The following is an 85,714-nucleotide window of genomic DNA, read 5'->3' on the forward strand; positions in this document are numbered from 1 at the left end:
CGACCGAGGGCCGCGCCCACCGCGGAGGGTCACCTAGTCCTTGGTGACCTGGATCTTCACGTGCTTGTCGCGCGGGTGCTCCGAAACCGGCATCGAGATCTCGAGGATGCCGTCGGCGTACGTCGCCTTGACCTTCGCCGGGTCGGCCCCGGCCGGCAGGCTGACCGTGCGGCTGAAGGTGCCGTAGAAGAACTCGCTACGGCCTTCGCCGGTCTCCTTCGCCTCACGCTCGGCAGAGATGGTCAGCAGCCCGTTGTGCGTGGTCACGGAGATGTGCTTCTCCGGGTCGAAGCCGGGCAGTTCGGCCCGCACGAGGTACTTGCCGTCCTCAGTGGACTCCTCGATCCGGACCGGGTTGTGCTCGGCGAACGGCCAGGGGTTCTCCAGCCACGCCGCGATGCTCGGCAACGCCAGGCGTGAGCCCGGCACCAGGGCAGTCATCCGTTCCTCCTTCCTTGCGACTTCGGGGGTCGCAAGACAAGGAGACCTCGGTTCGGTGGGCGCGCGACGCGGCCGGATTGCCCGAACCGGGAGGACCTTCGTCACCGAAGCCGGGCGCGAGGACCCTGTTGGGCCGTTCGGGGCAGCTGGCACCGTCGGGGTCCGGGGACGGAGAGGAGTGGCCATGACGCAGCAAACCGGGAAGTGGCGGTTGGACGTCACGGTGGACCACGAGCCGCGCCGGACCCGGGCGCAGATCGTCCTGCGCACCCCGGAGGGGGCCGAGTTCTCCGGGGTGGGACTGGCCCACCGCAGCGGGCCCGCCCGGGTCGCCGGCTACCTCGCACTGGGCCGGGCGATGTCCGACCTCACCGAAGAACTGCTGGAGGCCGCGATGGTCGAGCTCGAGGTGGAAGCCGACCGCGCGTGGAGCTCCTGACCCTGCCTCAGCCGCGCTCAGGCTGCACGGCCGCTACCGGAACCCCCTCGCCCACCCCAGTGAACTGAGCCTAGCCGAGCGTGATCCGGACGTCCTCGCCTCGGCTGATCTGCTCCGCGATCTCCGTGCAGTCGACGTTTTCCAGTCCGGCTGCCCGAAGTGCCTCGTCGAGTTGCGGCTTGAAGTCCTCCACCGGTCGCCCCCGGTATTCCCGCGCGATCGGTGTCACAGCAGCTTCGATCTTGGCGGCGATGCCCCTCATGAGGGAGCTCAACTCACCCTTGTCGATGTTGACGTGCATAAAGCCCTCCGTGGGTTTGAACACCGCACTGTGGCGATCTCGATAGCACACGAAGTCGCTGGAATCGGGCACCGCCCAGCTCGCCGCGCCGGGATGTCACCCGCCGGTGTCAGACGACCGGGGCCGACCACTCGATCCTGACCCCACCGTCAGGTCCGCTGTCCAGCGAGAACGTCCCGCCCGAAGCCTCCGCTCGGTCGCGCAGGTTCCCCAGCCCGCTCGGCGAAATCCCCTCCACGAGGCCCTTGCCGTCATCGACCACCACGACGCGGATCAGCTCGTCCTTCACCGCGATCGACACCGTCACCGTCGAGGCGTCCGCGTGGCGGACCGCGTTGCTGACCGCCTCGCGTACCACCGCCTCGACGTGCTCGGCCAGCTGCGCCGGGACCGTGTCGATCGGGCCGGACATGCTCACCGTCGGCTGCAGCGGTGCGTCGTCGGTCAGCTCGGCGATCGCGTCGTGCAACCGGCGGCGCAGCCGTACGCCCGTCTCGCCCGCCGCGCCGCCGTGCAGGTCGAAGATGGCCGTGCGGATCTCCTGGACGATCTCGTGCATCTGCTCGATGCTGTCGCCCAGCCGTTTTTGCAGCTCCGGGGACTTCGTGCGCCGCTGGGTGCTCTGCATCGACAGCCCGACCGCGAACAGCCGCTGGATGACGTGGTCGTGCAGGTCGCGGGCGATCCGGTCGCGGTCGCCGAGCACGTCCAGCTCGCGAGCCGCTCGCTGCTGCGCGGCCAGTTGCAACGCCAGTGCCGCCTGGTCGGCGAAGGACGCCACCACCGACAGCTGGGCCGACTCGAACCCGGCGGAACCAGCCTCCCTAGCGGCGATCAGCACACCGGTCGTCCGATCGCCCGCCCGCAGCGGCACCACCATCGCCGGCCCGAACCGGTGGTCGCGCAGCGCGAGCTCGGGCACGCTGCGCGGCGTCCGGTCCCGATACACCGAGCCCGGCACGCTCTCCTCGATGGCGATGCGTGTCCCCGACAGCTCGGCCGCCCGCATGCCCGCGCACACCGTGACCGTCAGGTCGTCGACGTCGTCACCCCAGTCCTCGTCGACGTCGAGGCGCCCGGAGTTCGGCAGCGCGAGCATCGTGACGTCGGAGCCGGTCAGTTCCAGCGCCCGGCTGGCGATGAGGTTGAGCGCCTCCGCCGGGTCGGTGCCGCCGAGCAGCTCCGTCGTCACCTCGCTGGTCGCGGCCAGCCACTGCTGGCGCACCCGCGCTTGCTCGTAGAGGTGCGCGTTCTCGATCGCGATCCCGGCCGCAGCGGCCAAGGCCTGGACGACGACTTCGTCGTCGTCGGTGAACGGCTCCCCGTTCTTCTTTTCCGTCAGGTACAGCCGGCCGAACACCTCGTCACGCACCCGCACCGGCACACCCAGGAAAGAGTGCATCGGCGGGTGGTGGGCGGGGAAGCCGACGGACGCCGGATGTGAGGAGATCTCCTCCAGGCGCAGCGGCTTGGCCTCCTCGATGACCACGCCCAGTACGCCGTGTCCCTCGGGGAGGTCACCGATCAGCCGGCGGGTGTCGTCGTCGATGCCGATGTAGAGGAACTCGGACAGGCTGCCGTCCTCGGCGAGGACGCCGAGTGCGCCGTACTTCGCCTCGCCGAGCTCGATCGCCGCCTGGACGATCCGGGTCAGCGTCGTGTCCAGTTCGAGCCCGGAAGCCACGGCCAGCACGGCATCGAGCAGGCCGTCCATTTTGTCCCGGGTGCCGATCAGCAGCTCGATCCGGTCCTGCAGATCACGCAGCAGCTCGCGCAGCCGCAGGCCGGACAGCGTGCCCGCCATCCGCCGCGGTTCGTGCTCGGCTCCACTCACCAAGTCCTCCGCGTCATCGGTGACTTTGTCCCCTATCCGCGGCCCTGCGGTGCGAGAGACCGTCGAACGAAGCTTTCGGATCACCAGTGTGCCGCGCCGCGGCACGAGGGGAAACCATGACACTACCCATCACTTCGATCGGCTTGCTGGACTCCGATCAGGTGAAGTCCGTCATCGGCGCTGCGGTGCTGGCGCCGTCGACGCACAATACGCAGCCCTGGCGCTTCCGCTGTACCCATGCGGGCCTGGAGCTGCACGCCGATCCGGACCGCGCCCTGCCGGTGGCCGACGCCGACCGGCGCGAACTGCTGCTCTCCTGCGGAGCTGCGCTGTTCAACCTGCGCACCGCCATCCACGCACTGGGCGCCCACCCCGCGACGACGCTGTTCCCCCGGCGCGACGATCCGACGCTGCTGGCCGTGGTGCGGCCGTTCGCGGCCCGCCGTCCAGACCCCCGCCTGGTCGAGCTGGCGGACGCGATCCCCCGCCGCCACACGAACCGGACGCCGTTCGAGGTGGGCGCGATCCCGTCGTCCGTGGTCGCCGAATTGCGGCACGCCGCCGAGATCGAGCAGGCCTGGCTGCCGCGGATAGACGCCAAGCAGCTGGAGGGCCTGCGTGAGCTGGTCCACAAAGGGCACTACGCCCAACTCGCCGACCCGGCGTTCCTCGCCGAGTGGCGGCAGTGGACCGGGCGGAACCCGGACAGCCGGGACGGCGTGCCCGACTACGCGGCCGGCTCGATGCCCTCGAACAACGGCGGCTGGGTCCTGCGCGACTTCGGCACCCGGCTGCGCGGCCGGCCCGACGACTCCGAGCCCCTGGTCGTAGTCATCGGTTCCTTCGACGACACCCGCGTCGACCGGCTCCGGGCGGGCCAGGCGATGCAGCGGGTCCTGCTGACGGCGACCGTGGCCGGGCTCGACGCGTCGTTCATCTCCCAGCCGGTCGAGGTCCCAGCGGTCCGGGCCGAACTGCGCCAGCTGCTCGGCGGCGGGTTGTGGCCGCAGATCGTGCTCCGCCTGGGTCGGGGCTCGCCAGTGCCGTGGACTCCGCGGCGGTCGCTGGCGGACGTCCTGATGGAGCCCACCGCCCTGCGCACCTGAGCGGCGTCGATCAGGCCGAGTGCCTCACGTCGGCCTCCGCCTCTGCCGGCCTGGTCCGGCGCCAAGGTGGCGTTGCGCTCAGTGGTGGTGGCCCCACCCACTCACCGGACACCTTGTCCCTGGGTGCTGTGTCGAGCAGCGCTCGAAAGCCGGTCTCGTTCCGGCACTCCCGGATGAGCTTGGCGATGTAGGCCTGGGTGTAGCCGTAGTCGGCGTGACGTTCGTCGTACAAGCAGTACTTGTCATCCGTTCGCTCAGGGTGCGGGTCTCCCACCGGCGGCCGGACCCGAAGCTTCTTCCACGCTTTGGTGAAGAGTGCGGTGCTGAAGAAGAACGGAATTCCGTCCTGGACGGCCTTCGCCGCCTCCGTCGGTTTCAACAGCCCGTGTCCCACGACAGACCGTTTCTGTTCGCGAACCACGACGTACCCTTTTCTGCCGATAGCTTCGACAGTCGCACGTTGTTCTTCCGTCAGGTCGTCGTAGCGGGTGAATTGAACCGCGAGTGCGTCCGGGTCTCTAGGGGCCAGCTCCTGCAGGACTCGCAGCCGGAAGTCGTACCGCGGGTCGCGCGCGACGGACTCGTCGAGCCCCGCGTCGTAATCGGCGAGGAAGGTCCGCAACTGGGCCGGGAGCTGGGCGCGCAACCGCCGCAGTGTTCGCTCCCCCTCGTCCGTGAAGCTGCCGATGAAGACAGGGAACCGCAGACGGGTGGCCAGCGACGAGGAGACACCGAAGCTGCTGGTGAGCTCCTCCTCGTAGTTCAGAAGGAGGGCCTGGCTCTGGCCCCCGACAGCCGCCGTGAGAGCTTGCTGCTCGCGGGCATATCGGTGCTCGATCTTGTTGCGCAACGCGATGAAGAACTCGAGGTTGGCGCGCACCGGGCTGTCACCGTCGGGCCAGTGGTGCCGGACGCAGGTCGCGAGGTCCCACCGCTTTGGTTCACCGTCGATACGCTCGATTCGCCGGGCCCGCCCGTGCGTCCGCCAGTACCGGAAGTCGACGTGAGCGCGTGTGAGCTCGGCGTGCAAGAGGTAGAGCCAAGCGAGGTGCATGTGGACGACGAAGCCTTCGAAAGAGCGAATTTCCGATGGATCGTTGTACAACCGCACAGCCAGCTGCGCCTCGTCACGCGAGGCGTCGACCATATGCATGAATCGTGGTCGCGGCGGCATGTGATCAAGGTCGGAAATCGGACGCCGGCTGTTACGCCCGGCTCACCCGAGCACTTCAGCCGCCCTGGTTGCGTAGCTCGGTGGCCAGCACGGCCGCCTGGGTGCGGCGTTCCATGCCGAGCTTGGTCAGCAGCCGGGAGACGTAGTTTTTGACCGTCTTCTCGGCCAGGAACATCCGCTCCGAGATCTGCCGGTTGGTCAGGCCCTCCCCGATCAACTCAAGGAGCTTCCGCTCCTGGTCCGACAGATCGGACAGGGGCCCCTTCTTTGCCTGGCTGTCGCGCAGCTTCGCCATCAACGCCGCCGCGGCGTGCGCGTCGAGCAGGGATTTGCCCGCGCCGACGTCCTGCACCGCCGAGACCAGGTCCATGCCCTTGATGTCCTTGATCACGAACCCACTGGCCCCCGCCATCACCGCGTCGAGCATCGCCTGCTCGTCGGTGTAGGACGTCAGCATCAGGCACTTGAGCTCGGGCAGCTTGGATCGCAGCTCCCGGGCCAGCTCGATGCCGTTGCCGTCAGGCAGGCGGACGTCCAGCACGGCCACGTCCGGGTTCAGCGCGGGGATGCGGGCCAACGCCTGCGACACGCTGCCGGCCTGGCCGACCACGGTGAGGTTTTCGTCCTCGTCCAGTAGGTCGGCGACGCCACGGCGGACGACCTCGTGGTCGTCGACGAGAAACACGCGGAGCATCTCCGACCTCCTCAAGAGCGGTTCGACAGGCTCAGCGTACGACCGCAAAGTCCTCAGTGGCAGGGACGCGGGACCGTCCGGGAAGTGACCAAAGACCCTAAGCCGGGGCGGCCCCCGCACCGGATGCTCGCCGGGTGACCCGCGAACGAGCAGGAGATACCGGATGAGCGCCCTGGACCTCGCCCGATGGCAGTTCGGGATCACCACCGTCTACCACTTCATCTTCGTCCCGCTGACCATCGGACTGTCGTTCCTGGTCGCCGGGATGCAGACCGCCTGGGTGCGCACGGGGAACGACCGCTACCGCCGGATGACGAAGTTCTGGGGGAAGCTGTTCCTGATCAACTTCGCCATGGGCGTGGCGACCGGCATCGTGCAGGAGTTCCAATTCGGGATGAACTGGTCGGACTACAGCACGTTCGTCGGCGACATCTTCGGCGCGCCGCTGGCCATCGAGGGCCTGCTGGCGTTCTTCCTCGAATCGACGTTCCTCGGCCTGTGGATCTTCGGCTGGGACAAGCTGCCGAAGAAGCTGCACCTGGCCACCATCTGGCTCGCCTCGATCGGCACGCTGCTTTCGGCGTACTTCATCCTCGCCGCCAACTCCTGGATGCAGCACCCGGTCGGCTACGCGGTCAACCCCGCCACCGGCCGTGCGGAGCTCAAGGACTTCGGCGCCGTGCTCACCAACTCGACCGCGGTCGGCGCCTTCGCGCACACCATCACCGCGTGCTTCCTCACCGCCGGCATGTTCGTCGTCGGGATCAGCGCCTGGCAGCTGAGCCGGCAGCGGAACGCCGACGTCTTCCGGCCGTCGATGAAGCTCGCCCTGGTCACCGTGCTGATCGCCAGCCTCGGCGTCATCGTCACCGGTGACCTGCAGGCCCGGCTGATGACACAGCAGCAGCCGATGAAGATGGCCGCCGCCGAAGCGCTCTACGATACCGTCGCGCCCGCGTCGTTCTCACTGTTCACCATCGGCTCGCTCGACGGCTCGCAGGAGAAGTTCAGCATCCGCGTCCCCGGCGTGCTTTCCTTCATGGCCACCGGGAAGTTCGACGGGCAGGTCGAAGGCATCAACGACCTCCAAGCCGCCGAACAGCAGACCTACGGGCCCGGCGAGTACCGGCCGGACATCCCGGTCGCCTACTGGACGTTCCGCCTGATGATCGGCTTCGGCTTCCTCTGCCTGCTGATCTCCCTGGCCGGGCTCTGGCTGTTCCGCCGCGGCCGCACCCCGCGCGCCCGCTGGTTCTTCCCCGCCGCCGTCGCCGGGATCGCGCTGCCGTTCCTGGCCAACAGCGTCGGCTGGATCTTCACCGAGATGGGCCGCCAGCCCTGGTCGGTGTTCGGCGTGCTCAAGACCGCCGATTCGGTGTCGCCCACGGTTTCCGCGGGCAGCGTGCTGACCTCGCTGATCGTGTTCACCCTGCTCTACGGCGTGCTCGCGGTCGTGGACGGCGTCCTGATGGTCCGCTACGCCAAGGCCGGTCCCCCACCGCCCGAAGCACCCGAACCCGAGTCCGACGAGCCGCGTCCCGCGGCCTTCGCCTACTGACGCCGGAGACACCGTCATGGCCCTCACCGACATCTGGTTCCTGCTCATCGCGGTCCTCTGGACCGGCTACTTCGTCCTCGAAGGCTTCGACTTCGGCGTCGGCACGCTGCTGCGCGTCCTCGGCCACGACGACACCGACCGCCGCGTGCTGATCAACACGATCGGCCCGGTCTGGGACGGCAACGAAGTCTGGCTGCTCGTCGCCGGCGGCGCCACCTTCGCCGCCTTCCCGCTCTGGTACTCGAGCCTGTTCTCCGGCTTCTACCTGGCCCTGCTGCTCGTGCTGGTCGCGCTGATCCTGCGCGGGGTGGCGTTCGAGTTCCGCGGCAAGATCGACAGCCCACGCTGGCGGAACACCTGGGACTGGGTCATCGTCTTCGGCTCCGCCGCGCCCGCCCTGCTGTGGGGCGTGGCGTTCGGCAACATCGTCCACGGCGTCCCGCTCGACGCCCAGCACCACTTCACCGGCACGTTCTTCACCCTGCTCAACCCGTACGCCCTGCTCGGCGGCCTGGCCACGCTCAGCCTGTTCTCCTTCCACGGCGCGGTGTTCCTGACGCTGAAGACGACCGACGCCCTGCGCGACCGGGCCCGGACGCTCGCCCGCGCGCTCGGCGGCACGGCGATCGTGTTCGGCGGCGTCTTCCTCGCCTACACCGCGATCGAACACGGCGGCTGGGCGTGGCTGTCGTCGGCCCTCGCCGCGCTGCTCCTCGTCGCGGCGGTCCTGTTCGCCGCCGGTGAGCGCGACGGGTACGCCTTCGCGAGCACCGCCGCCGCGATCATCGCGGTCACCTTCACGCTGTTCTGGTCGCTCTACCCGAACGTCCTGCCCTCGACGACCGACCCGGCCTTCGGCTTGACCACGACCAACGCGTCGTCGACGCCGTACACGCTGCAGATCATGACCTGGGTCGCGGTCGTGTTCACCCCGATCGTGCTGGCCTACCAGGCCTGGACGTACTGGGTGTTCCGCAAGCGGATCAGCCGGGCCTCGATCCCGGCCGGCGGCGGCCTGCCCGCGGGCCGCCGGTGAAGCCCCTCGACCCGCGGCTGCTGCGCCACGCGAAGGCAGTCCGGCCGTTCGTCGTCGCCTGCGCCGCGCTGGGTGTGTTCACCGCGATGCTGGTGCTCGCCCAGGCGGAATTGCTGGCGAAGACGATCACGTGGGCCTTCCTCGACGGCTTCGGCGCCCGGAGCCTGGCGCTGCCGCTCGGCCTGCTGACCCTGGTGGTCCTGGCGAGGGCCGGGATTTCCTGGCTGGCCGAGACGACCGCGCACCGCGCCGCTGCCCGAGCGTTGTCCCAGCTGCGCGAGACGGTCATCGCGGCCGCGCTGCGGATCGGGCCCCGGCGGGCGGACCGCTCCCCCGCCGAGGTCGCCGCCCTGGCCACCCACGGCGTCGACCGCCTGGAAGGGTACTTCTCGCGGTACCTGCCGCAGCTGCTGATCGCCGCGGTCGTGCCGCTGGTGGTCGGGGTGCGGATCCTGGCCGCCGACTGGGCCGCCGCCGTGATCGTCGGCCTCACCGTGCCGCTCATCCCGGTGTTCATGATCCTCATCGGCCTCTACACCCAGCGCGACGTCCGGCGGCAGTGGCAGACCCTGTCCGTGCTCGGCAACCACTTCCTCGACCTCGTCGCCGGGCTCGCCGAGCTGACCGCGTTCGGCCGGGCGCGAGCGCAGATCCGGTCGCTGCGGGAAATCACCGGGCAGTACCGCGCGCACACGATGCGGACGCTGCGCGTCGCCTTCCTCTCGGCATTGGCCCTGGAGCTGCTGGCGACGCTGTCAGTCGCGGTCGTCGCCGTGTCGATCGGCCTGCGGCTGCTGGCCGGCGAACTCGACCTGCAGACCGCGCTCACCGTGCTGATCCTCGCGCCCGAGGTCTACCTGCCGCTGCGCGCGGTCGGCGCGCGGTTCCACGACAGCGCCGAAGGCCTCGCCGCGGCCGAGGAGATCATCGCGCTCGCCGACACGCCCAGTGGCGACCACGGCACGGGTGTGGTCCCCGACTTGGAGCGAGTCGCCTTGCGCTGCGAAGACGTCACGGTCGACGGCCGGTCCGGACCGATCCTGGACGGCTTCAGCCTGCGCCTGCCACCCGGCGAGATCATCGGAGTGACCGGGCCGAGCGGGGCGGGGAAGTCGACGTTGCTCGACCTGCTCCTCGGCTGGCGACGACCCGACGGCGGCCGGATCCTCGTCGGCGACACCGACCTCGCCGACATCGGCCGCGCGACCTGGCACCGGCACCTGGCCTGGGTGCCGCAGCAGCCGCACTTGGTCGCCGGGACGGTAGCGGAGAACATCCGCCTGGGCTCCCCCGACGCGACCGACGACGCCGTGCTCGCCGCGGCCGACACCGCGGCACTCGACGTCCCGCTGTCCACAATCGTCGGCGAGCTGGGCGCCGGACTGTCGACCGGGCAACGCCGCCGGGTCGCGCTGGCCCGTGCGGTGCTGCTCGACCGGCCGCTGATCCTGCTCGACGAACCGACCGAAGGCGTCGACGCGGAGACCGAGGCAGCCATCGTGGAACGGCTGCCGAAGGTGCTCGCCGGGCGGACCGCGGTGATCGTCAGCCACCACCCCGCGGTCCTGGCCCGCTGCGACCGGGTGATCTCCCTCGGCGAGCCGGTCGTCCTTCCCGCTGTCCCGGAGGCTGTTGAGCCGCGGCCGATCTCGCGTCCGGCCGCCGCTCCGGTCGTGGCCTCGTCCACGATGGATGTGCCGCGGTGGCGGCCGCTGCGTGCGGCGATCCGGCCCCACCGGCTCCGGCTGGCCCTGGCCTGCCTGGCCGCGACGGCCGCGCTGGGCTCCGGAGTCGCCCTCACGGCGACGTCGTCGTGGCTGATCGCGAGCGCGGCCCTGCATCCGCCGGTGCTGAGCCTGCTGGTGGCGATCGTCGCGGTCCGGACGTTCGGCCTGGCCAAGGGCATCATCCGCTACATCGAGCGGCTGCTGTCCCACGACGTGGCCCTGCGCGCCTTGGCCGAGCTGCGGGTGCGGGTGTGGGCGCAGCTGGTCCGGATCGGCCCGGCCGGCACCGCCCGGCTGCGGCGCGGCGACCTGCTGCACCGGCTCGTGTCCGATGTGGACAGCCAGCAGGACGTCCTGGTCCGCGGCCTGGTCCCGGGTGTGTCGACGTTCGTGGTGTTGTCGGCGACCGCGATCACCCTCGGCGTCATCCTGCCCGGCGCAGGCGTCGCAGCGGCGCTGGGCTTGGCCGTCGCCGGCGTGTTGGCTCCTTTCGTCGCGGCCCTGGCAGCCCGCCGGGCTCTGCGCTCGACGGCGCGGCTGCGCGCGGACCTGACCGCGGGGACGGTCGAACTGCTGCAGGCATCGGCGGACCTGATCACCCACGACGCGGCAGCCCGGCGGCACTCACGGCTGCGCGAACTCGACGCCGTGCTGACCGCCTTCCACCGCCGGTCCGCGGTGTGGCGCGGCCTCGGTGGCGGGCTCGCGACGCTGGGCGTCGGCCTGACGTCGGTGTCGTGCCTGGCGCTGGGCATCCTGGCGGCGGTGCCCGGCCCCGCGCTGGCGGTGTTGGCGTTGACGCCGCTGGCGACGGCCGAGCTGGTGGCGGGCCTGCCGGAGACGGCCCAGCGGCTCGTCGGCGCGTCGGGCTCCGCACGCCGCCTCGCTGAGCTGGACATTCTTCCCGCACCCTCCACGCCGGCCACTGCCCTCGCCCCGGCGGCCACCTGTCTGGTGGCCGAGCAGTTGTCGGTCCGCTGGCCGGGGTCGTCGGCCGACGCGGTCCAAGGCGTCGACCTGCGCCTCGGCGACGGCCGCCGTCTCGCGCTGACCGGTCGTTCGGGCGCGGGCAAGAGCACGGTGATCGCGGCGTTGATGCGCTATCTCGACCCCTCGGCGGGCCGCATCCTGCTGGACGACACGAACACGCTCACCTGCGACGGCGACTCGGTCCGGTCGCGCATCGCCTGGTGCGGACCGGAGACGCACTTGTTCGACAGCACACTGCGGGAGAATCTCCGTCTGGCCCGGCCGTCGGCCACCGACGCCGAGCTGCGGACGGCGCTCGAACGGGCCCAGCTTTCGCGGTGGCTGTCAGACCTGCCGGGCGGCCTCGACACGGCGCTGGGCACGCACGGAACGCCGGTGTCCGGAGGTGAGCGTCAGCGTCTGGGCGTGGCTCGTGCGTTGCTGTCGGACCGGCCGATCATGCTGCTGGACGAACCGACGGCCCACCTGGACGCCGCGACCGCATCGGGGTTGGCGGCCGATCTGCTGAAGGCGACCGAGGGCCGGTCGGCGCTGGTGGTGACCCACCGACCGGCGGAGTTCGCCGAGCTGACGGCGGTCGAGCTGTCCCGCAGCGCGGCCGGGGTGCGCTGACGGTGGCCGCTCACCGCGTCACCGGGGCACCCACCAGACGAGTTCGCCCGACCGTGACTCCGGAACACCGCCCCGCCGGGCGCCCGGTCCGGCGAACTCGGCCCACCCGGACTCGCCGGGGTCGATCGGGCTGCCGTCGTGGGCCAGGGTGAGGGTCAGTCTCTCCGCGCCCGAGTGCACCGACACCCGGACCGAGCCGGCGCCGGTGTGGCGGGCGATCAGGGCCAACCCGGCCCGGACCACCGTGAGCAGCTCGTCGGCCAGCTCCGATGAGAGGCCGTCCAGCTTGCCGGAGAACTCCGTCGACGTGGTGAGCTCGATGTCCGCCAGTGCCTCCAGGACCCGGTCGTGGACGCTCGCCGCGCGGCGGGGCAGGACGTCGTCCAGCTGGAACACCGTCTCGCGGACCTGGGTGATCACCGCGTCGATGTCGGTGATCGCCGTGCGGACCCGGCGGGCCACCACCTCCGAGCGGGCCGCGCCCGCCGTCGTCTGCAGGGACAGGCCGATGCCGTACAGCCGCTGCACCACGTCGCTGTGCAGCTCCGCCGCGATCCGGTCGCGCTCGTCGTACAGCTCGTTGCGCTGCTGCTCGGCGCGGGCGTCGGCCAGCTCGATCGCTAGCGACGCCTGGCCGGCGAACCCGGCCGCCATCTCGAGGTCGTCGCCGGTGAAGCCCGCCCGCCCCGTCTTCCGGGCCGCGGTCAGTACGCCGTTGACCTCGCCCCCGGCGGTCAGCGGCACCACGAGTACCGCGTCGAGATCGGTCCGCAGCGGAGACGGGCTGCCGGTCCGGGACTGCCGGTCGGTCCACGACGCCATGAGCGGCTCGCCCTCCGTGAAGACCTGGCCCGCCATCGTGCCGGTGAGGTCGACGGCCTTCCCCACCAGTTCGGCCGCCCGATCGCCGACGGCGACCTCGATGCGGAGGTGCTCGCCGTCCGGACGCAGCACGGTCACCAGATCCGCGTCCGCGAGGTCGAGGGTGTGCACGGCGATCAGCTCCAGCGGCCGCCCCGGCCGCGCCGCCAGCAGCTCGCGCATGATCGCGGCCGACGCCTTCAGCCATTCCTGCTGCTTGCGTGCGGTCTCGTAGAGCCGCGCGTTGGCGATGGCCTGGCCCGCGGTCGCGGCGAGGGCGAGCGCGAGCTGCTCGTCTTCGTCGGTGAACTCACCGTGCCGGCACTCGGTGAGGTAGAGGTTGCCGAACACGACGCCCCGCACCCGGACCGGCACACCGAGGAAGGAACGCATCGGTGGGTGTTCGTCCGGGAACCCCGAGGAGCGGGGGTCATCGGCGATGGTCCGGAGCCGGATCGGGCGCGGATCCTCCACCACGGCTCCCAACAGGCCCTTGCCTTCGGGGAGCCGCCCGACCCGCGCCACCGTCTCGTCGTCCATGCCGACGTGGACGAACTCGACGAGCTGCCGGTCGGTCCCGATCACGCCCAGCGCGGCGTAGCGAGCACCGAGCAGCTCACGGCCCGCTTCGACGATCCGGCGCAGCAGCGTCGGCAACGCGAGGTCGCCGGTGACCTCCTGGCTCGCCCGCAGGAGCCCGCGCAACCGGCCCTGCGTGGCCATGACCTCCTGGGCCCGCTCGACGAGCTGGCCCAGCAACTGGTCCAGCTCCATCCTCGGCAGGTCGGGGAAAGTCAGCTGATCGTCGCTCGCCGCGTTCATGTCCACCACCTCGCGCTCGCCCTGCGCGGCAGTGGTCCAGTCTCCCGCGCCGGCGGGGGCGGCGGTCAAGCCGATGTGCGAGCCGATCCGGTGATTCCTCCACCGGATCGATCAAGAAATCTTGCCAACGGAGTACCAGGTGCGTCGTCCCGGCCGCTGGACCGTCAGTGCGAGGTGCTCGGCCCGGCGGTACAGCTCCCGCAACCGCATCTCGCGACGCGGGTCCGGTTCGGTCTCCAGGCTCGCGATCGCCCGGCGGTAGGCGTGTTCCGCAGTCTCCAAAGAGGACAGTGCTACGTCGGCCTCCGCCGCTGCTTCGTTGTGCGGCAAGGCATCGAGGGCGTTGTGCAGCATGTCGAACGCGGTCACCACCGTGAGTACCATCGCCGTCAGGTGGTCGTCCGGCGGAGTGCGGGACAGGTCGGACTCGCGAACGAGCATGTACGCCGCGTCGGCGATCTCCCCGAGCCGTTCGGCCAGTTCGAACACGTCCTCGGCCCCGATCGCCGTGCTGAACGCCTCCCGCACGGCCACCAGCACCTGACGGCGCTCGGCCGACTGCACCAGCAACGGCGTGTGCAGTTCTCCGCCGGTCGGCAGGCCGCGAGCCCAGCCCGCCAGTGCGGTCAGCAGGTCCCCGACCGTGTCGGCCTGGTCTCGCAGCAACCCCAGCACGTCCGGGTTGCGCGCCGGGAACCACGTCTTGGGCAGCCTCATGCCCACCACCTCCACAACGGGGGCGCGGCGGCCCCCAGCGCGGCACACGCCGGCGGGGTGACCAGCCACGCGGAACAGATTTCACCGACCACGGCCCACCGCACGTGGCGGACGCGGCGGCTCGCGCCGGCGCCGACCACCGAGGCGGCGACGACATGGGTCGTGCTGACCGGCGCTCCGGCCCCCGCGGCGGCGAGGATGACCGCGGCCGAGCTGCCCTGGCTCGCCAGGCCGTCGGCCGGGCGCATCCGGTAGATGCCGCGGCCGACGGTCTTGACGACGCGCCAGCCGCCGGACGCGGTCCCGAGGGTCAGGGCCGCCGCCGCGGCGAGCTTGACCCACAGCGGAACGGCGAAGGTCTCGAGGTGCCCGGTCGCGAGCAACAGCAGTGTGATGACCCCCATGGACTTCTGAGCGTCGTTCGCGCCGTGGCTGAAGGCCAGGGCGCCGGCGGTCAGCCACTCCGCTCGCCGCAGCAGGGTGTCCACCCGGCAGCGCGCCCGGCGCAACGCCCGCCGCACGAGCAGGTCGGCGGCCGCGCCGAGCCCGGCACCCAGTACCGGCGACAGGGCCAGCCCCGCCAGGACGCCGAGCACGCCGGAGACGTGGAAGCCGTCGATGCCGCCCCAGCGCACCCCGGCGAAGCCGCTCGCCCCGACCAGGCCGCCGACCAGCGCGTGGGAAGAGCTGGACGGCAGTCCCCGCCACCAGGTGAGCAGGTTCCAGACGATGCCGGCGGTGACGGCCGCGCCGACCGCAGGCAGGACGTCCGCGGCGGGCAGCCGGACCACCCCGCCGACTGTGTCAGCGACCGTCGTGCCCGCCAGCAGTGGTCCCGCGACGTGACAGCCGGCCGCGAGCAGCAGGGCCGCGCCCGGAGTGGCCGCGCGGGTCGCGACCAGCGCGGCCACCGAGTTGGCCGAGTCGTGGAAGCCGTTGGTGAAGTCGAAGACCAGGGTGATCGCGATCGCCACGGCCAGGACGGCCGCGGCGGTCACGTCTCAGCTCTCCCAGGTCCAGTGCCGGATCTCGGGCAGGTCCTCGCCGTGGGCGCGGATCCACCGGCGGTGCCGGCCCTGGGCCTCGGTCATCCGCTGCCGGAGCACGCCGGCCGTTGCGACGAGGCCCGGGACCCGGTCGATCACGTCGATGACCAGCTGGAAGCGGTCCAAGTGGTTGAGCACCAGCATGTCGAACGGCGTGGTTGTCGTGCCGTGTTCGGTGTAGCCGCGGACGTGGAGGTCGTGGTGGCCGGTGCGGCGGTAGGCCAGGCGGTGGATCAGCCACGGGTAGCCGTGGTAGGCGAAGATCACCGGGCGGTCCGGGGTGAACAGCGCGTCGAACTCCCGGTCGTTCAAGCCGTGCGGGTGCTCGGACTCCGGCTGCAGGCGCATCAGGTCCACGACGTTCACCACCCGCACGGCCAGCGACGGGAGTTCCTGCCGCAGGATCTTCGCGGCGGCCATGACCTCCAGCGTGGGAGCGTCGCCCGCGCAGGCGAGGACGACGTCCGGCTCGCGGTCGGTGTGCGTGCTCGCCCACTCCCAGATGCTCACGCCCCGGCTGCAGTGCAGCGCGGCCTGCTCGGCGTCCAGCCAGTTCGGCGTGTCGTTCTTGCCCGCCACCACCACGTTCACGTAATCGCGAGAACGCAGGCAGTGCGCCGCGACCTCCAGCAGCGTGTTGGTGTCGGGCGGGAAGTACACCCGGACGACCTCGGAGCTCTTGTTGGCGACGTGGTCGACGAACCCGGGGTCCTGGTGGGAGAACCCGTTGTGGTCCTGCCGCCACACGTGTGAGGTGAGCAGGTAGTTCAGCGACGCGATCGGGCGCCGCCACGGGATCTGCCGGTGCACCCGCAGCCACTTGATGTGCTGGTTGACCATCGAGTCGACGATGTGCACGAACGCCTCGTAGCAGGAGAACAGCCCGTGCCGGCCCGACAGCAGGTAACCCTCGAGCCAGCCCTGGCACAGGTGCTCCGACAGCACCTCCAGCACCCGCCCGTCGCGCGCCAAGTGTTCGTCGACCGGTTCGACGGCAGCCTGCCATTCCTTGGCGGTGACGTCGTAGACCGCGTCGAGCCGGTTGGACGCCGTCTCGTCCGGGCCGAACAGGCGGAAGTTCGCCCGGTCGGCGTTGAGCGAGAAGACGTCTCGCAGGAACCGGCCGAGCACCCTGGTGGGCTCGGCCGCCGTCGCGCCCGGTGCAGTGACCGCGACCGAGTGGGCCGCGGTGTCCGGCAGCGTCAGCGGCCGCAGCAGGATCCCGCCGTTGGCGTTCGGGTTGGCGCCCATCCGCCGGTCCCCCGCCGGGATCATCGCCGTGACGTCGGCGACCGGGCGGCCGCAGGAGTCGAACAGCTCCTCCGGACGGTACGACAGCAGCCACCCTTCCAGCTGCTTCAGATGGTCCGCGTTGTGCGGGACCTCGGCCAGCGGCACTTGATGGGACCGCCAGGTGCCCTCCACCGGCTTTCCGTCCACAACGGACGGACCGGTCCAGCCCTTGGGGCTGCGCAGCACGATCATCGGCCAGGCGGGACGGCCGGTGTGCCGGTGGATGACGGCGAGGTCGGCGATCGCCGAGTCGAGCGCCGCGGCCATCGCCTGGTGCATCGTCTCCGGGTCGCTGCCTTCGACGTAGATCGGCTCGTAGCCGTAGCCGCGCAGCAGAGCGTCCAGCTCGGCCGGGGCGATGCGCGAAAGCAGCGTCGGGTTGGCGATCTTGTAGCCGTTGAGGTGCAGGATCGGCAGCACCGCACCGTCGCGGGCCGGGTCGAGGAACTTGTTGGCGTGCCAGGACGCCGCCAGCGGGCCGGTCTCGGCTTCGCCGTCCCCGACCACGCAGGCGACGAGCAGGCCGGGGTTGTCGAACGCGGCCCCGAACGCGTGCGCGAGCGAATAGCCCAGCTCCCCGCCTTCGTGGATCGACCCGGGCACCTGCGGCGCCACGTGACTGGGCACGCCGCCCGGGAAGGAGAACTGGCGGAACAGCTCCGCCATCCCGGCGGCGTCCCGCGTCACCTCGGGCCACGCCTCCGTGTAGCTGCCTTCGAGCCAGGTGTTGGCGAGCAGGGCCGGGCCGCCGTGGCCCGGGCCGGTGACCAGCATGGCGTTCAGGTCGTGGGTGAGGATCGCCCGGTTCAGGTGCGCGTAGACGAAGTTCAGGCCGGGCGAGGTGCCCCAGTGCCCGAGCAGCCGCGGCTTGACGTGCTCCGGCCGCAGGGGCTCGCGCAGCAGCGGGTTCGCCATCAGGTAGATCTGGCCGGCCGAGAGGTAGTTCGCGGCCCGCCAGAGGGCGTCCACCTGGGTGAGTTCGGTGCCGCCCAGCACCGCGGGACGAGCTTCGACGGCGGTCATGCCTTCTTCTCCGGGCGGACCACGAGCACCGGGCACTGGGCGTGCTGGACCAGCGCCTGGCTGGTCGAGCCCAGGAGCATGCCGGTGAAGCCACCCCGGCCGCGGCTGCCCACGACCACCAGTTGCGCCTGCGCGGAAATCTCCAGCAGCGCGTGCCGCGGCCGGTCGCGCACGAGGACGCGCCGGATCTCCACGTCCGGGTACTTCTCCGGCCAGCCGGCGAGCCGCTCGGTCAGCAACCGGTCTTCGCCCTCTTCGAGGCTTTCCGGCTGAGTCAGGATCCGGGCGGTGCCGCGGGTGTCCTCGTAGGTGATGTCGTTCCAGGCGTGCACCGCCACCAGCGGGACGCCGCGCAGGGAGGCTTCCTCGAACGCCACACCGATGGCTTGCTCGCTGTTCGGGCTGCCGTCGATGCCGACCGCGACCGGGCCGGCCGTCGAGTCGTGGTGTCCGCGGACGACCGCGACCGGGCAGTGCGCGTGGGCGGCGACCGAAGCCGCGGTGCCGCCGATGAGCATGTCCGCGAAGCCGCCGGTGCCGGTCCGGCCGACGACGAGCATCCGGGCGTGCCGGGACTCGTCGATCAGCATCGGGACCGGCGGGTCGTTGGGCAGGTCGGTGACGATGACCAGGTCCTTGTCGACCGACGCGGCGAGGGCGCGGGCGTCGGCGACGGCTCGTTCGCCGTCCTTCTGCACCGCCTCGAACAGCGTCGCCGCGCCGATGCCGGTCATTCCGCCGCCGTAGTAGAGCCCGGCGACCTGCAGGCCGTGCACGATCTTCAGCTGGAGGCGGCGCCGGGAGGCGAGCTTCGCCGCCCACGCGACGGCGGCGGTCGACCCCGCCGAGCCGTCGACGCCGACGGTGATCCTCGGGTCGTTGGCGGTCATCGTTTCTGCTCCTCACCCGCATAAGCGGTTTCCGCGGCGACGACCCCCGGGACGGCGAGCGCCAGCAACTGGGCGACGTGCCGGTCGGAGTCGTCGTCGAACTGGTCGGTGATGTGCACGAACCCGTCGCGGACGTCGACGGCCCAGCGGCCACTGCCGCCGTAGATCTCCAGGCGGTGCTTGACGTCCCGGGCGATCTCGACGTCGTCCCGGGCGAGCACCCGCACCACGTCGCCGCGGGTGACGATGCCGACCACGGCCGCGCCGTCGACGATCGGCATCGCGCGGATCCGGGCGTCCACCAGCGCCTGGCACAGGTCGGCGACATCGGTGCCGGCGCTCATCGCGGTGACGGGAGTGGTCATGACGTCGCCGACGGTCTTGCCGGCGGTGCTCTCACGAGGTTCGTGGACATAGCGCGGATCGGCCGGGATGCGGCCGCGGATCAGGTCGGCCTCGGTGACGATGCCGACCAGGCGGTCGTCGTCGTCCACCACGGGCAGAGCGGTGAAGCCGTGCGCCGCCAGCAGCTCGGCCGCCTCCTTGGCGGACGTCCACGGGTGCACGGTGATCACCGGCGTGGTCATCAGGTCGCGTGCTCGCATCGGGAATTCCTTTCCGGTCTCTGCCAATCTAGGAAGACCGGTCCCCGGCCACCGCCGTCATCGGTCACCGGTCGCAGGGACTTACGTCCCTTCACCCGAGCGGGTCCACAAAGGACCGAAGTCGATGCGACGCCACGCCGCGGGCAGTTCCTCCACGCACCGCTCGACCGTCTCCGCCTCGGCGGCCAGGACCGCGTCGAACCCGCCGTGGCGCGCCTGGAGGACGCGCAGGTGCCCGCGGGCGACCACGGCGTCCTGGAACTCGCCGAGCAGGTCCTGGAACGCCCGAAGCGCCTTCCCGTCCACCGGGATGACGGCCGCGCCCGCTTCGAGGGCGTACCGCAGCCGTTTGGCGGCTTTCCGGATGTCGTGGACGGCGCGCTCCCGATCGGGTGCCGCAGCCAGTTCGGCGACCCGCCCGTCCACGTCTCCGGCCACCGCGCGAGCCAGCCGGGGCAGCACCTTCGCGGCCGGACGGCGGGCCGCTTTCGGCCACTCTCGGCGCGGCTCTTCGCTCAGGACCACTTCGAGCACGTCGAGGGCGTTCAGCAGCTGCAGGTACCGGTAGCTGTCGAGCGCCCGCCGCACGCGGGCGTTCGCCTCTTCGGTGAGCTGCGCGAAGTACGCGTCCGTGCGCTTCTGCGCCCAGGTCCGGGACCGCGCCCACTGGACTTCGGTGTCACGGGCGGGGGCGAGTTCCCCGCCCAGCCACCGCAGGGCTCCGCCGAACTCCTTCAGGAGCTTCCGGCCGCCCAGCACCGGCGCGTAGGCGCTGAACACCCCGCGCAAGCGCCGTGCGGCGACGCGCAGCCGGTGCACCGAATCGGGCATTCCCCGCCGGACGGCCAGGTCCGCGGCGGCCAGCGCGGCGAGCTGCGCCCGCACGTACTCCAGGACCACGCCTCGGGCCGAACCGTCGTGCGGCCGGGGCGGCACCGCGATCCGGTCGCCCAGGCGTGCCCGCAGGTCCTCCCGGCCACCCCGGAGCCGCGCGACGGGAACCAGCCGGTCGTCGCGGGTGTAGGCTCGCACGAGCCGGGACAGGGTCGGCGGCACCCCGACATCCGAACCAGCCATGCTGATCGGCCCGTCCGGGGTGTCGAGGCACCACCGGCCGGCCTGGATGCCCAGCGTGAGGTCGTGCCGGAGCAGGCGCAGCGAGTCGGTGTCGAAGAACTCCGTCTCGTGCAGGCTCGTCACGGTGGCGCTCATGACGACCCCAGCCGGCGGCGGGCCAGCAGCGCCAGCCCCACCAGCACCACGAGGAGCGCCACGGTCACCCACTGGACCGGGGCACGCACGCCGATCACGCCGAACTGGATCGCCAGCCAGCCGGTGAGCACCGCGCCGGCGGCCAGGGCCGCGGCTGGCGCGCGGAAGTCGATCCGCCACGCGAACACCGACGCCGCGGCCAGCGACCCGCCGACGACGAGCACGAGCGCGATGCCGGGCAACATCCAGGTGGTCAGCCCGAGGGGCGCCAGCCATTCGACTGGCATCTCGAAGCCCGGCGCTCGGGCGATCAGCGAGATGCCGCCGTACACCGCGCTCGCGGCGAGGAGGCTTTCGAAGGTCGCGAGCAGGCGCATCGTGGCGCGGATCCGGGCGGTGGTCATTGCGAGCTCCCGACCGGCCGCACCACCGCCACGGGGCACGGCGAGTGCGCGATCAGCGCCTGGCTGGTCGAGCCGAGCAGCATGCCGGTGAACCCGCCGCGCCCGCGGCTGCCGACCACGATGAGCTGCGCGTCCTCGCCGCGCTCCAGCAGCGTGCGCACCGGTCGCCCGCGGACGACCTCCAGTTCGATGGCCAGCTCCGGGTACTTGCGCTGCCAGCCCGAGACCTGCTCGGCCAGCTTGCCGCGCTCGGCGGCGACGATCTCGGCCGGGTCCTCCTGCAGCGGGTGCGGGCGCAGCATGCCGTCGGCGAGGACGTCGCTCCACGTGTGCACCGCAACCAGCGCGGTGCCTCGCAACTTCGCCTCTTCGCAGGCGAAGGCGATGGCGGCCTCGCTGTCGGGCGAACCGTCGGACCCGACGACCACCGGGCCGGAGCTCGGTGGCGAGTCGTGCGGGGTCCGGCCCCGGACGACGACGATCGGGCAATGCGTGTGCGCCGCCACCGCGACGGCGGTCGAGCCGACCAGCAGCCCGGTGAACCCGCCCAGTCCGCGTGAGCCGAGCACGATCAGCTCGGCGTGCTGCGACTCCTGGACCAGCGCGGTGACCGGGCTCCACTCCCGGGCCGCGGTGCCGACTTCCAGCCCGGGGTGCTCGGCGAGCACCGCGGCCTTCGCCTCGGCCAGCCAGTCCTCGGCCCGCTCGGCCAGCCCGGCCCGCACCTGCTCATGGGTGCCGAACGCCACGGGCGCCTTCACCTGCGGCAGCGCGTAGACCTGGACCAGCCGCAGCGGACGCCCCCGGCGGACGGCTTCCGCGCCCGCCCACACGGCGGCCTGCACCGCCGAACTCGAACCGTCGATTCCGGCGACGACCGCGCCGTCAACGAACCCGGACATGGCCGCCCTCCTCGTGGAGGTACCGCCGGACCCGGTCGAACCGGGTGCGGGCGCGGTCTTCGGCGGCCTGTTCTTCTTCGGCGGTCACCACGATCGCGTCGGGGCCGGGGAACACCGTCGAGACGTGGTCGTCGGCCGTCCAGCGGACGACGTACGGCGGTGCTCCGTCGGCCGAGTGGACCTCGAGGATCCGTCCGCGCTGTTCGGGCGCGTCGACCCACGGTCCCTTGACGACGAGCCAGTCGCCCGGCTGTGCGTGCATGATCGTTCCTTCCTAGATGTCCACAGTGGACGGCTCGGGCGGGGTGGGTGCCGCCGGGCGCTGCGAGGCGCGGTGCGCGGCCACGCCGATCAGCACCACCCCGCCGGCCAGCACGACGAGACCGGACACCAGCAGCGCCAGCGCGATCCAGCCGAGGGCGGGCGCGGTCGCCCCCGCTTCGGCGCGCACGGAGATCCCGCGCGCGGAGTCGGCGTTCATCACGACGGCGGTCCACTGGCCGGTCCGGACTGGCCAGGCGACGGTCTGCGTGCCCACGCCGGACGCGCTCGCGACCCATACCCCGGCATCGCCGGGCGAGACGGCCGGAGCGCCGCCGAGGTGCGTGCGGTTGCCCGCGGTCGTGTACTCGGTCGCGGCCAGGTAGCGCTCGACGTCGGCGGTGCGGCCGATGCCCAGGAAGACCGGGCGGCCGCCGGTGTCCGTCACCCGGATCCGGACGTCACCGATGAAGCTCTCGAGCTTCGGCACCGACACGCCCTCCAGCCGCACCGGATCGGTGGCGACGGCGTAACCGCCGGAGACGAACGTGGTGGACGCGGTGAGGTAGCCGTCCGCGTCACGCTGCGTGCGGTCCGCCCAGAGCACGGCCGTGCCGCCGGTGATGAAGCCCATCGAGCCGAGCACCAGAACGGCGCCGGTGACCGCGGCGGCGATCCGCCCGGCGGTCCAGCCGGTCACGTGCGGGTGCGGCGGCTGCCGATGCGGGGGTTCGTGGCCGGTTTCGGCGCCGCCCATATCGAGCCGGAAGGGCGGGTACTCGTCGGTCATCAGCGACACGTAGGCCGCCACGCGCAGCACCCAGCGGTCCATGCCGAGGACGAAGTCGAAGATCGGCCGCGGGTAGCGGCCGGTGAACAGCAGCACCACGCCCGCGACGAGAACCAGCACGCCGACGAGCCCGCCGGCGGCCCAGTCGAAGGTGCCGTCGCTCGTGCGGGACGCCAGCCAGGTGCCGCCGCCCACGAACAGGCCGACGACGATGAAGTGCGGGATGGCCAGCAGCCACCACTTCACCAGCACCAGGCCGCGCGAAAGCCGCTCGGGGTAGGCGATTTCGAGCCGGGCGGGGTAGTCCGGGACGTCGGCCAGGGTGAACGGCGGGTAGCGGTCGGTCCCGAGTGCGGCGTACGAGTAGTACTGCACCCGCCAGCTCCAGCGCAGCACGCCGGAGGTGAAGTCGAACAGGGACCGCGGGTAGCGGCCGGTCACCAGGATCGCGAAGAACGCCGCGATCGTGACGAACGGGTAGGCGAACCAGAGGAACGCCAGCACGATGTAGTGCGGGACGGCCAGGAGCCACTTCACCAGCCAGAGCCCGCGGGACAGCGGTTCGTCCAGCGTCGCCTCGACGCGGACCGGGTATTCGGTCATGACACGCTCCTTTCCACGTGGGCGAGGCTCGTCCCGATCTCGCGGCCCCAGGCGCGGATCGTGGGCCAGTCACGGTTGTCGGCGTCGGCGACCCGCAACGCCGTCACCACGGCGCGTTCGGGAAACTTGAGGGTGCGGCGGTCGATCCTGCCGCCGAACAGACGGTGCCCGCGGGCGTTCAGCCGCCGCACCAGGTCTTCGACGGCGACCGGCTCTTCGGCGGGGCGCTTCTGTTCACCGACGGGTCCGCTGGAGAACAGCCAGACCGGAACCCGGCGCAGTTCGTCCGAACAGGACTCCGCGAGTTTCCTGGCCGGTTCCAGCCAGTGTCCCAGGTAGACGGCGCTGCCGATGACCACGGCGTCGAAGCCGTCCACCGAAGGGACGAGGCCCGCGTCACGCACCTCGACCTGCGCGTCCACTCCGGCGTCGGTCAGCGCGGAGCCGAGCGCGGTGGCCACGCTTTCGGCGATTTCCCTGGTGGCCCCGTGCCGGGTGGCCACCGCGACAAGGATCTTCATGTCCGCACCGACGCTTCTTCCCACAGCTCCACGCCGACGACGCCGTAGACGGTCTTCGCCAGCGCCGCGACGACCCGGCGCTCGGCCTCGTCGGTGAAGGTGCCGCGAATGGTCACCATGCCGCCGGTGACGGAAACCGCCCACCGGTCGCGGTGCCCGCAGTAGTCGGTGAGCAGCGCGTTGAGGTGCGAGGCGACCGAGTCGTCCTGGCGCACCAGCGGGCTGAGCATGTCGCGGCGGCTGACGATGCCGACGAGGACACCGTCGTCGTCGGTGACGGGAATGCTGCGGCGTCGATCTCCCAGCATGCGGCGGGCGATCTCGGTGATGTCGGTGTCCAGCCGCACAGTCTCGGCCGGGGTCGTCATCATCGTGGCCACCAGCACGTCCGGTGCCGCGCCCGTGATCCCGCTGCGGAGCGCGTCGGCTTCGGTGAACACGCCGAGCACCGCGTCGTCCTCGCCGACGACCGGCAAGGCCGCGACACAGTGTTCGGTGAGCAGCACGATGGCTTCGCGGACCGGCGTGGCGGGTCCGACCCGGACCACCGGCCTCGTCATGATGTCGCGTGCCTTCACTTCGGCTCCTTTCAGTGCACGACGGCGACCGGGCAGGCCGCGTGCGCGAGCAGGGTGTTGCCGGTCGAGCCGAGGATCCCGCCGGCGACCGGCCCACGGCCCCGCGTTCCGATGACGATCAACCGGGCGTCCGGGGCGGCCTGCCGCAGCGCGCGGGCCGGCACCCGCTCCCGCACGGCCTGCGTACGGACCTCGAGTTCGGGGTACTTGCGCCGCCAGCCGGCGACCCGGGCCGCCAGGTCGGTTTCGTCTGCCCCGGCGTGCACGACCAGCACCGGCGCCCGCGTCGCGGCGGCCTCTTCGAAGGCGAACCGCAGTGCGTGCTCGCTCGATTCGGTCGCGTCGATCCCGGCGACGACGGGTCCCGGCCGGGTCGGCTGGTGCCCGGGCACCACGACGACGGGGCACGGCGCTTCGGCGGCCACGCGCAGGGCGACCGAACCGATCAGCGCGCCGCGCAGGCCGCCGAGGCCGTGCGAGCCGAGGACCACCAGTGCCGCGTCCGCTGCCTCGGCGAGCAACAGGTCGGCGGCGAGCCCCAGCCGGACCACCGTCTCGACCCGCACACCGGGCGACCAGTCACGCGCGACTCCGGCTGCGTGGTGCAGCCAGCGGTAGATGTGTTCCAGCAGGAGCTCGTCGTGCTCGTGGGCGGCGGTGTCCTCGAAGATGCAGGCGTGCAGTAGGCGCAGGGTGGTGTCGCGCCGCCCTGCTTCCCGCGCGGCCCAGCGGACGGCGGCCAACGACGGTGCCGAGGCGTCCACCCCGACGAGCACCGGCCGGTTTGCGGTCATGAGTTCCTCCTGGGAGTCCGGGAGGTTCAGCATGGGTGGCGCGGGTACTGGCCGGTCAGGGCCCGAAGTCCCTTTCACCGGGGACCAAATCCGCCTGGCCGCGCGGCCGTCGCCGCCGACGCTGGGACGATGACTGCACCCGATCTGTTCATCGACCACTTCCTGCCGCACCCGCACTTCGAGCTGGTGCGCACGACGATCGTGGACGCGCCGGCGAAGGAGACCTACTCCGCGGCGCGCGAACTCGACTTCACCGACATCCGAGGTGGCGTCGTCACATCCATCTCCCAGTGGCTGCGCGCGCTGCCCGAACGCTGGCACAACCGGCGCCACGGCCCGCCGCGCCGCCCGACCCGTCTGACGGCCGACGACCTCGACACCGGCTCCGAGTGGACCCTGCTCGGCGACCGCCCGGGCACCGAGTTCGCACTCGGCGTCGCGGGCAAGTTCTGGAAGCCGGTGATCACCTGGCGCCGGGTGGAAGCCGACGACTTCGCGGCGTTCGACGAACCCGGCTTCGGGAAGCTCGTGCTGGCCGTGTCGGTGGTGCCCTACGGCGCGCACCGCACGGTGCTCACGGTGCACACCCGGGTCCGGATGAGCGATCCGGAGAGCTGGCTGAAGTTCCGCCGCTACTGGTGGATCGCCCGGCCGGCCATCGGTTCGGTGCACACGGCGCTCATCCGCACGATGGCCGCGAAAGCCCGGGAACGGGCCCTCGCGGCCTACACGCGCACTGATCAGCCCTGACGTTCGCCTGCCGGTTGCCGCGGTTCGTCCGCGGCGGCCGGAGGACGGTCCTCGTCGTTCTCCTTGACCGCGTGGTGTTCGACCACGTGCAGGTACCGGCCCACCTTCGGGCCGTGCCGTCCGCGCTCGGCCACATCGCGGCGCGCCTCGGCTTCGATGGCGGCTTTTTCCTTGTCGTCCATGATTTCCTCCTGTTCAGCGCGGCAGCAGGGTGGCCGCGTGGTCGGGGACGTAGGTCTGCAGCCGCCGGTCGGGCCGGAAGTAACCGGTCGGCTCGGGCCGCGGGGGCAGGGACACCGCCTGGCGGGGTACCTCGTAGTAGGGCACGCTGGCGAGCAGGTGCGCGATCATGTTCAGCCGCCCGCGCCGCTTCTCCTCGCTTTCCACGACGTGCCAGGGGGATTCGGCGGTGTCGGTGTGTACGAACATGTCGTCCTTCGCCCGCGAGTAGTCCTCCCAGTGCGTGACGGACTGCAGGTCGATGGTCGAGAGCTTCCAGCGGCGCATGGGGTCGTCGAGGCGGGCGCGGAACCGGCGTTCCTGCTCGCCGACGCTGACGGAGAACCAGTACTTGCGCAGCAGGATGCCGTCGTCGACGAGCAACCGCTCGAAGATCGGGCACTGCTGCAGGAACCGCCGGTGCTCCTCGGGCGTGCAGAACCCCATCACCCGCTCGACGCCGGCGCGGTTGTACCAGCTGCGGTCGAACAGCACGATCTCCCCCGCGGCGGGCAGGTGCTCGATGTAGCGCTGGAAGTACCACTGCGTCCGCTCCCGCTCGGTCGGGCTGGGCAGCGCCGCGATCCGCACCACGCGGGGGTTGAGGTGCTCGGTGACGCGCTTGATCGTGCTGCCCTTGCCGGCGGCGTCCCGGCCCTCGAACACCACGACCAGCCGCGCCCCTTCGGCCCGGACCCACTCCTGGAGCTTCACCAGCTCGGCCTGCAGGCGCAGCAGTTCGCGCTCGTAGACCGCGCGCGGGATCTTCTTGGCTCCGGGCATGCTCCGACGCTACGAAACCGGTGGCGGTCCGTGCTGCGGCCGGACGTCGGCGGAGCCGGGGTCTTTGGTCCCTCGCTCCGGGGCGGTGCGGCCCTCCCCCGCGCGCGCCCGCGGGAGGACGGTCGGGAGATGGACGCCACTTTCCCGCTCGGGCGCCCGGCCGGTATCCGGGTCGGCGCGCACTGGTCCGTGCTCCTGACCATGGCCCTGTTGGCGTGGATCCTCGCGGAGTCGCTGCTGCCGGAAGCCGTGCCCGGCGTGTCTCCGGTGGTCTACTGGGCGACCGGGACGGCCGGGGCCGTGGTGTTCCTGGCGTCGCTGCTGGTCCACGAGCTCTGCCACGCGCTGGTCGCGCAGCACCGCGGGCTCGCCGTCGAGAGCGTGACGCTGTGGCTGTTCGGCGGCAGCACGGAGCTGACCGACGATGCCCCGACGCCGCGCACCGCGTTCGCCGTCGCGATCGCCGGCCCGGTGGCGAGCCTGCTGGCCGGGGCCGGCTTCCTGGGTGCGTCGTTGCTGCTGTCCGGCGTCACCGGTGTCACGCTCGCCTGGCTGGGCTGGACGAACCTGGTCCTGGCAGCGTTCAACCTGCTGCCCGGCGCGCCCCTGGACGGCGGGCGGGTCCTCCAGGCGATCGTCTGGCACATCACCGGCGACAAGCGGCGTGCCCGGGCCGCGGCGGCCCGGTCGGGCCGAGCCCTCGGGCTGGCCCTGGCCGCACTGGGACTGGCCTGGCTGCTGTGGTCGGGCAGCTTCGCCGGGCTGTGGCTGGCCGGCATCGGCTGGTTCCTGGGCCTGAGCGCCCGGGCCGAGCTGGCCGTGGGCCCGGCGCGCGAGCTGCTGGGGCGCATCCGGCTCGGCGAGATCATGACGCCGGCCCCCGTGACGGCGCCCGGCTGGTTCACCATCCGGGGGTTCGTCGACCAGGCCGCGTCCGCCCGGTTCCGCACCTACCCGGTGGTGGCGTTCGACGGCCGTCCGGTCGGCGTGGTCAGCCTGGCGATGCTCGCCAGGGTGCCGGAACAGGAGCGGGCCGTGACGCGGCTCGAGGCCGTCTGCGCACGCCCGCCGGCGTGCCTCGTGGCGGCACCGTCGACCCCGCTGACGGCGGTCCTCGGCCGGATCGGCGGACGCCCGGGAGAGGACCTCGCCCTGGTCGTCTCGGACGGCGTGCTCGTCGGTGTGGTGAGCCCGGGTGACATCGCCCGGACGCTGGAGCTGGCGATGCTGGGCGCGAAAGCCCACCGGCCGGCGAGGTAGTGGCACTCTCTCGTCAGGTGTCCCAGGGCAGCCGGACCGCTTCGAGCTCGACGTCGCCCAGCAGCGCCTCCGTCAGGGCCGCGGGGCCGGTGACCTTGGTGCCCCACAGGTCGTAGTCGGTGGACAAGCACCACGAGCGGTCCTGGGCCCAGAGGTTCGAGGGGCTGAAGTCCGTCCCCGGGTCGTCGTACAGGAGTTCGGCGTCACCGAGACGTCCCTCGCGGACCACGCGGTGCTCGAGGTCGTGGAACCCGAGCGTCGCCGGGCTGTAGTAGGCCAGGCAGCGGGTGTCCGGGCCGGCCGGGCTGTGTTCGGTGAGACCGCCGATCAGCCGCAGCCAGGTTTCCCGGTCCAGGCCGCCCTCGGTGGGCGGGATGATGCCGAGCGGCCAGCTGCCTTCCTTCTTGGCCGAAGGGAAACACCGGTGACAGGGCAGCATTCCGGTGGGCACCACCGGGTCACCGGTGCCTCCGGCGAGTTCCGCCCAGCGCAGCCGCCGCCACCCGGCACCGGGGTGCTCCCCTCGGCCCAGCCCACCCCCCCGTCGTCACGGTCGTCGCGTCCAGGTCGATGCCGGTCAGGCCGTCTCCACCGGCTTTCCGTAGCCAGTCCGTGGTACCGGACGGCGCGAGCGGCCATCGTCCGGTCAGCGGGTTCGTCTCGTCGGGCACGAACTCATGTTCCCCGTTCTCACCGCTCAGGAGGACGGGAGTGTGAAGTACGCTTCCTCCTCCTGCGCGAAGTGCAGTGTGAGCACGGCATCCAGCCCGTAGAGGGTCGCGCGCAGGTCGTCCACCTGATCAGGCTGGATGCCGTCCGGTGCCTCCGCCAGGTGCCGCTTCAGCCGGCGTGCCAAACGGCCGATCTCCGCGTGCTCGCGGCTCATCGTCGCCGTGCTCTCCGGGCCGCCCAGTGCCGTCGACAACGCCGGGTACAGCTCGGTCTCCTCGGCCTGCTCGTGCGGCAGCAACTCCTCGGCGAGCAGCCGGGCCGCCGTGCGCAGCATCGCGTCCGCGGCCGGGGTCGCTCCCCCGGCCAGTGCGTCGGCGGCCTGGCGGACCGCGGCTCGGGCCGGGAGCAGCTTCTCGTGCTCGGACTCGAACCGCCGGACCATCGCCGCCGGGGCGGGGCGGTCGATCTTCCGGCCGCCGAGCGCGCGCAGTGCGTTCAGGATCACCACCACGTCGATGGCCTCCTGGACCAGCGCCCCGGCCACCGGTACCAGGACACCGGCGGCCGCGGCGAGCATCGCCACCAGCGACAGCAGCGTCCCGGCGACCGCGCTCTGCACCGCGAGCCGGTGGGACCGGCGGGCGATCTCCGCCGCGTCCGCGAGCCGGTCGAGGCGGTCGTCGAGGATCACCGCATCGGCGGCCTGCGCGGCCGCGGTGGCGCCTCGCGAGCCCAGCGCGACGCCCACGTCGGCCGCCGCCAGCGCGGGCGCGTCGTTGACGCCGTCGCCGGTCATCACGGTCACGCCGCGGGCCCGGGCGGCCTCCACCTCGCGGAGTTTCTCCGCCGGTGTCACCTCCGCGTGGACGTCGTCCAGCCCCAGCATCGCGGCCACTTCACGCGCATTGTCGACGCGGTCGCCGGTGAGGAGCCGGATCTCGCGGATCCCGGCGACTTTCAGGCGGCGCATCGTCCGGGCGGCGTCGGGCCGGATCGGGTCCTTCGCCAGCAAGGCCGCGACGGGCTCGCCGTCCGACTCCACCCACAGCACCGAGGCGAGATCCAGCCGGCCACGGCGGGCCGCGCCCCGAGCCCACGCGGGCAGGTCCACCTCGAGCCGACGGCCGACGCGAACCCAGCGGCCCCGAACCCGGCCGCGAACACCCGACCCGACCTCTTCGGTGACGTCTTCGGCGGCCGCCGGAGCCGCTCCGGCCGACGCCGCGGCCCGCACCACCGCGGTCGCCAGCACGTGCGGCGAGTACTGCTCCACCCCGGCCGCCAGCGCAAGGACCTCGGCAACGTCACGCCCCGGGGCGCACACGACATCGGTGATCTCGGGACGGCCCCTGGTCACCGTCCCGGTCTTGTCCATCAACAGGATCCCGGCCCGCCCGAGCGCTTCCAGGGCAGCGCCGTCCTTGACCACCACGCCGGCTTTCGACGCCCGTGACATCCCCCCGGTCACCGCGATCGGGACGGCCAGCAGCAGCGGGCACGGCGTCGCGGTCACCAGGACGGCGACCGCGCGGTCCGCCTCCCCGGTCAGCAGCCAGGCGAGCGCGGCGATCAGCAGGGACGCGGGCAGGAACCAGACGGCGACCCGGTCGGCGATCCGGGCGACGCCCGCGGTGCGGGCCGCGGCCTGCTCGGCAAGCCGCACGACCCCGGCGTAAGCGCTGTCGGCCGCGGCCGCGCTCGCCCGGACGTCGACGGCCGCACCGGCGTTGACCACTCCACTGTGGACGGTTTCGTCCGCGGGCCGCTGCACCGGCAGCGGTTCACCGGTCAGCGCGGATTCGTCGAACGTGCCGCCGTCGGGAAGCACGCCGTCGACCGGCACGACTTCGCCAGGAAGGACCACGATCAGGTCGCCGGGCCGGACGGTGCCGACCGGAACGGTCTCGTGGCCGCCCTCGGACCGCAGGTGCGCCACCCGCGGCGCCCGGTCGAGCAACGCGGTCAGGTTCCGGCTCGCCCGCCGTTGCGCGCGAGCTTCGAGGACGCGCCCGGTGGCGACCATCGCCGCGACGATCGCGCCCGCGAGGTATTCGCCGACGGCGAGCGTGGCGACCAGGGCCAGGACCGCGAGCAGATCGGCACCCCAGCGCCGGGCCCGCAGGTCGGCGGCGACCCACACGACGGCCGGAACGAGGGTGACCAGATCGGCGACGGCCCAGACGACGTCGGCACCGACCGGCGCGCCCGTCCACCTGGTGATCCCACCGACGGCGACGAGCAGGAGGACGAGGGCCAGCAGGCCGGCTTCCCGCCGTTGCGTCCGGTCAGCCGGGGTGTGGTCCATGGTTCCTCCTGCGGTCGGCCGGGACACCCAGCCTCAGCCGTGGGCCCGGCGCCGGAAAGGGCCGAAGGGCCTCGCCCCGGTCACCTCCGGGAAGCCCTTGGACCCTGTGGCGGGCGAAGCGCCGCGGCAAGCATGGAGGCACCTGATCCGAGGAGGGCCAATGGACCCCACGACGCCGGACGCCTACACCGTGCGAGCAGCGGTCGCGCTCGCGGTGCGTGCACCTTCGGTGCACAACTCCCAGCCGTGGCTCTGGCGGTTCGAAGGCCGCACGGTCGAGCTGCGCGCCGATCCGGGGCGCCGGCTGCGGCACACCGATCCCGACGGCCGCGACCTGCTCGTCAGCTGCGGGTGCGCGCTGCACCACTTCACCGTCGCCGCGGCGGCGATGGGGTGGGCCGCGCAGATCCGCCGGCTGCCCGAGCCCGGCGTCCTGGCGAGGATCGAGCTGGGGCCCCACGACACGCGTGACGAGGACATCGCACTCGCGGCGGCCATCCCCCGCCGCCGATCGGACCGGCGCCGGTTCGCCGAGCGGCCGCTGCTGGTGCGGGACGAGGTGCTGCTGCAGAAGAGTGCTTCCGACCGGGGCGCGGCCTTGCGCCTGGCGACGGCTGCACCGCATCGGACCGTGCTCAGCACCGTGGCCGCGGAGGCCGCCGGACTGCACCGGGCCGACCAGGACTACGAGATCGAGCTGGCCGCGTGGAGCGGCCGCGACCACGCCCAGGACGGCGTGCCCGCCCGGAACGCGGTCCTGGCCCTCGCGCCCCGCCGCGAGCTGCGGATCCGCGAGTTCGCTGGCGGGCGCATCCCGGACACGGCAGGCCGCGACGGCGCGGTCCTCACGGTGGTCGCCACCGCGGGGGACACGGAACTCGACCGCCTCCGGGCCGGCGAAGCCGCCAGCGCCGTCCTGCTCACCGCGACCCGGCTGAACCTGGCGTCCTGTGTGTACTCCGAGCCGTTCGAGCTCACGAGCACGCGCGGCCTGGTCCGCGACTGCGTCCTCGGCGGACGGCTCGAGCCACAGCTGGTCGTGCGTATCGGCTACGCACCGAACGACGCGGCGCCCCTTCCGGCGACGCCGCGCCGACCGATCAGCGAAGTCCTGCAGCCAGTCCCCCACCTGTACGGTGTGGGCCTGCCGATCCCGGAACAACTGCGCGGACGGTGAACCGCACACCTGAAGGCTGAAGGCCCTCCCACTCCGGGAGGGCCTTCAGGTGTGCGCCGTCGCGGCTCAGGCCACGTCGTTCCAGACGTAGTCCAGGCGGTTGCGCACCTCCACCACGCCGGACAGCTCGCTGATCGACCGCGTCACCGGTTCGATGTCGCTGCGCCGCTCCACGCGGCCGACCACCGTCACGATCCCGGCCCGGACCTCCACGCGGACCCGGTCCGGGCCCCAGCTCAACTGCCGGATCCGGTCGCACACCTCGCGTTCGAGCTCCGCGTCGCCGCGGGTGAACACCCGGACCAGGTCCCGGCGGGACAGCACGCCCGCCGGCTTTCCGTTGCGCAGCACGAACAACCGGCGGACGCCGGAGCGGGCGAACCTCGCCGCCGCGACGGCCAGGGAGTCGTCCGCGTCGATCGTGACGACCGGGCTGGTCATCAGGTCCTTCGCGGTGCACGCTGTCGCCTTGCGGGCCAGCCGGCGGTCACGGCGGCGGGGTTTCGGGTCCTCCCACAGGTGCGGCAGCAGGTCCGCTTCCGAGACGACGCCGATCAGCGCGCCCGTCTTGTCGACGACGCCGACCGCGCTGATCCCGTTGCCGGTCAGCAGTTCGGCGATGTCCTTGAACGGTGTCTGCGGGGAGACGGTGATCGGGTCGGCGGTCATCACCGCGGAAACCGTGGTCATGGCAGGTACTCCTTCGTCGTTCAGGCGTTCTCGGTGCGGACGACCATCACGGGGCAGGCCGCGTGGTGCAGCAGGGCCTGGCTCGTCGAGCCCAGGACCAGACCGGTGAAGCCGCCGCGGCCGCGGCTGCCGACGACCAGCAGCTGCGCGCCGCGGCTCGCGGACAGCAGGCGGTGGCGCGGCTTGTCGTGCTCGACGCGGCGCTCGACCGTGACGTCGGGGTACTTCTCCTGCCACCCGGCGAGCCGCTGGGCGAGCAGCCGCTGCCCCGAGTCACGCAGGGACTCGCCCTGGAAGGCGACATTGCCGTCGCTGAAGAGGCCGGCGGTGTCACCGTCGTGCCAGGTGTAGATGGCCACGAGCGGCGCGTTGCGGAGAGAGGCCTCCTCGAACGCCCACGCGATCGCCGCTTCGCTCAGCGGGCTGCCGTCGGCGCCCACGACCACCGGGCCGTCGACACTCTCGCTCCCGCGAGCCACGACGACCGGGCAGTGAGCCTTCGCGGCGAGGTCGACGTCGGGGGAACCGCTGAACAACCCGGCGATCGGGCCGACCGGCTCGCCGGTGACGAGCAGCCGGGCCCGTTCCGACACCGCCAGCAGGGCCGGCACCGGCCCGCGGTCACTGGCTTCGGTGCCGACCTCGAGCCCCGGGACGGCGGCTTCGAGGGTCGCCCGCGTCCGGCGCAGCAACTGGTCGGCTTCGGCTTCCTTGACCGCCAGCCAGTCCGACGGCGGGTAGACCTTGCCACCGAACGCCGCGTCTTCGTAGCCGTAGGCGGTGAAGACGAGCAGCGAAGCGTGCCGCCTGGCCGCTTCCCCTGCCGCCCACAGCGCAGCCGCAGCGGCGGATTCCGAGCCGTCCACGGCCACCACGATCGGCGCGTTTCCGGTTGCGCTCATGACGTTTCCCTCCGGGGTTGCGGTTCGTGCTCCCGACGGTAGGGCGCGCGCGGACGCGGTCGCTGCGGTCGTTCGTCCCCGCGGCCGGTGACCTTCGGCCGCTCCTGTCCGCCCGGCCGGGAGCGCATCGTGAGCGGGAGGAGGTACTCCCGATGGCACGAGAATGGCGAGACGCCGTGGCGGCCGTGCCGGTGCTGTTCACGGTCGCGCTCTACGTCGACTACCTGGCCGACGGCACGGCCATGTGGGTGCACGACGTTCGCGCGATGGCGCTCACCGCCCTGCTGCTGGGCTTGGCCGCCTTCGTCCTGGGTGCCTGGTCCCGGACCGGCGCGGCGAAGTGGTTCAGCGTGCCGCTCGGCGCGGGGGCACTGGCCGCCGCGGTCCTGGCCCTCGTCACCGGCGACGGCGGCCCGCTCGCCGTGCTGGTCGTCCTGATCACCGTCCTGTGGGTGGTCTCGACCGTCCGGCACCTGCGGACCCCGGCCAGGCGGCCGTGACCGCCGGTGCTGCTGCCCGGCTCAGCCGGCCCGCAGCACCGCCGCGCCGTTGACGCGGTCCGCGGCCAGGTCCGCCAGCGCCTGGTCCGCGTCGGCCAGCTCATAGGGCACGGTGCTGACACCGAGGCGGTGCGTCCCGGCGAAGTCCAGGAACTCCCGCGCATCGGCCCGCGTGTTCGCCGTGACACTGCGCACCTGCCGCTCCTGGAACAGGTGCTGCTGGTAGTTCAAGGGCGGGATGTCGGACAGGTGGATGCCCGCGATGGCCAGGGTGCCGCCGCGGTCGAGCGCGGCCAGGGCAGGCAGTACCAGCTCGCCCACCGGCGCGAACAGGATCGCCGAGTCGAGTGGTTCCGGCGGTGGGTCGGCGGCTTCCCCGGCTGACGCCGCCCCCAGTTCCAGCGCCAGCTTGCGGGCCTCGGCGCTGCGCGTCATGACGTGCACGGTGGCGCCGCGGGCGATCGCCACCTGCGCGGTCAGGTGCGCGCTGCCACCGAAGCCGTAGATGCCGAGGCGGCCGTTCTCGGGCACCTCGGCCCGGGCGAGGGCGTGGTAGCCGATCAGCCCCGCACACAGCAGCGGCGCCAGCTCCTCGTCGGTGTAGCCGTCCGGCAACGGCAAGGCGTACGCCGCCGGGACGACCGCGTACTCCGCGTACCCACCGTCGGCGTCCCAGCCGGTGTACCGAGAGTCCGGGCAGAGGTTCTCCCGGTCGCGCAGGCAGTACCGGCACGTGCCGCACGTTTCGCGCAGCCACGCGATGCCCACCCGGTCGCCGGTCGCGAAGCCCGTGGCGGCCGGCCCGAGCGCCACGACCTCGCCGACGACCTCGTGCCCCGGTGTCACCCCCGGCCGGTGGACCGGCAGATCGCCCTCGGCGACGTGCAGGTCCGTCCGGCAGACCCCGCACACCAGCACGCGCACCAGCAGCTCGCCGGCGGCGGGCCGCGGCACCGGCACGCGGGATCGCTCGAGGGGACCGGAGGACATGGGGCCGGGCCGGGTGACGCGCCAGGCGGTCATGGTCGTCGGCAGGGTCATTCGTCCTCCTCGGGTCGCGGGGACTCCCCGGCCAGGATGCGCCACCGGTCTCGGCGACGCGACCTGCCGTGGTCCTCCCGGCCGGGGACATTAGGCCCTTCTTCCCCGTCGGCGCAGCGACGAAGGTGGGGCCATCCCGCGACCCCAGGAGCGCCTCCCATGTCCCGAACGGCCCGGTCCGGCCCGCCGCCCACGCCCGCACCGAAGCCGGAGCCGCCGCGGCGCTCACGAGCCGGCAGCTGGCTGCTCACCGTCATCGGCCTGCTGATCCTCGGCGCGCTCGTGGTACCGGCCTTCCTGACACCCACCGCACCGTCGATGACCTACACCGAGTTCCTGTCCGAAGTGGACGCCGGGCACGTCGAGTCGGTGACGGTCGACGACCAGGGCGCGGTCGACGGGAAGCGGCGCGGCGGTCCGGCGTTCACCACCCGCATCCCCACCGCACTCGAGCCGGGACAGCTCGAATCCAAGCTGCGCGAGAAGAACGTCGAGATCACCGCCACCAAGGCCAGTGGTTCGCTGCTGTCGGAGCTCCTCGGCTACCTGCCGTTCTTCCTCCTGCTCGGATTCCTCGTCTGGGCCGGGATGCGGGCGCAGAAGTCCGCCGGCGGCGGACTCGGCATGACCGGCTTCGGCCGCGCGAAAGCCAAGATCATCGAAGCGCAGCGCCCGACCACCCGGTTCGCCGACATCGCCGGCTACGAAGGGGTCAAGCAGGAGATCGGCGAGATCATCGACTTCCTCCGCGACCCGGCGCGCTACGCCGCCGCCGGCGCCAAGGGCCCGCGCGGCGTCATCATGGTCGGCCCGCCCGGCACCGGGAAGACGCTGTTCGCCCGCGCGGTCGCCGGGGAGGCCAGCGTGCCGTTCCTGTCGATCACCGGCTCGGCGTTCGTCGACATGTTCGTGGGGGTCGGCGCGTCCCGGGTGCGGGACCTGTTCGAAGAGGCCCGGACGCGGGCGCCGTCGATCATCTTCATCGACGAGATCGACGCCGTCGGCGGCCGGCGCGGCACCGGCGGCGGTCTCGGCGGGCACGACGAACGGGAGCAGACGCTCAACCAGCTGCTGGCCGAGATGGACGGCTTCGACCAGAGCAGCGGCGTCGTCGTGCTCGCGGCGACCAACCGGCCGGAGACCCTCGACGCGGCATTGCTGCGGCCCGGCCGGTTCGACCGGCAGGTGACCGTGCCGCTGCCCAACCAGGCCGAGCGCGCGGCCATCCTGGCCACGCACATCGACGGCAAGCACCTCGCCCCGGACGTCGACCTGAGCATCGTCGCGCGCGGCACCCCCGGCTTCTCCGGCGCCGACCTCGCCAACCTCGTCAACGAGGCCGCGATCAACGCCGTCCGGGACGACCGCACGGTCCTGACCGCGGCCGACCTCGCGGCCGCCCGCGACCGGGTGCTGCTGGGCCGGCGCGACAGCTCGAACGCCCTGCTGCCCGAAGAGCGGCACTCGGTGGCGGTGCACGAATCCGGGCACGCGCTGGTCGCCGCGCTCTGCGAGCACGCCGACCCGGTGGCGAAGGTGACGATCCTGCCGGCCGGGATGGCGCTGGGCGCGACCGAGCAGCTGCCGGAGGCCGAACGGCACCTCTACCGCGAGAGCCACCTCACGGACCTGCTCGCGGTTCGCCTGGGTGGCCGCGCGGCCGAGCTGGTGGTCTTCGGGGAAACCTCGACCGGGGCGGCGAACGACCTGGCCGGCGCGACGGCGCTGGCGGCGAAGATGGTGACCGAGTTCGGGATGTCGCCGTCGCTGGGGCCGATCGGCTACAGCGCGGCGGAAGGGCAGCCGGAGCTGCTGGGCCGGCCGTATTCGGAACAGACCCAGCGGGCGGTCGACGAGGAGATCGCCCGGCTGGTGCGCGCGGCGCAGGACCGGGCCGCCGACCTGCTGCACCGGCACCGGAGTGCCCTCGACGCGCTCGCCGGGCAGCTGCAGGAGCACGAGACCGTCGACGGGGACGTGGTCCTCGCGACGCTGCGGGAAGAGGCCGCCGGAAGTCCCCTCGCGGGAGGACTTCCGGCCGCAGCGGACGGTCACGTCGTCGCCCTACGGTCGGCGGACGACAGCCGCACCGGGAGCCGCCGATGAACACCACGAAACGACCGATCATCACCGCAATCGACGGGTCGGGCGAAGCGCTCGACGCCGTCCGCTGGGCCGGCCGCGCCGCCCGGCTGCGCGATGTTCCCCTGGAGATCGTGCACGCCCTCGACTTCCCGGCGCTGCTCGCCGGCGGGGTCGTCCCTCCGCCGGAGGAGATGAAGGACACCCTCCGCGTGCACGGACAGCGCTATCTGCGGGCGGCGCACGAGATCGCCGAAGCCCAGGGCGCGACCGCCGTGACCACGCGCCTCGATCCCGACCGGGCCGCCCAAGCCCTCATCGAAGCGTCGCGGACGGCGGCGCTGGTCGTGGTCGGCTCGGGTGGCCGCGGCCGGTTGACCGGCCTGCTCGCCGGCTCGGTCGCCTCGGCCGTCGGCGCGCACGCGGCCTGTGACGTGGTGGTGGTCCGCGGTGACTCCTGGGACGACCCGGAGGCCGCGAGCCGGCCGGTCGTGGCCGGGATCGACGGCAGTGAGCCCAGCGCCCGCATCCTCGCGGCGGCCATGGCCGAGGCACAGGCGCGGAAGACCCACTTGGTCGTGGTGCACGCCTCGGCCGACGAGCCACGCCCGGAAACCGAGCCGCACCTGGACCCGCGGGCCGCCACCGAGGCAGGCGAGCGGTTGCTCGGCGAACTCACCGGCAAGCACGGCGGTGTGACCGTCGAGCGGGTCGTCGTCCGCGGTCACCCGCGCCGCGAGCTGATCGAGCGCAGCGCGACCGCGCAGCTGGTCGTGCTCGGCGACCGCGGCCGCGGCGGCTTCCCCGGCCTGCTGCTGGGCTCCACCGGCCAGGCGCTGCTGCACAACGCCGCGTGCCCGGTGTACCTGGTACGCACCGTCTCCTGACGGAAGTCCTCGCGTGGATGGGCCTTCGCCCCACCGGAACCGGGGCCGGGAGGCCCCGGGAACCGGGGCGGTCCGGCCCTCCTCCCCCGGCCTCACCAGGCGGACTCTGGACTCCGACGAAAGTGAGGCAGACCATGGACACCACCCCCGGATTCGCCCCGGCGACCACCGCCGAACCGACGTCCTCCCGCCGCAACCGTCGCGACCGCCTCGCCCTGCGGCCCGCCGACTTCATCGACCCCCGCTACGCCGACGTCGCCGACCAGCACCTGGCGCGCACGCTGACCGCGGAAGATCAGTCCGAAGAGGACGGTTTGGACCCCCTGGAACGCGTCACCTGCCGCACCCACCGCCGCTGGCTGCACGACTGCGTCGCCTCCCCGCTGCACGTCGTCATCATCACCGGCACCCGCTGGTGCCGCGCCTGCGAATGCGCGCTGAACGTCGCGATCGACCAGCTGGCGGGGGATGTTTCGGTCCGCTGCCCGTCCTGCGGCGACACCCCGGCCACGCGGGCCACCCGCCAGCTGGTCCGCGCCTGCCGCGCCAGCCTCGCCGCCGCGCACGACCACTGAGCCGATGCCGCGCAGCCGGTTGTACCGCAGTGGTGTCCTCGAGCGGGAGAACTTCCCCGCCGCCGAAGCCGCCCGCCACCTCGCCGACCCGTCGGTGACCCTGTGGCTCGACCTGGACGCTCCCACCGCGCAGGACTTGGCCGCGCTCGCCACCGAGCTCGGACTCCACCCGCTGGCCGTGGCATCGGTCCTCGACGAGGACCACCAGCGGCCCAAGTTCGTCCGCTACGACCGCCACTCGTTCCTCGCCGCGTACACCGTGCGTGTGACCGACGGCGTCCTGGCCGCTTCGGAGCTGGACGCGTTCGTGACCGACCGCGTGCTGATCACCGTGCACCGCAACAACACCACCGACATCGACGCACTCACCGCGCGCTGGGACACCACGCCGGACCTCGCCAAGAACGGCGCCGCGTTCCTGCTGCACGGCCTGCTCGACTACGTCGTCGACGGCCACCTCGACGCCGTCCAGGCCCTGGACGAGCAGGTCGAGGCCCTCGAAGACCTCGTGTTCGCCGACCACGTCGACCCCACGGAGCTGCAGCGCCGGTCCCTGAAGCTCCGCCGGAGCCTCGGCCGCCTGCGCCACTTGGCCGTGCCCATGCGCGAGATCGTCGCCGCCCTGATGCGTCGCGACGACACGCTGCTGCCGTACTTCCAGGACGTCTACGACCACGTCCTGCGCGTGACGGAGTGGACGGAGTCCCTGCGCGAGCTGATCGCGACGATCCGCGAGACGCAGCTGACCATCCAGGGCAACCGGCTGAACACGATCATGAAGAAGGTCACCAGCTGGGCGGCGATCATCGCGGTACCCACGGCGATCACCGGGTTCTACGGCCAGAACATCCCGTACCCGGGCTTCGGGTCGGCTTCGGGCGTGTGGGTGTCGACGCTGGCCATCCTGATCATCTCGGCCACGCTGTATGCGCTGTTCAAACGCCGTGATTGGCTTTGACAGTTGCTTTCCTCGCGTACCGGCGCCACAGCAGCTTGTCCGCCTCCACCACCCCGAACGCCACCACCGCGGCCCCGGCCACCCACAGCCACGAAACCACCCCGACCGGCGCCGTGTGGAACCACGTGTTCATCACCGGCACGTACGTCAGCAGCAGCTGCAGCCCGGCCGTCAGCCCCAGCCCCAGCAAAAACATCCGACTGTGCCCCGGCCACGCGCGCAGCACCGGCCGGTCGAGCGACCGGCAGCTGAGCAGATAAGCCGCCTGCACGCCGACGAACACGTTGATCGCCGTCGTCCGCGCCTCCGCGAGCGAAGCCCCCAGACCGAGCTGCAAGCGATAGGCCCCGAAAGCCGCCACCACGAGCAGAAGCGACACGAGCACCACCCGCCGCAGCAGGGACGCGGTGAACAACGGCCGCTCGGGCGGGCGCGGCGGGCGTTTCATGATCCCGTGCTCCGTCGGCTCGAACGCCATCGTCAGCCCGAGGAACACCGCCGTCGTCATGTTGATCCACAGGATCTGCACCGGCACGATCGGCAGCGTCACCCCGAGCAGGATCGCCACCAGCACCACCATGCCCTCGCCGATGTTGGCCGGCAGCGTCCACGCGATGAACTTGCGCAGGTTGTCGAACACGCCGCGGCCCACCCGCACGGCCGCCTCGATCGAGGCGAAGTCGTCGTCGGTCAGCACCATGTCGGCGGCCTGGCGGGCTGCGTCGGTTCCGCCCGCGCCCATCGCGACGCCGATGTCCGCGCGGCGCAGGGCCGGGGCGTCGTTCACCCCGTCGCCGGTCATGGCGACCACGTGCCCGCGCCGCTGCAACGCCCGGACCAGGTCGAGCTTCTGTCCCGGCGACACCCGCGCGAACACCTGCGTACCCGCCACCGTCTCGTCGAACTCCGCGTCCGGCAACGCGGCCAGCTCGGCGCCGGTGAGGACCCGGCCGGAAGCCAGGCCGACCTCGCCGGCGACCGCGCGGGCCGTTCCGGCGTGGTCGCCGGTGATCATCTTGACGTCGATGCCCGCGCTCCGGCAGGCCGCGACCGAGCTGACCGCCTCCGGCCGCGGCGGGTCGTGCATCGCCTGCAGGCCGAGCAGTACTGGCGCGGCCCCCGGCGTGCTCCGAGCGAACGCCAGCACCCGCAAGCCCTGCGCCGTCAGCGATCCGTGCACCCGGTCCAGCTCGTCCCGGTCCAGCGGCCGCACATCGCCGCCGGGCACCACCTCGGCCTCGCACCGGGCCGCGACCTCTTCGACCGCGCCCTTGAGATAGGCGACCTCACCGTGCACCGTCGTCATCGTCCGGGTCTCGGACTCGAACGGCACGGTGTCCGTGCGCGGCGCCGCCACCCGGATCGCGTCCGGGTCCAAGCCCGCCGCGATCGCCGCGCCGAGCAGCGCGATCTCCGTCGGATCCCCTTCCTCGAGTTCCGCGTCGTTGCACAGGACACCCGCGATCAGACACTCCCGCAGCGTCTTCCCCGCTTCGGCCACCGGCACCGGCGAGCCGGCCGCCGCGAGAGTGGTCACCGTCATCCGGTTGCGGGTGAGCGTGCCGGTCTTGTCGGTGCAGATCACCGTGGTGCCGCCGAGGGTCTCGACCGCGGGCAGGTGCCGCACGATCGCACCACGCCGGGACATCCGCACGACGCCGATGGCCAGGACGATCGCGACCGCGGCCGGCAATCCCTCCGGGATCGCGCCGACGGCGAGCGCGACCACCGCGGTGAACATCTCCGGTGCCGGGGTGCCCCGCACGAGGCCGAGCACGAAGGCCGCGGCCGAGACCGCGACGATCACCCAGCTCAGCTGCCCCGAGAACCGTGCGAGCTTGCGGGTGAGCGGCGTCTCGACGACCTGGGCAGTGGCCACAAGGTGCTGGATCCCGCCCAGCTGGGTCGCGCCGCCCGTGGCGGTGACCAGCCCACGGGCCTGGCCCCGGGTCACCAGCGTCCCCGAATACGCGCAGCCGGTGCGGTCAGCGACCGGAGCCGACGGCGGAACCGGCTCGGCGGACTTCACCACCGGCACCGACTCCCCGGTCAGCGCCGACTCGTCGATCTCGGTCAGGTGTACTTCGGCCAGCCGCACATCGGCGGGCACCCGGTCGCCCGCGGCGAGCTCCACGACGTCCCCCGGCACCAGCCGGGCCGCGGGCACGCGCTGCGGCACCCCCTCGCGGACGACGGTCGTTTCGACCGGGACCATTTTGGACAGTGCCTCCAGCGCGCGCTGGGCCCGGGACTCCTGCACGAACCCGACGACGGCGTTCAGGAGGACGACCCCGGCGATCACGCCCGCGTCGACGTGCCCGCCGAACACCCACGTCACCACGCCCGCCAGCAGCAGGACGTAGATGAGCGGGTTGTGGAACTGCGCCAGGAACCGCCGGATCGGCCCGGGCCCGGCGGGCACGCGGACGACGTTGTCGCCGTAGCGCCCCAACCGCGCTTCGGCCTCTTCATGGCTCAACCCCCGGGCCGGGTCGACGCCGAGCCGCTCGGCAGCTGCGGCCACCGGCAGGGCGTGGAACTCCGCCGCGCCGGTCACTGTTTCCGCGTTCATCGTGCCGCCTCCAGGCTCTCGTCTTCGGTTCCCCGGGTCACTGTGGCGAGCCGGGCGGCGAACTCCGCCGGAGTCGCGGACACCGCCCGCAGCGCACGCTGCCGGACCGCGCCACCGCCGTGGTCGGCGAGCGCGCACCAGCCGCGGTGCACCACGTCGAGATCCCCGGCCTCCTCCAGCGCAGGCCGGACGTACGCCAGGAGACGTGCGGCGCCCGGCCGATCGAGGCCGTGCCGGGCGGCGGCCCGCACCGCGTGCGCGAGAGCCCTGTCGGACGGCTGCGGCACCACCTCGCCCCGCACCGCCGTGGCCACGAGCGCCCGCACCAGCCCCGCGAGCACGACGGCGTCACCCACGTCCAGGCAGACGTCGGCGATGCGCACCTCCACGGTCGGGTGCCGCGGCGACAGCCGGGCGTAGAAGTACACGCCGCGCGCGTCGGGCGCGGCACCGCTTCGGATCGCCTCGGCGACCGCAGCGTCGTACTCGGCGACGCCCCGCCACGCGGCGGGCGGCCGGGCCGTCGGCCAACGGGACCACAGCGGGTACCGAGCGCTCGCCCACCCGGAGTCCGCGCCGTCGACGTAGGGCGAGTTCGCGCTCAGTGCCAGCAGCACACCGAGCCACGGCCGCAGCCCGGCGAGCGCGCGCACCCCCGCCGCCCGCGACGGGACGCCGACGTGGATGTGGCAGGCGCAGGTGCCCGCGCCGGCGACCAGGGCGGGGAACCGCGCCGCGAGCCACTCGTACCGCGCGTCGGCGGTGACCAGCGGGGTGGTGCCGAACGGCGCGACGGCGGTCGCCACCGCCAGGCACCCCGCCTCCGCCGCAGTGTCGCTCACCCGGCGGCGCAGCCGCGTCAGGTCCGCGCGGACCTCGGTGAGCGAGCGGCACACCCCCGTGAAGGTTTCCACCTGGAAGCGCAGGAATTCCGGCACCACGCCGGGCTCTCCCCGCAGGACGTCCAAGACCCGCGGAGCCGCTGGGACGGCCGCCCCGGTCCGAATGTCCAGCAGCACGAACTCCTCCTCCACGCCGACCGTCAGGGCGTCCGCCACGGCCTCAGGTGGCGGCGCGGACCAGCGCCGCCCCGAGAGCCGCACCCCACGCCTCGGCCCGCTCCGGTTCGCCCGGCTCCGGGCCGACGTCGATCGGCGCTGTCCCGACGAAGAAGCTTTCCGCCGGTAGGACGAGCCGGCACCGGTGTCGGCGCAGCCGCTTGGCCACCCCGAGCGACGCCGCCCCGGTGACCAGGCGTGGCTTGTCGATCCGGGTGTCGAAGGCCGCGGCGGCCAGCTCGGCCGGCACCACGTCGAGGGAATCCAGCCACTCCCGCACGCCGGTCCGCGACCGGATCGGGTAGTCCACCTGGTCCGCGGCGGATTTCCGGGTCGCGCCGCGGCTCATGCCGTGCACGTGGGTGGGCCCGCCGACGACGAGCAGGTCGACGCCGGTGAGGTCCCGGGGCGCCTTGTCGACGTTGACCACCTCGACCGGGGCGGACACGGCCAGCCCCTTGCCGATCGCCTTGGCCACCTCTTCGGTGGCGCCGAACATCGACTCGAAGACGACGAGGATTCGCATGTCCGCTCCTTTCACCGCTCGAGCCGGACCGGCTTGTGGGTCAGCGCTTCGATGTCGCCGGCCGCGCATTCGAGCAGGTTGTGGGCCAGGTCGCTCAACGCGCGCGACGCGGCCAGCTCGTCGCCGATCTCGGGCACGTGGGTGTCGGCGGGGTTGAGCCGCGCGACACCGGTCCCGGAGACCCGGGTGTCGTCGGCCGTGTGCAGCCGGGCGGTGGCCCGGGTGCGGCCGTCGTCGTCTTCGTCGAGGTGCACTTCGACGTGCCAGCGCTTCTCCCGCATGATTGCTCCTCAGGTTTCTTCGGGCACCATTTCGATGGCGCCGCAGGGACATTCGGCGACGCAGATCCCGCAGCCCTTGCAGTAGTCGAGGTCGATCGCGTACCGCTCGCCCGGTTCGAGCTTGAGCACCGCGTTGTCGGGACAGACGCCGTAGCAGGTGTCGCATTCGAAGCAGTTGCCGCAGGACAGGCAGCGGCGCGCTTCGAACAACGCCGTCGCCGCGTCCAGGCCGCCCTTGATCTCGTCGAAGGTGGACACGCGCCGGGACAGGTCGAGGTGCGGCCGGACGGTCCGGTCGGCGTCGCTGTAGTACCAGGTGTTGAGGTTGTCGAAGGTCGCCTCACGCCGGGCTTGCGGCTCCTGTACGACGGCGCCGCGCAGCCAGGCGTCGATCTCCCGGGCAGCCTTCGCCCCGTGCCCCACCGCGACGGTCGCGGTCCGGCCCGAGGGCACCATGTCCCCGCCCGCGAAGATCCCCGCGTGGCCGGTCATCATCCCCCGGCCGACCCGCACGACCCCGTCCGCGCGTTCGACGTCCGGGAGGTCGTCCACCAGAGACAGATCGGTGTCCTGGCCGAGGGCCAGCACGACGCTGTCCGCCGCGAGCCGCTCGAACTCCCCGGTGGGCTGTGGGAAGCCGGACTCGTCGAGCCGCATCTTCTCGACGGTGATGCCGTCGCCGTCGATCTCGCTGATCGTCGAAAGCCAGCGCATCGCCACACCTTCTTCGACCGCCTCGGCCACTTCGGATTCGTGGGCGGGCATCCGGTCCCGCGTGCGGCGGTAGACGACGACGGCGTCGGTGGCGCCGAGCCGCTTCGCGGTGCGCGCGGCGTCCATCGCCGTGTTGCCGCCGCCGTAGACGGCGACGCGGCGGCCGAGCAGCGGTGGTTCGCCGTCTTCCGTCTCGTGCAGCAGCGAAATCGCGTCGAGCACCCGCGCGGAGTCGCCGGCCGGGATGTAGGCCCGCTTGCCGACCTGGGCCCCGACGGCGAGGAAGACGGCGTCGAACCCGGCCTTCGCGGCCACGACGTCGGTGACCCGGCTGTTCTGCTCGAAGGTCACGCCCATGTCGGCGATCCGGCGGATCTCGGCGTCGAGCACGTCGCGCGGCAGCCGGTAGCGCGGGATGCCGTAGCGCACCATCCCGCCGGGCGCGGCTTCGGCGTCCCGGACGGTGACGGCGTGCCCGAGCCGGGCCAGGTGGTAGGCGGCGGACAGGCCCGCCGGCCCCGCCCCGACCACCAGGACCCGACGGCCCGACGGCTCGGCGACCGGGATCGTCCAGCCATGCTTGATTCCCTCGTCGCCGAGGAACCGCTCGACGGAGTTGATCCCGACGGCCTCGTCGAGCTGACCGCGGTTGCACGCGCTCTCGCACGGCCGGTAGCAGATCCGGCCGAGCACCGCGGGCAGCGGGTTGTCGGCCATGATCCCGCGCCACGCGTTCTCGTAGTCACCGGATTCGGCGTGGTACAGCCACTTCTGGATGTCCTGCCCGGACGGGCAGGCCTGGTTGCACGGCGGCAGCAGGTCGACGTAGACCGGCCGCTCGGTCCGCCAGGCACCGGTCTTGTTCGCCCGGCTCGAACCGACGTCGAGGGTGATCGCGAACGGCTTCTCGTGCTCCATCAGGCCTCCTCGAGCAGGTCGAACCGGCGGATGTTGCGGTCGGCGAGCGCCTGGATCTTCGCGATCACATCGGTGCGCGGCGGATCGCCGAACAGGTGCGCGTAACGCGTCTGGAGCCGCAGGTAGTCCTCGACCGGGACGCGCCGGCGGATCTTCGAGGCGGCGACGACTTCGCCGCCTTCGGCCTCGAACACCGGGAAGATCCCGCTTTCCTTGGCGAGGCGGGCGATCCGGATCGTGTCGTGGGACGCGCTGCCCCAGCCGAGCGGGCACGGCACCAGCACGTGAAGGTACCGCGCGCCGCGGAACTCCATGGCCCGGGTCACCTTGGCCTCCAGGTCACGCAGGTCCGCGACCGTCGCCGTCGCCACGTACGGGATTTCGTGGGCCAGCGCGATCATCGGCACGTTCTTGCCCTGCCCGAACACCGCGCCCGGCTCCGGCCCCACCGCCGGCGTCGTCGCCGTGCGCGCGGCAGCCGGGGTCGCACCGGAGCGCTGGACGCCGGTGTTCATGTAGGCCTCGTTGTCGTAGCAGATGTAGAGCACGTCGTCGTTGCGCTCGAACATCCCGGACAGGCACGCGAAACCGATGTCGACGGTTCCGCCGTCGCCGCCCTGGCCGACCACGCGGACGTCCGTGCGGCCCTTGGCCTTCAACGCCGCGGCGACTCCGGTGGCTACCGCCGGGGCGTTGCCGAACAGCGAGTGCAGCCACGGGATCCGCCACGACGTCTCCGGGTACGGCGTCGAGAAGACCTCCAGGCAGCCGGTTGCATTGACGGCGACCATCTGATTGCCCGTCGCGCGCATTGCCGCGTCGAGCGCGTACCGCGCGCCGAGCGCCTCGCCGCAGCCCTGGCAGGCCCGGTGGCCGCAGTCGATGGAGTTGATCCGCTGCCGGTCGGACTGGACGCTGCGCTGGTCGTCGCCGAGCAGCCGGCCGCCGACCGCGAAGCTGCCGGTCTGGTAGAACTTGATCGGCGTCACCGCCATGCTCATCACCCGATCCGTGAGGCGACCGCACCGAGGTCGCGCAGAAGGTTTTCGGCCGTCGGACCCGATCGGCGGCTCGCGGCGAGGCGACCCAGTTCCCGGTCGATCAACGTGCGGTCGAGGTCGAGGAAGGTCAGCGGCGGCAACCGGTCCGCCCGCCGCAGCACCCGGCTCAGGGACTTCTTCGTGACCGCGCGGCCGCCCAGCCCCGCGATGACGGCGTGCACCTCGGCCGCCGGGGCCGCGGTCACGACGTTCTGCGTGACGATTCCGCCCACACCCGGCTCGAACGCCCGTTCCAGCACGATCACGCGCCGGGCGTGGCCGATGGCCGCGCGGACGGCGTCGGCCGGGAACGGCCGGAAGCACGTCAGCCCCAGCACGCCGACGCGCAGGCCGTCCTCCCGCAGTGCGTCGACGGTGTCCTTGAGAGTGCCCAGCACCGAGCCGAGCGCGACGACGATCGTCTCGGCGTCCTCGGTACGGTACGAGCGGGTCAGCCCGCCGGAGTTGCGGCCGAACGCCTCGGCGAAGCGATCCGCGACGTCCGGGACGACGTCGAGGGCTTCCATCAGCCGGGCGTGGCCGAGGTAGCGCACCTCGGTGAACGCCTCCGGCCCGACCATCGCACCGATCGACGACGGCTCCGCGGGATCGAGGACCTGGCGCGGCTCGTACGGCGGCAGGAAGGCGTCGACCTCTTCCTGCGTGGGTGTGTCGACCGGTTCCCAGGCGTGGGTCAGCACGAACCCGTCCATGCACACCATCACCGGCGTGGACAGCTGTTCCGCGATCCGGAACGCCTGGACGTGCAGGTCCGCGGCTTCCTGGTTGGTCTCGGCGTAGAGCTGGATCCAGCCGGCGTCGCGCAGGGCCATGCTGTCGCTGTGGTCGTTCCAGATGTTGATCGGCGCCCCGATCGCGCGGTTGGCCACCGTCATCACGATCGGCAGGCCCAGCCCGGACGCGTTGAACACCGCCTCGGTCATGTACAGCAGGCCCTGGCTGGCCGTCGCGGTGTAGGCCCGCGCCCCGGCGGCGGACGCGCCGATGGCGACGGACATCGCGGCGAACTCCGACTCGACGTTGACGAACTCGCACGGCGTGAGCGCACCGGACTTCACCAGTTCGGCGAGGCCCTCGACGATATGCGTCTGCGGCGAGATCGGGTACGCGCAGACGACCTCCGGACGGCACAGCGCGACCGCGTCGGCAACGGCCCGGGAACCCTCAATCTGCCTGAGCACCGGTCAGCTCCTCCCGCTCGGCGCGGACGAACCCGTAGGCCGCGGTGGCCGCCGCGATGTTGCCGTCGGCTTTCGCCCCGGTGAACCGGCCGGCGATCGCGGCGATCACCGACCGCAGCTCGACCACGCCGGTCAGCGCGGCGAACCCGCCGAGCAGCGCCGCGTTGGGCACCGCCCGGCCCAGGTGTTTCTTCGCCAGCTCGGTCGCGGGCACCACCAGCAGGCGCTCCCGGCGAAACCCGCGGACGAACTCGCCCAGCCCCAGCTCGTCGAAGCTGTGCGCCGAGTTCACGAGCAGGTAGCCCTGGGGCTTCAGGCCTTCGAAGACGTTCACTTGGTGCAGCAGGGTGGCGTCCTGGATGATCAGCGCATCGGGCCGGACGATCGGTTCCCGCGTGCGGATCGGGGCGTCGGAGATCCGGCAGAACGAGACCACCGGCGCACCGGTGCGTTCGGAGCCGAAGCTGGGGAACGCCTGCGCGTGCCGCCCTTCGGTGAACGCGGCCACCGACAGCAGCTCGGCCGCGGTCACCACGCCCTGGCCACCGCGGCCGTGGATGCGGACCTCGGTGATACCGGGGCTTCGCCCTGGGCCGGGGGCTTCGCCACCCGGACCCCCGAAAGATGTGGTGGTGCTCATGCGCTCGGGTACTTGGCGAGGATGTCCCGCAGCGCCGAGACGAACCGCAGGGACTCGTCGTGGTCGCGCTGCCAGACGTTGCGGCCGAAGATCAGCCCGGTCGCCCCGGCCTCCATCGACTCGCGGGCCTTCTCCAGCATCGCGTCGTCGCCGGCCTTGCTGCCGCCCGAGACCAGCAGCAGCGTCCGCCCGGCCGACCGGACGACGGCGTCGATCGCCTGCTGGCTCGTCGTCTCCTTGGCGTAGGCACCGGGCACGTTGTCGATCTTCGCCGGGTGCGGGAAGTTGACCTTGACGACGTCGGCGCCTAGTTCGCACGCGGTCCGGGCGGCGTAGTCGACCGCGTAGAACGAGTCGCGGCCGCCCTTGGCTTCGATGGCCGAGCCACGCGGGTAGGCCCAGACGATGAGCGGCATGCCCAGCCGGTGGGCGTCGGCGCGGACTTGCCGCAGCTGGGCGAAGTCCTGCTCCTGGGCCGGGGTCCCGACGTAGAGGGTGTAGCCGACGGCGTCCGCGCCGAGCCGGACCGCGTCCTCGACGCTGCCGTGCAGCGGGGACAGCGCCTCGGCGTCGGACGGGATTTCGGTCTTGCCGTTGAGCTTAAGCACCAGCGGCAGCTCGCCCGCGTAGTCCCAGTAGAACTTCTCGGCCAGGCCGATCTGGATCGCGATGCCGTTGAAACCACCCTCGAGCGCGAGCTTGAGGATGTACTTCGGGTCGCTCGCGGCCGGGTTGGCGAAGAAGTCGCGCGGACCGTGCTCCAAGCCCTGGTCGTAGGGCAGGAAGAACGCGGTGCCGTTGCGCAGGCCGTGTTCGTGCAGGATGCGGTGCAGCCGGGCCTTCTTGCCGGTGTTCAGCCCGAGCTCGGCCAGCGGGGGACGGTGCGCCATGACGGCCTCCGGGGTCGCTGATTTCGTGTGTGCCCAGCCAATCGCGACGAGGTGGCCGACACCGCGGGCGAACGCCACCGGCACCGGGGCCCTCGGTCACCCGCGCGAAGGACCATCGGCTCTGGGCTTCCCGGGCGGCCGGCCGTGAGACTTCGCCGCATGAAGGTCGACGAACTACTCGCGAAGGCGAAGGACGGGCTGGAGACCAAGCTGGTCTACGGCGAGCCGTACGAGGTCGACGGCGTCACGGTGATCGTGGCGTCGGCCGTCGGCACCGGCGGAGGCGGCGGCGACAGCCGCGACGAGAAGGGCCGCTCCGGCGAAGGTGCCGGCTTCGGGCTGTCGGCCAAGCCGGTCGGGGCCTACGTCATCAAGGACGGCAAGCTCCGCTGGGAACCGGCGATCGACGTGAACCGCCTGCTGGTCACCCTGGGCGCGATCGCCGTGGCCGCCCTCTTCGCCGCGACCCGGCTTGCGAAGTTCCGGAGTGCCCGGGACGACGCCGAGTCCTGACCCCGGCTACCCGGCCGGGTGGTCCTCCTTCCCGGCGGTCCGGACCCGCTCGGTGAGCGCTTCGCCGATCGCGCCGGGCTGGGCGGCCCGCTCCCGGAGTGCCTGGGCGATCTTGGCGAGCACCACGGTGAACTCCCGGATGTGGGCGGGTTCCGACTGGGCGACGGCCTGATAGACGTCGGTCGCGAACAACGCGAAACTGGCCTCGATGGCCGCCCGGCCGCCGGGGGTCAGGACGACCAGTACGCTGCGCCGGTCGGTCGGGTGCCGCTCGCGCCGGGTGTAGCCGGCCGCTTCGAGGCGATCGAGCAACGCGGTCACGCTCGCGGAAGCGATGCCCAGCCGTTTCACCAGCGCCGACGGCGGCAGAGGTCCCTCGTGCAGCAATTCGCCCAGCACCGCGGCTTCGTGCACGCCCACTCCGAAGGCGGACGCCATGGCGCGCCGGTATTCGTCGGTGGCCACGATCACGGCTCTCAGCTGCTCAGCCAGACGTTCCATACCTCACAACCCACAAAATCACCGGCGAAGTATCTAGTTAATCTAGATACTAGCTCATCTAGGCTCGTGATGTTCGTGCGTCGTCGCGCCGCTCTTCCCGCGTCACGCGCCGATCTTCCGCATCGTCCGCGCAAAGATAGGGCAGCGGCCACCGTGCCCCGCCACCGCCACGCCGACCGGAAGAAACGGAGACCGGACAGCGCAACCGCCGCGAAGATTCTCCGCTCCCGAAATAGACCGCAGCCGAGAATCACGACGCCGCCCGCCCCGGATCCGGTTGCCGCGCAGGAGGAGCGGGGAAACCGCCGGACACTTTCCGACCCCGGTTGGTCGCCGGGCGAAATCAACGCCGAGATACCGGAAATCGGAGAAATTCCGTTGCGGCACCGGGCAGCGAATCGCCGCCTGCCTCGTTAACCTGGCCACAGCGAGTCGTTTTCGAGGAGATTCACCGATGCCGGACACCCTGTTCCCCGAACCCGCCGTCCCGCAGCCGGAGGCCGCGCTCCTCCGCCGTGAACGCAACCGCTGGCTGCGCCACGAAGCGAACCTGGTCCTGGGCCGCGGCCGGGCGGACGAGGCGGAGGCACAGCAGGCACGCACCGCGCACCTCGTGCTCACCTACGCCTTGGCGATCGTCGAGCAGCGCCCCGCCGTCATCGGCTCCTTCGCCGACCTCACCCGGGCGCAGCGAGACCGGACCTGAACTCTGCTGCGGACGCGCCGGGCCCGCGAAGGCGAGGTCACCCGTCCGGGCACTCGAGCTCCGGCGGCTCGTCGGCGACGTCGCGAGTCTGGCGCACCACGTGGTCGGACGCCGGTACTCGACCGTCCAATTCGGACCACGGCGCCGCCGGCGACCCGGGGGGCGGGGCCGCCGGCAGCGCTTCCCTGAATGCGTCAACCCCGAGCCGGGGCGGTGGAGCCCAGGACGACCCGCTCAGGCTGACATCCCGCGCACGGACGGCGGAGCCACCGAACGGAGGAGAATTCCCCGGAGTATTCCGGAAACCGAGAAAGTGACCACGGAGCGGTTCGCCCGGCCCGGGCGATCGTTTACCCGCCGCTAACCGTCCGAGGGTGTTCCGAACACCCGGCGAGACGCGAAGCCCGCGCGCGGGCATCATGGCGGCCATGCCTCACCGCGTCCTGCTCGCCGACGACGACCGCGCCATCCGTGAGTCCCTCGTCCGGGCCCTCGACCTCGAGGGCTACCACGTCACCGAGGTAACCGACGGCGTCAGCGCCCTCGCCACGGCCCGGCGCGACGAATTCGACGTGCTGATCCTCGACGTGATGATGCCCGGCGTCGACGGCCTCGGCGTCTGCCGCGTGCTGCGGGCCGAAGGCGACCCGACGCCGATCCTGATGCTCACCGCCCGCGTCGAAACCCCCGACCGGGTGGCCGGGCTGGACGCCGGGGCCGACGACTACCTGCCCAAGCCGTTCGAACTCGACGAGCTCCTCGCGCGGCTGCGAGCCCTGCTCCGCCGCACGTCGGGCGAGCCCGAAGCGCGGCGCACGCTGCGGCTGGGTGAACTCGCGGTCGACCCGGCGGCGCGGCGGGTGTGGTGGCAGGGCACCGAGATCACACTGTCGAAAACCGAGTTCGACCTGCTGGAACTACTCGTCCGCAACGCCGGGATCGTGCTCGACCGCACCACCATCTACCAGCGGATCTGGGGTTACGAATTCGGCGCGGACTCCAAGAACCTCGCCGTCTACATCGGCTACCTGCGCCGCAAGCTGGAGCAGGCCGGGGCGACCGGGCTGATCCACACCGTCCGCGGGGTGGGCTACTCGGTGCGGCCGGCATGAACCTGCGCAGCAAGCTCGCGATCGCGTTCGCCGGAGTCGGTGCGGCGGCGGCCATTCTCGTCGGGGTCTTCAGCTACCAGGCCGCGTCCCAGCGGATCGACGCCGAGCTGGACCGGTCACTGCTCACGACGTCGGCGGAAATCGCCGCCGGGGCGACGCAGGTCCTCGCGCCGAGCCCGGTCACCCGCGGGCCCGATGACGACGACCACGACGAGGCCCAGCCCATGGTGGCGCAAGCCATCGCCCCGGACGGCACCACCCGGCCGCTCGGCGGCCGCCCGGTGCGCCTCCCCGTCGCCGACGCCGATCGGGCACTGGCCGCCACCGGATCCCTCGGCGACCACCGCTACGACGACTTCACCGCGGGCCGCGACGATTACCGGGTGATCACCGTGGCCCTCGGGCCCGGCCGCGGCGCCATCGAGCTCGGCATCGACGTCGACGAATCCCGGCACGTCCTGAAGGGCCTGGCCGCCCGGATCACCGGCGTCAGCGCGCTGGTCCTGGCCGTCGCGGCCCTGGCCGGGTGGCTGCTGGCCCGGCAGATCACCCGCCGGCTGGTCCGGCTGACCGACGTCACCGAGCAGGTCAGCGACGGCCGCCTCGACGACGTCGCCGTCCCCACCGGCGGCCGCGACGAGGTCGGCCGGCTCGCGACGTCGTTCGACCGGATGCTCGGCCGCCTCGCCGACGCCCGAGCCGACCAGGAACGCCTGGTCCAGGACGCCGCCCACGAGCTGCGGACGCCCCTGACCAGCCTTCGCACCAACGCCAGTGTCCTGCGCCGGTTCGCCGAGCTCAGCCCGGACTCCCGCGCCCGCCTGCTCGACGACGTCGACGGGGAGACCCGCGAGCTGACCCACCTGGTCGACGAGCTCGTCGAGCTGGCCACCCGCCGGTACGAGGCCGAGGAACCGGCGCCGGTCGGGCTGGACGAGGTCGCCGAACGCGCCGCCGAACGCGTCCGGCGACGGTCGGGGCGTGCCATCACCGTCGAAACCGACGCGTCCGCAGTGACCGGCCAGGCGAAAGCCCTGGAACGCGCGGTGACGAACCTGCTGGAAAACGCCGTGAAGTTCGCGCCGGAGGGGCCGATCGAAGCCGTCGTGCGCGATGGTCGCGTCGAGGTGCTCGACCGCGGCCCGGGCATCGGCGACGACGACGCGGCCCGGGTGTTCGACCGCTTCCACCGCGCGGACGGCGCCCGCGGCCTGCCCGGCTCCGGCCTCGGCCTGGCCATCGTGCGGGAGATCGCGCTGGCCCACGGCGGCTCGGTCTTCACCGAGCCGCGCCCGGGCGGCGGCGCGGTGGTCGGGTTCACCGTCGGCGCGGATCGGCTCTTACCGAACTCTCACCCTCGTCACGTCGACGGCTAACCGGGCTTCGGAAGGGTGAATCCCGTAGCGATCACCTGAGGAGCCCGATGTCCGCCACCACGCTTACCACCCGCCGTCTCGCGCGGCCCACGGTCCGCGGGTGGTGGCGCGACATCGCCGGGCTCACCGCCTGGGCGAGTGTGCTGTTCGTCGTCGCGCTCTGGGTGTCCGGCCGTGGCCTGCAGGACCTCGCCACCGATTTCTTCACCTCCACCGGACGGCTCACCGGGCTGCTGTCGGCGGATCTCCTGCTGCTGCAGCTGCTGCTGATGGCGCGCATCCCGTGGGTCGAGCGCAGCTACGGTCAGGACGAACTGGCCCGGCGTCACCGGCTCGTCGGCTTCACCTCGATCACGCTGCTGGCCGCGCACCTGGTCCTCATCACCCTGGGCTACGCGGCGACCGACCGCAGTGGCGTCCTGGCCGAGGCGTGGACACTGGTGACCACCTACCCCGGCATGCTCCTGGCCGCCGCCGGGACCGCCGCGCTCGGCATGGTCGCCGCGACGTCGGTGCGCGCGGCCCGGCGGCGGCTGCGCTACGAGTCCTGGCACCTGCTGCACCTGTACGCCTACCTCGGCGCCGGGCTTGCCCTGCCGCACCAGCTCTGGACCGGCGCCGACTTCTCCACGTCCCCGGTCGCGACGGCGTTCTGGTGGACCGCCTACGCCGCGGCGGCGGGCGCGGTGCTCGTGTTCCGCGTAGGGCGGCCGGTGTGGCTCAACGCGCGGCACCGGCTGGTCGTCGACGAGGTCGTGCCCGAAGGCCGCGGGGTCGTCTCGGTGTACCTGCGCGGCCGTGACCTCGACCGGCTCCCCACCGCCGCGGGCCAGTTCTGCGTCTGGCGGTTCCCCTCCGGGCCCGGCTGGACCCGGGGCAAGCCGTTCTCGCTCTCCGCCGCACCGGACGGACACCGGCTGCGGATCACCGCGAAGGACCTCGGCCCGGGCAGCCGCCGCCTCGCCACCCTGCCGCCGGGCACGCGGGCATTCTTCGAAGGTCCCTACGGCCGGCTGACCGCCACTGTCCGCAAAGGACGGAAGATCGCCCTGTTCGCCTCCGGCATCGGGATCACGCCGTTGCGCGCGCTGCTGGAGGAACTCCCCTACCGGCCGGGGGAAGCCGTGCTGTTCTTCCGCGCCGGCCACCCAGCGGACCTGCTGTTCCGGGCCGAACTCGACGACCTCGCCGCCCGCCGCGGCATCCGGATCCACTACCTGCCCGGCCGCCGCTCCCGCGACCGCGCGTCTTGGCTGCCCGCCGGCTACGCCCCGGTGCCCGACGAGCAGGTGCTGCGCCACCTCGTGCCCGACATCGCCGACCACGACGTCTACGTCTGCGGCCCCGACGCCTGGACCGGCGCCGTGCTCGACAGCGCCCGCCGCGCCGGTGTCCCCGCCGACCGCGTCCACCACGAGCGGTTCGCCTGGTGAGGAAGGAGAATTCGATGCGCCGGATCGCCATCGCCGCCGCCGCGACCGTGTCCGTGGTCGTGCTGCTGTTCAGCTACCGCACCAGCACGGACGCCACGCCCGTCGCGACCGGCCGGACGCAGCCGTCGCGCACCGCGAGCCCACCCACGGCGAGCAGCGGTTCGGCCGGTGACGGGACGTTCACCGGCGACGCCGCCGACACCCGCTACGGCCCGGTCCGGGTCCGCATCACGGTCGCGGGCGGCCGCATCACCGCGGCGGACGCGATCGACTACCCGCAGGAGAGCGGCCGCGACGTCCGGATCAACTCCGAGGCCGTGCCGGCACTGAACCAGGAAGTCCTGCGGGCCCAGAGCGCGCAGATCGACACGGTCAGCGGCGCCACCTACACCTCCGAGGGCTACCAGCAGTCCCTGCAGTCGGCGATCGACCAGGCCCACCGGTGACGACCGCACCCCGGCGGTCCTGGACGCGGCCCGTCATGGGCACCCAGGCCAGCCTGCACCTGCGCGGCCGGCGCATCGACTCCCAGCCCGCCGTCGAACCGGCCGTGGCCGCGGTGTTCGGGCACCTGCGGGCCGCCGACGAGCTGTTCAGCACCTACCGGCCGGACAGCCAGGTCAGCGCCCTCCGCCGCGGCGAGCTCCCCCGCGACGACCGGCACCCGTGGCTCACCGAAGTCCTGGCGCTGTGCGACGAAGCACGAGAACGCACGGACGGCTACTTCGACGCATGGCTGCCGGGCGGCTTCGACCCGTCCGGCCTGGTGAAGGGCTGGGCCACCGAACAAGCCACCGCGCACCTCGCCGGGCTGCGCGGGTTCGACCACTACCTCAACGTCGGCGGCGACATCGCCGCCCGGGTCGGCGTCACGACCGCGCCACCGTGGCGGGTCGCCGTCGGAGACCCTGCGGATCCGGCTGCGTTCCTGGCCATCCTCGAGCTGCGCACCGGCGGCGTCGCCACGTCCGGAACGGCCGCCCGCGGCCACCACATCGTCGATCCCCACACCGGCACCCACCCCGGTGGGCTGCTCGCCGTCACGGTCACCGGGCCGACGCTCCTGTGGGCCGACGTGTTCGCCACCGCCGCCTTCGCCCGCGGCGGTGAGGACATCGCGGAGTGGGTCGCCACCCGGGCGCCCGGCTACGAGGTCGCCGCACTCGCCCGTGCCCCGTGAGGACATCTCCGCCAGTCCCCCGCCTCCCTCCACAAAGGACATCATGACCACCGTCAACGGCCTGCCCGCCCACATCCTGCTCGTGCACGCGATCGTCGTGCTGCTCCCGCTGTCCGCCCTGCTCCTGGTCCTCAGCGCGCTGTGGCCGGCCGCGCGCGCCAAGCTCGCCGGCCCGAACGCGATCCTGTCGGTTCTCGTCGTGATCCTGGTTCCGATCACCACCGAAGCGGGCGAATGGCTCGAACGGCGGGTCGCGCGGACCCCGCTGGTGCGCACCCACACCGAGCTCGGCGACACGGCGATCTGGGTGGCGATCCCGGTCGCGGTCCTGGCCCTGCTCGTGTGGTGGCGACGCCGCGAAACCGGGCGCTCGGGCCGCGCGTTCCTGGCCCCGGCGTCGACGACGGTCACGGTGGTGGTCGCGGTGCTGTCCGTCGCGGCCGCCGGCGCGGCGGTCTTCGACGTCTACCGCATCGGTGACTCCGGCGCCCAGGCCACCTGGCAGGGCCAGTTCAGCTCCGCACCGGCCACAGAAGGCCCAGGCCGCTGAGCACTCCTCGGGGCCGGGCTCGCGACGAGGACGACCGGAACGTCACGAGGTACCGTGCGCCAGCCGCCGGATCCGCTGCAGCGCACGGTGCTGCGCCACGCGGACCGCGCCGGCGCTGGGCATCTCCAGCAGCCGCGCCGTCTCTTCGGCGGAGTACCCGAAGGCCAGCCGCAGCGCGAGCACCTCCCGGTGCGGTCCGGGAAGCCGCCGCAACAGCCGTCCCACCCGCCGCTCCTGCTCGAGCCGGGCGAACTCCTCACTCGCGGCCGGCGCCGACCGGGACGTCCGGGCCAGCTGCGCCTCCGCCGAGGGCACGAGCTGCTCCCGGCTGTTGTGCCGGGAGCGGTGGCAGTCCGCGACCTTGTGCGCCGCGATACCGAACACCCAGACGAGGAACATGTCGGGCCCGTACGGGTAGTCCGGCAACGCCGAAAGGACGGCGACCATGACTTCCTGGACGCAGTCCTCCGCCTCGGCCGCCCCGGTCTCGCGGAGCCGTTGCCGGCAGTAGCCGAGCACGATCGGCCGCAGCAGCCGGAACAGCGCTTTCGCCGCCGGGTCACCGCCCACCGCGCGCCGGATGAGTTCGGTGTCCGGCCGCGGAACGCGTCGGCCGTCGCAGTGTGCCGTTGTTTCCACACATCCCCCCGGAATTGTTTCCCCGCCACCCGGCCGGGCGCGGACGGCTCAGTGGATCCGGTACGGCTGGACGACTTCCGTGCACCACGTCCCGGGATCGGACTGGGCTTCCGGAGAGGTCAGGTAGACCTCCCAGGCCGCGCCGGCGAGTTCACCGTCGTGCTCGTGCACCCAGCAAGCCAGCGCGCCGTAGGCGGGTTCCATCGTGTCGTACGGCCCCACGTGGACCGTTTCCACGACCGGGCCGGCCGGCAGGGTCGACGGCCGGACGCCGTCGACCGGCGCGATGGGGGTACCGACGGGGAACCCCGCCTCGACGTGGAACCGGCCGTCGGGTTCCCGGCGGTAACGCGCGAACGGCGGTCCGGCGGGCACCCGGCCCTGCGCGGTCAGGACCCCCGCGATCGTCGCGTACTGCCGACCGAGCCAGGCTCCGATTCCCGCGACGTCCAAGACCGCTTCCGCCACCGCCGTCGGCTGTTCGTTCCGGTTCCCGGCCTGGATCTCGTACGTCCGCATAGGGGCAGCTTCGCGGGAGCGTGCCGGCGATCCGTAGAGTCGTCCGTCCTCCAGCGGCAGGCCGATGGTCCTCGTCCCGCCCACCGCTCCCGAGGTCCGCGCCGGAGGTGCCTTTCGGCCCTTCAGGCCGGGCGGACCCGGCGCGTACCAAGAGGGCCTGCTCGTCGCGACGGAGAGGACCTGGCAGTGACAGCCCGGATCGCGGTGCGGAGGTGACCGGCGGCGCGGGCGCGGCACTCGGTTTCGCGGCCGCCGTGCTCGCGGCCCTTCTCGACGGCACCGCGACCGTCATGCTGGCGACCGCGTCGCAGCGCACCGGCTCCCCTTGGCTCGGACGCGGCCTGCGCTACGCGGCCGGCTTGACGGTCGACCTCCTCGGCTGGGGACTGACCGTGTTCGCCTTGCGGTTCCTGCCGGTGTTCGCGGTCCAGTCGCTCGTCGCTACGCAGACAGCGTTCGCCGTGCTCCTGGGGCACGCCGTCCTGCGATCGGCACTGCGCGGAGCGGATCTGCTCGGAATCGCGACCACCGCGCTCGGGCTCGGCCTGGTCGCCGCGGGCGCGACGCGGGACACCGGGTGGACCGCCCCGCCGCCGGTGGTCCTCGTCGTCCTGCTGGCCCTGCTCGTGTCCGTGCTCGCCGGGGCGGCCGCCGCGGTCCGGTGGGGCACCGTCGCCCGGTCCGTCCTCGCCGGCTGCGCCTACGGCGGTGCGGTGCTCGCGATCCGCGCCCTCATGCGGGATCCCGGTGCCACCTCGAGCGTGGACGCGCTCCTGGGGCAGCCCCTGACCTTCGTGACCATCGCCTTCGCGATCGTCGGCGTCGCGCTGTACGCCACCGCGTTGCGCCGGGGCACCCCGGCCGTCCCGAGCGCGATCGTCACGATGACCGAGGTCTTCTTCCCGGGGTCGCTCGCCATCCTCCTGCTCGGCGACCGCGTGCGGCCCGGCTGGTGGGGGTGGTCGGGTGCCGGCCTGGTCATCGCCGTCGCCGGAGTCACCGTCCTCGTCCTCCGGCAGGCGGACCGGACCGGGGACTGAGCAGCCTCGGTCACCTCTCCGTCACGGGTCCAGCGCGACGACGGCCTCGCCGATCCCGTGGGCGATCACCCGGCGACCGCCCGCCTCGTCGAGCAGCTCGGCGACCGGGACGTTGTCGGCCAGGTAGGTGGCGGTGAACGTGGTGAACCCGTGCGCCACGGCCGCTTCGGCGAGCATCCGGACGAGCGCGGTGGCCAGGCCGACGCGCCGCCATGCCGGATCCACCACGACGGCGATGTCCGCGACCCCGGGTTCGGCGGTGGCCTCGTACCGCGCGATGCCCACCCCGTGCCCGTCCGGGGCGCGCGCCACGAGGGCGTAACGGCGGTCGTAATCCAGCTCGGTCAGCCGGCGAAGCAGTTTCGGCGTCACCCGGGGCGGCGGGCCGCAGAATCGGCGGTACAGCGTCTCCGGGTCGGCGTGTTCGATCGCCGACCCGAGCTCGGCGGCGTCCGCCGGGGTGAGCAGGTCGACCTCGACGGCCCGCCCGTCGCCGAGGTGGACGATCGCCGGTGCAGCATCCTCGGTGCTGTCCATCGCCACCTCCGGAGCGCTGATCCGGCCACGATGCCACGCCCTCACCACCCCGTCCAGTTCGGCGGATACGGACTTTCCCCGGCAAGCGAGGACTTTGTTCGCTTTCCGGGAACGCCCGCCGGCGCGACTCTGCGGATGCCGGAACACGCCACCGGAAGGGAGCTCACCTCATGCCGAAATTCCCGGTGAAATCGGCGATCGCCGCGGCCGTCGGCGTTGCGCTCACGGGCTTCCTGGTCGCGGCGGGCCCGGTCTCGGCCGTCCAGCCGCCGACGACCACGACCACGTCGACCTCCACCACGGCCACGACCAAGCCGACGAGCACCACCGGCACGACCGCGACCACCTCGACCGGACCCACCAAGACCGTCACCTCGACGCCCAAGACCCCGGCCCGGCCGGTGCCCAAGGGCGGCGTGGAGACCGGGGGCGGCGGCACCGCGCCCGACGGCCCGGGCGCATGACTCGTCAGCGCTGGGCACACGGTCGCCGGGGCGCGCTGCTCCTGGCAGCCGTGGTCCTCGCGGTGCTGACCGCCGGGCGGCACCACGAACCGGTGGCCGCCCCTGCCCGCCGGTACCGGCGAGCAGTGCGCCGTCCGTCAAGACCACGCCCGGACTGCCGCGGGCGGAGCCGGTGTCCGTGGCGATCCCGCGCATCGGCGCGCAGTCCACCCTCGTTCCGCTGGGCCTCAACCCGGACGGCACCCTCGAAGTGCCGCCGGTCAGCCGGCCGATGCAGGCCGGCTGGTACGCCCTGGGTCCCACGCCCGGGGAGAACGGCCCGGCGGTGATCGTCGGCCACGTCGACGGCAACCGGCAGAAGGGCGTGTTCTACCGGCTCCGGGAACTCGTGCCCGGCGACCCGGTCCTGGTGGCCCGCAAGGACGGCACCACGCTCACCTTCGTGGTGTCCCGGGTGGACAAGGTCGACAAGGACGAGTTCCCGTCCGATGCGGTCTACGGCGACACGCCGGACCCCCAGCTCCGCTTGATCACCTGCGGCGGCAGCTTCGACCGGACGGTGCACAGCTACCGGGACAACATCATCGCCTACGCCAAGCTGAAACCCTGACCGGACGGCGCCGGCAGCGGATACGAACGAAAAGGAGGGCCATGTTCCGTCAGTCCAGAGCCATCGTGCTGACGACGACCGCGCTGTTGCTCGGCCTTTCCCCGGCGGCGACCGCCGGATCCGACGGCAGGCTCGCCGTGCAACCGGCCAGAGGCCCCGCCGGCAGCCAGGTCGCAGTCCGGGTGGAGTGCCCGGAGGAACAGCCGTTTTTCTTCCGGCCACTGCTGCCCGTCGAATCGTCGGCGCTGACCGTCGCGGGGACAGTGGACGCCCTCCGCTCGACCGCCGAGCTGGCCGCGACCGTGCGGACCGTGCCGCCGGGCCGGTACTCGGTGTCGGTGCGCTGCGAAGGCCGGGGCGGCAACGGCCTGATCGCGTACCGCACGCTCACCGCGATCTTCACCGTCGTCCCGAAAACCGCGCCGCCTTCGACGCCGCCGAAGAAGCCCCAGGTTCCGCGGGTGCCCCGAGGAGGCGTCGCGACCGGCGACGGATCGGCGTCCCTTACCCGATCAGGCATCGAGAGGTGACGTCAGCCTGTCCCGCACCGCGCGGACGACCTCGGGAACGGCGGCCCGCACCGCCGGGGTGAGGCCGGTCCCGAGGTCGAGCTCCGCCGCCTCGACCGCGTACACCACCAGCTCCTTCGGCACCCGGCCGAGCGCCGCCCCGAGCCGGATGGCGTCCGGGATGCCCAATGCGTGCGAGCTCGCCGAGCTCGCCCGGGGCGGCCAGCCATCCACAGTGGACGTCCACACGCGACCCGGGGTGGACGGCTCGCACAGCACGGCGTCGACGATCACCGCCGTGTCCACGTCGGACCAGGCTTCGAGCAGGGCGGCCGGTTCGCCGTCGCACAGCACCGTACGGACGCCGGGGATCGGGTCCGCGTCCAGCGCGTCCAGCACGGCCACGGCGACGCCGTCGTCACGCCGGTACTCGTTGCCCACGCCGATGACGACCGCCCGGGTCACCGGCCCTCCCAGGTGATGTCGAGGAAGTGCGCGGCACACGAAATGCAGGGGTCGTAGTTGCGGATCGTGCGTTCGGCCAGGGTGGTCAGCTCGGCGTCGTCGAGGTCGAGGTGGTCTTCGACCACCCGTCGCAGGTCGGCTTCGATCGCGGCCTGGTTCTGCGAGGTCGGCGGGACGATGGTCGCGGCGCGGAGCAGCCCGTCGGGGCCGAGTTCGTAACGGTGGTACAACGTACCTCGCGGTGCTTCGCTGATTCCATGGCCGGTTCCGGCGCGCGGAGGTACCTCGACGAAGGCGCGTGGCGGACGTTCCCACGCCTCGATGATCCGCAGCGCTTCCTCGATCGCGTACACGATCTCGACCCCGCGGACGAGGATGCTGCGGAACGGGTTGCGGCACGCCGGCCCCAAACCGGCCTCGGCCGCGGCCTGCCGGGCGGTCTCGGGCAGCTGGGCCGAGTTGAGGGTGTAGCGCGCGAGCGGCCCGGTCAGGTAGCGGTGGCCGTCGAGTGAGGCGTGCAACGCCGTCGAATGCGGGACATGGGTTTCGACGACGTGCTCCGGGAATTCGCGCGGGGTGAACGCCAGACCGGAGGTGGTGTGCAGGCTGCCATCCGCGATGGCGTAGCGGCCCGGCTCGGCCGCGGCCAGGAGGTCGTCGTCCAGTTCCCCGTCGGGGAAGTCGAACCCGGCGGTCCACCGCACGGTCGCGAGGGCGTCGTCGAGGGCCCGCCGCAGTGTTTCGGCGAGCGGGCGGAGGTCCGCGCGCGTGGGCAGCGAGTAGAAGCCGCCGACCCGGACGTTGACCGGGTGGATCGCGCGGCCGCCGATGGTCTCCAGCAGCGTGTTCCCCGCCTTCTTCAGCGCCAGGCCGCGTTCGACGACGTCGCGGTGCCGGGTGGCGAGGCTGATCGCGTCCGGGTGGCCGAGGAAGTCCGGGGCGTGCAGCAGGTAGATGTGCAGGGCGTGGCTGGAAATCCATTCACCGCAGTAGAGCAGCCGCCGTGCGGCGGCGATCCCGGGGTCGAGGGTGACGCCGCAGGCGTCTTCGATCGCGTTGCACGCGCTGGTCTGGTAGGCCACCGGGCAGATGCCGCAGATCCGGGCGGTGATGTCCGGCGGCTCGGTGTGCGCCCGGCCGCGCAGGAACGCCTCGAAGAACCGCGGTGGCTCGTAGATGTTCAGCTCGGCCCGTTCGACCCGCCCGTCGGCGATCCGCACGCGCAGCGCGCCTTCGCCTTCGACCCGGGCCAGCGAGCTGACCTTCAGCTGCCGGCTGCGGTGGCTCACGGTTCCTCCCGGCGCGTTTCCGTGACGGTGAAGGTGCTGAAGACGCGGTCGACGTCGTCCTCGCTCATCCCGCGCGAACGCAGCAACGGGATCAACACCGGGGTGTTGGGTTTCGCCATCGGCCCGAAGCAGCCGAAGCAGCCGCGGTGGACGCCCGGGCAGAGCGCGCCGCAGCCCGCGCGGGTCACCGGGCCGAGGCAGGGCGTGTCGCCGGCGACCAGCAGGCAGGTGAGCCCGCGGCGCTTGCAGTCGGTGCAGACGCTGGTGTCCGGCAGGTCGGGCGCGCGCCCGGCGAGCAGCGCGGTGATCGTGCCGAGCAGCTGGCCACGGTCGATCGGGCAGCCGTGCAGCTCGTAATCCACCGGGACGTGCGCGGCGACCGGCGTCGACGTCGCCAGCGTGTCGATGTACTGCGGGTGCGCGTACACGATCGAGGCGAACTCCCGGACGTCGGCGAAGTTCCGCAGGGCCTGGACCCCTCCCGCCGTCGCGCAGGCCCCGATCGTGACGAGCACCTTCGAGGCGGCCCGCACCTCCTGGATGCGGTGCAGGTCGGCCGGGGTGGTGATCGACCCTTCGACGAGCGACACGTCGTACGGACCGGGGACTACGGCGCTGGACGCCTCGAGGAAGTGCGCGATGCGCACCCGCCCGGCCAGCTCCAGCAGTTCGTCTTCGCAGTCGAGCAGGGTCAGCTGGCAGCCGTCGCAGGAGGCGAACTTCCAGACGGCCAGCGTCGGCGTCGTCATCACAGCTCCTTCACGGCGAGCAGCGGGCCCGCGACGGTGTAGTCGACGACCGGGCCGTCCCGGCAGACCAGCAGCGGCCCGAGCTGGCAGTGGCCGCACAGCCCGATGCCGCACTTCATCGCGCGTTCCAGAGAAACCCGGATCGCCGCGGCGGGAACTTCCTTCGCCAGAAGGATTTCCGCGCAGGCGCGCATCATCGGCTCCGGACCGCAGAGGAACGCGCGGGTCTGCCCGGGGTCGAGCTTCAACGCCGACAGCGGCTCCGTCACGAAGCCGACCGGCCCGGTCCAGCCCTCGGCCGGGCGGTCGACGGTCCGCAGCACCTCGACGTCGTGCCGCCGTGCCCAAGCGTCCAGTTCGTGCGGGAACAGGAACTCCGCCGGAGTACGGGCCCCGGCCACGACGACCAGCCTGCGGTACCGGGCCCGGTCGTCGAGGACCGCGGTGAGCACCGGCCGCAGCGGGCACAGTCCGGCCCCGCCGGCGACGATCACGACGTCGTGCCCGGCCGCGTCCTCGACGTCCCAGCTCGTGCCGTACGGACCGCGCACACCGACCACCCGGCCCGGGGAGAGGTCGTGCAGCGCCCGGCTGACCGCGCCGACGGCGCGGATGGTGTGCATCGGCCCAGGACCGCTGACCGAAATCGCCACCTCGCCGATCCCGTGGGCGTACAGCATCATGAACTGCCCGAGCCGCGCTTCCGGCACCGGTTCGCCGACCGGCTCCAGCCGGACGGTCACCGAGTCGGCGGTCTCCACGACCCGTCCGGCGACCCGGTACGGCACCGGCACCATCGCTTCGGCCGTCACGAGCAGCCCCCGGCCAGTTTCGCCGCTTCCTCGGTGATGTCGATCCCCGCCGGGCACCAGGCGATGCACCGGCCGCAGCCGACGCAACCGGACATCCCGAACTGCTCGTGCCACGTGCCGAGCTTGTGGCTGAACCACTGGCGGTAACGGCTCGCCCCGGAGATCCGGACACTGCCGCCGTGCACGTAGGAGAAGTCCAACTCGAAACAGGACGCCCAGCGCTGGTGGCGTTCGGCGTGCTCGCCGGATAGGTCGGTGACGTCCTCGGTGGTGGTGCAGAAGCACGTCGGGCACACCATGGTGCAGTTGGCGCAGGTGAGGCAGCGGCTCGCGACCTCCTCCCACAGCGGGGACTCCCGGCTTTCCCGAATCACCGACGGCAGCTCGACGGCCGGCATGGCCCGGCCCATCCGGTCCGCGGCGGCGGCTACGGCTTCCCGTGCCGCGCGGACTTCGGCACCGCGGGCCGGCCGGGTGCCGACCTGGGCCAGCAGGCGGGCGCCGTCCGGGCTGCCGACGTCGACGACGAAGCGGTGCCCGTCTTCGTCGATGCGCTCGGTGAGGCCCAGGTCGTACCCCGGCCCGGCCGCGGGGCCGGTGCCCATGGACGCGCAGAAGCACACTTCGCCCGGCTCGGTGCAGTTGGCGGCGATGATGAACAGCTCGGCACGGCGACGCCGGTACGAGCCATCGGGGTGTGCGCCGTCGCCCAGCACGCGGTCGAGGACGGCGATCGCGGCGAGATCGCACCCGCGCACGCCGAGGAACGCGTAACGCGGCTGCTGGGGCTCCTCGACCGTGAACCGGCCGTCCGCGGTGGCTTCGAAGAGCTTTCGACGCGGCGGGTGGAGCCAGCGTTTCCAGCCCTGGGGTCCGGCCGAGTGCCCGAACAGGGCACCGTCGGCGCGCCGGCGGAGCCGGTAAAAGCCCGGTCCCGTGGTGACGCCCCACCCCGCCGGGAGCTGCCCGGCCGAGTCCAGCTCGGCGAGCACGATCGCGTCGTCGCGCACGGTCGGCCCGATCACCCGGTAGCCGTCGCGGATCAGCGCGTCCACCAGCTCGCCGAGTCCCGCGAGGTCGATCGTCACCGTGCCGTCGCTCGTCATCCGGACCTCCCGGGAGCCACTGAACCGGCGGTGCCGCGAACGGGCCTAGGGCCGAAGGTCACCGCCACGGGTACTTCGTGCCCTGTCCGCCGGACGGCCCGGAGGGGAACCGTGTGGTCCGGACGCGGGAGGCGGGATGGCGGAGACACCGGGCGGTGACCGGGTGCGGATCGACGTGCGCGGAACCGTGCAGGGTGTCGGGTTCCGGCCGTTCGTCCACCGCCTGGCCACCGAGCTGGGCGTCGGCGGCGACGTGCGCAACGCCGGGGGCCACGTCGTGATCCGCGCGGCGGGCGGCCGGGTGGCCGACTTCGTCGCCGGGCTCACCACCTGTGCGCCACCGCAGGCCCGTGTCACCGGCATCGACGTCACCAGGCTGACCGACCGGGTGACGCTCGGCCCCGGCTTCCGTGTCGCGGCCAGCGTCGAAGGCCGCGGCGGTGAGGTGCCCCCGGACCTGGCGACCTGCGCCGACTGCGTCCGCGAGCTGTTCGACCCGGCCGACCGCCGCTACCGCTACCCGTTCCTCACCTGCACCGCCTGCGGCCCGCGCGCGACCATCCTCGAGCGGCTGCCCTACGACCGCAGCCGGACCACCATGCACTCGTTCCCGCTGTGCGCGGCGTGCGCGGCCGAGTACCGGAACCCGGCGGACCGGCGGTTCCACGCCGAACCCATCGCCTGCCCCACGTGCGGTCCGCGACTGAGCTGGACGCCGGACGTGCACAGCGAAGACGCCCTCGCCGCCGCCTGCACCGTCGTCGCGGGCGGCGGGATCGTCGCGGTCAAAGGGCTCGGCGGCTACCAGCTGGTCTGCGACGCCGACGACGAGTCCGCGGTGCGCCGGATCCGGCAGGTCAAGGACCGGCCCGCCAAGCCGCTCGCCGTTCTGGCCGGCAGCCTCGGGGACGTCCGTCTGCTGTCCGAAGTGGACGATGAAGCTGCCGCCGTGCTCACTTCGGCCGCGGCGCCGATCGTCCTGCTCCCCCGCCGCCCCGGCGCACCGCTGGCCGAGGGCATCGCACCCGGCCTCGCCGAGATCGGCGTGTTCCTCCCGACCACCCCGCTGCACCACCTGCTGCTGGCCGAGCTCCGCCGTCCCTTGGTCGTCACGAGCGGCAACCGCGCGGGCGGCCCGATGGTCGTCGACGACGCCGAGGCGCTCGCCACCCTCGGGCCGGTGACCGACGGCGTCCTCGCCCACGACCGGCCGATCCGGTCCCGATCCGACGACTCCGTCGTGCGGCCCCGGCACAGCCGCACCACGACGATCCGGCGGGCCCGCGGGTACGCGCCGGCGCCGCTGCCGCTGCCCTTCGCGGCCCCGGAACCGCTGCTGGCCCTCGGCGCGCAGCTCAAGCACACCTGCGCGCTCGCCCGCGACGGCCTGGCCCACCTCGGCCCGCACACCGGGGACCTGGAGGACGCCCGCACGCTCGCCGCGTTCGAATGCACCGCCGCGGACCTGGTCCGCTGGCTCGACGCCGAACCGGTGTGGTGCGCCCACGACCTGCACCCGGGCTACCTGTCCACGCAGCACGCCCGGCGCTGGCCCGCCGGACGCCGGATCGGTGTGCAGCACCACCACGCCCACGTCGCGGCGACCGCCGCGGAACACGGCGTCTCGACACCGTTCGTCGGGGTCGCGCTCGACGAGCTCGGGCTCGGCGACGACGGAACGCTCTGGGGTGGTGAAGTCCTGCTCGCGGGCTACCGGGAGTTCCGGCGGTTCGCCCGGTTCGCCACGGCCCCGCTGCCGGGTGGCGCGGCCGCGGTGCGGCGCCCGGCTCGGATGGCGCTGGGTTACCTCTACGGGGCCGAATCTTTCGACGACACCGTGCCCGGACACCTCGCCGGCTCCCTGCTGACCCGAGTGGACAGTCAGGAACTCGCGGTCGTCCGCACCATGATCGCGCGGGACGTCAACTGTCCGCGTGCCTCCAGCGCCGGACGGCTCTTCGACGCCGTCAGCGCCTTGCTCGGCCTCTGCGACGACAACAGCTACGAGGGCGAAGCGGCCATCCGCCTGGAAGCGGCGGCCTTGCCGTACGACGCGCGGAAAGCGCTCGAATGGGAGCTGCACGAGCGGGACGGCCTCTGGGTGTACGACCCGGTCCCCACCCTCCGCGACGCACTGCAGTCCGCGGCGAACGTCCCGGCCGGGGAGGTGGCCGCGCGGTTCCACCGCACCATCGCCGAAGTCGTCGTCACGCTCGCGGTGAAGGCCGCCGACGCCGCGGGGACCGACGTCGTCTGTCTCGGCGGTGGCGTCTTCCAGAACAGCCTGCTCACCGCGAACGTCGTCGACGGGCTCACCGCCGCGGGCCTGCGGCCGTTGACCGGTGCGCGCGTCCCGATGAACGACGGCGGCATCAGCTACGGCCAGGCAGCGATCGCCTGCGCCCGGATGAACGGGAGGTGAGCCCGGTGTGCCTCGGGGTACCCGGCCGGATCGTCGCGCTGACCGACGGCCCGGCCCTGCTCATGGGCACCGTCGACTTCGACGGGGTGCGGCGGCCGGTGTGCCTCGCCTACACCCCCGAAGCCGGGGTGGGCGACTACGTGATCGTGCACGTCGGGTTCGCGATCAGCCAGGTCGACGAGGCCGAAGCCGCCCGGACGCTGGCCGTGCTCCGCGCGATCCCCGACGCACTGGCCGGCGAACTGGGGCCGGAGTTCGCGTCGTGAAGTACCTCGACGAGTACCGCGACCCCGTCCTGGCCCGCCGGCTGCTGGCCGAACTGCGGGCGACGGCCACCCGGCCGTGGGCAATCATGGAGGTCTGCGGCGGCCAGACGCACACGCTCGTCCGTCAGGGCATCGACGAGCTGCTGCCGGCGGGCATCAGGATGATCCACGGCCCCGGTTGCCCGGTCTGCGTCACCCCGCTGGCGACGATCGACGCCGCGGTCGCCATCGCGGCCCGCCCGGACGTGGTCTTCACCAGTTACGGCGACATGCTCCGGGTGCCTGGCACCGCGGGCGACCTGCTCGGCGTGAAGGCCCGCGGCGGCGATGTCCGGGTCGTGTACACCCCGCTGGACGCGGTCCGAATCGCCCGCGAGCACCCGGACCGGCAGGTCGTCTTTTTCGCCGTCGGGTTCGAGACCACCGCGCCGGCCAACGCCATGGCCGTGCTGCACGCGGCCGCCACCGATCTCGAAAACTTCTCCGTGCTGGTGAGCCACGTCCTGGTGCCACCCGCGATCACGGCGATCCTGGACGCCCCCGACAACCAGGTGCAGGCCTTCCTCGCCGCCGGGCACGTCTGCGCGGTGATGGGCTGGACCGAGTACGAGCCGATCGCCCAGCGCTACCAGGTGCCCATCGTGGTCACCGGGTTCGAGCCGCTGGACCTGCTCGAAGGCATCGTCATGGCGGTGCAGCAGCTCGAAGCCGGGCGCGCGGCCGTGGAGAACCAGTACGCGCGGGCCGTCCGGCGGGAGGGCAACACCGCCGCGCAGCAGGCCGTGCGCCGGGTCTTCCGGGTCGGCGAGCGTACCTGGCGCGGGATCGGCCCGATCCCGGCGAGCGGGCTGGTACTCACCCCCGAGTTCGCCGCCTTCGACGCCGAAGCGCGCTTCCCGACCGGCGGGACACCCGCGGTCGAGCACCCGGACTGCATTGCCGGGCTAATCCTGCGGGGAACCGCGATCCCCACCGACTGCCCCGCCTACGGCACCCGCTGCACCCCGCTCACCCCGCTCGGCGCACCGATGGTGTCCACCGAAGGCACGTGCGCGGCCTTCCACCACGCGGGCCGCCGGAAGTCCACTGTGGAGGCACGATGACCACCATCGACCCGGAGCGGCTCACCTGCCCGCTCCCCGGTACCGAGACCGAACGAATCCTGCTCGGCCACGGGTCCGGCGGCCGGCTGATGGCCGATCTGATCACGACCGTGATCGCCGGCGAGCTGGGTGAGCCCGGCCCGCTCGAAGACGCCGCGCTGATCGGCGGGGAGCTGGTCGTCAGCACGGACGGCTTCGTGGTCACGCCCCGCTTCTTCCCGGGCGGCGACATCGGCTCGCTGGCGGTTCACGGCACCGTCAACGACCTCGCGATGCGCGGCGCGCGACCGATCGCGCTGACGCTGGCGTACGTGCTGGAAGAGGGTCTGCCGCTCGCCGAGCTTCGCGAAATCACGGCTTCGGTGGCCGCCGCGGCGCGCGACTGCGGCGTCCGCGTCGTCACCGGCGACACGAAGGTGGTCGGCCGCGGCGCCGCCGACGGCTGCTACCTCACCACCACCGGCATCGGCAGGCGGCTGCCGTCCGCGACCCCCACAGCGGCGGGCGGTGTGCCCGGCGACGTCGTCCTGCTGTCCGGCCCGATCGGCGCCCACGGGACGGCGATCCTCAGCGTCCGCGAAGGCCTCGGTTTCGAAGCGGACATCCGTTCGGACAGCCGCCCGCTGCACCGGCTCGTCGCGGCGATGGTCGAAGCGGGCGGCCACGACGTCCACGCCCTGCGCGACCCGACGCGCGGTGGCCTCGCCTCGGCGCTGAACGAGCTCGCCGAAAGCTCGGACGTGACGGTGGAGATCGACGAGCCCGGGCTCCCGGTGCCGGCCGCGGTGGCCTCGGCGTGCGAGCTGCTGGGCCTCGATCCCCTGCACGTGGCCAACGAAGGCTGCCTGGTCGCGTTCGTCGCCCCGGCGGCCGCCGACGCCGTACTGGCGGCGATGCGCGCGGACCCGGCCGGCCGCGAAGCGCGGGCGATCGGCATGGTCGGCCCGCCCGGCGGACCGGCTCGTGTCTTCGCCCGCACTCTCGTCGGTTCGACGCGGGTGGTCGACATGCTGATCGGCGAGCAGCTGCCCCGGATCTGCTGAGCCGGCTACCAGCGCCGCCACGCGCCCGATGAAAGGTTGACAGCGGCCCCGGGCGCAACCCGCCCCAAAGGTTGCCTTGGGGCGCATCGGCCCGAACGTCGAAGAACCTGCGACGCGCGACACTAGTGCGCTCACGAACGCCTTACCGGGCCCGCGGACTTCGGTCCCGCCGCCCGGTGACCTCGGCCCCTGGGGTTCCCGCGCCACCCGGCGCAGCCTGGGCTGGTTCACCCGAACCTGCTATCCCAGGACGCCGCCGATGAGCACTTCGCAGATCCACGCGTTGAGTCACGACCGTTGCCGCGCGCTGCTCGCTTCGGTCCCGCTCGGCCGGGTCGCCTTCGTCCGCGACGGGCGGCAGGTGATCCGGCCGGTCAACTTCACCGTGACCGGCGACGCGGTCTGGCTGCGCTCCGGCCGGAACTCCTGGGCCGACCGGATCGACGGCCAGGCGGTCACCTTCGAGGCCGACGCCTACGACCCCGGCGACCACACCGGCTGGAGCGTGATCGTCACCGGGGTGGCCGCCCTGGTCACCGACGTCGCGATCGTGGCGGCCCAGTTCGGCCCCGGCCTGCGCTCGTGGGCTCCCCCGCCGCGGGACCGTCTGCTGCGGATCGGCCTCGACCGGATCGACGGGCGGCGGATCGCCCTGCGGCCGGACGCCGACGACGCGACCGAATCGGGCGTGCCGTGAAGCCGGACGGCCGCAGTCCCGGCGTGCCGCCACGCCCGCTCGCGAGGTGACCGGCGCGGACGCTAGTGGTGCGCCCGCGGCCGCCGGATCGTCTCCCCGCCTTTGCGGTGGCGGGTCCGGCCGTACTTGGTCTCGAGCACGCTTTCCAGCTTGCGCGCAGCCCCGTGGCACGCTTCGAGCACCGATCCGGCTTCGTTCGTGACGACGACGGGTGCCTGGCCGGCGGGATGCGCCTCCAGCACGCACCGCCGGTGCCGGCTGCCGGGGTTCGCGTCGCCGCCGACGTGCACCTGCAGGGTGCCGATCTCCCCCGAGAACCGCGCCAGTACCGTCGTCAGCTCGGTTTCGAGGCGCTGGGCCAGGTCGTCGCCGCCGTGGACGTTCCCGCTGGTGTTGATCCTGATCTCCATGCCCCGATCGTCTTCGCCGCGCACGTGCGGTCCCAGGTCCGGAAGTCCCCGGCCGGGAGGACCAAAGGCGTCCGGCAGCGACGGTGACCCGAAGTCCCCGGACACGAGGCCCTCCGGCTCTCCCGTCCCACCCCGGCCCGGTGCCACGGTGGGAACCGGAGGCGAACTGGGACTGCTTCGGCGCCCCGGCCGCGCTGTTCTGCTACCTCGACCGTGACCTGTGCCGGCCCCAGTGGTCCGACGCCGGCATGTACCTGCAGACCGTCATGCTGCTGCTGCGCGCCGAAGGGCTGCACAGCTGCCCGCAGATGGCGTGGGCGAAGTTCCACGAGACCGTCGCAGAAATCTTGGCGCCGCCGAAGGAACTCCTCCTCTTCTGCGGCCTGTCGATCGGGTTCGAGGACGCCGCGGCCGACTCTTGCCGCACACCCCGGGCTCCGCTGGACGAGACCGTCACGTTCGTCGGCGTCTGACCACCTTTCCCTTCCGTTCACCAGATCAGGAGTTCGTCATGGCCACCTTGCTGCACCTGGACACGTCCGTCTGGCCGGAGTCCGTCTCCGCCTCCCGGCCGGTCACCGCCGCCTTCCGGGAGGCGTGGGACGAGCAGCACCCGGACGGCACCGTCGTCTACCGCGACCTCGCCGCCGAGCCGATTCCCCACCTCGGCACCGCCGGCGCCGAAGCCGGATTCACCGACCCGGCCACCCACACCCCGGAACAGGCCACCGCCTTCGCCCGGCGCGTCGAACTGGCCGAGGAACTGGAGCGCGCCGACGTCGTCCTCATCGCCGCCCCGATGTACAACCTCACGATCCCCTCGACGCTGAAGGCGTGGCTGGACCACGTGGTCATCGCGGAGCGGACCGCCGGCGCCGGCTCGTCGGTCGCCGGCACCCCGGTCCACGTCGTCGCCAGCCGCGGCGGCTCCTACGAACCCGGCACACCCCGCGAGGGCACCGACTACGTCCGGAACTACCTGACGGCCGTCCTCGGCGGCACCATGGGTATGAGGGTCGACTTCATCGTCCCCGAACTCACCAGGGCCCACCTCCACCCGGCCATGGCCGCACTCGTCCCGAAAGCCGAAGCATCCCGCGCGAAGGCTCTCGAAGACGCGGTGACCAAGGGAAAGGCCGCCGCGCGGCACGCCGCAGCCTAGGCAGGTAGTCGACGCAGTCCGCCGGCGCTCCTTGACCGCCACCGCGGCGATGACCAGTGCGACCGACGGGTCGGCCCACGACCAGCCGAACCAGGCGTTGAGCAGTAACCGCCGCACGGCGGCCATGCCCGGTATCGACGACCGAACCGGGCCGGACGCACTCCGCGCCGACGGCGACTTTCGGCGCGCGCAACGCGGTCGCTGCGACGGCCCCACTGGAAGCCCGACGCGTCTGGACGGCGAGACCACCCGAACACCTCAGGTTTCCCCTCGGCGCCTCCGGGAACCCGGACCGCGAACCGCACCCCGATCCGAGGAGGCCACCCGTGGCCATCGCGTCCGTCAACCCGGCCACCGGGGAAACCATGCGCACCTTCGACGAACTCACCGACGAGCAGGTCGAGCAGAAGATCGCGCGCGCCGCGGCCGCCTTCCGCGAGCACCGCCGCACCTCCTTCGCCGAGCGTGCCGAGCGGCTGCGGCGGGCCGCGGACATCCTCGAAGCCGAAACCGACGAGCTGGCCCGGCTCGCCACCCTCGAGATGGGCAAGACGCTCGCCTCCGCCAAGGCCGAAGTCGCCAAGTGTGCGAAGGGCTGCCGCTGGTTCGCCGAGCACACCGAAGCCCTGCTCGCCGACGAGCCCCACGACGTCGGGGACGCCGACGCGAACGTCTTCACCCGCTACGAACCGCTCGGGCCGGTGCTCGCGGTCATGCCGTGGAACTTCCCGTACTGGCAAGTGTTCCGCTTCGCCTGCCCCGCGCTGATGGCCGGCAACGTCGGCCTGCTCAAGCACGCGTCCAACGTCCCCCAGGTGGCGCTGGCCATCGAGGACGTCCTGCGCCGCGCCGGCTTCGCCGAAGGCGTCTTCCAGACGCTGCTGGTCGGGTCCGGCAAGATCGAAGCGATCATCGACGACGACCGCGTCCGGGCCGTGACCCTGACCGGCAGCGAGCCCGCGGGCCGGCAGGTCGGCGCCCGCGCCGGGCAGAACGTCAAGCCCAGCGTGCTCGAACTCGGCGGCAGCGACGCCTTCATCGTCATGCCCTCGGCCGATCTCGACGCCGCCGTCGACGGCGCGGTCACCTCGCGGATGCTCAACAACGCCCAGTCGTGCATCAACGCCAAGCGCTTCATCGTGCACGAACAGGTCGCCGAGGAGTTCACCCGCCGTCTGGTGTCCGCAATGGAGGGACTGCGTATCGGCGATCCGATGGCCGAGGACACCGACCTCGGCCCGCTGTCCTCCCCGGATGCCGTCGAGACGCTGGCCAAGCAGGTGTCGGACACCGTCGCGGCGGGCGCGCGCCTGCTGACCGGCGGCCACCCGATCGACCGGCCCGGCAACTTCTTCGAGCCCACCGTGCTCGCCGGCATCCCCGACGGCTCCCCCGGGCACCGCGAGGAGTTCTTCGGCCCGGTCGCGCTGCTGTGGACCGCCCGCGACGTCGACGACGCCATCCGCATCGCCAACGACTCGACCTTCGGCCTCGGCGGCAGCGCCTGGACCCGCGACGAGACCGAGCAGCGGCGGTTCGTGAACGAAGTCGAAACCGGGATGATGTACCTCAACAAGTTCACCGAGTCGACGCCGGAGGTCCCGTTCGGCGGCGTCAAGAACTCCGGGTACGGCCGCGAACTGGCCGGGTTCGGCCCGCGCTCGTTCGTCAACGCCAAGACCGTGTGGATCGCCTGAGAGCCGCCGAGGCCGGGTTCTCGCCCCGCCCCGATTCGCGCTTCGGCGGAGGGCTAGAGCCGGCCCGCGGGACCCGGCGGCTCGCGCACGGCAAGCTCGCTTTCGAGGATCTCCTCCAGCTTCGCCGCCGCGCGCATCGACCGCCGGCACAGCACACCGATCACCACACCGACCACAACAGCCACGCTGAGCACGATCGACACCACCGACGAATCCGCGACCCCGATGACAGCCGCCGTGGCCAGCAAGATGATCGCGGACCGCCACCGCAGCTGCGGGCGGGCATGCCTGGGCCGATGGGTCGGCATCCCGAGCAAGGGCTGATGTGCACTCATCCCGACGACCCTCCATCTTGTCGAAAGACCACCGCTCCGGATGCCCGGCGTCACTAGTGGTGACGTAGTGTCGTCACATCATTCCTTCGATCGAGCACCTTGGCGAGCCTTCGCGCGCACCTCACCCGAAAACCACACCTCCGGGTAACTTCGGCCACCCACACGGACGTATTCGCACGCCCACGGGTGTCACCCCAGTAGACGGGCGTGATCGTTCCGTGTCGGGAGGACCTCCGGTCTCACCCGCGGCCGCTCACTCCGATGCCGTCGGCCGCCGGGACAGCTCCATGGCCTGGTCCCGGCGCGGGAGCGGGCGCAGCCGGTAGGTGTAGTGGTAATCCCGGTTGGCGAACAGCTTGTACTCGTCGTGCGTCTGCGCGCCCCAGCTGTCGTCACCGCCGACGCCCATCTGGTGGTGGTTCAGCCGCAGCACCACTTCCGGGCGCGGCGTGAGCTGGTAGTCGTGGAGTGCGCCGCTCGAGAGGTCCTCCGGGGTGAAGTGGGACGCGTTGACCTCCAGCACCGGCTCACCACTCGCCAGCAGCCCGACACCCCGCCGGTTGGTCAGCGCGATCCAGCGGACGTCGGTCTTGTTGCCGTTCTCCTGGGGACGGATGTAGCCGGTCCACTGCTTCGCCACCGTCGAGGAGTACACGCCCACGTCGGACCCCGTCTTGCGGTCCCAGTGGTTCTCCTCGGGCCCGCGGCCGTAGTAGTCCAGCGTGTCGAACTCGCCGGGCACGAACAGGATCGAGCCGACTTCGGGAAGGTAGGGCAGGTTCGGTGAGCCGGGGTGCACGTCGTGCGCCACGAGGATCTCGCCGTGGCCGAACACCGTGTACGTCGTGGTGTAGGTCGAAGCCACCGAGGTCGGCAGGGTGCCGGTGACCGTGACGACCACCGCCCGGCCCGGCCGGACCGAGACGTCCGTGACGTGCCGGTCGGTGCCCGCGTAGCGCCAGGTGGCGACGCGGCTCGGGTGGCCGTTGCCGACGTCGTTGTCGGTCGGCGCGCGCCAGAAGTTCGGCACCGGCCCGGAGGTGACGAGCCGGACGCCGTGGGCTTCGTAGGCCGTGATGAGCCCGGTGTCCTTGGCGATCGACACGCTGAACCCGGCACCGGTGATCTCGACGCTCCGGTCGTTCTCGCGCACGGTGGCCGCGGGCACCTGCGCGAGCGGCACCAGCGGGACGGCGGGGCTGCCGAAATCGACCGGCAGCTGCTGCTTCGCCACTTCGAACCCGCGTTCGGCCCAGATCGTGGGTGCCTTGGTGGTGAAGGAAAACCGGAGGAAGTACTCGCCGGCCGGCCGGCCGGGCCGGCGCAGCGGCAAGGTGATCGGCCGGCTCGACCGCGGCGGGACGTCGAGCTGGGCGGGCGTGAGCCGGCCGCGCTGGACGACCTTGCCGTCGTTCACCAGTTCCCAGGCCCCGTCGTAGGCCGTGACGTTAGTGAAGAGGTTCTCGTTGGTGATCGTCACCCGCCCGGTGGGCAGGTCGGCGCCCGCGGAGACGTTGATCGCCTGGTAGACGTGCTTGACCTCGACGGCTTTCCCGCTGATCCGGCGGTCGGCGGTGACGATGCCGTTGGCGCAGAAGTTGCCGTCGTTGGGGTTGTCACCCCAGTCGCCACCGTAGGAGAGGTAAGTCCGCTCGGCCGGCTGCTTCTCCGCGTAGCCCGCGGTGGCCGCGTCGAACCAGAACCGGACGGCCGGGTCCTGCGGGGACCGGTCGGCGGCGAGTTCGGCCGCGGTCAGCGCCCGCGCGTAGACCCGCGCGCCCCGGATCCGGCCGCTGAACACCCGCTCGGGGTTCTCGTAGTCGGTGCCGAGCGCGAGCTGGGCGGCGGTGCTGTCCGGGACGCGATCGGTGCCGGTCCGGGCCACGGCTTTGCCGTCCACGTAGAGCGTCAGCGTCTTCGCGTCGTGGTCGAGGACGCCGGCGACGTGGTGCTCCTGGCCGACCCAGTCCGCGGGAAGCGGTGCGGTGGCCGAAATCCAGCCGCCGGAGTACACGAAGAACTCGAGATTGGTCTCGCTCTGCTTGAGCGAGTACTGGTGATCGCCCTTGGCGACGATCGGCTGGTGACCGCCCACCGCACCGGCCGTAACCCACGCTTCGAGGGTCACCGAACCGGTCAGGTCCAGGCTCCGCGCGGGCGGGAAGACCGCGGCTCCCGCCAGGCCCTGCCCGGCGTCGAACGTCGCGGCGGGTGCCAGTTCCGCGGTGAGAGCGGCGGGGCCGGTCTCGGTGACCAGCTTGCGCTTCGGTGTCGGCCAGTACAGCCCCTGGTCCACGAAGTCCCAGATGAACCCGCCTTGCAGTACCGGGTGCGCGCGGATGACGTCCCAGAACTCCTTGAAGTTCCCGGTCGAGTTCCCCATCGAGTGCGCGTACTCGATCATGACGTACGGCCGGGTGTCGGCCGTGTCGAGCGCCCGCTGCTCGAGCGCGACCGGAGTCGGGTACATCTGCGAGCGGATGTCGCTGGTGCCCGGCCGGTCGTCCCCTTCGTACTGGATCACCCGGGTCGTGTCGTAGGAGTGGATCCAGTCGTACATCGCGGCGAAGTTGCTGCCCGAACCGGCTTCGTTGCCGAGCGACCAGATCACCACGCTCGGGTGGTTCTTGTCGCGGTGCACCATCGCCTGGGCCCGGGCCAGCACCGCGCCGGTCCACTCCGGCTTCGAAGCGGGGTACTGGTCGCGGACGCCGTGCGTCTCCAGGTTCGCCTCGTCGACGAGGTACAGGCCGTACTCGTCGGCCAGTTCGTACCAGGCCGGGTCGTTGGGGTAGTGGGACGTGCGGACGGCGTTGATGTTCAGCCGCTTGATCAGCCGGATGTCCTCGACGAGATCGGCGCGGGTGAGCGCGCCGCCCCGGGCCGGGTGCTCCTCGTGCCGGTTGGTGCCGCGCAGGCTGACCGGCTGACCGTTGATCCGCATCAGCCCGCCGGTGAGCGCGAACTCGCGGAAACCCACGCGGGCCGAGAGCGTCTCGATCGGCTTCCCGCCCGGATCACGCAGGACGAGCACCGCGGTGTAGAGGTTCGGCTGCTCCGCCGACCAGAGCTTCGGTGCGCGGACACCCTGGGCCGCCCGCACGGTCACGTCCTGCCCGGCCGGCGCCGAGCCGAGCCCGACCTGCTGCCGCAGCGGCTGTCCCCACACCGGTCGCCGGTTTTCGTCGTACAGCTGGGTTTCCACGGTGTAGGTGCGGTTGTCCGCGCCCCCGTAGTTGCGCACGCTCGCCGTGACGGCGAGGTCGGCGTTCGTGTAGCCGTCACGCAGCTCCGGGTCGAGCCGGAAGTCGCGCAGGTGCACCGTCGGCGTGGAGAACAGGTACACGGAACGGAAGATGCCGGACAGCCGGATCATGTCCTGGTCTTCCAGCCAGTCGCCGTCCGGGAAGCGGTAGACCTCCACGGCGAGCTGGTTGGTCCCCGGCTTCAGGTGGTCGGTGATGTCGAACTCGCCGGGTGTGCGGGAGTCCTCGCGGTAGCCGAGCAGCGTGCCGTTGACCCACACGTAGAACGCCGACTTCACGCCGGCGAAGTGCAGGAACGTCCGCCGGCCCGACCACCCGGCCGGGACCTGGAAGGTCCGCCGGTACTGGCCGACCGGGTTGAACTTCGTCGGCGCGAACGGCGGCTGGGCGTTCTCGTTCTGCCCGTTGGCGCCCCACCAGGGATAGGTGATGTTGACGTAGATCGGGAAGTCGTAGCCGTGCAGCTGCCAGTTCGACGGGACCGGGATGGTCGCCCAGGAGCTGTCGTCGACGTTCTCGCGGAAGAACTCCGGGTCCCGCGCGTCCGGCCGGTCGGCGTGCCGGAACTTCCAGTCGCCGTCCAGGCTCTGGCGGAACGGCGAGCGGGTGCGGTCGCCGGCCAGCGCCTGCCCCAGGTCGGCGTACGGCATGAGCGTGGCGTGCGGCGGTTCGCTGCCGATGTCGAAGATGCCGATGTTGTTGTTCCACTCGGGGAACCCGTTGGGCGGCGCGGCCGGTCTCCGCGTGGCGGCCACGGCCGGGCAAGCCAGCGACGAAAGCGTCGCCGGTAACGCCAGCGTGCTCAGCAACGCGGCCCCACCGCTCAGGAAAGTGCGCCGGCTGAGCGCGCGACGGTACTCGTGCGACATCGTGAACCACCCCGTTCTTCGACGCGCAGAACGTTACCTTCCCACCCCGCGAAGTCAACGTTCTTTCGCATAGTCAAACGGACAGAATGTTGAGTTCTGTTCGACAATGGTTGTTCACCGGAATGGCGGAGTGACCGCGGGCCGGCGGATCAGTCCGTGAGCAGGTCCGGAAAACCGAACAGGGCGACCAGTGCGGGATCGTGGAACTCGACCACGTGGGAGATCCCGGTGACCGTCGGGGTCAGCACTACGATGCCGTGGGCCCGGAGCGCGCCGCCGGCGTCCCGGTGGTGGACGGCGGCGGCGGGCTGGCCGTTGGCGGTCGTGGGGCTCATCCGCCAGTCCCCCGGCTTTCCCAGGACGTACGTGCCGAGCAGGTGCAGGCACTTCGCCCGGCCCGCGTACCAGTCGCGGAACGGGGTGGCGTCCGTGCGCAGCACCTGCTCGAGCAGGCCGACGTCGGAGCGCTCGAAGGCGGCGAGGTAGCCGTCGAGCAACGCACGTGCCCGTCGGTCGGCCGGTTCGAGCAGGTCCTCGGCCGGTGGTTCGAGGTCGTCCAGGCGGGCCCGGGCTCGCTGGAGACCGCTCTTCACCGCCGCCGTCGTGGTGCCGAGGATCCGGGCCGTTTCCGGCGCGGTGAAGGCCAGCACGTCCCGCAGGATCAGGATCGCCCGCTGGCGCGCCGGCAGGTGCTGCAGGCTGACGATCAGCGCGAGCCGCACGGACTCGCGCGTCACCACGGCCGCCGCCGGATCCACGACCCGGTGGTCCGGCATCGGCTCCAGCCAGGCCACCTCGCCCGGCGCCGCCGGGACGGGCGGGCGTCCGGGCCCGTCGTGGGGACCGGTCAGGCCGGACGGGAGCACCCGGTTCCGCCGCGGTTCCAGCGCGGTCAGGCAGACGTTGGTGGCGATGGCGTAGAGCCAGGACCGGATCGACGCGCGGCCCTCGAAGCCGGCGTAGGACCGCCACGCCCGGAGGTAGGTCTCCTGGACCAGGTCCTCGGCGTCGTGCGCCGAGCCGGCCATGCGGTAGCAGTGCGCCAGCAGTTCCCGGCGGTAGCCCGCGGTTTCGGCATCGAACCGCTCCCGCTCCCGCCCGGGCACGGCCGCGGGTCGCCTGCTTGCCATGCGTTGCTCCTCGTTCCGGCCGACACTCCCCCGCATACGACCGGCGGAGCGCGGAAAAGGAATCGAAGCACAGGTCAGCAGGCTTCCGGCGTCGGTCATGGCAGCAGGGCCAGCTTGCCGATGGTCTCCCGAGCGGCCAGTGCCGCGAGGGCCTTGGGTGCGTCGGCCAGGTCGTAGGTGACCGGGTGTGCGGGCTTGACGACCCCGGTCGCGACGAGCGCGGACAACTCGCCCATGACCTCGCCGAAGATCCGGGGCGCGGCCTCGATCAGGGTGCCGATGTTGAGGCCGATGACCTGCACCGGGTACCGGTACACGAGTTCCCGGTTGGTGAGCGGGGCTTCGCCGCCCGCCAGTCCGTAGACGACGACACGGCCGGTGACCGGCTTGGCCGCGGCCAGGCTCGCCCCGAAGGTGGCGCCGCCGGCCGATTCCAGCACCAGGTCGGCACCGCCGGTCAGGCGCCGCACTTCGGCGGCGAGGTCGTCGTCGCGGGAGTCCAGGATGTGGTCGGCACCCAGGGCCCGCACGGTCTCGTGCTTGCCCGGCGAGGCGGTGCCGATGACGGTCGCGCCGTAGTGCTTGGCCAGCGTGACCGCGGCCTGGCCGGTCGCGCCCGCCGCGGCGTGGACCAGCACGGTCTCGCCGGCCGCCACCCGGCCCAGCGGCTTGAGCGCGGCGAGCGCGGTGGGCCAGTTCACCGCCAGCCCCAGCGCCTGCTCAGTGCTCCAGCCCGCCGGCACCGGCATCGCGGCCGCCGCGGGCAGGACCAGGTACTCGGCGAAGGCCCCGTCGCCGACGCCGATCACGCGCGTCCCCGGCGGCGGACCCGCCACCCCGTCGCCGACCGCGACGACCTCGCCGGCCGCTTCGAACCCGGCCGGGTACGGCGGCCGGGGGCCGTCCCCGAACGTGCCGCAGGCCTTCGAAAGGTCGGCGAAGTTGACCCCGGCGGCGATGACCCGGATCAGGACTTCACCGCGGCCGGGGCCGGGCACCGGTGCGTCGGTGATCAGGCGCATGTCGTGCGGGCCGTTCAGCGAGGTCTGGTGCCAGGCGCGCATGGTGGCGGGAACGTTCACGTCGATCGGCTCTCTTTCCCGGCCGGTTCCGCCACGGCGGCGGGCCGTCGGCCGGACATGGAGACCGCATCGAGCGGGCGAAGGAATCGGCGGCCTGGTCCGCGCCGGCCAGGATCGCGGCCTTCCTCCCGCTCTCGGCCGCACTGCGGTACGCCCGCGAACGGCCCGACCGCCGGGAGGGACCTACCGCGGCCGGAGCCCGACCAAGGGAAGCTGCCGGGCCAGCTTCCGCCGGGCGAGTTCCGAGCCGTCGTAACGCCACCCCAGCAGCTTCCCCAGCGCGAACCGCACCAACGGCGCGGCCACGCGGTTGCGGTGTTCGTACCCGGCGATGACCGCGACGGCCTCGTCTTCGCCGAGGACGCGGTGCGCGGCCGGGAACCGGCGGCTACCGACGATCACCTCGACCGGCGGCCGTGCCTGGATGTTGCGGAACCAGTCCGCTCCCGCGCCGAGCCCGGCGACCACGATGTACTCCTCGCCCGCGCTGCCGACGACTTCGAGCACGGTCCGGTACCTCCGGCCCGACTTCCGGCCGAGGTGGGTCAGGCACAGGAACCGACGGCCGAGCAACCGGCCCAGCCCGTGGTCGTAGAGCCGGACCGGAGCGCGGAAGACAAGCCGCAGCACCGGGTTCACCGCGCGGCCCCGGCCGAGACGCGGCGAAGGTCGGTGACCACAGCCGTCAGCTCTCCCCTCGCCCGGATGCCCGACGCTCGCAGCGGCCTCCGGCACTCCCTTCCAGACTACTGCCTTGCGATCCGGCTCAGCCGAGCACGAAGTAGCGCAGCCAGAGGTAGGGCGCGGCGATGAGCACGGTGAGCAGGGTGACCTGGGCGCCCTTGCGGGTGAACTCCCAGAAGGAGATCGGGCTGCCCGACCGCGCGGCGATGCCGAGCATCACCACGTTGGCGCTGGCGCCGATGGCGGTCATGTTGCCGCCGAAGTCGGCGCCGAGGGCCAGTGACCACCACAGTGCTTCGGAGTGCGTCGGGTCGGGGATGTCCTGGGTCAGGGCCAGCACCAGCGGGCTCATCGTGGCCACGTACGGGATGTTGTCGATCACGCCGGACAGCAGCGTCGAGACCACGAGGATCAGCATCACGGCGAACAGCGCGTTGCCGCCCGTCGCGTCCGCGGCCAGCTCCGCCAGGTCGGCGATCACTCCGGTTTTCACCAGCGCGCCGATCATGACGAACAGCCCGGCGAAGAACAGCAGCGTCTCCCACTCGACACCGGCCAGGTAGTCCTCCGGCTCGACGCGGGAGATGACCACCAGCACACCGGCGCCGAGCAGGGCCACGACCGACGGCTCGACGTGGATCAGCGAGTGCCCGACGAACGCCGCGAACACGCCGAGCAGCACGAGGCCGCACTTGAGCAGCAGGCCGCCGTCCCGGATCGCTTCGCGCTCGTTGAGCCGCATGATCCCGGCCACCCGGGCCGGGTCGACGGCGAACGAGCCGCGGAACACCCAGCGCAGCGCCAGCGCGAACGCCAGCAGCTCGATCGCCACGATCGGGGTCATGTTGACCAGGAAGTCGTTGAACGACAGGCCGGCCCGGCTGCCGATGATGATGTTCGGCGGGTCACCGATCAGCGTCGCCGCGCCGCCGATGTTCGAAGCCAGCACCTCGGCGATGAGGAACGGCGTGGGCTTGAGGTCGAGCCGGTCGCAGACCAGCAGCGTGACCGGGGCGATCAGCAGCACGGTCGTGACGTTGTCCAGGAACGCCGACGCGACCGCCGTGATCAGCACCAGCAGGACCATGATCCGCAACGGGGAGCCCTTGGCGCGCTTGGCCGCCCAGATGGCGACGTACTCGAACACCCCGGTGCGGCGCAGCACGCTGACGATGACCATCATCCCGAACAGGAGGAAGACGACGTCCCAGTCGATGCCGGTGTCGTGGGAGTAGAACGCGTCGGCTGAATCGGTCACGCCGAACGCCAGCACGACCCCGGCGCCGGCCAGGGCGACGGCGGTCTTCGGCAGCTTCTCGGTGGCGATGAAGGCGTAGGCGACGACGAACACCGCGACGGCCAGGACGGTGCTCATCGCACCGCCGCCACGATCAGCCGCGCGCCAGCGCCAGCTCCAGCAGCCGGGACGCGGAGATCACGCCGAGCAGCTGCTTGTCCTCCATCACCGCGACCAGCGGGCAGCGGAGGCGGGCCATGATCGCCGCGACCTCCACGATCGTGTCGTCGGCCTGCACCCGCGGCAGCTCCGACGGCTTCTCCGGCAGCAGCGCCCGCACCGGCTTGCCACTCAGCTTGTCCGCGACCCGGTCGGCCATCGACTCGTCCAGCACGCCGGCCAGCGACGGATCGTCCTGGACGTAGCTCGGCACGAGGAACCGGACCACCTGGGACGCGGGCAGGATCGACTGCGGACAGCCGGCGGCGTCGGTGACCACGATGCCCGGCAAGCGGTGTTCCGCCAGCAGCCGGACCGCCGTCAACCCGTCGGAGTCCAGGTCGACGACCGGGAACTCCTCGGCCATCTCCACAGCGTGCATCAGCCCAGCGTACGACCCCGTCGCCCGGTTCGCGGCGCACTGTCCGGTCCTCCTGTCGGTTTCTTGACGGCCGGTCGGCAGGGGCGATGAGGGCACCGGCGAGCAGGAACAGCGGTACCGTCCGCGCGGCGACACCGGAAAGGCAGGCCCTGATCAGCAGGACGACGCCGAACGCGAGTAAGAGCGCCATGGAAAATCCGTCCTCGAGCCGGGTCCTCCGCCCACTCCGGACGCAGGGCCGACCAGACTTCCCGGCACACCACGCGCAAAGATGCCGCAAAGAACCAGCCGGCGCAAACCGGCGGTGCGCGGCGAGTGGCAGGCAAGGCAACGCGACCAGTCCGGCCCGGACCACGCATTCCGCGGCGACCAGCCGCTCGCCGCGGGAGCGCAGGACGGTCGACCGGCCCGGCGATCGGCGGCTTCGGCGATCGCCGGTGCCGCGGCGGTGGCGGCCACCTCGATGCCGACGAACCCACCGCCGATCACGACGATGCCGGTGAGCTGCCGGGCCGACCCCCGGCAGCTCACCGAGCGTCGCGCAGCTGGCGCCGTGAGCTGATGCCGAGCTTGCCGAAGACGTTGCGCAGGTGCCATTCCACGGTGCGCGGGCTGAGGAAGAGCCTCGTGCCGATTTCGGGGTTGGAGAGGCCTTCGCGGACCAGGCGCGCGATCTGGAGCTCCTGGGCGGTCAGCTCCTCGGTGGTCCCCGTCGTGCGTTTGCGCGCGGTCTCACCGGTGGCCAGCAGCTCGCGGCGCGCGCGGTCCGCGAAGGCGTCGAGGCCCATCGCGGACGTCATGGTGTGGGCCGTGCGCAGGTGCTCCCGGGCGTCGGCACGCCGTCCCTCGCGCCGGAGCCATTCGCCGTACAGCAGGTGGCCGCGGGCCAGTTCGACGCGCAGCGGCGTCCCGGTGAGCAGCGCGATCGACGCGGCGTAGCACTCGTCCGGGGTTTCCCCGGCCAACGCCCGCAGCCGGGCTTCGAGCGCCCGGACCCAGGTCGTCGGCGTGGCGCGGGCTCGTTCGGACATCCGGTCCAGCGCGGCGGCGACGAGGCCGTCGTCCCCGGTCCGGGACGCGGCTTCCGCCAACTCGGCCGTCGCCAGGGCCTGGTGGCCGACGGTGTCGTCCTCGAACACCCGCCGCGCCGCGTCGCGGGCGCGGTCGTGGCGGCCGAGGCCGTTGCCGAGCACGGCGTTCGCGTAGCCGGCGAACCGCACGACCCGGCCCTGGCCCCGCTCGGCCGCCTCCTCCGCCGCCACCGCGCTCTCCGCGGTGTCCCGCCCGCGCAGAGCGGCGAGCAGGATCGCGCTGTACCCGACCGGACGGCCCCCGGTGACCTCGGCGAGCAGGCGGTCCTCGTCGACGAGCGCCTGCGCCGCGCTCAGGTCGCCGGCCACCAGGTCGTGATTGGCCAGGAAGTTGAGGGCGAACTGCAGCTGGACGAGCGCACCGGTCTCGCGCGCCAGCCGGACCTGGCGCTCGGCGAGAGCGCGCCCGGCCGCGTAGTCCAGCATTTCGGTCGCCAGGGTGCCACCGGCCCGGTTGCCCAGCAGCCACAGCACGCGTCCGGTGTTCCCGCCGCCGGTGTCCAAGGCCCGGACGGCGTCGACCGCCGTGGTCATCAGCGGATGTCACGACAAACGCCCCCACCTTCGGCATTATCGGTTTATCAGTTCGGCCGATCGGAATATACGCGCCCACCATAGTGTGTCGCTGGATTG

Annotated in this window: 87 protein-coding genes and 1 pseudogene; 34 read left to right on the forward strand and 54 right to left on the reverse strand. The window is 72.3% G+C overall.

Going from position 1 to position 85,714, the window contains the following annotated elements; translation table 11 throughout:
- Positions 1 to 33: 33 nt before the first annotated feature.
- Positions 34 to 441 (reverse strand): Hsp20/alpha crystallin family protein, encoded by a 408-nt coding sequence (locus tag ACWEVN_RS03445; RefSeq protein WP_310970333.1) that lies wholly within the window; start codon positions 439 to 441, stop codon positions 34 to 36.
- Between the two features lie 184 nt (positions 442 to 625).
- Here ACWEVN_RS03445 and ACWEVN_RS03450 point away from each other — a divergent pair, with 184 nt between their 5' ends.
- Complete coding sequence (locus tag ACWEVN_RS03450; RefSeq protein WP_452050061.1) at positions 626 to 880, forward strand: dsRBD fold-containing protein; 255 nt, start codon at positions 626 to 628, stop codon at positions 878 to 880.
- A 70-nt stretch (positions 881 to 950) separates the two neighbouring features.
- On the opposite strand, the gene ACWEVN_RS03455 is transcribed toward ACWEVN_RS03450, so the two are convergent.
- Together ACWEVN_RS03455 and ACWEVN_RS03460 are read right to left on the reverse strand one after the other, a co-directional pair.
- Positions 951 to 1,181 (reverse strand): hypothetical protein, encoded by a 231-nt coding sequence (locus ACWEVN_RS03455; RefSeq protein ID WP_452050062.1) that lies wholly within the window; start codon positions 1,179 to 1,181, stop codon positions 951 to 953.
- Between the two features lie 109 nt (positions 1,182 to 1,290).
- On the reverse strand, positions 1,291 to 2,985 hold the full coding sequence (locus tag ACWEVN_RS03460) for a GAF domain-containing protein (RefSeq protein ID WP_452050142.1): 1,695 nt from the start codon (positions 2,983 to 2,985) through the stop codon (positions 1,291 to 1,293).
- 146 nt (positions 2,986 to 3,131) lie between these two features.
- Here ACWEVN_RS03460 and ACWEVN_RS03465 point away from each other — a divergent pair, with 146 nt between their 5' ends.
- Positions 3,132 to 4,121, forward strand: coding sequence for an Acg family FMN-binding oxidoreductase (locus ACWEVN_RS03465; protein WP_452050063.1), 990 nt, complete (start codon positions 3,132 to 3,134; stop codon positions 4,119 to 4,121).
- A 10-nt stretch (positions 4,122 to 4,131) separates the two neighbouring features.
- Here the strand turns inward: ACWEVN_RS03465 and ACWEVN_RS03470 are convergent, their stop codons facing one another.
- Together ACWEVN_RS03470 and ACWEVN_RS03475 are read right to left on the reverse strand one after the other, a co-directional pair.
- Positions 4,132 to 5,268, reverse strand: a complete 1,137-nt coding sequence (locus tag ACWEVN_RS03470) for a DUF3644 domain-containing protein (RefSeq protein ID WP_452050064.1) — start codon at positions 5,266 to 5,268, stop codon at positions 4,132 to 4,134.
- 82 nt (positions 5,269 to 5,350) lie between these two features.
- On the reverse strand, positions 5,351 to 5,989 hold the full coding sequence (locus ACWEVN_RS03475; RefSeq protein ID WP_452050065.1) for a response regulator transcription factor: 639 nt from the start codon (positions 5,987 to 5,989) through the stop codon (positions 5,351 to 5,353).
- Between the two features lie 163 nt (positions 5,990 to 6,152).
- Between ACWEVN_RS03475 and ACWEVN_RS03480 the strand changes: the two genes are divergently transcribed.
- Genes ACWEVN_RS03480 through cydD form a run of 3 tightly spaced genes read left to right on the forward strand, consistent with a single transcriptional unit; the run spans position 6,153 to position 11,912 of the window.
- Positions 6,153 to 7,547 (forward strand): cytochrome ubiquinol oxidase subunit I, encoded by a 1,395-nt coding sequence (locus ACWEVN_RS03480; protein WP_452050066.1) that lies wholly within the window; start codon positions 6,153 to 6,155, stop codon positions 7,545 to 7,547.
- A 16-nt stretch (positions 7,548 to 7,563) separates the two neighbouring features.
- Complete coding sequence (gene cydB / locus ACWEVN_RS03485) at positions 7,564 to 8,583, forward strand: cytochrome d ubiquinol oxidase subunit II (RefSeq protein ID WP_452050067.1); 1,020 nt, start codon at positions 7,564 to 7,566, stop codon at positions 8,581 to 8,583.
- The gene (gene cydD / locus ACWEVN_RS03490; RefSeq protein WP_452050068.1) at positions 8,580 to 11,912 is read left to right on the forward strand and encodes a thiol reductant ABC exporter subunit CydD; all 3,333 of its coding nucleotides are present in this window, start codon (positions 8,580 to 8,582) and stop codon (positions 11,910 to 11,912) included. Before cydB ends, cydD begins: the two co-directional genes overlap by 4 nt.
- A gap of 18 nt (positions 11,913 to 11,930) precedes the next feature.
- Here the strand turns inward: cydD and ACWEVN_RS03495 are convergent, their stop codons facing one another.
- The 14 genes from ACWEVN_RS03495 to ACWEVN_RS03560 form a co-directional block, all read right to left on the reverse strand.
- Complete coding sequence (locus ACWEVN_RS03495) at positions 11,931 to 13,664, reverse strand: GAF domain-containing protein (protein WP_452050069.1); 1,734 nt, start codon at positions 13,662 to 13,664, stop codon at positions 11,931 to 11,933.
- A 42-nt stretch (positions 13,665 to 13,706) separates the two neighbouring features.
- Complete coding sequence (locus ACWEVN_RS03500) at positions 13,707 to 14,312, reverse strand: hypothetical protein (RefSeq protein ID WP_452050070.1); 606 nt, start codon at positions 14,310 to 14,312, stop codon at positions 13,707 to 13,709.
- Positions 14,309 to 15,310: an anion permease gene (locus ACWEVN_RS03505; RefSeq protein ID WP_452050071.1), complete on the reverse strand. Its 1,002-nt coding sequence runs from the start codon at positions 15,308 to 15,310 to the stop codon at positions 14,309 to 14,311. The genes ACWEVN_RS03500 and ACWEVN_RS03505 overlap by 4 nt, the downstream gene beginning before the upstream one ends.
- A 3-nt stretch (positions 15,311 to 15,313) precedes the next feature.
- On the reverse strand, positions 15,314 to 17,674 hold the full coding sequence (locus tag ACWEVN_RS03510; RefSeq protein ID WP_452050072.1) for a phosphoketolase family protein: 2,361 nt from the start codon (positions 17,672 to 17,674) through the stop codon (positions 15,314 to 15,316).
- The gene (locus ACWEVN_RS03515) at positions 17,671 to 18,564 is read right to left on the reverse strand and encodes a universal stress protein (protein ID WP_452050073.1); all 894 of its coding nucleotides are present in this window, start codon (positions 18,562 to 18,564) and stop codon (positions 17,671 to 17,673) included. Before ACWEVN_RS03515 ends, ACWEVN_RS03510 begins: the two co-directional genes overlap by 4 nt.
- A complete protein-coding gene (locus ACWEVN_RS03520) occupies positions 18,561 to 19,169 on the reverse strand; it encodes a CBS domain-containing protein (RefSeq protein ID WP_452050074.1) in 609 nt (202 codons plus the stop codon). The genes ACWEVN_RS03515 and ACWEVN_RS03520 overlap by 4 nt, the downstream gene beginning before the upstream one ends.
- Before the next feature lie 81 nt (positions 19,170 to 19,250).
- A complete protein-coding gene (locus ACWEVN_RS03525) occupies positions 19,251 to 20,381 on the reverse strand; it encodes a CHAD domain-containing protein (RefSeq protein WP_452050075.1) in 1,131 nt (376 codons plus the stop codon).
- Positions 20,378 to 20,785: a hypothetical protein gene (locus ACWEVN_RS03530; RefSeq protein WP_452050076.1), complete on the reverse strand. Its 408-nt coding sequence runs from the start codon at positions 20,783 to 20,785 to the stop codon at positions 20,378 to 20,380. Before ACWEVN_RS03530 ends, ACWEVN_RS03525 begins: the two co-directional genes overlap by 4 nt.
- On the reverse strand, positions 20,782 to 21,687 hold the full coding sequence (locus ACWEVN_RS03535; RefSeq protein WP_452050077.1) for a universal stress protein: 906 nt from the start codon (positions 21,685 to 21,687) through the stop codon (positions 20,782 to 20,784). Before ACWEVN_RS03535 ends, ACWEVN_RS03530 begins: the two co-directional genes overlap by 4 nt.
- Positions 21,671 to 21,949 (reverse strand): DUF1918 domain-containing protein, encoded by a 279-nt coding sequence (locus ACWEVN_RS03540; protein ID WP_452050078.1) that lies wholly within the window; start codon positions 21,947 to 21,949, stop codon positions 21,671 to 21,673. Before ACWEVN_RS03540 ends, ACWEVN_RS03535 begins: the two co-directional genes overlap by 17 nt.
- Positions 21,950 to 21,961: 12 nt before the next feature.
- A complete protein-coding gene (locus ACWEVN_RS03545; RefSeq protein WP_452050079.1) occupies positions 21,962 to 23,341 on the reverse strand; it encodes a DUF4389 domain-containing protein in 1,380 nt (459 codons plus the stop codon).
- On the reverse strand, positions 23,338 to 23,862 hold the full coding sequence (locus ACWEVN_RS03550; RefSeq protein ID WP_452050080.1) for a flavodoxin domain-containing protein: 525 nt from the start codon (positions 23,860 to 23,862) through the stop codon (positions 23,338 to 23,340). Before ACWEVN_RS03550 ends, ACWEVN_RS03545 begins: the two co-directional genes overlap by 4 nt.
- Positions 23,859 to 24,440, reverse strand: coding sequence for a CBS domain-containing protein (locus ACWEVN_RS03555; protein WP_452050081.1), 582 nt, complete (start codon positions 24,438 to 24,440; stop codon positions 23,859 to 23,861). The genes ACWEVN_RS03550 and ACWEVN_RS03555 overlap by 4 nt, the downstream gene beginning before the upstream one ends.
- Positions 24,441 to 24,451: 11 nt before the next feature.
- Entirely contained in the window at positions 24,452 to 25,234 is a 783-nt protein-coding gene (locus ACWEVN_RS03560; protein WP_452050082.1) for a universal stress protein, read from the reverse strand.
- 129 nt (positions 25,235 to 25,363) lie between these two features.
- Here ACWEVN_RS03560 and ACWEVN_RS03565 point away from each other — a divergent pair, with 129 nt between their 5' ends.
- Positions 25,364 to 25,984 carry a hypothetical protein gene (locus tag ACWEVN_RS03565; RefSeq protein WP_452050083.1) on the forward strand — a complete coding sequence of 207 codons (621 nt, stop codon included), beginning with the start codon at positions 25,364 to 25,366 and terminating at the stop codon, positions 25,982 to 25,984.
- Here the strand turns inward: ACWEVN_RS03565 and ACWEVN_RS03570 are convergent.
- Positions 25,975 to 26,166 carry a hypothetical protein gene (locus tag ACWEVN_RS03570; protein ID WP_452050084.1) on the reverse strand — a complete coding sequence of 64 codons (192 nt, stop codon included), beginning with the start codon at positions 26,164 to 26,166 and terminating at the stop codon, positions 25,975 to 25,977. The two genes, ACWEVN_RS03565 and ACWEVN_RS03570, sit on opposite strands and share 10 nt — an antisense overlap.
- Positions 26,167 to 26,179: 13 nt before the next feature.
- Entirely contained in the window at positions 26,180 to 26,986 is an 807-nt protein-coding gene (gene ppk2 / locus ACWEVN_RS03575) for a polyphosphate kinase 2 (RefSeq protein ID WP_452050085.1), read from the reverse strand.
- Between the two features lie 129 nt (positions 26,987 to 27,115).
- Between ppk2 and ACWEVN_RS03580 the strand changes: the two genes are divergently transcribed.
- Entirely contained in the window at positions 27,116 to 28,246 is a 1,131-nt protein-coding gene (locus ACWEVN_RS03580; RefSeq protein WP_452050086.1) for a site-2 protease family protein, read from the forward strand.
- Positions 28,247 to 28,259: 13 nt separating this feature from the next.
- Here the strand turns inward: ACWEVN_RS03580 and ACWEVN_RS03585 are convergent, their stop codons facing one another.
- The gene (locus ACWEVN_RS03585) at positions 28,260 to 28,700 is read right to left on the reverse strand and encodes a hypothetical protein (protein WP_452050087.1); all 441 of its coding nucleotides are present in this window, start codon (positions 28,698 to 28,700) and stop codon (positions 28,260 to 28,262) included.
- Positions 28,701 to 28,943: 243 nt separating this feature from the next.
- A complete protein-coding gene (locus ACWEVN_RS03590) occupies positions 28,944 to 31,223 on the reverse strand; it encodes a heavy metal translocating P-type ATPase (protein ID WP_452050088.1) in 2,280 nt (759 codons plus the stop codon).
- Positions 31,224 to 31,383: 160 nt separating this feature from the next.
- On the opposite strand from ACWEVN_RS03590, the gene ACWEVN_RS03595 reads away from it, so the two are divergent.
- The gene (locus ACWEVN_RS03595) at positions 31,384 to 32,400 is read left to right on the forward strand and encodes an Acg family FMN-binding oxidoreductase (RefSeq protein ID WP_452050089.1); all 1,017 of its coding nucleotides are present in this window, start codon (positions 31,384 to 31,386) and stop codon (positions 32,398 to 32,400) included.
- Positions 32,401 to 32,466: 66 nt separating this feature from the next.
- Here the strand turns inward: ACWEVN_RS03595 and ACWEVN_RS03600 are convergent, their stop codons facing one another.
- Both ACWEVN_RS03600 and ACWEVN_RS03605 read right to left on the reverse strand, forming a co-directional pair.
- Positions 32,467 to 33,090, reverse strand: coding sequence for a CBS domain-containing protein (locus ACWEVN_RS03600; protein WP_452050090.1), 624 nt, complete (start codon positions 33,088 to 33,090; stop codon positions 32,467 to 32,469).
- A 20-nt stretch (positions 33,091 to 33,110) separates the two neighbouring features.
- Entirely contained in the window at positions 33,111 to 33,992 is an 882-nt protein-coding gene (locus ACWEVN_RS03605) for a universal stress protein (protein WP_452050091.1), read from the reverse strand.
- A 152-nt stretch (positions 33,993 to 34,144) separates the two neighbouring features.
- On the opposite strand from ACWEVN_RS03605, the gene ACWEVN_RS03610 reads away from it, so the two are divergent.
- Positions 34,145 to 34,492 carry a hypothetical protein gene (locus ACWEVN_RS03610; protein ID WP_452050092.1) on the forward strand — a complete coding sequence of 116 codons (348 nt, stop codon included), beginning with the start codon at positions 34,145 to 34,147 and terminating at the stop codon, positions 34,490 to 34,492.
- A gap of 21 nt (positions 34,493 to 34,513) precedes the next feature.
- Here ACWEVN_RS03610 and ACWEVN_RS03615 read toward each other — a convergent pair whose 3' ends face one another.
- Positions 34,514 to 35,515: a zinc-binding alcohol dehydrogenase family protein gene (locus ACWEVN_RS03615; protein ID WP_452050143.1), complete on the reverse strand. Its 1,002-nt coding sequence runs from the start codon at positions 35,513 to 35,515 to the stop codon at positions 34,514 to 34,516.
- Between the two features lie 177 nt (positions 35,516 to 35,692).
- Between ACWEVN_RS03615 and ftsH the strand changes: the two genes are divergently transcribed.
- The 4 genes from ftsH to ACWEVN_RS03635 all read left to right on the forward strand — a co-directional run bounded on the left by ftsH (position 35,693) and on the right by ACWEVN_RS03635 (position 40,035).
- A complete protein-coding gene (gene ftsH, locus ACWEVN_RS03620; protein WP_452050093.1) occupies positions 35,693 to 37,639 on the forward strand; it encodes an ATP-dependent zinc metalloprotease FtsH in 1,947 nt (648 codons plus the stop codon).
- On the forward strand, positions 37,636 to 38,502 hold the full coding sequence (locus tag ACWEVN_RS03625; RefSeq protein WP_452050094.1) for a universal stress protein: 867 nt from the start codon (positions 37,636 to 37,638) through the stop codon (positions 38,500 to 38,502). The genes ftsH and ACWEVN_RS03625 overlap by 4 nt, the downstream gene beginning before the upstream one ends.
- 134 nt (positions 38,503 to 38,636) lie before the next feature.
- Complete coding sequence (locus ACWEVN_RS03630) at positions 38,637 to 39,077, forward strand: hypothetical protein (RefSeq protein ID WP_452050095.1); 441 nt, start codon at positions 38,637 to 38,639, stop codon at positions 39,075 to 39,077.
- Between the two features lie 4 nt (positions 39,078 to 39,081).
- A complete protein-coding gene (locus tag ACWEVN_RS03635; protein ID WP_452050096.1) occupies positions 39,082 to 40,035 on the forward strand; it encodes a magnesium transporter CorA family protein in 954 nt (317 codons plus the stop codon).
- On the opposite strand, the gene ACWEVN_RS03640 is transcribed toward ACWEVN_RS03635, so the two are convergent.
- Genes ACWEVN_RS03640 through ACWEVN_RS03680 form a run of 9 tightly spaced genes read right to left on the reverse strand, consistent with a single transcriptional unit; the run spans position 40,013 to position 49,876 of the window.
- Positions 40,013 to 42,607 (reverse strand): cation-translocating P-type ATPase, encoded by a 2,595-nt coding sequence (locus ACWEVN_RS03640; RefSeq protein ID WP_452050097.1) that lies wholly within the window; start codon positions 42,605 to 42,607, stop codon positions 40,013 to 40,015. The genes ACWEVN_RS03635 and ACWEVN_RS03640 overlap by 23 nt on opposite strands.
- Positions 42,604 to 43,665: a carboxylate-amine ligase gene (locus ACWEVN_RS03645; protein WP_452050098.1), complete on the reverse strand. Its 1,062-nt coding sequence runs from the start codon at positions 43,663 to 43,665 to the stop codon at positions 42,604 to 42,606. Before ACWEVN_RS03645 ends, ACWEVN_RS03640 begins: the two co-directional genes overlap by 4 nt.
- 4 nt (positions 43,666 to 43,669) lie before the next feature.
- Entirely contained in the window at positions 43,670 to 44,191 is a 522-nt protein-coding gene (locus tag ACWEVN_RS03650; protein ID WP_452050099.1) for a flavodoxin family protein, read from the reverse strand.
- An 11-nt stretch (positions 44,192 to 44,202) separates the two neighbouring features.
- On the reverse strand, positions 44,203 to 44,472 hold the full coding sequence (locus ACWEVN_RS03655; protein ID WP_452050100.1) for a DUF1876 domain-containing protein: 270 nt from the start codon (positions 44,470 to 44,472) through the stop codon (positions 44,203 to 44,205).
- A gap of 9 nt (positions 44,473 to 44,481) precedes the next feature.
- Positions 44,482 to 46,104 carry an NAD(P)-binding protein gene (locus ACWEVN_RS03660; RefSeq protein ID WP_452050101.1) on the reverse strand — a complete coding sequence of 541 codons (1,623 nt, stop codon included), beginning with the start codon at positions 46,102 to 46,104 and terminating at the stop codon, positions 44,482 to 44,484.
- Positions 46,104 to 47,105, reverse strand: coding sequence for a thiamine pyrophosphate-dependent enzyme (locus ACWEVN_RS03665; RefSeq protein WP_452050102.1), 1,002 nt, complete (start codon positions 47,103 to 47,105; stop codon positions 46,104 to 46,106). Before ACWEVN_RS03665 ends, ACWEVN_RS03660 begins: the two co-directional genes overlap by 1 nt.
- On the reverse strand, positions 47,105 to 48,346 hold the full coding sequence (locus ACWEVN_RS03670; RefSeq protein ID WP_452050103.1) for a transketolase C-terminal domain-containing protein: 1,242 nt from the start codon (positions 48,344 to 48,346) through the stop codon (positions 47,105 to 47,107). Before ACWEVN_RS03670 ends, ACWEVN_RS03665 begins: the two co-directional genes overlap by 1 nt.
- Complete coding sequence (locus tag ACWEVN_RS03675; protein ID WP_452050104.1) at positions 48,330 to 48,986, reverse strand: 2-oxoacid:acceptor oxidoreductase family protein; 657 nt, start codon at positions 48,984 to 48,986, stop codon at positions 48,330 to 48,332. The genes ACWEVN_RS03670 and ACWEVN_RS03675 overlap by 17 nt, the downstream gene beginning before the upstream one ends.
- Positions 48,983 to 49,876, reverse strand: coding sequence for a class I fructose-bisphosphate aldolase (locus tag ACWEVN_RS03680; protein WP_452050105.1), 894 nt, complete (start codon positions 49,874 to 49,876; stop codon positions 48,983 to 48,985). The genes ACWEVN_RS03675 and ACWEVN_RS03680 overlap by 4 nt, the downstream gene beginning before the upstream one ends.
- 159 nt (positions 49,877 to 50,035) lie before the next feature.
- Here ACWEVN_RS03680 and ACWEVN_RS03685 point away from each other — a divergent pair, with 159 nt between their 5' ends.
- Positions 50,036 to 50,389 (forward strand): spore germination protein GerW family protein, encoded by a 354-nt coding sequence (locus tag ACWEVN_RS03685; protein ID WP_452050106.1) that lies wholly within the window; start codon positions 50,036 to 50,038, stop codon positions 50,387 to 50,389.
- A gap of 6 nt (positions 50,390 to 50,395) precedes the next feature.
- Here ACWEVN_RS03685 and ACWEVN_RS03690 read toward each other — a convergent pair whose 3' ends face one another.
- Positions 50,396 to 50,890: a MarR family winged helix-turn-helix transcriptional regulator gene (locus tag ACWEVN_RS03690; protein ID WP_452050107.1), complete on the reverse strand. Its 495-nt coding sequence runs from the start codon at positions 50,888 to 50,890 to the stop codon at positions 50,396 to 50,398.
- A 454-nt stretch (positions 50,891 to 51,344) separates the two neighbouring features.
- Here ACWEVN_RS03690 and ACWEVN_RS03695 point away from each other — a divergent pair, with 454 nt between their 5' ends.
- From ACWEVN_RS03695 to ACWEVN_RS03725, 7 genes are all read left to right on the forward strand, one after another.
- Entirely contained in the window at positions 51,345 to 51,596 is a 252-nt protein-coding gene (locus tag ACWEVN_RS03695; protein WP_452050108.1) for a hypothetical protein, read from the forward strand.
- A 419-nt stretch (positions 51,597 to 52,015) separates the two neighbouring features.
- Positions 52,016 to 52,708 carry a response regulator transcription factor gene (locus ACWEVN_RS03700; RefSeq protein WP_452050144.1) on the forward strand — a complete coding sequence of 231 codons (693 nt, stop codon included), beginning with the start codon at positions 52,016 to 52,018 and terminating at the stop codon, positions 52,706 to 52,708.
- On the forward strand, positions 52,705 to 54,084 hold the full coding sequence (locus ACWEVN_RS03705) for an ATP-binding protein (RefSeq protein WP_452050109.1): 1,380 nt from the start codon (positions 52,705 to 52,707) through the stop codon (positions 54,082 to 54,084). Before ACWEVN_RS03700 ends, ACWEVN_RS03705 begins: the two co-directional genes overlap by 4 nt.
- A gap of 47 nt (positions 54,085 to 54,131) precedes the next feature.
- A complete protein-coding gene (locus ACWEVN_RS03710; RefSeq protein ID WP_452050110.1) occupies positions 54,132 to 55,517 on the forward strand; it encodes a ferredoxin reductase family protein in 1,386 nt (461 codons plus the stop codon).
- Between the two features lie 14 nt (positions 55,518 to 55,531).
- Positions 55,532 to 55,963, forward strand: coding sequence for an FMN-binding protein (locus tag ACWEVN_RS03715; RefSeq protein ID WP_452050111.1), 432 nt, complete (start codon positions 55,532 to 55,534; stop codon positions 55,961 to 55,963).
- A complete protein-coding gene (locus tag ACWEVN_RS03720; RefSeq protein ID WP_452050112.1) occupies positions 55,960 to 56,697 on the forward strand; it encodes an FAD:protein FMN transferase in 738 nt (245 codons plus the stop codon). Before ACWEVN_RS03715 ends, ACWEVN_RS03720 begins: the two co-directional genes overlap by 4 nt.
- 43 nt (positions 56,698 to 56,740) lie before the next feature.
- Positions 56,741 to 57,247: a DUF2231 domain-containing protein gene (locus tag ACWEVN_RS03725; protein ID WP_452050113.1), complete on the forward strand. Its 507-nt coding sequence runs from the start codon at positions 56,741 to 56,743 to the stop codon at positions 57,245 to 57,247.
- A gap of 42 nt (positions 57,248 to 57,289) precedes the next feature.
- Here ACWEVN_RS03725 and ACWEVN_RS03730 read toward each other — a convergent pair whose 3' ends face one another.
- On the reverse strand, positions 57,290 to 57,817 hold the full coding sequence (locus ACWEVN_RS03730; RefSeq protein WP_452050114.1) for a sigma-70 family RNA polymerase sigma factor: 528 nt from the start codon (positions 57,815 to 57,817) through the stop codon (positions 57,290 to 57,292).
- Positions 57,818 to 57,934: 117 nt separating this feature from the next.
- A complete protein-coding gene (locus tag ACWEVN_RS03735; protein WP_452050115.1) occupies positions 57,935 to 58,405 on the reverse strand; it encodes a GyrI-like domain-containing protein in 471 nt (156 codons plus the stop codon).
- A gap of 212 nt (positions 58,406 to 58,617) precedes the next feature.
- Here ACWEVN_RS03735 and ACWEVN_RS03740 point away from each other — a divergent pair, with 212 nt between their 5' ends.
- Positions 58,618 to 59,445, forward strand: a complete 828-nt coding sequence (locus ACWEVN_RS03740) for a hypothetical protein (RefSeq protein ID WP_452050116.1) — start codon at positions 58,618 to 58,620, stop codon at positions 59,443 to 59,445.
- Between the two features lie 21 nt (positions 59,446 to 59,466).
- Here the strand turns inward: ACWEVN_RS03740 and ACWEVN_RS03745 are convergent, their stop codons facing one another.
- Positions 59,467 to 59,982, reverse strand: a complete 516-nt coding sequence (locus ACWEVN_RS03745) for an N-acetyltransferase family protein (RefSeq protein ID WP_452050117.1) — start codon at positions 59,980 to 59,982, stop codon at positions 59,467 to 59,469.
- Between the two features lie 170 nt (positions 59,983 to 60,152).
- Here ACWEVN_RS03745 and ACWEVN_RS03750 point away from each other — a divergent pair, with 170 nt between their 5' ends.
- The 3 genes from ACWEVN_RS03750 (at position 60,153) to ACWEVN_RS03760 (ending at position 61,586) form a co-directional block, all read left to right on the forward strand.
- Positions 60,153 to 60,446 carry a hypothetical protein gene (locus ACWEVN_RS03750; protein WP_452050118.1) on the forward strand — a complete coding sequence of 98 codons (294 nt, stop codon included), beginning with the start codon at positions 60,153 to 60,155 and terminating at the stop codon, positions 60,444 to 60,446.
- Positions 60,447 to 60,624: 178 nt separating this feature from the next.
- Positions 60,625 to 61,056, forward strand: a complete 432-nt coding sequence (locus ACWEVN_RS03755) for a class F sortase (RefSeq protein WP_452050119.1) — start codon at positions 60,625 to 60,627, stop codon at positions 61,054 to 61,056.
- Between the two features lie 41 nt (positions 61,057 to 61,097).
- On the forward strand, positions 61,098 to 61,586 hold the full coding sequence (locus ACWEVN_RS03760) for a hypothetical protein (protein ID WP_452050120.1): 489 nt from the start codon (positions 61,098 to 61,100) through the stop codon (positions 61,584 to 61,586).
- On the opposite strand, the gene ACWEVN_RS03765 is transcribed toward ACWEVN_RS03760, so the two are convergent.
- Genes ACWEVN_RS03765 through ACWEVN_RS03785 form a run of 5 tightly spaced genes read right to left on the reverse strand, consistent with a single transcriptional unit; the run spans position 61,569 to position 65,986 of the window.
- Positions 61,569 to 62,030 (reverse strand): hydrogenase maturation protease, encoded by a 462-nt coding sequence (locus ACWEVN_RS03765; protein WP_452050121.1) that lies wholly within the window; start codon positions 62,028 to 62,030, stop codon positions 61,569 to 61,571. The two genes, ACWEVN_RS03760 and ACWEVN_RS03765, sit on opposite strands and share 18 nt — an antisense overlap.
- Positions 62,027 to 63,319 (reverse strand): Ni/Fe hydrogenase subunit alpha, encoded by a 1,293-nt coding sequence (locus tag ACWEVN_RS03770; protein WP_452050122.1) that lies wholly within the window; start codon positions 63,317 to 63,319, stop codon positions 62,027 to 62,029. Before ACWEVN_RS03770 ends, ACWEVN_RS03765 begins: the two co-directional genes overlap by 4 nt.
- Entirely contained in the window at positions 63,316 to 64,068 is a 753-nt protein-coding gene (locus ACWEVN_RS03775) for an NADH-quinone oxidoreductase subunit B family protein (RefSeq protein ID WP_452050123.1), read from the reverse strand. Before ACWEVN_RS03775 ends, ACWEVN_RS03770 begins: the two co-directional genes overlap by 4 nt.
- On the reverse strand, positions 64,068 to 64,880 hold the full coding sequence (locus ACWEVN_RS03780; RefSeq protein ID WP_452050124.1) for an FAD/NAD(P)-binding protein: 813 nt from the start codon (positions 64,878 to 64,880) through the stop codon (positions 64,068 to 64,070). The genes ACWEVN_RS03775 and ACWEVN_RS03780 overlap by 1 nt, the downstream gene beginning before the upstream one ends.
- Positions 64,877 to 65,986, reverse strand: coding sequence for a 4Fe-4S dicluster domain-containing protein (locus ACWEVN_RS03785; protein ID WP_452050125.1), 1,110 nt, complete (start codon positions 65,984 to 65,986; stop codon positions 64,877 to 64,879). Before ACWEVN_RS03785 ends, ACWEVN_RS03780 begins: the two co-directional genes overlap by 4 nt.
- Before the next feature lie 136 nt (positions 65,987 to 66,122).
- On the opposite strand from ACWEVN_RS03785, the gene hypF reads away from it, so the two are divergent.
- The 5 genes from hypF to ACWEVN_RS03810 all read left to right on the forward strand — a co-directional run bounded on the left by hypF (position 66,123) and on the right by ACWEVN_RS03810 (position 71,517).
- Positions 66,123 to 68,408 (forward strand): carbamoyltransferase HypF, encoded by a 2,286-nt coding sequence (gene hypF / locus ACWEVN_RS03790; RefSeq protein WP_452050126.1) that lies wholly within the window; start codon positions 66,123 to 66,125, stop codon positions 68,406 to 68,408.
- 5 nt (positions 68,409 to 68,413) lie between these two features.
- Positions 68,414 to 68,674, forward strand: coding sequence for a HypC/HybG/HupF family hydrogenase formation chaperone (locus tag ACWEVN_RS03795; protein WP_452050127.1), 261 nt, complete (start codon positions 68,414 to 68,416; stop codon positions 68,672 to 68,674).
- Positions 68,671 to 69,777 (forward strand): hydrogenase formation protein HypD, encoded by a 1,107-nt coding sequence (hypD, locus tag ACWEVN_RS03800; RefSeq protein WP_452050128.1) that lies wholly within the window; start codon positions 68,671 to 68,673, stop codon positions 69,775 to 69,777. The genes ACWEVN_RS03795 and hypD overlap by 4 nt, the downstream gene beginning before the upstream one ends.
- Entirely contained in the window at positions 69,774 to 70,820 is a 1,047-nt protein-coding gene (hypE, locus tag ACWEVN_RS03805) for a hydrogenase expression/formation protein HypE (protein WP_452050129.1), read from the forward strand. Before hypD ends, hypE begins: the two co-directional genes overlap by 4 nt.
- A 259-nt stretch (positions 70,821 to 71,079) precedes the next feature.
- Positions 71,080 to 71,517, forward strand: a complete 438-nt coding sequence (locus ACWEVN_RS03810; RefSeq protein WP_452050130.1) for a pyridoxamine 5'-phosphate oxidase family protein — start codon at positions 71,080 to 71,082, stop codon at positions 71,515 to 71,517.
- A gap of 62 nt (positions 71,518 to 71,579) precedes the next feature.
- On the opposite strand, the gene ACWEVN_RS03815 is transcribed toward ACWEVN_RS03810, so the two are convergent.
- Positions 71,580 to 71,927, reverse strand: a complete 348-nt coding sequence (locus ACWEVN_RS03815) for an HPF/RaiA family ribosome-associated protein (protein ID WP_452050131.1) — start codon at positions 71,925 to 71,927, stop codon at positions 71,580 to 71,582.
- A 140-nt stretch (positions 71,928 to 72,067) separates the two neighbouring features.
- Here ACWEVN_RS03815 and ACWEVN_RS03820 point away from each other — a divergent pair, with 140 nt between their 5' ends.
- Positions 72,068 to 72,400, forward strand: coding sequence for a nitroreductase family protein (locus ACWEVN_RS03820; protein WP_452050132.1), 333 nt, complete (start codon positions 72,068 to 72,070; stop codon positions 72,398 to 72,400).
- A gap of 38 nt (positions 72,401 to 72,438) precedes the next feature.
- Complete coding sequence (locus tag ACWEVN_RS03825; protein ID WP_452050133.1) at positions 72,439 to 73,089, forward strand: FMN-dependent NADH-azoreductase; 651 nt, start codon at positions 72,439 to 72,441, stop codon at positions 73,087 to 73,089.
- 21 nt (positions 73,090 to 73,110) lie between these two features.
- Here the strand turns inward: ACWEVN_RS03825 and ACWEVN_RS03830 are convergent.
- Positions 73,111 to 73,197: pseudogene (locus tag ACWEVN_RS03830) on the reverse strand (cobalt transporter); the annotation flags it as partial.
- Positions 73,198 to 73,415: 218 nt separating this feature from the next.
- Between ACWEVN_RS03830 and ACWEVN_RS03835 the strand changes: the two are divergent.
- Positions 73,416 to 74,786, forward strand: a complete 1,371-nt coding sequence (locus ACWEVN_RS03835) for an NAD-dependent succinate-semialdehyde dehydrogenase (protein ID WP_452050134.1) — start codon at positions 73,416 to 73,418, stop codon at positions 74,784 to 74,786.
- Positions 74,787 to 74,839: 53 nt separating this feature from the next.
- On the opposite strand, the gene ACWEVN_RS03840 is transcribed toward ACWEVN_RS03835, so the two are convergent.
- From ACWEVN_RS03840 to ACWEVN_RS03870, 7 genes are all read right to left on the reverse strand, one after another.
- On the reverse strand, positions 74,840 to 75,121 hold the full coding sequence (locus ACWEVN_RS03840) for a hypothetical protein (protein WP_452050135.1): 282 nt from the start codon (positions 75,119 to 75,121) through the stop codon (positions 74,840 to 74,842).
- Between the two features lie 253 nt (positions 75,122 to 75,374).
- Positions 75,375 to 79,256 (reverse strand): glycoside hydrolase family 2 TIM barrel-domain containing protein, encoded by a 3,882-nt coding sequence (locus ACWEVN_RS03845; protein ID WP_452050136.1) that lies wholly within the window; start codon positions 79,254 to 79,256, stop codon positions 75,375 to 75,377.
- A 149-nt stretch (positions 79,257 to 79,405) separates the two neighbouring features.
- The gene (locus tag ACWEVN_RS03850) at positions 79,406 to 80,386 is read right to left on the reverse strand and encodes an RNA polymerase subunit sigma-70 (protein ID WP_452050137.1); all 981 of its coding nucleotides are present in this window, start codon (positions 80,384 to 80,386) and stop codon (positions 79,406 to 79,408) included.
- Between the two features lie 95 nt (positions 80,387 to 80,481).
- Positions 80,482 to 81,468: a zinc-binding dehydrogenase gene (locus ACWEVN_RS03855; RefSeq protein ID WP_452050138.1), complete on the reverse strand. Its 987-nt coding sequence runs from the start codon at positions 81,466 to 81,468 to the stop codon at positions 80,482 to 80,484.
- Positions 81,469 to 81,651: 183 nt separating this feature from the next.
- Positions 81,652 to 82,098 (reverse strand): nitroreductase family deazaflavin-dependent oxidoreductase, encoded by a 447-nt coding sequence (locus ACWEVN_RS03860; RefSeq protein ID WP_449680910.1) that lies wholly within the window; start codon positions 82,096 to 82,098, stop codon positions 81,652 to 81,654.
- A gap of 136 nt (positions 82,099 to 82,234) precedes the next feature.
- Positions 82,235 to 83,527, reverse strand: coding sequence for an SLC13 family permease (locus ACWEVN_RS03865; RefSeq protein WP_452050139.1), 1,293 nt, complete (start codon positions 83,525 to 83,527; stop codon positions 82,235 to 82,237).
- Positions 83,528 to 83,543: 16 nt separating this feature from the next.
- Complete coding sequence (locus ACWEVN_RS03870; RefSeq protein WP_449680908.1) at positions 83,544 to 83,990, reverse strand: CBS domain-containing protein; 447 nt, start codon at positions 83,988 to 83,990, stop codon at positions 83,544 to 83,546.
- A gap of 271 nt (positions 83,991 to 84,261) precedes the next feature.
- Here ACWEVN_RS03870 and ACWEVN_RS03875 point away from each other — a divergent pair, with 271 nt between their 5' ends.
- On the forward strand, positions 84,262 to 84,552 hold the full coding sequence (locus ACWEVN_RS03875; RefSeq protein ID WP_452050140.1) for a hypothetical protein: 291 nt from the start codon (positions 84,262 to 84,264) through the stop codon (positions 84,550 to 84,552).
- On the opposite strand, the gene ACWEVN_RS03880 is transcribed toward ACWEVN_RS03875, so the two are convergent.
- Positions 84,518 to 85,615, reverse strand: a complete 1,098-nt coding sequence (locus ACWEVN_RS03880; protein ID WP_452050141.1) for a LuxR C-terminal-related transcriptional regulator — start codon at positions 85,613 to 85,615, stop codon at positions 84,518 to 84,520. The genes ACWEVN_RS03875 and ACWEVN_RS03880 overlap by 35 nt on opposite strands.
- Between the last annotated feature and the right edge of the window lie 99 nt (positions 85,616 to 85,714).

It is taken from the genome of Amycolatopsis sp. NPDC003861, from assembly GCF_053605405.1.

What these genes read in the sequence shown, in the direction of transcription:
- ACWEVN_RS03655 (WP_452050100.1), bottom strand. Translation starts at nt 44,472, where the DNA reads ATGCGGGAGAAGCGCTGGCACGTCGAAGTGCACCTCGACGAAGACGAC.
- ACWEVN_RS03815 (WP_452050131.1), bottom strand. Translation starts at nt 71,927, where the DNA reads ATGGAGATCAGGATCAACACCAGCGGGAACGTCCACGGCGGCGACGAC.
- ACWEVN_RS03520 (WP_452050074.1), bottom strand. Translation starts at nt 19,169, where the DNA reads ATGCGAGCACGCGACCTGATGACCACGCCGGTGATCACCGTGCACCCG.
- ACWEVN_RS03600 (WP_452050090.1), bottom strand. Translation starts at nt 33,090, where the DNA reads ATGACCACGGTTTCCGCGGTGATGACCGCCGACCCGATCACCGTCTCC.
- ACWEVN_RS03660 (WP_452050101.1), bottom strand. Translation starts at nt 46,104, where the DNA reads ATGGAGCACGAGAAGCCGTTCGCGATCACCCTCGACGTCGGTTCGAGC.
- ACWEVN_RS03570 (WP_452050084.1), bottom strand. Translation starts at nt 26,166, where the DNA reads ATGGACGACAAGGAAAAAGCCGCCATCGAAGCCGAGGCGCGCCGCGAT.
- ACWEVN_RS03745 (WP_452050117.1), bottom strand. Translation starts at nt 59,982, where the DNA reads ATGGACAGCACCGAGGATGCTGCACCGGCGATCGTCCACCTCGGCGAC.
- ACWEVN_RS03725 (WP_452050113.1), top strand. Translation starts at nt 56,741, where the DNA reads ATGACCACCGTCAACGGCCTGCCCGCCCACATCCTGCTCGTGCACGCG.
- ACWEVN_RS03710 (WP_452050110.1), top strand. Translation starts at nt 54,132, where the DNA reads ATGTCCGCCACCACGCTTACCACCCGCCGTCTCGCGCGGCCCACGGTC.
- ACWEVN_RS03565 (WP_452050083.1), top strand. Translation starts at nt 25,364, where the DNA reads ATGACTGCACCCGATCTGTTCATCGACCACTTCCTGCCGCACCCGCAC.
- ftsH (WP_452050093.1), top strand. Translation starts at nt 35,693, where the DNA reads ATGTCCCGAACGGCCCGGTCCGGCCCGCCGCCCACGCCCGCACCGAAG.
- ACWEVN_RS03450 (WP_452050061.1), top strand. Translation starts at nt 626, where the DNA reads ATGACGCAGCAAACCGGGAAGTGGCGGTTGGACGTCACGGTGGACCAC.
- hypF (WP_452050126.1), top strand. Translation starts at nt 66,123, where the DNA reads ATGGCGGAGACACCGGGCGGTGACCGGGTGCGGATCGACGTGCGCGGA.
- ACWEVN_RS03640 (WP_452050097.1), bottom strand. Translation starts at nt 42,607, where the DNA reads ATGAACGCGGAAACAGTGACCGGCGCGGCGGAGTTCCACGCCCTGCCG.
- ACWEVN_RS03630 (WP_452050095.1), top strand. Translation starts at nt 38,637, where the DNA reads ATGGACACCACCCCCGGATTCGCCCCGGCGACCACCGCCGAACCGACG.
- ACWEVN_RS03760 (WP_452050120.1), top strand. Translation starts at nt 61,098, where the DNA reads ATGTTCCGTCAGTCCAGAGCCATCGTGCTGACGACGACCGCGCTGTTG.
- ACWEVN_RS03715 (WP_452050111.1), top strand. Translation starts at nt 55,532, where the DNA reads ATGCGCCGGATCGCCATCGCCGCCGCCGCGACCGTGTCCGTGGTCGTG.
- ACWEVN_RS03535 (WP_452050077.1), bottom strand. Translation starts at nt 21,687, where the DNA reads ATGTCCGGGTTCGTTGACGGCGCGGTCGTCGCCGGAATCGACGGTTCG.
- ACWEVN_RS03470 (WP_452050064.1), bottom strand. Translation starts at nt 5,268, where the DNA reads ATGGTCGACGCCTCGCGTGACGAGGCGCAGCTGGCTGTGCGGTTGTAC.
- ACWEVN_RS03480 (WP_452050066.1), top strand. Translation starts at nt 6,153, where the DNA reads ATGAGCGCCCTGGACCTCGCCCGATGGCAGTTCGGGATCACCACCGTC.
- ACWEVN_RS03590 (WP_452050088.1), bottom strand. Translation starts at nt 31,223, where the DNA reads ATGGACCACACCCCGGCTGACCGGACGCAACGGCGGGAAGCCGGCCTG.
- ACWEVN_RS03735 (WP_452050115.1), bottom strand. Translation starts at nt 58,405, where the DNA reads ATGCGGACGTACGAGATCCAGGCCGGGAACCGGAACGAACAGCCGACG.
- ACWEVN_RS03840 (WP_452050135.1), bottom strand. Translation starts at nt 75,121, where the DNA reads ATGAGTGCACATCAGCCCTTGCTCGGGATGCCGACCCATCGGCCCAGG.
- ACWEVN_RS03460 (WP_452050142.1), bottom strand. Translation starts at nt 2,985, where the DNA reads ATGGCGGGCACGCTGTCCGGCCTGCGGCTGCGCGAGCTGCTGCGTGAT.
- ACWEVN_RS03475 (WP_452050065.1), bottom strand. Translation starts at nt 5,989, where the DNA reads ATGCTCCGCGTGTTTCTCGTCGACGACCACGAGGTCGTCCGCCGTGGC.
- ACWEVN_RS03510 (WP_452050072.1), bottom strand. Translation starts at nt 17,674, where the DNA reads ATGACCGCCGTCGAAGCTCGTCCCGCGGTGCTGGGCGGCACCGAACTC.
- ACWEVN_RS03445 (WP_310970333.1), bottom strand. Translation starts at nt 441, where the DNA reads ATGACTGCCCTGGTGCCGGGCTCACGCCTGGCGTTGCCGAGCATCGCG.
- ACWEVN_RS03550 (WP_452050080.1), bottom strand. Translation starts at nt 23,862, where the DNA reads ATGAAGATCCTTGTCGCGGTGGCCACCCGGCACGGGGCCACCAGGGAA.
- ACWEVN_RS03675 (WP_452050104.1), bottom strand. Translation starts at nt 48,986, where the DNA reads ATGAGCACCACCACATCTTTCGGGGGTCCGGGTGGCGAAGCCCCCGGC.
- ACWEVN_RS03845 (WP_452050136.1), bottom strand. Translation starts at nt 79,256, where the DNA reads ATGTCGCACGAGTACCGTCGCGCGCTCAGCCGGCGCACTTTCCTGAGC.
- ACWEVN_RS03545 (WP_452050079.1), bottom strand. Translation starts at nt 23,341, where the DNA reads ATGACCGAATACCCGGTCCGCGTCGAGGCGACGCTGGACGAACCGCTG.
- ACWEVN_RS03750 (WP_452050118.1), top strand. Translation starts at nt 60,153, where the DNA reads ATGCCGAAATTCCCGGTGAAATCGGCGATCGCCGCGGCCGTCGGCGTT.
- ACWEVN_RS03580 (WP_452050086.1), top strand. Translation starts at nt 27,116, where the DNA reads ATGGACGCCACTTTCCCGCTCGGGCGCCCGGCCGGTATCCGGGTCGGC.
- ACWEVN_RS03595 (WP_452050089.1), top strand. Translation starts at nt 31,384, where the DNA reads ATGGACCCCACGACGCCGGACGCCTACACCGTGCGAGCAGCGGTCGCG.
- ACWEVN_RS03690 (WP_452050107.1), bottom strand. Translation starts at nt 50,890, where the DNA reads ATGGAACGTCTGGCTGAGCAGCTGAGAGCCGTGATCGTGGCCACCGAC.
- ACWEVN_RS03785 (WP_452050125.1), bottom strand. Translation starts at nt 65,986, where the DNA reads ATGACGAGCGACGGCACGGTGACGATCGACCTCGCGGGACTCGGCGAG.
- ACWEVN_RS03525 (WP_452050075.1), bottom strand. Translation starts at nt 20,381, where the DNA reads ATGAGCGCCACCGTGACGAGCCTGCACGAGACGGAGTTCTTCGACACC.
- ACWEVN_RS03825 (WP_452050133.1), top strand. Translation starts at nt 72,439, where the DNA reads ATGGCCACCTTGCTGCACCTGGACACGTCCGTCTGGCCGGAGTCCGTC.
- ACWEVN_RS03455 (WP_452050062.1), bottom strand. Translation starts at nt 1,181, where the DNA reads ATGCACGTCAACATCGACAAGGGTGAGTTGAGCTCCCTCATGAGGGGC.
- ACWEVN_RS03880 (WP_452050141.1), bottom strand. Translation starts at nt 85,615, where the DNA reads ATGACCACGGCGGTCGACGCCGTCCGGGCCTTGGACACCGGCGGCGGG.
- ACWEVN_RS03625 (WP_452050094.1), top strand. Translation starts at nt 37,636, where the DNA reads ATGAACACCACGAAACGACCGATCATCACCGCAATCGACGGGTCGGGC.
- ACWEVN_RS03850 (WP_452050137.1), bottom strand. Translation starts at nt 80,386, where the DNA reads ATGGCAAGCAGGCGACCCGCGGCCGTGCCCGGGCGGGAGCGGGAGCGG.
- cydB (WP_452050067.1), top strand. Translation starts at nt 7,564, where the DNA reads ATGGCCCTCACCGACATCTGGTTCCTGCTCATCGCGGTCCTCTGGACC.
- ACWEVN_RS03615 (WP_452050143.1), bottom strand. Translation starts at nt 35,515, where the DNA reads ATGACCGCCTGGCGCGTCACCCGGCCCGGCCCCATGTCCTCCGGTCCC.
- ACWEVN_RS03775 (WP_452050123.1), bottom strand. Translation starts at nt 64,068, where the DNA reads ATGACGACGCCGACGCTGGCCGTCTGGAAGTTCGCCTCCTGCGACGGC.
- ACWEVN_RS03540 (WP_452050078.1), bottom strand. Translation starts at nt 21,949, where the DNA reads ATGCACGCACAGCCGGGCGACTGGCTCGTCGTCAAGGGACCGTGGGTC.
- ACWEVN_RS03695 (WP_452050108.1), top strand. Translation starts at nt 51,345, where the DNA reads ATGCCGGACACCCTGTTCCCCGAACCCGCCGTCCCGCAGCCGGAGGCC.
- ACWEVN_RS03560 (WP_452050082.1), bottom strand. Translation starts at nt 25,234, where the DNA reads ATGACCGCAAACCGGCCGGTGCTCGTCGGGGTGGACGCCTCGGCACCG.
- ACWEVN_RS03870 (WP_449680908.1), bottom strand. Translation starts at nt 83,990, where the DNA reads ATGCACGCTGTGGAGATGGCCGAGGAGTTCCCGGTCGTCGACCTGGAC.
- ACWEVN_RS03610 (WP_452050092.1), top strand. Translation starts at nt 34,145, where the DNA reads ATGGCACGAGAATGGCGAGACGCCGTGGCGGCCGTGCCGGTGCTGTTC.
- ACWEVN_RS03635 (WP_452050096.1), top strand. Translation starts at nt 39,082, where the DNA reads ATGCCGCGCAGCCGGTTGTACCGCAGTGGTGTCCTCGAGCGGGAGAAC.
- hypE (WP_452050129.1), top strand. Translation starts at nt 69,774, where the DNA reads ATGACCACCATCGACCCGGAGCGGCTCACCTGCCCGCTCCCCGGTACC.
- ACWEVN_RS03705 (WP_452050109.1), top strand. Translation starts at nt 52,705, where the DNA reads ATGAACCTGCGCAGCAAGCTCGCGATCGCGTTCGCCGGAGTCGGTGCG.
- ACWEVN_RS03700 (WP_452050144.1), top strand. Translation starts at nt 52,016, where the DNA reads ATGGCGGCCATGCCTCACCGCGTCCTGCTCGCCGACGACGACCGCGCC.
- ACWEVN_RS03685 (WP_452050106.1), top strand. Translation starts at nt 50,036, where the DNA reads ATGAAGGTCGACGAACTACTCGCGAAGGCGAAGGACGGGCTGGAGACC.
- ACWEVN_RS03810 (WP_452050130.1), top strand. Translation starts at nt 71,080, where the DNA reads ATGAGCACTTCGCAGATCCACGCGTTGAGTCACGACCGTTGCCGCGCG.
- ACWEVN_RS03515 (WP_452050073.1), bottom strand. Translation starts at nt 18,564, where the DNA reads ATGACCGCCAACGACCCGAGGATCACCGTCGGCGTCGACGGCTCGGCG.
- ACWEVN_RS03865 (WP_452050139.1), bottom strand. Translation starts at nt 83,527, where the DNA reads ATGAGCACCGTCCTGGCCGTCGCGGTGTTCGTCGTCGCCTACGCCTTC.
- ACWEVN_RS03500 (WP_452050070.1), bottom strand. Translation starts at nt 14,312, where the DNA reads ATGAGGCTGCCCAAGACGTGGTTCCCGGCGCGCAACCCGGACGTGCTG.
- ACWEVN_RS03680 (WP_452050105.1), bottom strand. Translation starts at nt 49,876, where the DNA reads ATGGCGCACCGTCCCCCGCTGGCCGAGCTCGGGCTGAACACCGGCAAG.
- ACWEVN_RS03650 (WP_452050099.1), bottom strand. Translation starts at nt 44,191, where the DNA reads ATGCGAATCCTCGTCGTCTTCGAGTCGATGTTCGGCGCCACCGAAGAG.
- ACWEVN_RS03665 (WP_452050102.1), bottom strand. Translation starts at nt 47,105, where the DNA reads ATGAGCATGGCGGTGACGCCGATCAAGTTCTACCAGACCGGCAGCTTC.
- ACWEVN_RS03530 (WP_452050076.1), bottom strand. Translation starts at nt 20,785, where the DNA reads ATGACCACCGCCCGGATCCGCGCCACGATGCGCCTGCTCGCGACCTTC.
- ACWEVN_RS03465 (WP_452050063.1), top strand. Translation starts at nt 3,132, where the DNA reads ATGACACTACCCATCACTTCGATCGGCTTGCTGGACTCCGATCAGGTG.
- ACWEVN_RS03605 (WP_452050091.1), bottom strand. Translation starts at nt 33,992, where the DNA reads ATGAGCGCAACCGGAAACGCGCCGATCGTGGTGGCCGTGGACGGCTCG.
- ppk2 (WP_452050085.1), bottom strand. Translation starts at nt 26,986, where the DNA reads ATGCCCGGAGCCAAGAAGATCCCGCGCGCGGTCTACGAGCGCGAACTG.
- ACWEVN_RS03875 (WP_452050140.1), top strand. Translation starts at nt 84,262, where the DNA reads ATGCCGCAAAGAACCAGCCGGCGCAAACCGGCGGTGCGCGGCGAGTGG.